Raw genomic sequence first — 109,654 nt, 5'->3', positions numbered from 1 at the left:
ACGTGGAACATCGGGACGACCGGCATCACCACGTCGTCGTCTTCCATCGGTATCCCCTGCGGGGTGAGCGTCGTCATCGTGTGGCTCCACAGCATCGACTGGGTGTACTCGACGCCCTTCGGCTTCCCCGTCGTGCCGGAGGTGTAACACATGCCGGCGGGCTGGTCGCTGGGGAGGTCGGGCCAGTCGTACTCCGTGTCGTGACCGTCGAGGAACGACTCGTAGTCGGGGGCGTCGAGTGCCTCTACCCCCTCGTCACCCATCACGACGAAGTCGACGCCGTCGAACTCCTCTGCTCCCTCGGCTGCGCCCGCGAGCTTCTCCGCGAGCGACGGGTCGACGAAAATGAGTTCGTCGTCGGCGTTGTCGACGATGTACCGGACGTGTTCGTCCGGCAGGAGCGGATTGATAGTGTGCAGCTGTGCACCCATCGACGGGACGCCGAAGTACGTCTCGTAGTGGCGTTCGGTGTTCCAACAGAAGGTCGCAACGCGGTCTTCGTGTTCGATACCGTGGTCGTCGAGCGCGTTCGCAAGCTGTGCCGTGCGGCCGGCGTACTCGCTGTACGTCGTCCGGCTGATGCCGTCGTGGTCGCGAGAGACGATTTCGGTATCCGGGTACAGTTTGCTCGCGCGCCACAGGAACGGCCGCAGTGTCTGGGTGTGACCTCCGGGCATATCCGTACCTCGTGGGGGACCGTAATGATTCTTGCCACGAGACGCCGTGCCACTCGACCGAGCGTATCGGCCGGCCTACAGCTTGTTCTGTGCGTCCTTCGCGAGCTCCTCCATGCGCTTGCCGATTCGTCCGGCGTCGGAGAACTCGTCGTCGCTCATCACGTCCGCGAGCGCGTTGCCGAGGACGAAGACCGCGTGTTTGTGCTCGCTCTTCGATTTGTGCACGTCGCCCGGCTCCACGTCCAGTTCGTCGTAGGCGTCGAAGGCGTTCGTTTCGACGGCGTCCATCTCGCGGAACGTCTGCATGATCTCGACCATGTGGCCGTGGAGTTCGAGCAGTTCCTCTTTGTGCATGCGCGTACTTCCGTAGAAACGCCGATAAGCCTTGTGTGGAACCGCGTTACACGATTAGAAGACGTACTCGTCGTCGTGACCCATCATCCCGTCTTCCTCGTAGCTCGGCTCCTCGTCTTCCATCGGACCCGAGGTCTTGTATGCGCGAATCCCCGCAGAGAGCACATCTTCGATGGCCTCCTCCCGGCTCTCGAACTCGCCCTGCTCGACGAGTTGCGTGAGTTGCATCTCGAGATGCTCCGGCACCGTGATGTCGGCTTTCACCATGTTGCATCAAAATTTGATGCTGGGGCATTTAACAGTACTGGATAATTTAACGAGAGACCAATTCGGGCTATCAATACCGATAAATTTCTTGCCCGTTCACAAGCGATGAGAGCGGCAGGCTAACGTCGCCCGAGTCGAATTTTGAGGTATGTACGACGCCACTTCCCTCCACGAGGAGTTCGACGGCGAGCGGGTCCCGCCTGGCCAACGCGAGACGACGCGGTTTCCCGTCCTGTCGAAGTCCGGCACCCCGTCGGTCGACCTGAGCGAGTGGACGCTTGACGTGTGGGGAGCCGTCAACGAGCGGCTCGAACTCGATTTCGACGCGCTGCGTGGTCTCGATACCGAGACTCAGCGACAGGACTTCCACTGCGTGACGGGCTGGTCGCGACTCGACAACGAGTTCACGGGCGTCACCTTCCCGACCATCGTGGAGGCGGCCGGCGTGACGGACGAGGCGGTCCACGTCATGTTCCACGCGGCGGACGGCTACACGACGAACCTCCCGCTCGACACCTGCACGCGCCGCGAGATGCTCGTGACGTGGGAACACGACGGCGAGCGGCTCCCCGCCGACCACGGCGGGCCGGTCCGGGTCGTCGTCCCCCACCGCTACGCATACAAGGGCGCGAAGTGGCTCACCGGCATCGAGTTCCTGACCGAACCGGAGCGTGGCTACTGGGAAAAGCGGGGCTACTCAAACACGGCGAACCCGTGGAACGAGGAACGGTACGCCTGAGTCAGTCGGGGTACCCGAACGGGATACATAAGCCAGTGGCACCCCTACCGTGGGGTAATGAAATCGCTCGGCGACGAGATGCGGGTCGTCTCCCGTGCGCGCCAGATCTCCGCGCCGCCCGCACGGGCCGCGCTGGCCGACGCCGCGACCCCACGTCTCTTCTGGAGCGGGGACGGCGAGGAGACCGTCATCGGGTCGGGAGCCGCTGTGACGCTCACCGCCGGCGGCGAGGACCGCTTCGGTGACGTGCGGGCGGCCGCCGACCGCCTGTTCGCCGAGGGTGACGTACACGCCGGCACCGAGGCCGCTCGCCCGCGGCTGTTCGGCGGCTTCACGTTCCACGACGAACACGACACGGACGAGAAGCCGTGGGGCGCATTTCCGAGCGCGCAGTTCGTCCTCCCGCGCCGGCAGGTCACCTACACCGACGACGCGGCGTGGTTGACGGTGAACGGCGTCGGTCCGGACGCAACCGCCGAACTCGTCAGCGACGAACTCGACGCCACGGCGGCGAAACTGGGGAACCTTCCGACTCCGGAGACGATGCGCGCGTCCAACGTCGTGGAGCGGGAACGCACGACGACGAAGGAGGCGTGGCGCGCGTCGGTGACGGACGCGACCGACCGCATCGCGGCCGGCGAACTCCGGAAGATCGTCCTCGCGGTGGCGTTGCGTGCACGCCTCGACGGTCCCCTCGCCGCCCACGAGGTGACCGCCAGGCTCGCAGACACCTACCCGGACTGCTACCGATTCTTGTTCGAGCCGACGGGCGATGCGGAGCTGACGCCCGCGTTCATCGGCGCGACGCCTGAGCGACTCGCCACCCTGCGGGGGCGAACGCTCGCGACGGGGGCGCTGGCTGGCACGACCGGACGCGGTGATACCCCCGCCGAGGACGAGTGGCTGGCCGATGAACTGCGCCGCGACGAGAAGAACGTCCACGAACACGACATCGTCGTGGACGCGATTCGCGACCAGCTGTCCCCCTTCGCGGCCAGCATCTCGACCGGCGAGCGAGACGTGCGCCGACTCGCCACGGTCCAACACCTCGAAACACCGATTACGGCGACGCTGTCGGACGACGAGCACGTCCTGACGCTGGTGGAAGCCCTCCATCCGACGCCGGCCGTCGGGGGCCTGCCCCCGGACCGCGCGCTGGCAACGATTCGAGACACGGAGTCGTTCGACCGCGGCTGGTACGCCGCCCCCGTGGGTTGGTTCGACGCCGCCGGCCACGGCAGTTTCGCCGTGGCGATTCGGTCGGCCGTGACGGCCGGTGACACCGCCACCCTGTTTGCCGGCGTCGGCATCGTAGAAGACTCCGACCCCGACGCCGAGTGGGACGAAGTACAACTCAAGTACCGACCGATGCTCGACGAACTCGAATGACGCCACCCAACGTCAACACGCTGTGGGGCGAGACCGTTGTCGACGAACTCGCGAAGTCTGGCGTCGACGCGGCGGTGCTCTCGCCGGGGTCGCGGTCGACGCCGCTGACGGTCGCGTTCGCACAACACCCGGATATCGAGACCTACTCACAGCTGGACGAGCGCTCGGCAGCCTTCTTCGCACTCGGACGCGCAAAGCAGACGGGAAAGCCGACGCCGCTCGTCTGCACCTCGGGCACGGCGCTCGCGAACTACCACCCGGCTGTGATGGAGGCCGGCCGCGCCCGCGTGCCGATGCTCCTGCTCACAGCCGACCGTCCCCCCGAACTCGACGACTCGGGCGCGAACCAGACCGTCTCGCAGTCGACTCTCTACGGCGACTCGCTGCGCCACCAGCGCACTCTCCCCGAGCCGGAGGTCCACGACCGAAAGCTCCGGTCGCTCCGGACTGCCATCTCGCGTAGCGTTGCGACGACCACGGCGACCAAGCCCGGTCCCGTTCACCTGAACGTCCCGTTCCGGAAGCCGCTGGAGCCGACCGTCGAGACCGACGACGTGTCCGAGACCTGGCTCGACGCGCACCCGCTCGCAACAAAGGGTCGGGACGGACCGTTCGTCCAGACGACGCAGGGGACGCCGGCGCTCCCGGCCGGCGACCACGCCGACCTCGTGTCGGCAATCGAGTCGGCGGAGCGGGGACTCATCGTCTGTGGCCCGGCCGACGAGCCGACGCCCGACCGCAGTGCACTCGCCGCGCTCGCCCGCCTGACTGGCTTTCCCGTGCTCGCGGACCCACTCTCCGGACTGCGATTCGGTCCCCACACCGAGCAGGACGGCGTGACGATACTCGGTGGCTACGACGCGTGGGCCGACGGTCTCTCCGGCGAGTGCGCGCCCGACTTCGTCCTCCGATTCGGTGCCTCGCCGACTTCGAAGCCGCTCCGGAAGCGGCTGGCCGCGCTTGCGATGGCAGACCCGTCCCTCCGGCAGTATCTCGTGGACCCGACGGGCGGCTGGCGCGAGGCGGAGTTCGCGGCGACGGACACCCTCGTCGCGGAGCCGACCCGACTGGCGCGGTCGCTCGCAGACCGGCTCACGTCGCCCGACGGGACGCCGTACGCCGACCGACTTGCCGCGCTCGAAGCCGATTACTGGCCTCTCGTCGCCGACGAGGACCGATTCTTCGAAGGGCAGGTCGTGGCCGACGCCCTCGCTCGCGCGCCCAACCCGAGCACCGTCTTCGTCTCCAACTCAATGCCCGTCCGGGACATGGACCGATTCGCTCGGCCGAGCGCGCGTGAACTGACCGTCCTCGGCAATCGGGGCGTCTCCGGCATCGATGGCATCACCTCGACGGCACTCGGGGCAAAGAGCGCGAGCGACGACCCGCTCGTGCTCGTCACGGGGGATTTGGCTTACTACCACGACACCAACGGCCTGCTCGCACTCGACCGATTTGACCTCGACGCGACTATCGTCCTCATCAACAACGACGGCGGCGGCATCTTCCATCTCCTTCCAATCGAGGCTCACGAGACCTTCGAGGGGTACTTCCGAACCCCGCACGGACTGGATTTCTCGGCGACTGGTGACCTCCACTCGCTGTCGTTTGCTCGCACGAGCACGCGCGAGGGCTTTTGCGAGGCGTACGCGACAAGTTTCGACCAGGCGGGCACGCAGGTCATCGAGGTGCGATTCGACTCGGACGCGAGCCACGGGGTTCGCGAGCAGGTGCAGTCGCGCGTCGAGGAGGAACTACTGTAATCGGCCGGATTTTTGCCGTGGGCCCCGTTGTCGGGGTATGGTCTCAGAGCTATTCGACGCCGACAGCTGGGAGCCGGTCGAGGGGTTCGACTTCCGCGATTTGACGTATCACCGCGCGACCGAGGTGGGCGCGCTCCGCATCGCCTTCGACCGCCCGGAGGTCCGCAACGCCTTCCGCCCGGAGACGGTGGACGAACTCTCGACCGCCCTCGACCACGCCAAGCGCCAGACCGACGTAGGCTGTGTCTTCATCACCGGCAACGGTCCATCCCCGAAGGACGGCGGCTGGGCGTTCTGTTCGGGCGGCGACCAGCGGATTCGCGGCGAAGCCGGCTACGAATACAGCGAGGCTGAACGCAGTGAAGCCTCAGGTGCGAGCGGGAGCGATAGCGACACGCGAGCAGAGAACGACGACCTCGACGACGACACGCCCGGGCCGCGACTCCACATCCTCGAGGTCCAGCGCCAGATACGTCACATGCCAAAGCCCGTCGTCGCGGTCGTGCCGGGGTGGGCGGTCGGCGGCGGCCACTCCCTGCACGTCGTCTGTGACATGACCCTCGCCGGCACGGAGGCGAAGTTCCTCCAGACGGACCCCGACGTGGGGAGCTACGACGCCGGCTTCGGCAGCGCGTATCTCGCCCACCAGATTGGCCAGAAGAAGGCGCGTGAGGTGTTCTTCCTCGGCAAGACCTACTCCGCCGAGGAGGCCGCCGACATGGGGATGGTGAACGAGGTCGTTCCGCAGGCCGAACTGGAAGACCGCGCGCTGGAGTGGGCAGCAGAGATGCTCTCGAAATCTCCGAATGCAATGCGCATGCTCAAGTACGCGTTCAACATGGACACCGACGGACTCGTCGGCCAGCAGGTATTCGCCGGCGAGGCGACGCGGCTGGGCTACATGACCGACGAAGCACAGGAGGGCCGGGACGCGTTCAACGAAAACCGCGAGCCGGACTTCTCGGAGTTCCCGTACTACTACTGACCGGTCTCTGTTCTTCTACGTGTTCGGCTTTGTTTCGGGTGCGCTGTCTACGCTGTTACTTCCGGCTTGAAATCCCCGGGCGTATCGCGGTCTTGCCGGCGGTTGCACCGCCGGCTGCTTGGGAGAGCGTCGCTCTCCCGCTGTCCCCGTGACATATCGGGGGCGAGCGTAGCGAGCGACCGATAGTGGTCACGGAACCGACCAAACACGCGCGATACGCCCGTCCCTTCCATTCCACCCGACAGCACCGCCCACGAACCTCCCCAGCCGACTCGCTCCCTGCGGTCGCTCATCCCTCGCGACGACGGACGCGCACGGGGCGCGCCGGCTCATGCCAACCGCATACGGATTGGACAGGCAACCGTTGTGGTGGCCTGACGCACCGCGCGGCAGCGCGTGTGCGTCGCGGGGGAGGGTTGGCGCGGTGCGGTTTCCCCGGAGCCGAGCAACGAGAGTGGTCGCGGGGCTGGTGCTCACGCCAAACACGCCCGCGGTATCGGAGCCGAACTCTCCAATGACAACACCACCGAACATACCAGTTCGCCAATCGCAGTCGCTTAGTCGGGTCCCCTGCTACCGAGGGGTAATGAGCGACGCCGACATCACGACGCGACGCGCGTGGCTGATGGCCGCGCGGCCACAGACGCTCCCGGCCGGAGCCGCACCGGTCGTCGTCGGCGTCGGCGTCGCACTCCAACGAGGCGTCTTCGCCCCCCTGCCGGCCGTCGCCGCGCTGGTGGGCGCACTCCTCCTCCAAATCGGGACCAACTTCGCGAACGACTACTACGACGCCGTACGGGGGGCCGACACCGAGGAGCGCGAGGGGTTCACCCGTGTCACCGCGGGGGGACTCATCGAACCCGCAGCGGTCAAGCGAGCGATGTACGCCACCTTTGCGGTCGCCATCCTGCTCGGCACGTATCTCGTCTGGGTCGGCGGATCGGCAATCGTCGTCGTCGGGCTCACCTCAGTCGCCTCGGGCATCGCCTACACCGGCGGGCCGGCCCCCTACGGCTACCGCGGACTGGGCGATCTCTTCGTCTTCGTCTACTTCGGTCTCGTCGCCGTCACCGGCACGTACTACGTACAGGCGGCCGCCGTCGCCGTCGCTGGGGTCCCGACGTTCACCGCCCCGGCCGACCTCGTCCCGCTCGCGGCGGTCGTCGCCGCGCTTCCGGCAGCGGGACTGTCGACGTGTATTCTCGTCGTGAACAACATCCGCGACCGCGAGACCGACGCCGAGGCGGGCAAACGAACCCTCGCCGTCACGCTCGGCTACACCGGCTCCCGCATCGAGTTCCTCCTCATGCTCGGGATGGCGTACGTCGTCCCGGTCGTCTTCGCCGCCACGGGCTACGGGCTCGCGACGCTCGCACCGCTGGTGACGCTCCCGCTCGCTGCCCGACTCGCGCGGACGGTCCTCACCGAGACGGGTGGCGAAGCGCTGAACCCGGCGCTCGAAACCACGGGCAAACTCCTGTTCGCACACAGCCTCCTCTTCGCCGCGGGGCTCGCCGTATGAACTTCCGGCCGTTCGCCTTCGAGCTGCGCGAACCGCTCGCGACTGCCGCCGGCGACATCGCGAGACGCGAGGGGTTTCTCGTCACTCTCGACGGAGACGACGGGAGTTGTGGCGTCGGTGAGGCCTGTCCCCTGCCGGGATGGACAGAGAGCTACGACGAGTGCCGGGACGCACTCTCTGACGCGACGCCCGCCGAACTCGATACGCTCCCGCCGGCGGCTCGCCACGGACTCACGCTCGCGCTGCTCGACGGTGACGCCCGCGACGACGGCGTTCCCCTCTACCGCCACCTCGGTCGCGACGAGCGAGTCGAGACGGTCCCCGCGAACGCGACCGTCGGAGACGCTTCGACCGAACAGACGCGCGAGCGCGTCACCGACGCCGTAGACGAGGGGTACACCTGCGTGAAACTCAAGGCCGCGAACCGACCCCTAGACGAGGACATCAAGCGCGTCGCCGCGGCGCGCGAAGTCGCGCCCGACATCGGGATTCGACTCGACGCGAACGGCAGCTGGACCCGTGACACGGCGAATCGGGCGTTCGAAAAGCTGGCAGCGTTCGACGTGTCGTACGTCGAACAGCCACTCCCGGCGAGCGACTTGGGTGGGCTCACCGCACTCCCGGACACGGGCGTCGGTGTCGCGCTTGATGAAGGCCTCTACGAGCACGGTATCGACGCCGTGCTCGACAGCGAGGCGGACCACCTCGTCCTGAAGCCGATGGCACTCGGCGGGCCGGACGTGGCGCTCGAACTCGCGAGGTTGGCTCGCGGTGCGGGCATCGAACCGGTCGTGACGACGACCATCGACGGCCCAATTGCGCGGGCGGCGGCGGTCCACGTCGCGGCCGCGATACCGGCGGTGTCGGCCTGCGGGCTCGCGACCGGGTCGCTGCTCGCGACGGGAGACATCCCCGACCCGGCACCCGTCGGCGGAGGTGTCGTCACGGTCCCACAGAAAGAGGGAAATACTCCGGCCGTGTTATTGGCAGATTATGCGTGACTGGCTGGCGATTCGAGCGCGCGCGACGCCGGCCAGTACGGCTGTCGTCGACGCGGCGTCTGGTCGGTCGACGAGCTACGGTGACCTCGACGACGAGGTCGAACACCTCGCCGGGCAGTTGTCGGCCTTCGGCGTCGGCGTCGACGACCACCTCGGCGTGCTCGCAGAGACCCGCCCGGGGTTCGTCAGACTCGTCCACGCGGCCAACCGACTCGGGGCCGTGCTCGTCCCCCTGAACGTCCGACTGACGGCGCGAGAACTCGACGGTACACTCGACGCCGCTGATGTCGACACCCTCATCTGTACGGCCGAGACGGAGCCGACAGCGACCGAGGCGTTCGACGGCCCGCTGGCGACGGTCGACCAACCGAGTGAGGGGGCACGGCCCCTCTCGACTATCGACCCGGAGTCGTTCGAACTCGGGTCGTGGACGCGCGACTGTACCGCGGCGTTGCTCGCCACCTCCGGAACGACCGGCGGGCCGAAGCTCGTCGAACTCACGATGGGGAACCTCGCGGCGAGCGCGGCCGCGTCGTCGTGGCGACTCGGCGTGCTCCCCGACGACTGCTGGTACTGCACCCTCCCGATGTACCACATGGGCGGGCTGGCTCCTGTCTATCGGAGCGTCCTCTACGGGACGAGCGTCGCCGTCTCGACCGGGAGCTTCGACCCCGAAAGGTCGCTCGCGGAGATGGACCGCGTGGGTGCGACGGCGACCTCGCTGGTCCCGACGATGTGTCGCGAGCTACTGGAGGCGGACGGCGAGGCCGTCATGGCGTCGCTCCGATTCGTCCTCGTCGGCGGTGCACCGACGCCCGATTCGCTCGTCGAGACGGCCCGCGAGGCCGACGTGTCGCTGTATCCCAGCTACGGGATGACAGAGACGAGCTCACAGATTGCGACCGCGAGTCCGACACAGACGCGGGAGGCGCTCGGCACCGTCGGCTCACCCCTAATGTTCACGCGCGTCACCACCGTCGACAGCGACGACGTACCCGTCGAACCCGGTGCGTCCGGCGAAATCGTCGTCAGCGGGCCAACAGTCACGCCTGGCTACTACGACGACGCCGAGGCGACCGAGGATGCGTTCGGCCCACACGGCTTCCACACCGGCGACGCCGGCTACCGCGATGAGTCGGGCAAGCTCTGGGTGCTCAATCGCCTGACCGACCGCATCATCACCGGGGGCGAGAACGTCGACCCCGGCGAGGTGGTGGACGTCCTCCGCGACTATCCCGACGTGGAGGACGCATTCGTCGCCGGCGTCCCGGACGACCGGTTCGGCCAGCGTGTCGCCGCGCTGTTGGTCGGCCCCGACTCGGCCGAGCCGGTCGAGCAGTTCGCGCGCGACCGGCTCGCAGGCTTCAAGATTCCTCGCCAGTGGCGGCTCGTCGACGCGCTACCGCGGACGGCGTCGGGCACCGTCGACCGCGCCGCCGCGACGCTCCTGCTCGAGGAGCCGGACACCGCCCGGTAACTCGCTACTTTTGATGCCGGCTGGCGTACCTCGGGTATGTGCACTCTCACGGTCGCGTACCGGCAGTTCGACGCGCCACTCGCCGTCGCTGCCAACCGCGACGAGCTGTACGCGCGCCAGTCCAGTCCACCCCACCGGTGGGACGACCCGGAGATCCTCGCTCCTCGCGACGAGGAGGCCGGCGGCACGTGGGCAGGAACGAACGACGACGGCGTGCTCGCCGCGGTCACGAACCGCTGGAGCCGGGACGTGCCCGACGGTGACCGGTCGCGCGGCCTCCTCGTCCGGGACGCGCTCACAGAGTCGAGTGCCGAGGCCGCAGCTCGACTCGTTCGCCGTGAACTCGACACGCACGCGTACGAACCGTTCCACCTGCTCGTCGCCGACCGGGAGCGCGCCTTACTGTTCGAACACGACGCGACGGACTCGGAGACGCGGCTCGCGCCCGGAACGTACGTCGTCGGGAACACGGGCTGGTGTGGCGCCCGTGGCGGGCCCGCCGACGCGGACGAACCACAGCGGACCCGCTCGTTCTTCGTTCCCCGCGAGAGACCGGACCGCGGCCGCGAGCAGGCCGCGAACGACGAGTCGGTGCTGGACGCGCTGGTCGCGAGTGGGGCGACGACGGCGACCGGGTGGCTCGATACGGCGGGTGAGATACTCGGCGACCACGACTACGGCGTCTGCATCCACGGCGAGACGTTCGGGACGAAGTCGGCGACGCTGGTCGAGGTCGACGAGACGGTGACGTGGCGCTACGCCGACGGGCCGCCGTGTGAGGTGCCGTTCAAGCAGTACGGGCCAGACGGCAGATTTTAACAGCCAGACCGTCCTCGATGTGGTATGGCCGAGTCGCTCACCGACGAGGAGGAGACGGCGTTCGAACTCATCGCCCGCGAGGGGGGAATCCACCAAAGCGAGTTCTGGAAGGAGATGGACATCGACTCCCGGAAGGGGAGCCGACTAATCGAGTCGCTGGAGGAGAAGGGCCACATCGAACGCGAGGAGAGCGTCCACAATGGGCACACGACCTACTTCGTGGAGCCAATCGTCGATCCGGAGGATCTCGACTTCTCGCTGCTGATGGCCGGCGACATGCTCTCGCCGTTCGTCGGCGACGATGAAATCGACGCCAACTCGGATAAGTTCACGCAGTGGGTCATGACGCTCGCTTACCAGTAATCAGAGAATATCCAGCGTCCACCGGACCAGATTCACCGCCGTCGCGACCATGCCTTCTACCCGCGTCAGCTTCCGACCTGTGAACAGCAGCGCCGTGACGAGTGCCGTCAGCCCGACGAGCCACAGCGTCGTCACCGTCGCCGCACTCGTCACCGAACCGGGCGCGAGCACCGCCACCAGTCCGACGACGCCGAAGGCGTTGAAGCTACACGAGCCGACGGCGTTCCCGACCGCGATGTCGGTGCGCCCACCGAGAGCCGCCGCGCTGGACGCGACGACCTCCGGCATCGACGTACCGATACCGACGATAACGACCCCGACGACCAGTTCCGGGACGTTCACTCGGCGGGCGAGTCCGACGGCCCCCTCGACGAACCGTTCGGCACCGTACCACAACGCGCCGGCACCGACGAGAAGCAGGAACAGGTCCGTAGCGAGGGTCACACAGACCACCCGTGCGGGCGCGAGAAGAAGCCACCGAGTCGAGCGTTCTCAGTTGGCGTCGCGAAACAGCCGGTAGGTCGTTCCGCCGGTCGCGACGACCTTGCGCTCGCCCTCGTGGACGGTGGTTACCTCACACTCGGTGACGCCCATCGAGCTGCCCGCGCGGACGACCTCGGCCTCGACGCGCACGTCGTCAGTCGCGGGCCGGACGTAGCGGGTGTTGAGGTCGGTCGTCGTCAGCGCCACGTCGGTCGGATCGTCGAACGTCGTCCGGAGCGCGAACCCGGAGGCCGTGTCGATGATTGTCGCCGTCACGCCGCCGTGGACGCTGCCTGAGGCGATGTTGGCGAACTTCTCGTCGAAGGGGAGTTCGAACACGACGCGGCCCTGTTCGATGTCCACCGCCGAGAGGTCGAGCCACGACAGCAGGCCGTGGTCAGATAACTGTGCGGCCAGCGGCTCGTACCCCTCGGTCGACATCCTACTTCCCCTCGAACTCGGGGTCGCGGTCCTCCATGAACGCCGCGGCACCCTCCTGCATGTCGTCTGTCGCGAGGAGGTGACCGAACGCCTGCGACTCCAGTTCGAGTCCGGCTTCGAGGTCCTGGTCGCGGCCGACGTTCATGACGCGCTTCGCCTTCTGGAGGGCGATCGGCGCGCCGTAGACGAGGTCGTTGAGGAACTCCTCGACGGTCTCCTCGAACTCGGATTCGGGGACGGCGCGGTTGATGAGCCCCCAATTCTGTGCGCGCTCGGCGGAGATGTGTTCGCCGCGGAAGACGAGTTCCTTCGCGCGAGCGTCAGAAAGCATCCGCATGGCGCGCTGGGTACCGCCGCCGCCAGGCAGCAGTCCGAGGTTGATCTCGGGGAAGCCGAACTCGGAGTCCTCGGTCGCGATACGGAGGTCACACGCGAGCGCAAGCTCGTGGCCGCCGCCGAGACAGAAGCCGTCGATCCTCGCGAGCGTCGGGCGCGGATACTCCGCGACGGCCTCGAAGAACTCCGTGATAGCCGCCTCGTACGGCTCGCGGCCGGCGAAGCCGGTGATGTCTGCGCCGGCGGAGAAGGCGCGGTCGCCCGCCCCCTCGAAGGTGACCGCCCGGACCTCATCGAGGTCGGAGCTGTCGAGCAGGTGGACGACCTCGTCCATGAGGTCGTCGTTGAGCGCGTTCATGCGCTCTGGTCGGTCGAGCGTGACTTCGAGCAGGCCGTCGTCGGAAAGCTCGTACTGGATGGTGGAGTAGTGGCGCTCGCCGTCGTCGCCGCCGTAGTCGTAGAATCCCTCGCCCGCTTCCTCGCCGGTCGTGCCTGCCTCGACGAGGCTACGCAGGTGTTCGGACGGCTCGTAGCGCTCGTGGTCGTACTCATCGTGGAGCGTTTCGAGCTTCTCGAGCACGGTATCGAGCCCGATTTTGTCGCCGCGGCGACACGGTCCTTCGGGGAAGCCGGCACCGAGTCGCATTCCGGTGTCGATTGCCTCGGCGGTCGCCACGTCGTTGCCGATGAGTCGCGCGGCCTCGTTGATGATGCGCGCCTCGATGCGGAGGGTGTCGACGTCCTCGCCCTGTCCGGCCTCGTAGGTCGTCCCCCCGCCGTCCTCGTAGTCGTAGTAGCCCCGACCGGTCTTCTGGCCGAGGTCTTCGGCGTCGACCTTCTCCTGCACGATCGGCGGGATGTCGCGCCCGGCCTCCTTCCGGACGTGATAGCCGATGTCGATACCCGTCAGGTCACTGAGTTCGAACGGACCCATCGGGTAGCCGCGGCGGTGGACCATCGCAGCGTCGACCGCCTCGATGTCGGCGACACCCTCGCTGACCATCCAGGCCGCCTCGTCGCTGAACGGTCCGAGCACGCTGTTGACGACGAAGCCGTTCACGTCCTTCCGGACGTAAATCGGCGTCTTGTCGATGGACTCCACGAATTCGTATGTGGCCTCGGCGGTCTCGTCGGCCGTCTCCGCGCCGTAGATAACCTCGACGAGGTCCATCTTGACGGGCGGGTTGAAGAAGTGCATCCCGACGACCTGCTCCGGCCGCGAGGTCGCGGTCGCGATCTCCGTGATCGAGAGCGAGGACGTGTTCGACGCGAGAATCGCGTCCTCGGGCGTGAACTCGTCGAGGTCCGAGAAGATGTCCTTCTTGATTTCCATCTGCTCGGGCGCGGCCTCGATGACGAGGTCGGCGTCCGAGACGGCGGTTTCGAGGTCCACTTCGGTGTCGATGCGGTCAAGCACCGTCTCGGCGTCCTCCGAGACGATTCCCTTCTCCGAGAGCTTCTCCACTGACCACTTGATCGACTCGAAGCCGTCGTCGACGAGGTCCTGTTCGATATCACGCATCACCACGTCGTAGCCGGCGATGGCCACGACTTCCGTGATGCCGTGGCCCATGTTCCCTGCCCCAAGTACCGTCACCTGAGAGATGTCATCCACGTTCATACGGGCGCATCTGGCGGGCGATTCGTCTTAACTCCACCGCCACAGTTTAGCGATGTTAGCGTTTCACCGACGTTTGGCTACTGGCGTAAACTCAGTGCGTGTTTCGCGGCGTTTGCGAGGTGGTCGAGCGGTCTCGCGCTGGTCGGTCTCTTTTCTTCGTGTTGCTCCTCCCGCTCGTTGTTCCCGGGACCTCACGTTGTTCTGCCTCTCCTGTTCGCGTGTCGTCGCGTTGCTCCTCCCGCTCACATCTCTGGCACTCGCTACGCTCGTGCCATCTACTCGCGTGTCGTCGCGTTGCTCCTCCCGCTCACATCTCTGGCACTCGCTACGCTCGTGCCATGACTCCGAAACGTACTTCCGACCGCCTCCCCCTCTACTCCGTATGGACTTGCGCGTCATCGAGAACGAGGAGACCGAACTCGCCATCGAAATCGCCGGCGAGGACCACACCTTCATGAACGTCCTCAAGAGCGCGCTGCTGGAGACAGACGGCGTCGCCACCGCGACTTACGATATGAACCCCGAGCAGTCAGGTGGCCAGACGGACCCGATTCTCAACATCGAGACGGAACCCGGCACCGCGCCGCTCGACGCCCTCGAAGCAGCGACCACGGCCGTCAAACAGAAGTCCGACTCCTTCACGGACGCCTTCGACGCTGCCGCGTAATCTCGGCGTTTCTCTCTCGTTTTTCTTTCGAGAGCAACTGCTCTGTCACCACTGGAGACCAGAGTGAAAGTGGTTACACAGCCGGAGTAATCTCCTGGCAGGAGAGACGAGATACCCCTAGGCGGGCAACTGTTCAGTTCCGCGCCACCAGAGTGAAAGTGGTGAGTGTGTTACAGTCGGACCGGGATACCCTTCTCGTCTAGATACCGCTTCACTTCACCGATACCGAACTCGTCGAAGTGAAAGATGGAAGCTGCGAGACCGGCATCGGCCCCGGCGTCGGTGAACACCTCGTACATATCCTCGGGACCGCCACAGCCGGAGGAGGCGATGACCGGCGTGGAGACGCTGTCACAGACTGCCTTCGTGAGCGGGATGTCGTAGCCGTCTTTCGTTCCGTCGGCGTCGATGCTGTTGACGAACAGTTCACCAGCGCCGCGCGATTCGACCTCGTTGGCCCACTCCACCACGTCGAGGTCGGTCCCCTCGCGGCCGCCCTTGACGGTGCACTCGAACCAGCAGGACTCGCCGTCCACCTCGACGTAGTGTTCGCCCTGCTCGTCGAAGCGGCGGCGCGCGTCGATGGAGATGACGATACACTGCGAGCCGAAGGCGCGTGCACCTTCGTTCACGAGCGACGGCTCGGCGATTGCCCCAGAGTTGATAGAGACCTTGTCCGCGCCGGCACGGAGCGTCTCCTTGATGTCGGCTTTCGTCCGGATGCCGCCGCCGACGGTCAGGGGGATGAACACCTCGTCAGCCACGGCGGAGACGGTGTCGAGCATCGTCTCGCGCCCCTCAGCGCTGGCCGTGATATCGAGGAAGACGAACTCGTCTGCGCCGGCTTCGTTGTACTTTTTCGCCATCTCTACGGGGTCGCCGGTGTATTCGAGTTCCTCGAAGTTGACGCCGGTGTAGACGGCGGCGTTCCCCTCGTCGTCTAAGTCCACGTCGATACAGGGAATGATGCGCTTCGTCAGGGTCATACCCCTGCTACTCCCGGGGACGGTTTCACGGTTTCGTCGCCAGAGTTTCGCATACGGAAGATACTTTTCTCGTCGCGCGAAATGACGTAGTATGAGTACCGACACCACCGAGGAACGTATCCTCTCGGTGTTAGAGGAGGACGCCCAGGCCTCCTACGCCGAGATTGCGGACCAAGCGAGTGTCTCGAAGCCGACGGTTCGCAAGTACGTCGACAAGCTGGAATCGGACGGTGTCATCGTCGGCTACTCCGCCGACATCGACCCGAAGAAACTCGCGTCACGCTCCATCGCGCTGGTCGGCATCGAGGTCGCGAGCGAGCAGTACGTGGAGGCCTCCCGGCAGTTGGCCGCTCTCGACTCCGTCGAAGCGCTGTACGCCTCGTCGGGCGACCACACGCTGATGGCCGAAGTCCGAGGGACGGACGGCAACGCCGTCGGCTCCGTCATCTCCGAGGACATCCTCTCTGTCGACGGCGTCGAGGAAGCCCACCCCTCCTTCCTGCAGGAACGACTGAAGTAGCCGCCGCGACTGTTTTCCCCTCGCCGCCCGTTGTTCGGGTATGCCGACATACCACCGCGCCACGTGGGTCGATGCACCACTCAATGAGGTCTGGGACTTCCACTCGCGTGTCGCCGGCCTGACCGAACTCACGCCCGGCGTCGCCAACCTCGAAATCAACACTGTCATCGGCCCTAACGGCGAGACCGACCCGGAAATTCTGGAGGAGGGCGCATGCATCGAGATGTCGCTGCGTCCCCTCGACGTCGGGCCGCGCCAGTCGTGGACCTCAGTCATCACCGAGCGCGAGGTCGACCTCGACAACGGCCGCGCGTACTTCCGGGACGTGATGGAAGACGGTCCGTTTCCGGAGTGGGAACACACCCACCGCTTCTTCGAGAACGAGGCCGGCGAAACGCTCGTCGACGACCGCGTCGTCTATCGCCTCCCGGGCGGCCCGCTCGGGAAACTCGCAGAGCCGTTCGGCGGACTGGGCTTCGAGCCGATGTTCTATCACCGTCACCGCGCAACGAAGGCCCACTTCGAGTGAGTCAGTGACTGGAGACGAGCGAGCAGAATACCGAGCGAGAGAAACAGGTAATTACCGGCCCCGACGAGCGAAGGTGTGGGACTGCTCGCCGCGCTCGAACGACGGACGCCGCCGATGGCCGCACTGGCCGTCGCCATCGTCGCCGTCTCAACGAGCGCAATCCTGATTCGGTTCTCCAACGTCCCGAGCGGGCCGATGGCGTTCTGGCGAGTCACGCTGACGCTGCTGTTGCTCGCGCCGCTGTCTCTCCGTTCGGGCGCGGAGTTTCAGAAGTTCGACCGCCGTGACCTGCTGTCTGCGCTGCTCGCTGGGCTCGCGCTCGCGGCCCACTTCGCGACGTGGTTCGAATCCGTCGACAAGACGACCGTCGCCGCCAGCGTCACGCTCGTCACGACACAGCCGGCGTTCGTCGCTGTCGGTGCATACTTCCTGTTCGGGGAGTCGCTGTCGCGCCGCTCGCTCGCCGGCATCGGCGTCGCGCTCGCCGGCTCTGCGGTGATGAGTCTCGACGGGCTACTCGGCGGAACGACCGCCCCCGAGCCGGTGCTCGGAAATCTACTCGCACTCGCCGGCGCGGTGCTCGCCGGCCTATACGTCCTCGCCGGGCGGTCGGTGCGCCAGCGCGTCAACTTGGTGCCGTACGTCACCGTCGTCTACGTCGTGTGTGCCGGCGGGCTGCTCGCCTACTCGCTCGCGCTCGGTGACCCCGTGCTCGCGTATCCCCCCCGCGAGTGGCTGCTGTTTCTCGGGATGGCAATCGGCCCGGGACTGCTCGGACACACCGTCGTCAACTGGGCGCTGGCTCACGTCGAGAGTTCGGTCGTCAGCGTCTCCTTCGTCGGTGAACCGGTCGGCTCTACCGTGCTCGCGCTCGTCATCCTCGGAGAGGTTCCCGGCGCGCTGACGCTCGCTGGCGGGGCCATTGTCATCGGCGGCATCTACCTCACCGCGCGGGGCCGGCGTTAGCGCGCTTGTTCGTGAGCTGATTCGACCGCCCGAACGAGCGTCTCCCGGTCGGGGGCGTAGGTGAGGTGACTCTCACAGTCACAGTCGGATGCACCGAAGCCGGCGACAGGCCCAGACGGGAGCGCTCGCGCGACGGTACACTCCACGTCCGCCTCGGTTCGCACGTCACCGACGAGTGTCGCGTCGGGATATCCGAGCAGGTAGTCGATGTGCCAGTGGCGGGTGTCGCGCTCGCCGGTCGCGACCTCGGCGTGGCGGTCGATTCGCGAGAACCCACCGGCCCCGAGTGCCGACCCGGTGTAGCCGTACCAGCCGGCAGCGAATCGGTGGCAGCCGAGTGCACCCACCTCGATATCGGTCGGCTCTGCGAGTCTGATGAGAAGCGTGTAGGTGCCGCCCATAGCCGCAGTTGGAGCGCCCGTGACAAAGCAGTCGCGACTGCGAGGTCGAGACGTTGACACTTCCGCACCCGATGGCTTCGGACATGCGCGACGACGACATCGCGGCCTTCTACGACGAGTACGGCGAGCGCGAGTGGGAGCGACTCGACCGCGACTTCCACCACCGACTGGAGTTCGAGGTGACGACGGAGTACCTGACGGAACACCTCCCCGACTCGGGACACGTCCTCGATGTCGGCGGGGCCAGTGGTCGCTACGCCGTCTGGCTCGCCGAGCGCGGCTACGACGTGACGCTCGTCGACGTGAGCGGGCGACAGGTCGACATCGCCCGCGAGAAGGCGCACGAACACGGCGTAGGCGAACGAGTCACGACACAGCAGGGTGACGTGCGCGCGCTCGGACTGGACGGACAGTTCGACGCGACGCCGTGTCTCGGCGGCGCACTCTCACACGTCCTCGACGAGGGGGAACGCGAGAGTGCAGTCGGGGAGCTACGACGAGTGACTCGCCTGAATGCACCGGTCTTCGTCTCCGTGATGGGGCTGTTGGCGAGCGTGACCCGGATGTTGCGCCATGCCCGAACGACGGAGCCTGACGAGACCGAACTGCTCCCCGACCTCGCGGTGTGTCGGGCTTAACGGAAGCCCGGCACGTCACGCAGCAGCTTGAAGACGCGCTTCATCCCGGCGGCGTACCACTTGTACGGAACGCCTGGCGGGGAGTCTATTTCGCCACGTTCCTGCGTGGCGAGCGTCTGTGGTTCGGTGAATCGGTAGAACCCCTCCTCGCCGTGGCGACGGCCGACCCCCGAGTCTTTCATTCCTCCCATCGGAGCGTCGTGGGCAATGAAGGAGGGTGCATAGGCCTCGTTGACGTTCGCCGTCCCGCAGTCGATGCGGCGGGCGATGTTGCGGCCGCGCTCGGTATCGGCGGTCCAGACGGAGGCGTTGAGTCCGTACATGGAGTCGTTCGCCCGCTCGATGACCTCGTCGGTGTCCTCGAAGCCGTAGATGGAGACGACTGGACCGAACGTCTCCTGTCGCGCTAGGTCGGCCTCGCCGGACACGTCGGTCAGGACAGTCGGCGCGTAGGCGTACGGGCCAACGTCGGGGAGCGGCTCGCCGCCGGTCAGCACCGTCGCGCCGGCGTCGCGGGCGTCTTCGACGTGACTGGACACCTTGTCCAACTGCGCCTGCGAGAGCAGCGATCCCATCTCGACCGCCCAGTCGTCGCTCGGCCGGACGTCGAGCGCCTCGGTCGCAGCGACGAACTTCCGGGTGAACTCCTCGCGCACCGACTCGTGGACGTAGAGCCGTTCGATGGCGATACACAGTTGTCCGGCGTTGGTGAACGCGCCGCGGACGAGCCCGTTCACGGCAGCGTCGATATCGGCGTCTGACATGACGACGGCCGGATTCTTCCCGCCGAGTTCGAGCGAGCAGTCGATGAGCTGTTCGCCCGCCTTCGAGGCCACGAAACTCCCCGTCTTCGACGAGCCGGTGAAACAGAGGTAGTCGCTCTCCTCAACGAGCGGTTCGCCGACATCTGGTCCGGTGCCCGGTACGACCTGCATCACGTCCTCGGGAACGCCGGCCTCGCGCAGGAGGGCGACGGCAGCGAGCGCGGTGTAGGCGGTCTGTTCGGCGGGCTTGAGGACGACGGTGTTGCCGGCGAGCAGCGCGGCGACGGCGTCGGAGACGGCGAGCGTCAAGGGGTAGTTCCACGGCGAGATGACGCCGACCACGCCCTTCGCGCGGTAGTTCACTTCCACGTCAACGAGTCCCGGCATCGGCGACTTGCGCGACTCGTCGTCGAGATACGACTCGACGCGGTGGGCGTAGTGGCGGGACGCCATCGCCGTGTCGATGAGCTCCTCGAAGCCGTGTCGCCGCGCCTTCCCGGACTCCTCGACGACCAAATCGAGCAGTGGCTCGGAGTGGTCGAACAACAGGTCGTGGTACTCGAGTAGCAGCTCAGCGCGCTCTGCCGGGTCGCGGGCCTCCCAGTCGGATTGGGCCTCGCGGGCGCGCTCGAAGGCGTGTGCAACGTCGCGCTCGTCGCCGAGCGGAAGCGTCGCAAACTCCTCGCCGGTGAAGGGAGCCTCCACCGACATCGTCTCGTGGTCGCGGTCGGCGAGGGTCGCCTCACCCAGCAGCGTCTCGGGGTCGAAACTAACCATGCTCTAAAACGACGCCGGGAGGTAGTAAACCCCGGTATCGGCTCAGTGGATGTCGAGCGCTTCGATCTGTTCCTGGTAGCGGTTCCGGATGGTGACCTCCGTCACCTGCGCGACGTTCGCGACCTCGCGTTGGGTCTTCTTCTCGTTGCACAACAGGGAGGCGGCGTAGATCGCGGCCGCCGCGTACCCCGTCGGCGACTTCCCCGAGAGCATCCCCTTCTCGGCGGTTACCTCGATAATCTCGCGCGTCTTCTGCTCGACCTCCTCGCTGAGTTCGAGTTCCGAACAGAAGCGCGGGACGTACTGGACCGGGTCGACGGGCTCCAAGCCCAAGGAGAGTTCCTGCGCGATGTACCGGTACGTGCGGCCGATTTCCTTCTGCTCGACGCGGGCGACCTCCGCTACCTCGTCGAGCGAGCGCGGAATCCCCTCCTGGCGACACGCCGCGTACAGCGCGGAGGTGGCGACGCCCTCGATGGAGCGACCGCGAATCAGGTCGTCTTTGAGCGCGCGCCGGTAGATGACGGAGGCGACCTCACGCACCGACCGCGGCACGCCCAGCGCCGAGGACATGCGGTCGATTTCGCTCAGCGCGAACTGAAGATTGCGCTCGCCGGCGTCTTTCGTCCGGATTCGCTCCTGCCACTTCCGGAGCCGGTGCATCTGGCTCCGCTTCTCGGAGGAGATAGACCGACCGTACGCGTCCTTGTCCTTCCAGTCGATTTGGGTGGTCAGTCCCTTGTCGTGCATCGTCTGGGTCGTCGGCGCACCGACGCGGGACTTCGACTGCCGCTCGGAGTGGTTGAACGCCCGCCACTCCGGTCCCCGGTCGATGTTCGACTCCTCGATGATGAGCCCGCAGTCGTCACACATGAGTTCGCCCTCCCCCGACTGGACGAGCGAGTCGGACTCGCACTCGGGACACCCTACCGATTCCGTTTCCGACTCCGTCTCGGAGCTACGTTGTCGCTGCCGTGTGGGACCTGCCATTACACTTAATATCGAAAATTACTCACATTTAAGGCTTGCGTTGGCACTGTGACACACTAGCACGGTCCGTCGAGAGGTTCTTTGCGACGCCAGCAGACCGACACGTATGCGACTGCAGGAGTACTGGGGCGTCGGCCCAAAGACGGCGACGCTCCTCTCTGAGTCTCTGGGTACCGAGCGGGCGGTCGAGGCCATCGAATCAGCCGACGCGCGCACGCTCGTCGACGCCGGTCTCACCCCCGGCCGAGCGACGCGTATCCTCCGGCGCGCCAACGGCGGCGAGGGGTTAGAGACCCTTACGACGCGTGACACGCGCGACGTGTACAAGTCGCTGCTCGACCTCGCAGAGGAGTACGCCGTCACCCGCCACGCCGGCGACCGCATCCGCGTGTTGACCCCGCTGACCGACACGGACGCGATGCGTGCTCGCCTCGACGACGTGATGGCGGCCACCGAGTCGTGGCGCACACTCGACGACGCGACCCGGGAGGCCGTACTGGAGGCGTTCGACCGCCACGACGGCGCAGTGGGCGACTTGTCGGCCGCCGAGACAGCCGTCGCGCTCGCCGAGACCGACGCCGACTCCGGCGTGTTCGCCGCCGTCGCTGACCTCGACACCGACCGGCTGGCCGAGGCCGCTGTCGCCCTCCGTGCCCTCGACGGCGACGACCGACTCGGCGCTGGTGCGGACGACGAACTCGACCGACTGCGCGGCGCGCTCGCGACGGTCGAGGACATGGCCGCCGACCCCGACGGCGTGCTCGATGCCGTCCGGTCGAGCGCCCGCGACGCCGCGGAGTTCCAGTCGGCGTTCGTCCGCCACGTCGCAGACGAGACGGGACTGCCATCGAGTGAGGTGCGCGACGCCGCACCCGAGGGGGCCGCCGACGCGGCCGGCTTCGTCACCGAAGGACTGCGCGCGCTTGCGGCCGCGCTCCGGACCCGCGTGGACGAGCGCGAGACGAGCGTGGCGGCCGACCTGCGCGAGACGGTCGGGGCGACCCGCGAGGAGATCGACGCGGCCGTCGCGGTCGTGGACGACCTCGCGTTTGACGTGTCGCTCGCGCGCTTTACCGTCGCGTACGACCTCACCGCCCCCGACCTCGTGGAGACGGAGACGCTTGCCGTTGAGGGTGCACGCAATCTTGATCTCCTCGATGCCGGAATCGACGTGCAGCCAATCGACTACGCGGTCGGCGACCACGACCTCGACGTACCGACGGGCGACCGGGTGGCCGTACTGACTGGCGCTAACTCCGGCGGGAAGACGACAGTCCTCGAGACGCTGTGTCAGGTACAGTTGCTCGCTTCGATGGGGCTGCCCGTCCCGGCAGAGGCCGCCGCAGTCGGGCAGGTCGACTCGATTGTCTTCCACCGTCGCCACGCATCGTTCAACGCCGGCGTGCTCGAATCGACCCTCCGGTCGGTCGTCCCGCCGTTGACCCGCGAAGGCCGCACCCTGATGTTGGTCGATGAGTTCGAGGCGATCACCGAGCCGGGCCGCGCAGCCGACCTCCTGCACGGGTTGGTGACGCTCACTGTCGAACGGGAAGCGCTTGGCGCGTTCGTCACTCACCTCGCCGAGGACCTCGAACCGCTCCCCGAGGTGGCACGCGTCGACGGCATCTTCGCCGAGGGCCTGACACCGGATCTCGAACTCGAGGTGGACTACCAGCCGCGCTTCGGCCAACTCGGCAAGTCGACGCCGGAGTTCATCGTCTCGCGGCTCGTCGCGGAGGCGACCGACCGGGGCGAGCGCAGCGGTTACGAGCACCTGGCTGGGGCGGTCGGGGAGGAAGCCGTCCAGCGCACCCTCGCGGATGCACGCTGGAAAGAGTAAGAACGCGTCAACGGGAGGCGACCACTCTCACTCGCAAGGCGGGTCGAGCGTGTTCGTCTGGCTCCGGTTGCTCATCCGTCGGCGGGGTCCGCGCGTTCAACGCCGAAGCCGTCACGGACCGCCTCGATATCTGCGTCGTCAGCGAGGGTGAGCCGGGCGGTCGCGTCGACGTAGAGGTCGAAGGCGTCCGGCTGCATCGCGCCGATGTCGATTCGTTCGACGCGTTCGACCGCGTCGGTCTGTTCGAGTAGCTGTCGTGCACCGTCGCCGAGGCTGCCCGCGTCGCCGCGCGCGATGCGCAGCCGCAGGTCGGTTTCGACCTCGGTGGTGGTCATCTGGATTGCCATCATCCCCTCGGCGCGATTCGAACGCGCGTCCGTCGGACACCTGTGGCTATCGAGGGTGCTGTCGCTGGCTGGTGGGCGAGCGCGTGGCGAGCCACGCACACACGTGCCGCTCGCGAGTCGCCGCTGTGCGACGTGAGAAGTCAGAGAAGTCCCGACCCATCACGTCGCGTGACGGGCCAACGCCCGCCTACGCGGCGAGGGTCGGGACGGCGTCGAAGCCCATCCAGTTCCCCACGCCGCGTGCTGCACTCTCGGCGAGTGCAGACACCGTGGTGTGGAGATAGCGGGTCATGGATGGAACCTCGTTCGTGTTCAACCGAACGGTTCAGCGGTAAGATATTAATTTTTGTCGAGGCGTGCTAACGAGTGACGTAGTTACTGGAGCGCCGACTCGTGGACCAGCGCCTCCCGGTCCAACTTCGTCACGTCGTCGTAGCCGCTCAAGCCGAGCGAGAGGTCGAAGTCGGCGAGTAGATTCGCAAGGACCGTCGCGACCCCCTCGGCCCCGTCGAGGGTGAGTCCGTAGACGTACGGACGACCGACGAACGCGAGGTCAGCACCGAGCGCGAGGACGGCCAAAATGTCCGCCCCCGAGCGAATTCCCGAATCGAAGCCGATGAACGCCTCGTCGCCGATTTCGTCCACGACGCCCGGCAGCGCCTCCAGCGCGGCGACCGACCGGTCGACCTGTCTCCCGCCGTGGTTCGAGACTACGACGCCGTCGCCACCGTGCTCGACTGCGCGCCGCGCGTCCGCCTGCGAGAGGATGCCCTTGACGACGACGGGGAGGTCGGTCTGGTCGTGGAGCCACTCCAAGTCGTCCCACGTGAGCGATGCGTCGCCGAACAAGTCGAGGAAGGTCTGTGCCGTCGAGAGGGTGTTCGCCTCGGGGTCGTGGTCGAGATACGACCGGAACACGTCGTCGGTGGTGTAGTTCGCGATGCCCGTTCCGTGGAGATAGGGGAGATACCCCTGTTGGAGGTCCTGTGGTCGCCAGCCGACGATTGGCGTGTCGACGGTGACGACGATAGCCTCGTAGCCGGCCTGCTCGGCGCGGTCGATGAACGACGCCGTTAGCTCGCTGTCGGGCGACCAGTACAGTTGGAACCACGCCGGAACGTCGCCCATCACCTCGCTCACCTCCTCCAGCGGCGTGCTGGAGACCGTCGAGAGACACAGGGGAACGCCCTCGCTCGCTGCACCCTCGGCGCTTGCTCGCTCTGCGCCGTCATGGAGAATCGACTGACAGCCGATCGGCGCACACATCACCGGTACGTCGAACTCGGTGCCGAACACCTCAGTCGAGAGGTCGCGCGACTCGACGCCTCGCAGCATCTCGGGTTCGATACGCCAGCGGTCGAAGGCCGCCTCGTTCGATGCGGCGGTCTTCCCGCTGCCCGCGCCGCCGTCGACGTAGCCGCGGGCGGTCTCGTCCATCGCCTCCAGCGCCGCGGCCTCCAGTTCGCCCGGCTCGATGGGGATGTCCGGTGACACCTCTGCGAGCCCGTTCACGTAGATCTCGGTCACGCGGTCGTTCCCCCGCGAGCCGTCGGAGTCGTCGCTCATACCCGGCAGTGTGACCCGACCACGAAATAGCTACGCCCGGCTACCGGCGGGCAATCGTCTCGCCGGCCTGTACCTCGTCATCGAGGTCGACGGTCAGGTCGCCGCGGGTCACGTCCGCCGGCATGAGCACGTCGGCCCGCGAGCCGAAGCTGATGTGTGCGATGCGGTCGCCCCGACCGATTGCTTCGCCGGTCCCGACGTACGGGTGGATGCGGCGAGCGAACCAGCCGGCGATTAACACGAGCGTCCAGTCGTCGCTTTCGAGTCTGACGCGCTCGTTCCAGTCGGACTCCTTCGAGAAGGCGGGCTTGTTCGCGCCGGGGACGTGGTCGACGCGACGCACGGTCCCGGGCAGCGGCGAGCGATTCACGTGGACCGACAGCGCCGACATGTAGATGCCGACGCGGAGGCGGTCGTCTTCCTCGCGGATGACCGAGACGGTCCCCTCGGCTGGCGCGACGACGCCGTCACCGGCCGGTCGGGGCGGGTCGCGGTGGAACCACAACACGGCGACCCCGAGTGCGACCGTCAGGACGCCGAGTGGAGCAAACAGGAGCGTGAGCGGGACGGCGGCGACGAAGATCGGAGTCGCGAGCCGCCAGCTTCCGGGCGCAAGCTGCATACACGCGCTCGCTTCGGGAGGTGCAAACGCCTGTCGGTCGCGAGGGGATAGGTTCTTGTACGGGTTCGTATACTCTTCGAGTATGCCCTCAAGTGCACTGGAAGAACCCCTTCGCGACCGGGCGGACGAACGGACGCTGGTCGTCGGCGACGAGCGACCCATCCGTATCTCCGCCGGCCACCGCCTCCTCCACCACGACGGCAAGTGTGCACGTCCCCACGGCCACAACTACGACATCACCGTCGAGATTCGCGGCGAACTCGCCGAGACCGGCTGGGTCGTCGACAAGGGGGACGTGACCGACATCATCGACGAGTGGGACCACATGTTCCTCGTCGAGCGGGGCGACCCCCTCGTCGAGGGGTTCGAGGCGAGCGGGGACGCGGACGCGCTGGTGGTCCTCGACGAGCCGCCGACCGCAGAGGTAATGGCTGTCTTGCTTGAAGAGAAGCTGTTCGACCGACTCCCGGACACTGTCTCGGCGGTGTCGGTGTCAATCGCAGAGACCAGCGAGCTTACCACCTACTGATGCCGGTCTCCGACACCGCACCCGAGCAGGCGAGCGAACCGGACGGCGACGCCCTCCCCGTCAACGAACTGTTCGCCTCGCTGCAAGGCGAGGGGAAACTAGCGGGCATCCCCTCCACCTTCGTCCGCACGTCGGGCTGTAATCTTCGATGTTGGTACTGCGACTCCTATCACACCTCGTGGGAGCCGACCGGCGCGTGGATGGCAGTCGAGGAGATTCGCGAGCAGGTGGCGAGTCGCGACCCCGACCACCTCGTCCTGACGGGAGGCGAGCCGGTAATCCACGACGCGGCGGTCGACCTGCTGGGTGCAGTCGAGATGCACACGACCGTCGAGACCAACGGCACCCGATACGTCGACGCGGACATCGACCTCGCCTCCATCAGCCCGAAGCTCGCGAACTCGACGCCGACGCCCGACCGCGACCCCGCCGGCGACGGGGAGTGGGCCGACCGCCACGACGAGCGTCGCATCGACCACGACGCACTCACGCGACTCATCGACAGCTACGAGTTCCAGCTGAAGTTCGTCGTCGCCGACGAGTCGCCGGTGGACGAAATCGAGTCGCTGCTCGCCGACCTCCGCGGGAGCACGACCCGAGAGATTCGCGACGCGGACGTACTCCTGATGCCGGAGGGAGCCACCCGCGAGCGACTGGACGAGACGCGCGCGGTCGCTGCGCGACTCGCCGAGGAGTACGGCTACCGGTACACACCGCGCATTCACGTCGACCTCTGGAACGACGCTCCCGAACGATGAACGATACACCACAGCGCGCCGTCATCCTCGCCTCCGGCGGGATGGACAGCGCCACCGCGACCTACGAAGCAGTCGAACAGGGCTATCAACCGCTTCTGCTCCACACGAGCTACGGCCAAGCGACCGAGAGCAAGGAGTACGAGTGTGCGAGCGCGCTCGCCGAGGAACTCGACGCGTCGCTGTTGCGAATCGAGACCGACCACCTCGCGGCTATCGGCGGCTCCTCGCTAACGGACGACGAGATGGACATCGAGGACGCTGACCTCGACAGCGACGAGGTTCCGAGTTCGTACGTCCCCTTCCGGAACGCGAACCTCCTCTCGATGGCCGTCTCGTGTGCCGAGGCGAACGACGCCGACGCCGTCTTCATCGGTGCCCACTCCGAGGATTTCTCCGGGTATCCGGACTGCCGGCCGGCGTTCTTCGACGCCTTCCAACAGGTGATGGACGTGGGAACCAAACCCGACACCGAGATCGCGCTCGAAGCACCGTTCGTCGAGTGGTCGAAGACGGACATCGCCGAACGCGGACTCGAACTCGGTGTCCCGTACGAGCACACGTGGTCGTGTTACCGCGAGTCGGAGCCGGCCTGTGGCACCTGTGACGCCTGCGCGTTCCGACTGCAGGCGTTCCAAAACCTCGGGGAGCGCGACCCGATTTCGTACGCCGAACGGCCCGACTACTAACCCTCGGAGCCGTCTTCTTCCGCCATCGCGGTCCACGTCTCGACGGTCTCCACCTCCGGGAGCGCATCGAGCAGGTCGGCCACTGCCGGCTCCGGGACCGACGCTCGGACGCCCCCGAATCGGGTCTCCCCCTCGACGGTGCCGTACGCCTCGACCGCCTCTCGAACCGACGCGGCGTCGTCGTCGGTTCGGACAGTGAGTCGTGCGGTGGCGCCCTCGGTCGGGTCGTCGCGAGCCGTTCGGACGGCGGGCGAGAGATACATGTGTCCCCCTCTGGTCGTCGCCGACAAAGCCGTGTCGTCGTCACTCCAAACAGTTACTACCGGGCGTCGGCGACTGTGGCTGTGAACACGCTGGTCGCCGTCTCCGGGGTTCCCGGGACGGGGAAGACAACGGTCGCGGAGGCCATCGCCGACCGTATCGACGCGACGGTCGTCCGCACGGACGTGGTCCGCAAGGAGCTGTACGACGCCCCCGAGTACACCGCCGCCGAGACCGAGGCCGTCTACGACGAGGTACTCGACCGCGCCCGCGAGCGACTCGACACGGGGAGTGTCGTCGTCGACGCGACGTTCAAGACCAAGGCTGTTCGCGACGCGGCCCGTGGCGTGGCCGAGGAGACCGGTGCGGCGTTCCGGCTCGTCGGCGTCGAGTGTGACGACGAGGTCGTGCGCAGCCGAATCCGAGACCGCACCGACGACGAGAGCGACGCCGACATCGAGGTGTACGAGGTGTTCCGCGAGCAGTACGAGCCGCTCGACTCACCGGACCTCCTAGTCGACAACTCCGGTATGCTGGCTGAGACGTTCGCCCAGTTGGACGACCTGTAGGGAACAACCATTTGCTCGGGGCGCACGAAGGACGGCTGTGTCAGCGAGCGACCCCGTCGACGACCCGGAGCCGAACAGACGCCGGACGCTCCGGCGGTTCGTCGCCGTCATCCGTGCGTTCCTCCCGCTCGCGCTCGCGTTCGCGCGCGACCGCCGTCGCTTCTTTCTGTTCGGTCGCCGTCGTGCTGTAACCGTCGAGGACCAGCAACGCCGCGCGGCGTATCTCCTCGAGGTGTTGCTCAATTTGGGGCCGACGTTCGTGAAAGTGGGCCAAATCCTCTCCACTCGGCCGGACGTGCTCCCGCCCGCCTACATCGAGGAGCTGTCCTCGTTGCAAGACGAGGTGCCACCGGAGCCGTGGGAGTCGATTCGCCCGGTGTTCGAGGCTGCACTCGGTCCCGTCGACGAGGCGTTCGACGATTTCGACCGCGCGGCCATGAGCGGGGCCTCGCTCGGACAGGTGTACACCGCGACCTACGAGGGGGAGCCGGTCGCCGTGAAGGTGCTCCGGCCGAATATCCGCGAACGCGTCGAGAGCGACCTCATTGTCGTGGAGACGCTTTTGCCACTCCTGCTCCGCTTTGCCCCGCCCGGCCAGCAGTTCACGATGGAGAATCTGGCAGACGAGTTCGCGTCCACCATCCGCGGCGAGATGGACTACGAGGCCGAGGCAGACCGGCTGAACGAGGTTCGCGACAACTTCAGCGACGACCCCGAGGTGACGGTTCCCGCCGTCGTCGACGACCGCTCGACGACCCGCGTGCTCACGATGGAGTACGTCGAGGGGACGAAGATAACGGACGTGTCGACGCTCGAATCGAAGGGACTCGACCCGACCGAAGTTGTCGAGCGGCTCGCGCGCATCTACTTCCAGATGATCGTCGAAGACGGCATCTTCCACGCCGACCCGCACCCGGGAAATCTCTCCGTGCTCGACAACGGCTCCATCGTCTTCTACGACTTCGGCGTCGTCGGGCGGCTCTCGCAGGCGCGGCGCGACCAGATTCTCGACTTCTACGTCGGGCTCGCGACCGACGACATCGACCGCGTCATCGACGCGTTCATCGACATGGGTGCACTCGACCCCGACGTCGACCGGGAGCTGATGAAAGAGGTGTTCGGGCTCGTCATCCAACAGCTCCAAGGCCAGCCGTTCGAGCAGGAGCAGATCCAACAGTACATCAGGGAGTTCCAGGCCGCGGTCGGCGACATCAGCGACTTCCCGTTCCGGCTCCCGCAGGACCTCGCGCTCATCGTCCGGGTCGCGACGGTGCTCGAAGGCGTCACCCGCACGCTCGACGAGGAGTTCGACTTCATCGAGACGGTGACGGACCTCGTCAAGGAGAAGGGGGTCGACGATCTCGGCGCGACCGACATCGCCCGCGACGAGATAGAGGCCCTCGTCCGGACGACTGCGGAGGCGTTCGTCCACGTGCCGGCGAAGAGCGAGACCACCCTCTCGACGGTCGTCCGCGGCGACACCGCCCTCACCTTCCTCTACCGTGAGGACCCGACCATCCTCCGGAAGCTTGTCGCCCGCGTCTCGCTCGGTATCGGCGTCGGCGTCAGCGGGTTGGCGACCAGCGCGCTCGTCGCGTTCGGCGCGCCCGTCGCGGCCGGCGGAATGGCACTCGCGACGGCCGGAGGCGGTGTCGTGTTGTGGCGGTCGTTCCGTCGCTCGCGCAACCGGACCGTCGCCGCCGGCGCGAAGGTGGCAGAACGCAGCGTCACGCGGAAGCGCTAATTACTCGACCACGACCACGCGGAGGTCGTTCACGTTCGTCCCCGTCGCCCCAGTCTCGATCGTTGCGTTACACCCATCGAGATACGTCGCCGCGTCGTGGCTGTCGAGTGCGCGCTGTGCTCGCCACCGTGTTTCCGGTGTCACGGTGTCGGCGTCCACGCTCGCCCCCGCGACCGATGCGTCGCCGTCGATACCGTCCGTGTCGACGGCGGCGAGGACCACGCCCGGGGTGTCGAGCTCGAGCCCGGCAGCCAGCGCGTACTCGGTGTTTGGGCCGCCGGTCCCCGGCCGGTCCGTCCGGACCGTCACGGTCGTCTCGCCGCCGGTGACGACGACTGCCGGCGGCTCGGTCGGGTTGCCCGTCGCCGCAATTTCCTCCCCGACCGCGACCGCCGACTTGGCAGCCTCACGCGCTTCGCCGCGCACCCTCGTCGAGAGCAACATCGGCTCGTAGCCGGCCTGACACGCCACGTCGAAGGCTGCCCGCGCCGCGGTGTGATTACTCGCGAGCAAGTGTTCGGCAACGTGCTCGAATGCCGGGTCGTCGGCGTCTGGGGTCTCCGGGTGCTGCCCGTCCCGTCCGGCTTGGAGGCGAGCGACGGCCGCGGTCGGAAGCTCGAGCCCGTACCGTTCGACGACCGCGAGTGCATCCCCGTAGGTCGTCTCGTCGGGCGTGAACGGACCACTCCCGATGACGCTCGCGTCGTCTCCGACCACGTCGCTGAACAGTAGCGTCGCAACCGTCGCCGGTGCGGCGACGGCTGCCAGTCGCCCGCCTTTCGTCGCCGACAGATGCTTCCGGACGGCGTTTATTTCGCGGATGCTCGCGCCGCTCGCGAGCAGTTCGTCGGTGGTCACACGGAGGTCGGCAAGCGAGAGGTCGCCGGCCGGAGCCGGCAGGAGCGCGCTCGCCCCGCCGGTCACGGCCGCGAGCACGAGCGTCCGGTCGTCGACAGCGGCGAGCAGTTCAGTGATGCGTTCAGCTCCGGCGACAGCTCCGGCGTTTGGACGGGGATGTGTCCCTTCGGCCTGCTCGATTCGCTCCGTCGCCGTCGGAACGTCGGTGACGACGACCCCGCCGTCGAGACGGTCCCCGAGCAGCTCCTCAAGCTCAGTCGCGACCGTTCCGGCGGCGTTCCCGCCACCGACGACGACCACCTGGTCGTAGCGGTCGAGGTCGTACGCGTGGTCGACGACGGTGAGCGTCATGTCGTCGAGCGAGAGCCGCTCACGGACGACCGTCTCGGGGTGAGCGGCGTCGATACCTGCCCGGAGACACCGGCGCGCGAGGTCGTGACCGTCGGTCATACGCGTGCTTCGATGCCCTCCACCGAGAAGTCGACGGTTCGGGCGGTGGCGTAGGCTGGAGAAGGCATATATGACATCGGGAGCGAACTTCGCTCGAGGGGCAACTCACCCGTGTCTCGGCTCCGTACGTCTCGACTTCCGGTTGCTGGCTCGGATACGCCGGCGTCGATGCACCGACCACGGTCGTGGCCGGACTCGCGCTTCCGACAAGCCTCGCAGTCGGCTCGCTGAGCACGGTCGCCCTCGGTGTCGGCTAGTACGACGCCTCACCGGGAAGCCTGCTCATCGGGCTTTTGCTGTGTTGCTGTCTCGCAAACGGCGTCGGATGGCGACTGGCTTCGTCGCTCGGGTAGTTTCTATGCTCCGGCCGGAGCAACACCCACTGCAGTTGCTCGCTGTGTCGGTCACAACAGAATGCTCCGGCAGGGATTCGAACCCTGGTCATCACCGTGAGAGGGTGATATGATTGGCCGGACTACACCACCAGAGCACGCCTCGTAGCGTACTCTCGAGTAGCGCGGTGTATCCTATAACCGTTGCGTTTCGGCGGCTCCGTGTCTGGGTTTCTCACTCGCTGGCGGCGCGTCGATAGGTGACGAAGGCGAACTCTTCGCGCTCGTCGCGCTCGGTCTCCACCCACTCATCATCGAACTCGGGAAAGGAGGTGTCACCCTCGTAGCTGTCGGCGAGCTCGGTGAGCACCATTCGGTCAGCGCGGTCGATAAACTGCTCGTACACCGTCGCGCCCCCGATGACGAACGCCTCGTCGTCGCGGTCGGCGGCGAGCGCGAGCGCCTGGTCGGTTCCCGCGGCGTGGACGGCACCCTCGGGCGCGTCGAGGGACGACCGCGAGAGGACGATATTCGTGCGGTCGGGGAGCGGACCGTCGAGCCGCGCCGCGATGGAGTCGTACGTTTTCCGTCCCATGATGACTGGGTGGCCCGTCGTGAGCGACTTGAAGTGCGCGAGGTCCCCGGGGTAGTGCCACGGCATCTCGCCGCCGCGCCCGATGACGCCGTTGGCGGCGACGGCGGCGACGAGCGTGAGGTCGAGATCTTGGCTCATTCTGCCACCGAGAAGGGGATACCCGGCGCGGGATCGTAGCCGGACAGCTGGAAGTCGTCGAACTCGAGGTCGTCGAGCGGTCTGTCGGCGACGGTTATCGACGGGTGCTCGCGCGGTTCCCGAGAGAGCTGGGTGAGCAGCCCGGGGACGTGGTCAGTCTGTTCGTCGCCGTCGGTCTCTGTCGGGGCGTTCGCTTCCAGCCACTCGCGCACGTCGGCGTACCCCTCTCGTGTGTCCACGTCGGCGACCCGGGACTGGAGGGCGGCGAGATTGTCGGCGTACCAGTCGGCGCGGGCGTCCGTTCCACAGTAGATGTGCGAATCGACGATGGTGTGGCCGAACTGCCCAACTTCGAGGTCCGTCCGGTTGGCGACGGCGTGGGTGAGCAGGGAGTAGGCCGCGATGTTGAACGGTACCCCGAGCGCGATATCGCCCGAGCGCTGGGTGAGGTGGGTGTTGAGCCGCCCGTCCTGTACGTTGAAGACGAAGGTGTAGTGACACGGGGGGAGCGTCGAGACGGTCGCGTTGGCCGGGTGCCACGCGTTTACGACGATGCGCCGGGAGTGGGGGTTCTCGTTCAGCTGTTCGATGGCGTACGCGAGCTGGTCGAACGTGCCGTCGTCGTTTTGCCACCGGTGGCGGTCGTCGCCGCCGGCCCACGACTCGCCGGGTAGTCGGTCCGGCTCTTCGGGAACCGGGAACCGCCGCCAGAAGCGCCCGTAGGCGGTGTCGAGATACCCCTGGCCGTCGGCCCACGCGTCCCAGATGCCGGTCTCTTCCCGGAGATGTCGGATATGCTCCTCGCCGGAGAGATACCACAGCAGCTCGTGGATGAGCGAGTTCCATCGAAAGCCGGAGAGGTCCTTCGTCGTGAGCAGCGGGAACCCCTCCTGGAGGTCGACGGTGTAGTGGTGTGAGAAGTCGGAAATCGTGTCCACACCCGTCCGGTTCGGCTTGTGGGTGCCGGCGGTGAGGGTGTCGGCCACGAAGTCGAGATACTGACGCATTAGCTTGACGTACGAACCCATCGGCATAGAATTACCGTCCTCTGGCGAGGAGTTTTCAGCCCCCGCGTTCTACCTGAGGGTATGTACGTCAGGGATGCACGGAACCGCGACGAGGCGTGGCTCCTCGACCACATCGAGGCGATGGGACTCGACGACACGGCGTTCCGCTCCCGCGACTACGTCATCGCGGTAGACGACGACTCCACGTCGAAGACCGGTTTCGGTCGCTTCCGGGTCCACCGCGACGACGACGCCTGTGAGCTGACGAGCATCGGCGTCCTCGACAGCTGGGAGGGGAACGGCGTCGGTGCCCACATCGTCGAGCGGCTGATTCGCAACGCTGGCATCGAGGGGTACGACCGCGTGTACGCGCTCTCGCCCGCTCACGAGTATCTCGCGCAGTTCGGCTTCGAACCGGTCGACGCCGACGAACTTCCCGACGCGCTCCAGAAGCGACTCGACGAGAAGCGCGAGCGCCACGACACGGTGATTCCGATGGTCATCGACAGCGACGGCTTCTCGATGCCCGAGGAACTCCGCGAGCGGTTCAAGAACGCCGCCGAGAACGTCGGCTCGGAGTCGGAACCGACCGAGTCGCCGGAGGACTTCGGCATCGACAGCGAGTCGGCGACGTACAAGTACGACACCGGCTGAGAGCGAACAGCGATTTTCTGGGCGTTTACACGACGGACGCGCGAACGCGACCGGCGAGGGTGCGAGCGAGACCGCGCACGCGGCGACCGTCCACGAGCGCGAAGCCGACGCCGACGAGCACGAAGCCAGCCAGCGTCTCGGGCGTCGGCTCGTAGCCGAGTAGAATCACCGCGAGTCCAGTCGCCGCGACCGGTTCGAGATAGCCGACGAGGTTCGCGCGCGAGGGACCGACGGTCGTGAGCAGTCGGAAGTAGAGCAGGAACGCGATGACGCCCGGCCCGACGACGAGATACGCGAGCGTCGCGAGCGCGACCGGCGAGTGCGGGACCGCGAGCGGCTCACCCAGCCCGCGGCTGCCGACGAGCAGCAGTCCGGCACCGAGCAGCATTCCCCAGCCCTGCATCCCCGCGAGCGAGAGGGTCGGCTCGACCCGACGCAGGAGGAGACTTCCGAGGGCGAATGCGACGGTCGCACCGGCGATGAGTGCGATACCGTGGGGGTCACCGCCACCGCCGGGGCCGGCAATCGTCACCGCGCCGAGGAAGCCGACGACGACACCGACCAGCGCGACCGGAGTGAGTCTGTCGTCACCGACGACGAGAGGTGCGAGCAGAACAGTCACGACCGGTGAGAGCGCGATGAGCGCTGACGCGACCGCGCCCGGGACCGTCTCTTGGCCGATATACAGGAGTGCGTGGTGGGCGAAGATGACGAACAGGCCGGTCACTGCGACGGCGAGCCAGTCGTCGCGCGAGCGAACTGCAAGCTGCGTATGTCTGAGCCGAGCGATTACGAGCACGAGCAGCCCCGCCAGCGCGTACCGCAGTCCGGCAAACAGCAGCGGCGGCCACGACTCGACGCCGCGTTCGATGGCGACGAACGACCCACCCCACAACAGCGCAACCGTGACGAACAGCAGGGGAGCCGTTGGAAGTCGACTCCAAAGAGAATCCAGATTCATTGGTTCTGTTCCGGCTAAAACCATACTTGGCAATAAACTATTCGAAAACGGGCCAGAATGATGAGTCATATGCAGTATGAGTTCGATAGAATTCGAACTGGATTCGAGAATAGCCAGGAATCTTAGACGGGAGTGGAATTATCAGGCGCGGCGTCGCACGGCGAGTATGGACGAACGGGACCTCGCGATACTGAAGGCTATCTCGGAGTTGGGGACCGGCAGCCCCGAGCGAATCCACGAGGAGACCGACATCCCGGTCTCGACTGTTCACTACCGGCTCAACAACCTCCGGGAGGCGGGCATCATCGAGAACGACCTCTACGACATCGACCTCGACGCCCTCGGACTGGGCGTGACGGTTCTGGTCGAGGTACTAGCCGATTACGCCGGCGCGCACAGCGACGTGGCCGACGAGATCGCCGCGCTGGAAGGCGTGACGACGCTGCTCTCGACGATGGGAGAGACCGATTTCGTGGCTGTCGCACACCTCCCCGACGAGGACGCCGTCGGCCGACTTCTCCGCGAGTTCGAGGAGATATCGGCCGTCGAACGCACGAACTCGACGTACGTCATCGAGACGCTGTACGACGACGCCCGCGCGCTGTCGTCGTACTCGCTGGAGACGCTGGTCGAACTGCTGACGGAGTGACACCGACATCCACGCGAATTATATAACTGATTGTTGAACGGTACAGTATGCCGACACGCCGCTCGATACTCGAATCGTGCGTCGCCCTCCTCCTCGCAACGGCACCGGCCACAGCGCGCCGGTCGGTAGCCGACGAACCGCCCGCTGAGCCGTTTTCAGTCAATCCACGACAAATCGCGAGACAAGTCGAAACGAACAGCAAGGCGGTCTTTGGTCGTATCGACCACGACGCACTGGAGCAGTACCGGCAGTCGCTTGACGATGTCGTCGTTGATTCACGGAGGGCGACGGCGCTTAACGAGACAGTCGGTGAGGTGCTCAATCTTGATCGCCGGCGCTCGGGCGTGCGTGCCCTTGGCGGAGCGGTACCCTCGATTACCGACGTTTCGACGCCACGTGTCGATATCGAGCGTGACGGTGCTACCACCCATGGGGTTATTGGCTACGACACCACTCCAGAAGGGGCAACAAGTCCCCCTACAGCAGTTGAACGGGCACTTACTGTACTCGATTCGGCTGACAGTGTCGTCGCGTCGGTACCCGAATCCGACACTGCGGAGGCCGTTGCACTCGGTGTCACGCTCGACGACTCGGTCCCTCACGTTCGGGGAGCAGTCGTCGGTGCGACCGGGAACAGCGAACGGGCCGTTAGTCGGCTCCTTGGCCGGCATGGACTGTCGCCAGACGAGTTCGCCCGTCTCGAATCCTGTCACAAGGGGAACGTGACGACAGTGACTGCGACGCCGGAGCCCGGCCGCAGAGCACAAGCTATTGGACTCATTCTCGCGACGCTGCTATTTGCACTCATTGGTACGTACGTTCTGGGTGTCGGTGAATCGGAAGCGACGACGGGAATCCCGAACGTCGAGTTCAGCTTCGAGTACGAGCGGTACGCAGAGGGATGGAAATCGACGATTACACACGCTGGGGGCGACAGTATCGACGGTTCGTTGGCCGTCCGGTGGGAGGACGGCGACCGCTCGTTCGAAGCCACATGGACAGCGAATGGCGGAACTATCGAGGCCGGCGACACCTACGTCCAGTACGGGCTTGGGTCGGGCGTGACGCTTCGCGTCGTCTGGGAGCGTGGCGAGGCCGCTGCGACAATCGGTTCGTCGACGACGCCGAGAGACTAACCGGACACTTAGTCGTCGGCTTCTGACGGCTCGTCCCGGCCAAATCGACGCGAGAGCAGATAGCTGAGTCCCCCCGCGCCCCCGAGGGCGGCGGGCACTCCGAATCCGGGCTGGCTTCCGCTCGTGCTCGTCTGGGCGTCCGTGTCGGTCGCAGTCGCGGTCGCCGTCGCTTCGGGAGTCGCGGTCGGCGTTGCGGTCGCAGGCGCAGACAGTTCCCGGCTCGCCGGAATCGAGAGTTCGACCTCGGTGTCGGCACTGAGTTCGATGCCCGCGTCGTCGTCCGACGGTCGGTACAGCGACCCGCCGAAGAGGTCGATGACCTCGGCGGCGGTGAGGTCGTCCTCGCGCGCGCTCATCGCCACCCGCAGCGTGTCGCCGGCTTCGAGATGTGCGTGAACGCCGAACAAGTCGAAGTCGAGTTCACCGGCCTCGGTGACGGCCTGTGGCGTCACCTTGTCCTTGATGATCGTGGTCTCGCCGTCGCGGACGCGCTGGAGCGCGACGAACAGGTGGCTTCGTCCCTCACCCGTCGGAGTCACGTCGAGCCGGAGCGACGGAATCCCGAGAACCTCTGTCGGTTCCGTAATTTCGATATCGACGCCCGCGACGTTTCCGTCCGCGCCGTCGAGTTCGACCGTCTCGGCGAGTGTCCTCGTCGTCGACCGCTCCGGATGCGGAGGGTACTCGTCTGCGGCCATGAACTCGTCTGCCTGCTCGTCGTAGTAGTGGAGCAGCGACACGTCGATATCTCCGTTCTTGAGCCGGGCTTCCTGCCACTGAAGCGCCAGTTGGCCGACGAATTCTCTGGACGTTTCCGACCCCGGCGGGTAGCTGTCTGCTCGCCCGAGGATGTGAGTCCCGTCCTGTCCGAGCACGAGCGTCGTGGTGCTCCCGTCCGACAGGAGCTTCCCGAAGTTCCGCACTCCCTGGTTGATGGGGAACAGCTGGTCGGTGAGCTCTGGAATCACGAGCGCGGGCGTGTCCTCGATGGCGTCGTACGAGACGGGCGACCGCTGGCGGTAGTACTCCCGGTCGGCTTCGGTCATCCGACCGCGTTCGAGCACGCCGCTCGTCGTCGCCGTGTTCTCCTCGGAGATGTCGCCGGTCTGTGCGCCGTACTCGAGGGCCTCGATCCAGCCGCGCTTGATGACGCCGTTTGGAGCGAGCGCCTGTGCGAGGTTGTTCCACGTCGCCCGCGGCACGATAGAGTCGAGTCGGTCGTCGACGGAAGCGGTTCGCATCTGGATGCCGCCTCCGTAGGAGGTGCCGTCCATCCCGATTCGCGGGTTGTTCTCGCCGTCGGTCATCACCGCGTTCTGCTGGGCGAGATAGTCGATGAGCGCGCTCGCGTCCTGCCGTTCGAGTTCGCTCGTCGAGTGGACCTCCCCGCCGGAAGGGTCGGCGTTCTCCCCCTGTCCGAACCCGCGGGAAGTGTACGCCAACGCGACGAATCCGTTGCTCGCGTACACTTCCGCGAGCGGCTGGAGGTCGCTTTTGTTTCCACCCCACCCGTGAGTCATCAGGATCGCCGGGTGCGGGCCGTCGGTGCTCGGCTCGTAGAACGTGGCCGCGAGTTCGGTCCCGTCGAAGGACTCGATTCGCCGCTCGTCGCGCTCGAAGGTCGTCTCGTCGCTTTCCAGTGCCGCCACCGGGTGAGCGAACGGGTCCAGCTGACTCCCGGCGAGGGCAAATCCCGTCGCCGCGCCGAGATACTTCAGTACGTTCCGCCGTGTCTCCGTCGTCTGCTTGTCACTATCTGCCACGGCGTAACTCAGGGTACATGTATATATTAAATCTTTGGAGGAGTATAAGGGACACAATAGGTCGTGGAGTCACACCGCGGTGTGCAGGACGGCCGATGAGTCGCCGGCGACCCACCAACCATTAAGCGACGCCGGGACGGAGCGGGTGTATGTTCGACGACGAGGACCTCGCCGCGATTCGCGAGGGGAAACAGGAGTGGCACGAGGAGACCTTCGAGCCGACGGTCGACCGGTTCGGCGAGCGCAAAGCGGAGTTCACCACCGACACCGGCGGTCGCGAGGTTGACCCGCTGTACACGCCCGCAGACATCGAAAACCACGACTACGAGGAAGACACCGGGTACCCCGCCGAAGCACCGTTCACGCGGGGCGTCTACTCCACGATGTACCGCGGGCGGCTGTGGACGATGCGACAGTACGCCGGGATGGGAACCGCGGAGGAGACCAACGAGCGGTTTCAGTATCTCATCGACGAAGGCTCGTCTGGGCTGTCGATGGCGTTCGACCTCCCGACGCAGATGGGGTACGATTCAGATGCCGAGATGGCTCAAGGCGAGGTCGGGAAGTCGGGGGTCGCCATCGACTCGCTTGCCGACTTCGAGACGGTGTTCGACGGCATCTCGCTGGACGAGGTGAGCACGTCGATGACCATCAACGCCCCCGCCTCGATTCTGCTGGCGATGTACATCGCGGTCGGAGACAAGCAGGGCGTCCCCCGCGAGGAGCTGCGCGGGACGATTCAAAACGACGTGTTGAAGGAGTATATCGCGCGCAACACCTACATCTTCCCGCCGGAGCCGTCGATGCGGCTCATTACGGATATCTTCGAGTTCTCCGCGGCAGAGATTCCGAACTTCAACACCATCTCCATCTCCGGGTACCACATCCGGGAGGCCGGCTCGACGGCCGCACAGGAGATCGCCTTCACGCTCGCGGACGGGATGGAGTACGTCGAGCGGGCAATCGAGGCCGGCCAGGACGTAGACGAGTTCGCCCCGCAGTTGAGCTTCTTCTTCGCCTCCTACAACAACATCTTAGAGGAGGTTGCGAAGTTCCGAGCGGCCCGCCGGATGTGGTATCAGATCATGGACGAGCGGTTCGACGCCCAGAAGGACGCATCCAAACAGCTGAAGTTCCACACGCAGACGGCCGGGTCGACGCTCACCGCCCAGCAGATCGAGAACAACGTCGTCCGGGTCGGCTACCAGGCGCTCGCGGCCGTATTGGGCGGCACGCAGTCGCTGCACACGAACGGGAAAGACGAGGCGCTGTCGCTGCCGACCGAGAAGTCCGTCCGGACCGCGCTGCGGACCCAGCAGATTCTCGCCCACGAGTCGGGCGCGGCAGACACCATCGACCCGTTGGCGGGTAGCTACTACGTCGAGAGTCTCACCGACGACATCGAGGAAGAGGCGTTCGAGATCATCGACGAGGTGGACGAGCGCGGCGGGATGCAGGAGGCCGTCGAGTCCGGCTGGGTGCAGGGCCAGATTCAGGACGTGGCCTTCGAGCGCCAGCGCGAGATCGAGTCGGGCGAGCGCACCATCGTCGGCGTCAACGACTACCAGGTGGACGAAGAGCCACAGGAGGACATCGAGGAGGTCAGCGAGGCAGAACAGGAGCGCCAGAAGGAACGCGTCCAGCAGCTGCGCGAAGACCGGGACAGCGAGGCGGTCGAAGCGGCCCTCGATGAGCTGCGCGAGGTGTGTGAGTCCGACGAGAACGTGATGCCGGCCATCGTCGACGCGGTGAAGGCGTACGCGACGACCGGCGAAATAGCGAACGCGATGCGTGACGTGTTCGGCGAGCACCGCGCCGGCATCTGAGACGAAAGTAGCCGGACTTTTTGCCCGTGCCATTCGTTCGACGCGAGCATGGGCGACGACGAAGAGCAGTCGGAGGTGACCGGCGAGACCGTCCGGACGGCCATCGAGCAGTCGCGAAGCGGTGCGCCCGCGAGCGGCCACACCGTCAGAGACCGCTTCGAGACCCACGAGGTGTTCCAGCGAATCATCGTCGCGGCGGACGAGGAGGCCACAACGGGCGCACGCGAACTCTTCTTCAGTGCGCTCGCTGCGGGGTTCGCGATTACCATCACGTATCTGCTGTACTCCTCGATGACGGCCGCGACGGGCGGGGCACCGATTGCGAGCGTCCTCCTGTATCCGCTGGGGTTCGTCTTCATCATTCTCGGCGGCTATCAGCTGTACACGGAGAACACGCTCCCGCCGGTGGTGTTGCTGTTAGAGCGACTCGTCAGCGTGCCGCGGCTGCTCTCCATCTGGGGTATCGTTCTGCTGGGGAACTTCACCGGGGGGTTGGCAGGTGCGCTCGTGTTGTCACAGACGGGCGTGTTCTCGTCGGAGAGTGCGGCGGCGGCGACCGAACTCGCGTGGAAGGGCATCGAGACGACGCCGGTGGCGCTGTTTTTCAAAGCCGCCTTCGCGGGCCTCATCGTCGCGGGCATCGTCTGGCTGGTGTACGCCGTCCGGGACGACGTGGCGCGGGTGCTCGTCGTCTATCTCGCCTTCCTCGCCGTCCCGCTGGGTGACCTGTTCCACGTCGTCGTCTCCTTCACCGAGGGGATGTATCTCGTCTTCAACGGAGCCGTCGGGCTGGGACCTGTACTCGGTGGGTTCGTGGTGCCCGTCCTGCTTGGGAACACGGTCGGCGGGGTCGTCCTCGTCACCGTCGTCAACTACTTCCAGACGACCGAAGAGCGACTAGACATCGCCAGAACCGACGGCGTCGACCGCCGACTCACGACGAAGGAACTCCTCGTCGGCGAGCGCGCGGGGCGGTCGTACGTGCCACAGCAGGACGACGACTGAGCCGGCGAACACAACGCTGTTGGTGGCGGTCGCCGACTGTCTGGTATGCACCTCGACCACACCGGACTCGCGACGACCGACCTCGATTCGCTGCTGTTTTGCTTCGAGGACCTCCTCGAGGCGGACGTTGCCCACGAGGAACTGTTCGACGGGATGCGAATCGCGTTCCTCGACGTGGGCGGCGACTACCTCGAACTCATCGAACCGGTCGACGGGGAGGGCGCAATCGCCGGCTACCTCGACGCCAACGGTCCCGGTATCCACCACCTCGCCTTCGCGACCGACGATATCGAGGCGGCGCTCGAACGCGCCCGCGAGCAGGGTATCGAACTTATCGACGAGGAGCCGCGCGACGGCGCGTGGGGCCACGACGTCGCCTTCCTCCATCCCAAGTCGACCGGCGGGATGCTCGTCGAATTCGTCGAACACTAACCCCACTCGTCCCACGAGAGCGGCCGGGCTTCGACGGTCGGGTGGAGCCGGTCGGGTAGCTCGTGGAACCACGCCGCGCCGTTGAGTTCCGACTCCTGCACCTCGATACTGCCGCCCGTCTCTCTCGCGAGGAAGGTGACCCACAGCGTGTGAACCCTGTCCTCGCCCGTCTCCGACTCGCTGACGAGATGGCGGACGCTCCGGCAGTCGGTGACGGAACACTCGATGCCGGTCTCTTCGAACACCTCGCGTTCTGTTGCTTCCTCGTAGCTCTCGCCGTTTTCTCTACCCCCGCCGGCCGGTCCCCACGCGCCGTCGCCGCGCCCGTATCCGAGGAGGACGCGGGGATAGGGTTCGTCCAAATCCTCGGCGTCCGGCATCGAAGCTGACAGCTCGGGCGGTGTTTGGCGCACGACCCACGCGTAGCCACCTCCGGTGTAGCCGTCGGCCGCGTACCCGGCGAGTTCGGCGAAGAAGTCGTCGTCCAGCGTCTCGCGCTCCTCGATGACTTCGGGGTCGTACTCGTCGGTGAGGCGAGCGAGCCGCGACCGGACGGTGTCGGCGTTGTGTGAGACCATCGGAGAACAACCATCACAGCGAACCGAAAGAAGCTACCGAAATCGAGAAACCAAAACCACCAGCATGCGCCGCGCGAGCACCGCGAGCGCGGCGTTTCACCGAGCCGACCGCAGGGATGCTCGGTTGCGGATTTTTAGTGAAGGTTTTTCTCGTGAGCGGTGCGCGAAGCGCACCCGAACGAGAAAAAAGTTCAGCCGAAGTTCTCGACCTTCGCGCCCTCGAAGCTCCCGCCCGAATCCTCGATGGTCTCCTCCGCGAGGTCGAGAAAGTCTGTGAAGCCGTAGACGAACAGCTGTTGATCGTCGAAGGCGGCCCCGACAGCATCGCGGAAGCCGTCCTCGTCGTCGACGACGTGAATCTCGGCGTCACCGGCGAGGGCGTCGAGTCGCTCGGTGTGGACCGGCTCGTCGTCGAGATAGACGACGGTCACGTCGTTCTCGTCACGGACGGCAGCCTCGGCGATACCGACGGCGGGACCGACACCGGGACCGCCGGCGAGCACGAGCGATGCGGATTCGCCCTCGTAGAAGTCGGAGCCGAACGGGCCGGTGACGGTGACGGCGTTACCGGCGTCGAGCGAGAGCAGGTACTCAGAAAAGTCGCCGCCGTCCTCGGGGTCGTAGCCGACGGTGAGTTCGAACGTCTCGTCGGTGTCGGGCGAGGAGATGGTGTAAAATCGCGCCTCCTGCTCGCCGTCGATAATCGTCGAGAGCTTGACGAACTGCCCGGGCGTGCCCTCGAAGTCGGCGGGCGTGTCGAGGTCGATCGCGACGGTGTCTGGACCGACATCGCGAACGGCACGAACGGTCGTTTCGGTGGGTTCCATACCCGACGGGAGTGGCGGGCGGTGAAAGGCACTTTCGGTCAGCGGCCGATGGGCGCAAGTGGACGTTCGAACGCTTCTGTGAGACTGTGTGGACAGAGTTGTAGAAACGGGCCGTAATCGCCGGTATTTACACGTCTTTCCGGAGATTCGAGACGGCGCGGAGTAGACTATTCAGAAGCCTTAACGTCCGGCGGAGTGAATCGCAACACAGCATGACAGAGGACCTCAACTGGGCCGTCGGCGGAGAAGCCGGCGACGGGATCGACTCTACGGGGAAGATCTTCGCTCAGGCTCTCTCGCGGGCGGGACGACACGTCTTCACCTCGAAGGATTTCGCGTCCCGGATCCGCGGTGGCTACACGGCCTACAAGGTTCGCACGTCCGTTGACCGCGTCGAGAGCGTGGTCGATCGCCTCGACATCCTCATCGCGCTGACCGAGCGCACCGTCGAGGAAAACATGGACGAACTACACGACGACTCGATCATCATCTTCGACGGCGAGCGCTCCATGATGTCAGACTTCCAAGCGCCCGGCGAGATGTTCGGACTCGACGTGCCGCTCAAGCGGCTCGCCGAGGAGGCCGGGGGCGCAATCATGCGCAACATCGTCGCACTCGGTGCCGCGTGTGAGGTGTCCGATTTCCCGATCGAGAACCTCGACGAGTCGCTGGAAAAGCGGTTCGGCAACAAAGGCGAGTCAATCGTCGCCAACAACAAGGAGGCCGCCCGGCTCGGCCAGGAGTACGTCCAGGAGGAGTACGACCTCTCGACGCCGTACGAACTGGAGACGACCGACAGCGACTACGTCCTCCTCAACGGCGACGAGGCGATCGGGATGGGCGCAATCGCCGCCGGCTGTCGCTTCTACGCCGGCTACCCGATTACGCCAGCGACCGACGTGATGACGTACCTGAAGGGGCGCATCGAGCGCTTCGGGGGCAACGTCGTCCAGGCGGAAGACGAGCTGTCGGCCATCAACATGGCACTCGGTGCGGCTCGCGCGGGTGCGCGGTCGATGACAGCTACCTCCGGTCCGGGTATCGACCTGATGGCTGAGACGTTCGGTCTCGTCGCCACCTCGGAGACGCCGCTGGTCATCGCCGACGTGATGCGCTCTGGTCCCTCGACGGGGATGCCGACGAAACAGGAACAGGGCGACCTGAACATGGCCTTGTACGGTGGCCACGGCGAGATTCCACGATTCGTCCTCGCACCGTCCAGCGTCTCGGAGTGTTTCTGGAAGACCGTCGAGGCGTTCAACCTCGCCGAGCAGTACCAGACGCCCGTCTACATCCTGTCGGACCTCGCGATGGCCGTCACGGAACAGACATTCCCGCCCGAGGTCTTCGACATGGACGAAGTCGAGATCAATCGCGGGAAGGTCGTCGACGAGGATTCCATCGAGGAGTGGCAGGACGACGCCGGCCACTTCAAGCCACACGCCATCACCGAAGACGGCGTCTCCCCGCGTGCCTTCCCGGGCACGGAGGAGGGTGCACACATGAGCACTGGGCTCGAACACGACGAACTCGGCCGCCGAACCGAGTCCACCGACATGCGCATCGAGCAGGTGGACAAGCGCAACCGGAAGGTCGAGACCGCCCGCGAGGAGGAGGAACTCTCGCCCCGCGAGTTCGGGGACGAGGACAGCGACAACCTCGTCGTCTCGTGGGGGTCCAACGAGGGCGCGCTGCGCGAGGCGATCGACCTCTTGGAGGACGACGGCGTGGACATCCGCGTCCTGTCGGTGCCGTATCTGTTCCCGCGGCCGGACCTCACCGAGGAGTTCGAGCGCGCAGAGGAGGTCGTCGTCGTGGAGTGTAACGCGACCGGACAGTTCGCGGACGTGTTAGAACACGACACCCTCCAGCGGGTGCAGCGGGTCAACAAGTACAACGGTGTCCGCTTCAAGGCGGACGAACTCGCCGGCGAGCTCAAGGAAGCCCTTGGCATCGTCGACGAGGCGGAGGTGCAAGCATGAGCTCAGAAAACGTCAGATTCGTCGACTTCAAGTCCGACAAACAACCGACCTGGTGTCCCGGCTGCGGTGACTTCGGGACGATGAACGGGATGATGAAAGCACTGGCCCAGACGGGTAACACGCCGGACGACACGTTCGTCGTCGCGGGTATCGGCTGTTCCGGCAAGATCGGGACGTACATGCACTCGTATGCGCTCCACGGCGTGCACGGGCGCGCGCTCCCGGTCGGCACGGGCGTGAAGATGGCCAACCCCGACCTCGAAGTGATGGTCGCGGGCGGTGACGGTGACGGGTACTCCATCGGTGCCGGCCACTTCGTCCACGCCGTGCGCCGCAACGTCGACATGACGTACGTCGTCATGGACAACCGCATCTACGGGCTGACGAAGGGGCAGTTCTCGCCGACCTCGCGCGAGGACTTCGAGACCTCGACCTCGCCGGACGGCACCCACCAACAGCCCATCAACCCACTGGCGCTCGCGATGGCGGCCGGCGGCAGCTTCATCGCGCAGTCGTTCTCCTCTGACGCACAGCGACACGCGGAAATCGTTCAGAAGGCGGTCGAACACGACGGCTTCGGCTTCGTGAACGTGTTCTCGCCGTGCGTCACGTTCAACGACGTGGACACGTACGACTACTTCCGCGACTCGCTCGTCGACGTCGGCGACTCCGACCACGACCCGACCGACTACGACGCCGCCAAGGAGAAGATTCTCGACCGCGAGACCGAGTATCAGGGCATCCTCTATCAGGACGAGTCCTCGAAGCCGTACAACGAGCTCGAGGGCGCGACGGAGAACATGGCCGATATCGACGAGTCCCCGCCGGAGGAGGCGATGGACCTCGTCCGCGAGTTCTACTAAGCTGCAGTTTCTTTCCGTTTTCGCGTCGAACAGCCGCAGTACTCGGTGATAAACTGCGGTCCAGCGAGCATCCCCAACCGAAACGCCTGATAGCTGGGAGCACGCATATTTCGTATGAGCGGAGACGAGACCGACAACTTCGACGTCATCGTCGCCGGCGCGGGTCCAGCCGGGGGGCAGTGCGCCCGAGACCTCGCCGCACGCGACTACGATGTCCTCCTCTTAGAGACCGAACCCGAAGACGAGTTCCCGCGCCAGAGCAACAAGTCGACCGCCGGGACGTTCCCGCGGATGACCGGCGCATTCGGCGTTCCCGACCGACTCGTGGAGCAGTTCACGGACAGCGTCATCGTCGAGTCGCCGAACGACCACTACGAACAGGAGCAGCCGGGGGCGGTCCTCGACTTCGTGGGGTTCAAGCAGTGGCTCGTCGAGGAGGCTCGCGAGAACGGTGCCGAGGTGCGTTTCGACGCCCGGGTGAACACGCCCATCACCGAGGACGGCCGCGTCGTCGGCGTGACGTACGCCGGCTCCGAGGAGGTCCACGCAGACATCGTCGTGGACGCGACGGGACCGAGCGCGTCGCTGGCGAAGACACTCGACGTGGTGAACCTCCATCGCGCGAACCAGGCCATCGGTATCGATTACAAGCTGGAAGGACTGAATCTCGACCACGAGGAGTACGCAGACCTCACCGGGTCGATGATGCTGCGGCTCGACCACGACATCGCGCCCGGCGGCTACTCGTGGATTTTCCACACCGGCGGTGACACCGCGAAGGTCGGGGTCTGTTACATTCAAAACGAGCGCCACGATGAGGTCGCGCGCGACGATATGCGCATCGACGACTACCTCGACTACTGGCGGGAGACGGACCCGCGGTTCGAGGGTGCACAAGCCATGGAGGGTGAACACATCCTCCGGGGGTCGGCACACATCCAGATGCCCGGCTCGCTCTCGACAGACGGCTTCATGGCCGTCGGTGACACCGTCCCGACCATCGACCCGCTGTGGGGCGAGGGGATCCACCAAGGAATGAAGTCGGGTCGCGCGGCGGCCGTCACCGCCGACCACTGTCTGACGGGCACGGACCGCAACGTCTCCGCGGACGAGATGAGTATCTACGACGGGCTCTGGCACGAGCAGGTCGCACCGAAGATGTCGAAGCGACTGCTCATGACCGAACTGCTGTATCTCGTCGACAACGACCGGTACGACCGGTTCGTCCGTACCATGCGAGAGTTACCGAACGACACGCTGTCGAGTGCAAACACCGGAAGTCTGCGCGCCATCGCTAAGCTACTCGAACCCGGCGACCTGTCGTATCTCGCCCAGCTCGCGCGAAATCGCCTCTCGGACCCGTACGGTCGCTGGAACCCTCTCTCGTAACGAGGGGCCGCCGCGACCGTAAGCCGTTTTCGGCCACGCCGCGTACCCGAGCGTATGTCACAACAACAGTCGGCTGACGAGGTTCCGGTACGCGACGGCATGCCCATGTTCGGGTTGGGAACGTGGGAGAACGACGACCAACAGCAGGTCGCAGACTCCGTCCAGACCGCACTCGAAATGGGGTATCGCCACATCGATACCGCACAAATCTACGGGAACGAAGAGGGCGTCGGCGACGGTATCGCCGCTGCCGACGTGCCACGGGAGGACGTCTTCCTCGCCTCGAAGGTGTGGATATCGAAGCTCGGCCACGACGACGTGATTTCCTCCACGAAGGAGAGCCTACAGAGGCTCGGCACGGACTACGTCGACCTGATGTACGTCCACTGGCCGGCCGGCGCGTACGACGCCGAGGAGACGCTGTCGGCGTTCGCCGAACTGAAACAGGAGGGACACATCGAGCGCATCGGCGTCTCCAACTTCGAGCCGGAGCATCTCGACGCCGCACGGGAGGTGCTCGGCGACGACGTGTTCGTCAATCAGGTGGAGATGCACCCGCGACTCCGACAGGAGGCGCTGCGCGACTACTGTGCGGACGCCGACGTCGAACTCGTCGCGTACTCGCCGCTCGCCCGGGGCGGGGTCTTCGATATGCCGACGGTCTCGGAGATCGCCGACAAACACGGCGTGAGCGAACCGCAGGTGAGTCTCGCGTGGCTGCGCCAGAAGGGCGTCACCGCGATTCCGAAGGCGACCAGCCAGTCACACATCCGCGACAACTGGGAGAGTCTCGAGCTCGAACTCGACGAGGCGGATATCGAGGCAATCGACGCCATCGACGAGACCGAGCGGTGTGTGAACCCGGATTTCGGTCCGGATAGCTGGGCGTAACCCCTTTCGCCACGTTCAAGATTCGGCTTCTCGAACCTCGTGTATGACACGCTCTGTCTGGCTGAAGGCCGACGACACCGTCGGCGACTGGGAGACACGCCGCGAGCGCATCACCGCGGGGCTGGAAGCTGGCGTCGACGTCGTCCTCGTGGACGCGAAGGATGTCGACCGCGTCCGGGAACTCGGGCAGGTGACCGTTGCCGCCTTCGTCGGTGACGACGTGCACGTGATGGACAACGACGACGACGACTACGGCGAACCCGACATCCGCGTCGTCGGAAAGGGCGGCGAGGGCGACGCGACGGTCGAGCTTCCATCCGATTTCTCCGGGAGCGCCGACCTGACGACGCTCCGCCGGGGCAACGCCGACGCCTCGTACGTCCGCATCTTGGACCAGGACTACGAGACGTTCGCACAGGAGGCCGCCACTGAGGCCGACTACACCGTCGTCATCGGCGAGGACTGGCAGATCATCCCGCTCGAGAATCTCATCGCGCGCATCGGCGACGAGACGGAACTCGTCACCGGCGTCCGCAACGCCGAGGAGGCCCGCACCGCCTTCGAGACGCTCGAACTCGGGGCCGACGCCGTCCTGCTCGACAGCGGCGACGTGGGGACGATTCGGGACGTGGTCGACGTGCGCGACGCCTCCGAGCGCGAACAGCTCGACTTGGAGTACGCGACCGTCACCGCCGTCGAGGAGACTGGCAGCGCCGACCGCGTCTGTGTCGACACCGGCTCGATGTTCGATCACGACGAGGGGATGCTCGTCGGCTCGATGTCGCGGGGACTCTTCTTCGTCCACGCCGAGACCGCCGAGTCGCCGTACGTCGCCTCTCGCCCGTTCCGCGTGAATGCGGGAGCAGTCCACGCCTACGCGCGCACGCCGGGCGGCGGGACGAAGTATCTGGCCGAACTCGGCTCCGGCGACGAGGTGCAGATCGTCGCGACGGACGGGTCGACACGCGAGGCGATCGTCGGTCGCGCGAAAATCGAGAAGCGCCCAATGTTCCGCGTCGAGGCCGAAACCGAGAACGGCGACCGCATCGAAACGCTGCTCCAGAACGCCGAGACCATCAAGGTCGCCACCGAGGAGGGCCGCACCGCAGTCACCGAACTCGAAGCCGGTGACGAGATCCTCATCTACTACGAGGACACCGCCCGCCACTTCGGCGAGGAAGTCGACGAGAGCATCATCGAGAAGTAGTCACTCCCCCGACAGCGACTCGACGAGCTCCGCGAGCGTTTCGAGGTCGTACTGGCCGGGAGCGGTCGCGTCGCTCGGGTCGACGGGCGCGTAGCCGATTTTCGAACCGTACCCTGGCGCAACGGCGCGCGTGTGTGCGCCGACCTCGCCCATCGCCATCGTCGCGACGGTCGCCCCCTCCCGAGTCATCGCATGCGTGATGGAGAGCAGTCGGAGGGTCTCCTCGCGCGTCTCGGCGGTGACGGCGAGCTTGCCAACGTCGCCGGCTGCGGCCGCCCGCGCTAGCAGTCGGGCCAGCTGTTCGCTTTCCGGGGTTCCCTCGAAGTCGTGGACGCTCGCGACGACCGCGGCGTCGTGCTCGTGGGCGTAATCGAGCGTCGGCTGTGCGCCGTCCTCGATGGCCGCGATCTCGACGTCGATGGCCGCGACGGCGTCGTGTTCGCTTGCCGCTTCGAGCGCGTCGAGTCGGCCGTCGTCGTCGGCTTCACCACCCTCCCACGTCGGACGGTTCGTACACAGGAGGGGGAGGTCACCGTCGTAGTCGGCGAGTTGGTCGAGGGGGTCCTCGGCGAGGTCCATTCGGAACTCCACGAGGTCTGCGTGGTCGCGGGCCGCGGGTTCGTCGGCGAGTGTTGCCGTCGAGGCCGCGAGACGGAACCGCTCGAAATCGAGCGTATCGCTGGTCATACCCGAAGGTCGGGCGGTGGGATGAAAACCCCGACGACACGGCTCAGACTGGGTCGTACGCCGCGTGCCACGTCCGACCGTCGCGGGCCACGTCCGCGACCTCGTAGAGGCGAATCCGGCGCTCGCGGCGGGTCTTCACGCCGAAGTCGTAGTGGTCGGCCTCGTAGTCGGTCGGGTGGTCGGCGGCGAAGGCCCGCTGGCTGTCGAGTCGGTCGCTCACTACCCCGGTAGAGAGGGCTGGTGCGTCGGTGACCGCCCGCTCGAACGCAGAGAGGAGCGAGCCGTCGCGCTCGTAGCCGACGGAGTTGCGGCCCGCGACGAGCGCGGCCAGCGAGGTGGTGCCGGTCCCCCAGAAGGGGTCGAGCACTGTGTCGTCGTAGACGGAGAACATCGAAACCAGTCGGTAGGGCAACTCGAACGGGAACGCGCCCGATCGGTCGCGACCGCCGTCAGCGAGGGTCTGGCGACGGCCGCGAATCTCCCACGCGTCTGAAAACCAGGTGTTGCGCTCGTCCCAGAAGTACGCCGACTCGTAGCGCGTCTCGTCGCTGGGCGGGAACTCGCGGGGGCCGCCGTTGCGAAAGAGGAGGATGTGCTCGTGTTCGAGCGTCGGGTAGGCGTTCGTCGGCAACATTCCGCTGCCCATGAACTTGTTTTGTGCGTTGGTCGGCTTGCGCCAGAGGATATCGGGGAGCGTGCTGAACCCGTGAGCGCGCATCCGACGGGTGATTTCCGCGGCGTTCGGATACTGCTGGAACTCGCCCATGCTGCGCGTGGCGTCACCGACGTTGACGGCCACGATTCCACCCTCTCTGACCACGTCGGCGAGTCGCGCCCACACCCCGTCGAGCACGTCGTGCATCAGCCGGAAGGCACGGTCGCCCTCCCCGTCGTCGAGTGCGGTCCCGATGGCGGGGTCTTGTGCGCTGAAGGTGTCGTCCCACATCTCCACCATCGGATACGGGGGGGAAGTGACCACGAGGTCGACACGCTCTACCGAGAGGTCGCGGGCGTCGCCGACTCGAACCTCGTGGCTCGTCCCCACACTCTCCACGGGAGGGTCGCGCTTACGGGTCTTGCGGTCTGAATCGCACAGCCGAACGGCTTTTCTGCCGGTAGCTGTCACCTGTGGTATGACTCTCTCGCGGTCGTCGGTCGAGACGGTGTGTTTCGACTTAGACGACACCCTCATCGAGTATCGACAGGACAGCGACGAGACGCTGAACACGGCGTTTCGTCGCGCCGGCGTCGGTCGATTCTGCTCCAGCGACGAGCTGTGGGCGCTGGCCTCGGAGACGCCGGACGCGGACGACGACCACCAGTTTCTGACGGATCTGTTCCGAGCGGCGGCAAAGCGTCACGGGGGGCCCACGGAATCGGCCGAGACGCTCGCCCGGACGTACGAGGCCGCGACCGACCACACCGACGTGCGGTTTCGCCCCGGTGCGGAAGCCGCACTCGATGCGGCCCGCGAGCTCGGTCCGGTGGGTCTCATCACGAACGGCGGGCCCGAGATTCAACGCCAGAAGCTCCACGCGCTCGATTTGGGGTCGGCGTTCGACACGACGGTTTATGCCGGCGCGGAGACACCACCCAAGCCGGCCCGCGAGCCGTTCGACCGCGCGCTCACCGACCTGAACGCCGACCCGACCGAAACTCTGTACGTCGGGAACTCGCTGCACCACGACGTAGCCGGTGCCGGCGGTGCGGGGCTTCAGACGGCGTGGTATCCCCGCGAGGGCGACCGCGACAAGCGGGCAGACACCCACGCGCCGGACCACACGTTCGATTCGCTGTCCGACCTCGCGCGACTGCTCGAGTGATGCCCGTGCGCTCGGAGGACCCCTTCGAGCTGTGAGCTACGAGGCCTGCAAACCGCCGTCGGCGTGGAGCAGTTCGCCGGTGACGCAGCCCGCCGCCTCGTTCGCCAGCCACAGGAACGCCGGCGCAACGTCTTCGAGGTGGCCAACCTGACCCAGCGGGACGGGTTTTAGGAACTATTCGAGGCCCGCGCGGTCGAGCGCCTCGTCGGTGGTCGCGTCGTCGTGGACGACGGCGCTGACGGCGGTGGCGATGGCTTCGGGGTCGTCGTGTTGGAAGATAGAGCGACCCATCGAGACGCCCGCGCCGCCGGCGTCCATCGTTCCGCGGACGGCCTCGATGGTCTCGCGGTTCGTCCCCTTCGACCCGCCGGCGATGACGACCGGAAGCCGCGTCGACTCGACGACGTGCTCGAAGCTGTCGGCGTCACCGGAGTAGCCGGTCTTGACGACATCCGCGCCGAGTTCCTCGGCAAAGCGGACGGCGTGACCGAGCGATTCGGGGTCCGTACCGTCGATACCCTCACCGCGGGCGTATGCCATCGCGAGCACGGGAATCCCGAGGCGGGTGGCCTCCTCGGTCACCCGTGCGAGGTCCTCCAGCTGCTTCGGCTCGTATTCGGAACCGACGTTGATGTGGAGCGAGACGGCGTCCGCGCCGGCGCGAACTGCTTCCTCGACCGTTCCGGACATCCGTTTGTCGTCCTCGTCCGGTCCGATGGTGGTGGAGGCGTTCAGGTGGATGATATACCCCTTCTCGTTTTTGTTCGGATGGACGCGCGGGGCGATTCCCTTCTGCGTGAGGACGGCGTCTGCACCGCCGCGGGTGACGCCGTCAATGGTCGATTCGATATCCTTCAGGCCGGTGACGGCCCCCATCGTGATGCCGTGGTCCATCGGGACGACGAAGTAGTTGCCATCGGTGCTAATCCGGTCGAGTCGTGCGTTGAGTCCTGTGTGCATCTCAATTCTATTGTGCGCCCTCCAGCGCGCCCGCCTTCAGTTCTTGACAGAGCGATTCGAGTTCGGCTGCGGGCTCCTCGGTCGGGGAGTCCGTCTCGGTCCCCTCGGCGATGATATCTACCAGTGCGCTGCCGACGATAATCCCGTCGGCGCCACCGGCAATTATGTCGCGTGCGTGCTCGCCGGTCTTGATACCGAAGCCGACCGCCTTGGGGATGTCGTAGTCGGCGAGTCGGTCGAGACTCGACGTCGTCTCGTTGCTCACGTCGTCGCGCGCCCCTGTGACGCCGAGGCGCGCCTGTATGTACAGATATCCCGAGGAGAGCGAGACGAGTCGGTCGAGCCGCTCGTCGTCCGTCGTGGGCGCGACGATGAAAACCAAATCGAGCCCGTGTCTGTCACACGCCTCGCGCAGCGGGTCGGCCTCCTCTGCGGGGAGGTCGGGGACGACGAAGCCGTCGATACCGACCGACTTCGCCTTCCGGACGAACGGCTCCGGTCCGGATTCGTCGCCGTACTGGTAGATGAGGTTGTAGTAGGTCATACAGACGACCGGCACGTCCACGTCGAGGTCGGTGACGAACTCGAAGTAGCGGCCGACCGTCATCCCGCCCTGCAGGGAGCGAACGATAGCGTTCTGGATGGTCGACCCCTCGGCAATCGGCTCCGAGAACGGAAGCCCGAGTTCGATGATATCGGCCCCGCCGCGGGCCAGCGCCTCGACGTATTCCAGCGAGGCCTCGTAGCTGGGGTCGCCAGCAGCGAGATACGGGATGAACGCCGGTTCGTCGGCGAAGGCGGCGTCGATAGCCGGATTACTCATCGAAGACCTCCATCGTGGGCGCGTTCGGGAGATCCCGCTTTGCGGTCTCCTCGAGCGCGGCTTCGAGGTCCTTGTCCCCGCGGCCGGAGACGTTCACGACGACGAACTCACCGAGGTCGGCGTCGGTTTCGAGGAAGGCGAACGCGTGGGCCGTTTCGAGGGCCGGAATGATGCCTTCCTCCTGTGAGAATCGGTGGAACGCCTCCAGTGCGGCGTCGTCGTCGACATTCACGGGCGTGACGCGGTCGTCGTCGACGAGCTTCGCGAGTTCCGGACCGACGCCCGCGTAGTCCAGCCCGGACGAGACGGAGTGTGACTCCATGATCTGACCGTCGGTGTTCTGGAGCAGCTTGGTGCGGGCACCGTGGAGGACGCCCTCACTCCCCGTCGAGAGCGAGGCCGAGTTGGGTGCGACACCGCGTTCCTCGTCTACGTCGAGCGAGGAGCCGCCTGCCTCGACGGCGAACAGCGACACGTCCTCGTCGGCGTCGGTGTTCGAGTCCGGGGCAGTCGAGAAGGGAGAGTCGCTGGTGAAGTCGGCGAAGATGCCCATCGTGTTCGAGCCGCCGCCGGCGCAGGCGACGACGGAATCCGGGAGTCGGCCGTACTGCTCGCGGGTCTGTCGGCGCGTCTCCTCGGAGATGATTCGATGGAAGTCACGCACCATCGCGGGGAACGGGGCCGGACCGACGATGGAGCCGATGACGTAGTGGGTGTTCTCGACGGTCGTGGCCCAGTCGCGCATGGTCTCGGAAATCGCCTCCTTCAGGGTGCCGCGGCCGATGTCGACGGGGTTGACCTCGGCACCGTTGATGCGCATCCGGAAGACGTTGGGTCGCTGGCGGTTCACGTCGCGGCGACCCATATAAATCTCACAGGGCATATCGAGGTGCGCAGCGGCCATCGCAGTCGCGGTACCGTGTTGGCCCGCGCCCGTCTCGGCGATAATGCGCTCTTTGCCCATGTACTTCGCGAGCAACACCTGTCCGAGGGCGTTGTTGAGTTTGTGTGCGCCGCCGTGGAGCAGGTCCTCGCGCTTGAGATAGATGTCGCGGTCGTAGCGCTCGGAGAGGTTGTCCGCGCGCTGGAGCGGCGTCGGCCGACCGCCGAAGTCATGGATGCGTTCACGGAACTCGTCCATGAAGCCGTCCTCGTTCGCGAGAACGTACCGCTCGTAGGCGTCGGTCAACTCCTCGATCGCGGGCATCAGTGCCTCGGGCACGTACTGGCCGCCGTAGTCGCCGAACGTTGTGTCAGTCTCTGGCATGTGTGAGTCGGTGTGTGTTCTGCTCGACGTCGCCGTTCATAATCGCCGAGCCGACGAGCAGGGCGTCGGCTCCGGCCGTGCGCATCCGTCGCACGTCGTCTATCGTATGTATGCCGCTCTCCGCTATCAGCGTGACGCTCTCCGAGGCCGCCGGCGCGACCGTCTCGAAGGTGTCGAGGTCGACTTCCAGCTCCGCGAGGTCGCGGTTGTTGACCCCGACAAACTCCGCGCCCGCCGCGACGGCGCGTTCGAGTTCCGCGCGGGTGTGCGTCTCCACGAGCACCTGAAAGCCCCGCTCGCGGGCCGCAGCGAGCATCGGTTCGAGGTCGTCGCCCAGAAAGCGCGCGATGAGTAGTACCACGTCGGCCTCAGCCACGTCGAGTGCCGCCTCGTCGAGGACGAAGTCCTTCCGGAGGACGGGTACGTCGATGGCGGCCCGAACCCGTTCGAGCGTCTCGACGGAGCCGCCGAAGTGGTCGGGTTCGGTGAGCACGGAGAGAGCAACTGCGCCGCCGGCGACCATCTCGCGCGCGAGGTCGACGGGGTCACCGCGGCGTTCACCGTCCGTCGTCGGGCTGGTTGGCTTGACCTCCGCGATGAGCGGGACGCGACCGTCGCGTTCGGCGCTCGCGAACGCGTCCGCGAGCGAGCGCGGGTCGACGGACACGCGCCCGTCGCCGCCGCCCCGGTCGCGGGCCGCGGCGAGAATCGAGCGTACCTCGGGGGCCATCTCGTCGGCGTTCATATATGTACATTAGTGGGTGTATCTGTGCAAAAGAGTTGTGCCATCGGCGCGGGGGCGGCGGTCGAACAGCGCGTTTTTCCCCATCCCGACGAACGACGAAATATGCCATTCGTTACGAAGCTCTCCTTCGAGAGCGGGGACCGCGAGGTGCTGGACCGCGTGGTCAACGACATCAAGGAGCGCGCTGCCCACAAGGGCGTCCAACTGAAGGGACCACACCCCCATCCGGCGACAGAGGTGTCCGCACCGCAGTACAAGCGGCTCCAGCCGGGCGACGGCTTCGAGCCATGGAAATTCAGCGTCTACACCCGCGATATCGAGATACACGACCACGACCAGTTCGCCCGCGAGGTGGCCGGCGACGAGTACCCCGAGAGCATCCACGTCGAGGCGAACGTCGAGCAGCGAAGCGGCGTCGGCACCTGACGGCGAGATTTTTCACGGTCGGGCGTCCAGTGAGGGTATGAGCCTGACAACTCGCGACGCACTCGTCGCCCTCCGGCGCGACCTCCACCGGTATCCGGAGCCAGCCTGGCGCGAGTTCTACACCACCTCCCGCATCGTCGACGAACTCGAACGCATCGGGGTCGACGAACTGCATCTCGGCCGCGACGCCCTCGAGAGCGAGGCGCGGATGGCCGTCCCCGACGCCGAGGAAATCGAGGCGTGGCGAGAGCGCGCACGCAAGAAGGGTGCCCGCGAGGACGTACTGGAGGCTGCGGAAGGCGGTCACACCGGTGCAGTCGCCGTCCTCGAGAAGGGCGAGGGACCGACCGTCGCGCTCCGGGTCGATATCGACGCGCTCCCACAGAAGGAGTCCGAGCTCTCGGACCACCTGCCGACGGCGGAGGGGTTCCGCTCCGACAACGAGGGCCACATGCACGCCTGCGGCCACGACGCCCACGCGACGATTGGGTTGGGCATCCTCGAGCGCGTGAAGGAGTCGGAGTTTGCGGGTACGTTCAAGATTCTGTTCCAGCCGGCGGAGGAGGTCGTCGGCGGCGGGAAGGCGATGGCCGAATCCGGCCACCTCGATGACGTGGACCACATGCTCGCGCTCCACGTGGGTCTCGACTACCCGACCGGCGAAGTGGTCGCGGGCATCGACGGCTTCCTCGCGGTCGCACAGCTTCACGCCGAGTTCACTGGCCACCCGGGCCACGCCGGCGCAAAGCCCGAAGAGGGGTACAACGCCGTACAGGCGATGGCCGCCGCCGTGCAGGGACTCTACGGGATTCCCCGCCACTCCGACGGTGCGACTCGAGTCAACGCCGGCCGCGTCGAGGGGGGGACGGCCTCGAACATCATCCCCGAGTCGGCGAGGATGGACATCGAGGTGCGCGGTGAGACGACCGAACTGAAGGAGTTCGTCCACGAGCGAGCGATGGACGCGCTCGAGGGGTCCGCGCAGGCGTACGGCTGTGAGGTCGACGTGGACGTGGTCGGTGACGCGCCGAGCGCGACCAGCGACGAGCCGCTTGTCGAACTCGTGGCCGAGAGCGCCGAGACCGTCGAGGGGGTCGAGTCGCTCGTTCGCCGCGGCGACCTCGGGGGAAGCGAGGACGCGACCTACCTGATGCAGTACGTTCAGGACAACGGCGGCGACGCCTGCTACGTCTGTATCGGTACCTCTCACCCCGGCGGCCACCACACCGCGACGTTCGACGTGGAGGAAGACACCATCCCCATCGGCGTCGACACGCTCGTCGGCACCATCGAGCGACTGGGCTGACGGTCGCAACGTTGACAGTCGCTGGGTGACAGACATCGGTATGGCAGCCGAGCAACCCCGCGAGCGCGAGGGGATCTTCCACGGGCTGAAGGTCGATATCGTCGCCCTCCACGAGTCGTGGATGCAACTCGTGTTTCCCCGCCAGCGCGGACGCGAACACTCTGTGCTCGGCAAGTGGCAGCCGACAACGACCGGCGACAAGCTCAAATATCGGTTGTGGGCGCTGCTCGGCGTCCCGCTCGTCGCGTTCATCTATCCCTTCGTGCTTGCCGGTTTCGCCGTGCGGTTTCACGCGACGCGGCTCGACAGCGGCGTCGCTAGAGTCGGCGGCGTCGGCATCCTGCTGCTCTCGTTGCTCCTGTGGGGTGGGTTGACGGCCGCCGCCCGCATCCAGTTCGGGGCGACAGCCGAGGGGTTCTACGCCGTCGCGGCCGCCTCCGTCACCGCCGTGCTCGCGAGCCTGCTCGCGCTCGGCTTCCGAAGGCTCGGCGGTCGATTCACCACCGTCCTGCTCGGCTACCCGTTCGCGATGACCGCGCTGTTTCTCCCGCCGATCGTGGCTGCACTCTACTCGCCGACCGTCGCGGACGCCGTGCTCCCGCGGAGCTTCGACCTCGCGGTGTACTTCCTCGACAACATCGCGCCGGCGACGCTGGCGGAGATGCTCCGTGCGTCGTACGACCTCGAAGGCGTCGCGTACGTCATCATGTGGTTCGGCGTCGCGGTGCCGCTGGGGTGGCTCCTCGGTGTCGTCGTCACCCTCGCGAACGTTGTTCGTCCGACCGAGGCGTGACCCGCCCGCAAACGACTTTTGCCCCAGCGCGCCCATCGTCAGGTATGGAGTTCAACGAGACGACGACTGGCGGACTGTTCATCGGGTTAGTGATCGTGGCGCTGCTCGCTCTGATTCTCGCGCCGATTCCGATGGGGACATCGACTATCCTGATGATGGTCGGGCCGTCCATGCTGGTGTTCGGCGCGATCTGTCTCGCGCTGGGCGTGAAGCTGGGCGAAAACCGCGCGAGCGGGCTCTGAAACCATCGCTATCGGGCGAAAAGAACTGAGAAGCTAAATCGACCGCGCGTTACATGTAGCCGAGGTCGCGCAGCCGGCCCATCAGGTCCTCCTTATCCTGTGCGCGGCCTGCGCGCTCGGTCGTGTTCTCCATGTCCTGTAGCCACGCCGGCTCCTCGGCGGACTTGTCCGTCGAGATTTCGGAGCCGAGCGAGCGGAAGCCAGCGAAGTACTTCGGCGACACTGGAATGTCCTCGTGGGCGAGGTCGTTCGGCAGGTCGTCGAAGCTCTGTGGCACGTAGCCGTCGTCCGGGTACCCTTCGACGGTCTCGGGCACGACGAAGTACCAGAACGCCTGCCACACGTCCGCTTCCTTGAACTGCAGGATGGGCTGGATGCGGTCGTGGGGCGGATAGATGTCCGGGTCGTGGCGTGGCGAGAAGAACGTCTCGTCGGCACGGGCGTCCTGCTCGTCCCAGCGAATCCCCGAGATAATGCCGTCGATGCCCTCGGATTCGAGCGTGTCGTTCAGCGCGACCGTCTTGAGGAGGTGATTGCCGACGTAGGTGTCGAGCAGGAACGGGAACGTATCCTCCTCGTACTCGAGGATGTTGCGGATGTGGTGTTGGTTGTGCTCGGAGAGCTCATCAACGGGGATGTCGTCGCCGGGCGTGAGACCGTTGGCGTCGACGTAATCGCCAACGTCGTCGTTGCGGGCGTACTTCAGGTCGATATCCCACCGGTCTGCCCACCGTTCGGCGAACTCGATGAGTTCATCGAAGTGCTGGAAGTGGTCGATGAAGACCGCGGGCGGCATCTCAATGTCGTCGTACTGCTCGACGACCTCCTTCACGAAGTAGAGCGTGAGCGTGGAGTCTTTTCCGCCCGTCCACATCACGGCCGGGTTCTCGTACTCGCGCAGGCCCGTCTCGACCACGTCGAGCGCCTTCTGGAGCTTGTCTTCGATGTTCGGATAATCCTCTGGGTCCTCGTCTTCGCTGTCGGTGTAATCGACGCTCAGGTAGTCTGGAAACTCTGTCATCCTGGTAATTACATCTAATTAGAGAAAAAAACCTCTTTCGGGTTACGACGGTTCCAGCGCTGTCGAGGAGCGTCGAAAAAGTCGGAGGAGGGAAGCAATCAGTTGATGAACTTGTTATCCCGCCACTGCACCGTGTTTTCGGCCTCGCGTTCGCGTGGGTCCTCAACAATCTCGATGGTCGCAGCGCGGTCTTCGCCCTCGACGATGCGGTGAGCTTCGAGGGTGTCGTCGACGGCGGCGATAGCCGTCAGTTCGCCACGCTCGGCGTAGCGGGCCAGGTCACACAACACCTCGAACATCGGATACTGAAGCGCCGTGTTCTGGAGGACGGTCTCGCGGTCGCCCTTGAAGCAGGCGTACTCCCGGAGCTTGGAGTTGATTTCGGGCTCTTCTTCCTCCTCGGCCTGCGCGAGCGACCCCCACGAGGGACTGTCGCCGCCGCTGCTACTACTGTTGCTACCGAAGCCGGGCTGTGCATCTTCGGGGGGTTCCTCGACCCATTCGCCGTCTTCGTTCTCGTACACCCGGTTTTCCGCGATGCTGGCCTTCAGCTGTGCGGTCGGCGTGTACTTGGAGATGTTGTCCTCAGCGGAGACGGCCTTGACAATGAGGGTGTTGTTTCGACGGGTAATCTCGATGTCTTCGATTTCGACCGGAAGGTCGATCTCTTCGAAGAACTCGTGTACGTCGTCCAACGGCAACTCGAGTGTAGAGTGGAGTCGAAATACGCGACTGTTCATCGTTGATTCCCCCGATAAGCCAGTAATGTGGGTCCCTGCTCCTTCATGCTGGGTCTACTCCATAGTAGGGACCATATACATATAATCTCTCGGCTTGTAAGTCTTTCTGACAGTAGATACGTCAGCACCGTTCGTGAACTCCGCTACCTCCCGAAATCAGCGGTTTCGTAGCTAACAGATTCGATAGACAGCCGGTTACCGGCCACTCACATTGAAGTTATGTTTCTCGCAGGCGTAGGTGCTGTATGTCCGATACAACAGAGTACGAAGTGACAGTCGTCGGCGGGGGGCCGGCGGGTCTCACAACGGCACTCTACACGACGCGACTGGGCCACGACACCGCGATGATCAACCGCGGCGGTGGCCGCGCCGCGATGATGCTCGACACGCACAATGTCATCGGCGTTCCCGAAGAGACGAGCGGCAACGAGTTTCTCCAGACCGCACGCGAGCAGGTCGAGGAGTACGGTGCCGACTATCACCAGGACTTCGTGAGCGACATCGAGCGCCGCGAAGACGGCCGCTTCGACGTGACCGCCGGCAGCGTCTCGGTCGTCACCGAGCACGTCGTCCTCGCGACCGGCTTCTCGGACGTGCGACCGGACCCCCCGCTCCCTCGAACGGGCCGTGGGCTTCACTGGTGTCTCCACTGTGATGCGTACATGTTCGTCGACCAGCCCGTTTTCGTGATGGGAGCCGGCGAGGCGGCCGCGAAGGTCGCGATGATCATGCTGAACTTCACTGACGAGGTCGACCTGCTCACGCGCGGCGACGAACCGGAGTGGAGCGACGAGACCGACCGTCAGCTTGCCGCCCACCCCGTCGAGGTCGTCCACCAAGAAATCGAGTCGATGGAGAAAGGCGAGGACGGCTGGCTCAAATCGTTCACCTTCGCGGACGGAGAGACCCGCGAGTACCGCGGCGGCTTCCCGATGTACGGCAGCGACTACAACACCGCGCTCGCCGAGAAGCTCGGTGCCGAGCTCAACGACGACGGCACCATCGCCGTCGACGACCACGGACAGACGACCGCCGAGGGCGTCTTCGCCGTCGGCGATATCACGCCGGGTCACAACCAGATTCCGACCGCGATGGGAGAGGGTGCCCGCTGTGGCATCCAGAACCACTACGACCTCCGCACGTTCCCGATGTCACTCGATGAAATCGACGAACAGGGCGGCGATATCGAGCGGTCGGCCGCACCAGGAATCTCGGAGACCCTCCGGGGTCGCGCCCGCGAGCACAACGCCGAGGCCGCGGCCCCGCCGGTCGACCTCGACGAGGCCGCCGAGCCGGCAGACGACTGACGAGCGATACGGACAGCCCACGACGCTCACGTTTTTATCTCGTAACGCAGCCACCCAGCGCATGCGCTGACCACTGGCGTAGTGCGTTCGACGGTCGCGAGACCGCCGGTCTCGCCGGGGGCCGAGCGTGGCACGCGCACCGCGGCGACCGCCACCTGTTCGCCCGGCACAACTGCTTAGTTGCTTCTCCGTGACCCGAGAGCATGGACACGCGAAGTGCAGTAGAAATTGCCGACGGCGTGAAGGCCGGCGACATCTCGCCCGTGGCGCTTGTCGACGAGACGCTGGCTCGTATCGAGGAACGCAACGACCGGACGAACGCCTACGTCACGGTCATCGAGGAGCACGCACGCGAGGCCGCAGAGCGCGCCGAAACAGCGGCCGAAGCCGGCGAGGACCTCGGCCCGCTCCACGGCGTCCCGCTCGCGTTGAAGGACCTCCACGCCCACAAATCGGGGGTTCGGACGACGTTCGGAGCGAAGCCGTTCGCTGACCACGTCGCCGACGCGGACGCGATCATCACCGAGCGACTCGAAGCCGCCGGGGCAATCGTCCTCGGGAAGACGAACACGCCGGAGTTCGGTCACAAGCCGCGGACCGACAACAAGCTCGTCGGCGCGACCGGGACGCCGTTCGCCCCCGACCGCATTGCGGGCGGCTCTTCGGGGGGGTCCGCCGCGGCCCTCGCCGACGGACTCGCGACTATCGCTACCGGTTCGGACGTGGGCGGGTCGCTGCGCGTCCCGGCGTCGTGTTGTCACGTCGCGAGCGTGAAACCCTCCTTCGGACTCGTGCCTAACGGCTCGGGAGTGGATACATTCTCCTCACACACTCCAACGGGCGTGATGGGACCGATAGCACGAACCATCGAGGACCTCGCGGTCATGCTGGACGTGATGGTCGGACAAGACGACCGCGACCCCTTCTCGGTGCCGACGGACGGGGGGTACCACGAGACACTGGAGACAGCGACGACCGACGTGTCACTCGCGTACGCCAACGACCTCGGTGGGCTGTTTACCATCGAAGACGTGGTCACGGAGCAGGTCGAGAGCGCACTCGCCGCTGTCGAGGACGCTGGAGCGACCGTCGAGACGGTGGGTGTCGACGGACCGTCGAAGGGAGACCTGAACCACGCGTTCTCGCTTCAGGCGACGGCGAAGTTCGCCACGCTCGCACAGAACGTCGAGCGCGAGTTCGGTATCGACCTCGCCGGCGAGCACGCCGACGACGTGTCGTCGTCGCTGCTCGCGACTATCGCGCTCGGCGAGGGCCACGAGGCCGTCGAGTACAACGCCCAGAACGTTGTCCGGACGGCGATGTACGATGCGGTCGAAGATGCCATCGGCGACCATGACGCGTTGGTCTGCCCGACGCTCGCGGTTCCCCCCTTCCCGCTTGAGGCGGACAACCCGACTGAGATTGCGGGCGAACCGGCCAACGGCACGCTCACCGACTGGTCGCTGCCGTGGGTGTTCAACGTCACCGGCCATCCGGTCGTCTCCGTCCCCGCAGGGGTGACGGACGACGGGCTACCGGTCGGACTGCAGCTGGTCGGACACCGCTACACGGAAGCAGAGTTGCTTGCGACGGCACGGGCGTTCGAGCGCGCGAATCCGTGGCTCGACGCCTATCCGGACAGCTAGTCGTCGGCGAACGCGGAGCCGGCCCCTTCGGTCGCGGCGTCGTTCTCAATGCTCGGCGGGTAGACGCCGCGTTCTAGCTTCAGGTCGGAATTCGGACGCGCCATACAGGTGAGTGCGTACTCCTCGGCCTCCTCCTCGGTGAAACCGCGCTTCTCGACGATAGTCTGTTCGACCTCGCCCTCGTGTATCTTGGCCGTACAGGCCAGACACATGCCGACGCGACAGGAGTACTCCTGTGTGATTCCCTCCTCCAGACACCGCGAGAGGATGGTCTCCTTGTCGGAGCAGCTAATCGTCTCGCCGGTGCCGACGAATTCCACGGTGTACTCGGTCATAACTGGGCTACGACGAGTTGCCTCAAAACTCTTTACGGACGCGTCTCACCGGGCCTGAAAAGAGTTTTACCCGTCCGGTCGCCAGAAGGAGTAATGAGTACACACACCGTCGATGTCGCAATCGTCGGTGCGGGCACGAGCGGCTGTTATGCCGCGACGACGCTCGCACGGGCCGGCTACGACACTGTCATCGTCGAGCGGAAGGACGAGCAGGAGGCCGGCCACATCGCCTGTGGTGACGCCCTGAAGGGCGCGGACAACTTCCCCGAGGCGATTCCGAAGTCGAGTCTCCAACCCGCCTTCACCAACACCGATGTCGACCACGGTCGGTTCGAAGCCCCGAGTCAGGGCGTCGAACTCGACATTCCGGTTCCCGGTGAACTGGCCGTCATCGACCGCTACGAGTACGGGCGTATCCTCATCGACACGGCCGCCGACGTCGGCGTCGAGTTCCACTACGACACCGTCGTGCAGGACGTGACACAGGAGGACGGCCGCGTCACCGGGTTCACCGGTCGCCGAAAGGGTGAGCCGGTTACCTACGAGGCCGAGATGGTCATCGACGGCGCGGGGGCCCTCTCCATCCTGCAGGACAAAGCCGACTTCTCCGAGGCGACGTTCGACACGAACGTCCGCTACTCGCAGTTCTCCTCTGCGTACCGCGAGGTGCTCGAGGTGACGGAGCCGGTCGAGTGGGACGACGCGCTCGTTCTCAAGCCGACCAAGCGCTCTGCCGGCTATCTCTGGTACTTCCCGCACACGCCGACGGAGATCAACGTCGGTCTCGGCTTCCAGATGAGCGAAGAGCCGATGAAGCTCGTGCAGGACCTGCGTGAGGACATCAGCAAGCGCCCCGAGTTCGAGGGCGCAGAGGTGAAAGACAAGCTCGGCGCGGCCCTCCCGACCCGACGGACCTACGACTCCGCAACCGCGCCGGGATACATCGCCGCCGGCGACTCGGCCGCCCACGTCAACCCCATCTCCGGCGGTGGCATCGCCGGTGCGGCCTACGCCGGCAAGTACGCCGCCGAACAGGCGATACACGCCATCGAGCACGACGCCGTCGGCGACGAGGAGGAACTCTGGGAGTACAACACCAAGGTGATGGACCACTTCGGCGCGCGGTATGCGGCCCTCGACGTGTACAACATCTTCGCGATGGCAAACGGAATCGACGACCTAACGGCCCTCGCGGGCGTCATCCCGGGCCAACAGATCGCGAACGCACTCTACTCCGGTTCGTCGGGGATGTCGATTCCGCTCGCTATCAAGACTGCCTGGAAAGCGCGTGGTCACCTCGACACCGTCTACGACCTCTACCAGACGAAAGGACTGGCCGACCGACTCCTCGACCACTACGAGTCGTATCCCGACTCGCCGGCGGGCATCGCGTCGTGGCGGGCCGAACGCGACGCCATCATGGACGACGTGTACGCGAAGACCGGCGCAGAGGCGAAGTACTGACGCGAATACGAACTGTTTTCACCGCACTATTCGTTCAGGATGCCGTGATAGACGCCGCCGTGTCCCTGCTCGCCGGGATGGTGTTCGGACTCGCACTCGCTGCGCCCCCCGGCCCGATGAACGCAGTCATCGCCGAGGAGGCCGTCGTTCGCGGTCGCCTCGCCGGCGCACGCGCGGGACTCGGCGCTGCGACCGCCGACTTCGTCTTCTTCCTGCTCGCCGTATTCGGTATCGTCACGTTCATCGAGCGGTTCCAGCAGCTTCGGGGAGTGATGGTGCTCGTCGGCGGCTGTCTCATGCTGTATTACGCCTACGGCGCAATCAAGGACGTACAGGACACCTACACCGGTGAGACGACACCCGCAGAGGGCAAGGGGTTTCGGAAGGCGTTCGTCCTCGCGTTGACGAACCCGTACCAGATCGTCTTCTGGCTCACGGTCGGTGTCGGGCTACTCGAACCCGGGCGCACCGACGTACTCGCCGAGGCGTCGGCGTCGCTGGCAGGAGTACTCGTCGTCGAGACGGGGTCGCCCGCACTGCTGGTCGGGCTGTTCGCCGGTATCGGCCTTTGGGTAACAGCGTTTCCGACCGCGCTCGCGGCGGCGAAAGCGCGTATCGACACGCTCGCACCGGCGGTCGCATATCTCTCCGCTGCGGTGCTTGCCGGCTTCGGCTGCTACTTCCTCTATGACGGTGCGACGACGCTCGGCGCTTAGCCGTCAATCGGCGTCTCGATTCGCTCCATCTCAGCGATCTCTGCTTCGAGCCACTCCTTGAACCACCGGACGCGCTTGAGCCGCTGGTGGGCAATCGACTCGGCGGTGTCAGAGACGATGCGCGCGACGGCGTCTTCCCCGCGTTCGAGCACGCGCCCCACCATCTCGTTGGCGTCCATGTGCGTTCGGGCCTCGTACCCCATTCGCAGGAGCATCAACATGGTCCCGTTCGCACCGACCTTGTCGAGCAGGTCGGCCTCCATCAGACACCGAGCCTCCAGTGGCACGTCACGCAAATCGCCCTGAAACGAGTGGTCACGGACGGCCGCACACACCTGGTCGATGAACGAATCGGGGTAGTCTCCGTGTGACTCCAGATACTGGCGTGCGATGTTCGCGCCGACCTCGGCGTGTTCGTCCTGGTCGGCCTCCAGTTTCGCAACGTCGTGGAAGATGGCTGCGACGCGCGTCACGTCTTCGTTCGCGCCCTCCTCTCTGGCGATGTGGCGAGCGATACTCGTCACGTTGCGGATGTGGTTGAACCGGTACTGGGCGGAATGCCACGGGTACCAGCGCATCCGACCGCCTTCCTGTTCGGTCTCGACCGACGCCGCGAGATAATCGTGGACGAACCCGGCCATCTCCTCGAACTCCTCGTCCGTGACGGGGTTTTCCTGTATCTCAACACCCATCGCGGTCACCTCTGGCACGTCGAATAAAGCGGACGATAATCATCTTACCCGTACACAGGCGAGTCCGTCTATTCAGCGTTACGACAGGCTTGATACCCGTCGCGCTCCGTGTTCCGGTGTGACCGACGCACTGTATCTCGATTCCTCGACCGAACGCCGCTTCGAGGCGACCGTCGAACGCAGCCTCGACAGTCGGGTCGTCCTCGACCGGACACACTTCTACCCCGAGGGCGGCGGCCAGCCGGCAGACCGCGGCACGCTCGTGGCCGACGGCCGCGAGTGGACCGTCACCGACGTACAGAAATCCGACACCATCTACCATCACGTCACCGGTGAGCCACCTGCAGAAGGCACGGTCGCCACCGGAACCGTCGACGCCGACCGCCGCGATACTCTGACGCGGTACCACACCGCTCAACACCTCCTCTCGGCGATACTCCTCGATGAGTACGACGCCCCGACCCGCGGGAATCAGATCTACACCGGCTACGCCCGACTCGATGCGGCCTACGACCGGTTCGGTGAGACCGAACTCGCAGACATCGAAGCCCGGATGAACGCTCACGTCGAGGCCGACCGCGACGTTCGGTGGTACACCCTCGACCGCGAGAAAGCCGAGACCGAACTCGACCCCGAGCGCACCCGTATCGAACTCCTCCCGGACTCGATAACCGAGCTCAGAATCGTCGAAATCGCCGGTGAGGGGGGCGTCTTCGACCGCACGGCCTGTGCGGGAACACACGTCGAACAGACCGGTGACATCGGTTCCGTGGTGATTACAGAGCGAGAAAGCGCCGGCGCGGGCGAAGAGCGAATTCGCTTCGAGTTGGAGTAGTCCCGGGCAGATTCGAACTGCCGTCAACGGCTTTCTCCTGTGTCAGTCCACACTGAGCACATCCAAAGGCCGCTATGATTGGCCACTACACCACGGGACTACACGCGGGTCTAGTGGGGGTGGCTACAAGTGGTTTGCCTTCTCAGTCGGCAGCCTCCGAGCTCGGCAGTTCGGATTCGAGCAGCGAGCACATGTCGGCGTCGGCGTCGAAGCAGTCGGGACACTGCTCGGCGCGGTCGATAATCGTATCGAGGCGGTCGGCGACCGTGTCGTCGATGACCGATTCGAGCTGTTTGGCCTCGCCGCGGAAGGCATCTTCCTCGACTTCGAGCACCTCGACGAGGAACCGCTCGATGATACAGTAAGTTTCGAGGGCTTCCCGCGCTCGCATGATGCCCTCGTCGGTGAGCGAGACCCCCTTGTATTTCTCGTGGTCTGCGAGCCCGCGCTCTTGTAGTTTGCCGATCATCTCGTTTGCGCTGGCCGGCGACACGTCGACGGTGTCGGCAATCGCGCCCGTTGAGGCCGGGCCGTCGGTCGCTTCCTGAATCAGGTACACCGCTTTCAGATACTGTCGCTGTGTGTTCATCGTGTCTCCATCAGTTGGGTCACGTCTTCGACGCCGGCTTTCTCGTCTGCGCGAATCTCTCGGAGCGTGTCGAGCAGTTCCCCGCGCTCGACAGTGAGGTCCACGCTCGACCCCTCGATTGCCTCGATGAGGTCGTCATAGAACTTGTAGGCGGTCTCCTCGTTGGCGAGCTGGTCGTACAACACGCCGTCGGTGTCGGTGTCCGACTCGTAGCGGGCCGCAACGAGCTGCTCGATCTCCTCGTAGGCGACGGGGTTGGCATCGAGCGCGTCGATGAGCGCTTCGAGTTCCCCTCGGTGGCGTGCCGACTCGGTCGCCGCGTGTTCGAGTAGCGTCTCGATTTCTTCGTCGCGCTCGGCGGCGGGGAGCGTCTCGTAGTGTTTGCCAGCCCGCGCCTCGATGACTTCCTCGAGCACCATTCCGATCTGGAGGAGCCGAGCGAGTTGGTGGTCGTTGGCGACCGGATAGGAGAGACTCACCGTCGTCCCCTCCGCCGGCTGCTCGCCCACGACGACGATACCTCGTACATATTGTCAGGTGAGGGAGGAGCCATAATAAGCCCTTGCACCTGTACAGCGACCCCGCGAGAATCGATAGCACCGGTCGCTGGGAGGGGAGAAGATACTGAAACGCTGCGGGCTCACTCGCGGGTCACGAGCCGTCGTGGGAGCGAACTCCCACGAGCCGTCGAACGCCGCTAATCGCGGGCTTCGAGACGTTCGCGGACGAGCGCCTGGAAGTCCTCGCGCAGCTCGTCGACCTCGATTTCCTCGAGGACGGGGACATAGAACCCCTTGACGAGCATGTTCTTGGCCGTGCGTTCCGGCACAGCACGCGAGGCCATGTAGAACATATCCTCGTCGTCCACCTGTCCCACCGTCGCGGAGTGGGAGGCTTCGGTGTCGTGGTTGTTGATGATGAGCTTCGGAGACGCGTCGGCCTCGCTCTCGTCCGAGAGCATGAGCGTGTTCTCCCGCTGGTACGAGGAGGTGTTCCACGCGTCTCGACCCACGTCCTGGACCCCCTCGTAGACGGAGCGTGCCAGATCGTCGATGACGCCTCGCGTCACGAGGTCGGCCGTCGTGTTCTCGTTGCGGTGCCAGACCCGGGCGTCGATGTCGAAGTGCTGGTCCTCGTGGCCGTAGAAGGCTCCGACGATTTTCGTCTCGGAGCTGTCGCCCTCGAGGTGCGTCTCGACGCTCGACTTCGAGAGCCGAGAGCCGGCGTTACAGTCGATGAAGTCCACCTGACCGTAGGTGTCTGCGACGCCCTCTTTCAGCTGGTAGTTGTACGTCGTCTGGTCGAGGTTCTGAAGCGAGCCGTACTGGACGTACGCGTTCTCGCCCGCCGACACCTCGACGAGCCCGCTGTAGTAGCGGTCGCCCTCCACATTCTCGCCGGTCTCTTGTCGTTCGAGCAGCGTCACCGACGACGACTCCTCGGCGACGACGAGCGTGTAGTTGAACAGCGAGCGGCTGTTCATCGTCGTGCGGACCTTCACGTCCTCCGCGTCGACCTTCTCGGGAACGTAGACGACGGTCCCAGTCGAGAACAGCGCTGTCGACAGCGCCGTCAGGTAGTTCGTCTGCGGGTCGACGACGGAGCCGAAGTGTTCCTTGAGGAGATCCTCGTGCTCGTCGACGGCCTCGGCGAACGACAGCACCTCGGCGTTGTCGGGACCGACCTGGTCCTTCTCCTCGGCCGCGTTGAGCGGATCGACGAGCGAGTCGTAATCGAGGTCGGCGATATCGGTCCACAGCCGACCCGGCGTCTGGATGACATCCGGGAAATCCAGCGTTTCGAGCGCGTCGAGCGCGTCGAGTCGCGTCTCCAGTAGCCACTCCGGCTCGCCGAGCTCCTCGGAGAGCTGGCGGACGGTCGTCTCGTCGATAGACGCGTGTACCTGCGTGCTCATCCGAGCGAGCCCTCCATCTCGAGTTCGATGAGTCGGTTCAGCTCGACGGCGTACTCGATGGGCAGTTCCTCCGTGATCGGCTCGATGAAGCCGGCGACGATCATCTGCTTTGCGTCGTCGTCGTCCAGACCACGCGACTGCAGGTAGAACACGTCCTCGTCGCCGATCTTCCCGACCGTCGCCTCGTGGGCCACGTCGACCTTCGACTCCTGAATCTCCATGTACGGCATCGTGTCCGACGTACTCTCGTTGTCGAACATCAGGGCGTCACACTCGACGGACGTGGAGGAGTTCTCGGCGCCGTCTGCGATGTGGACGAGCCCGCGGTAGTTCGTTCGACCGCCGTCCTTCGAGATGGATTTGGACTCGATGGTCGACTTCGTGTCAGGCGCGTTGTGGTACACCTTCGCGCCGGTGTCGATGTTCTGGCCCTCGCCAGCGAAGGCGATGGTGATGTGGTTGTCCGTCGCGCCCGGTCCCTTCAGCACGGAAGAGGGGTACAACATCGTCGCCTTCGACCCCATGGAGCCGGACACCCACTCCATCGTGCCGTCCTTCTCGACGATGGCGCGCTTGGTGTTGAGATTGTACGTGTTCTTCGACCAGTTTTGGACCGTGGAGTACTGGACGTGTGCGCCCTCGCCGACGAACACCTCGACGCCGCCGGAGTGGAGGTTGAAGTGACTGTATTTGGGAGCCGAACAGCCCTCGATATAGTGCACTTCGGAGTTCTCCTCGGCGATGATGAGCGTGTGCTCGAACTGACCCATCCCCTCGGAGTTCATGCGGAAGTACGCCTGAATCGGCATCTGAACCGTCACGTCTTCCGGGACGTAGACGAACGAGCCGCCCGACCAGATCGCGCCGTGGAGCGCGGCGAACTTGTTGTCGCTGGCGGGGACGTTCTTCGTCATGAAGTACTCCTTGACGAGCTCTTCGTGCTCCTGGACGGCCTTGTCCATGTCACAGAAGATGACGCCCTTCTCCTCCCACTGCTCTTGCATGTTCTGGTACACAATCTCGGACTCGTACTGTGCACCGACACCGGAGAGGGCGTTACGCTCTGCTTCCGGGATGCCGAGCTTGTCGAAGGTGTCTCGAATCTCCTCCGGGAGGTCGTCCCATTCTTCCGCGCCGCCGCGCGTCTCGATGTCGGGGCGGATGTACGGGACGATGTCGGCGATGTCGACCTCGGACAGGTCCGGCTGACCGGGCCAGTCGGTCGGCATCGGCATCTGCTGGAACTGCTTGAGGGCGCGGAGCCGACGCTCCAGCATCCACTCGGGTTCGTCTTTGTCGTCCGAGATGACGCGAATCGTCTCCTCGGTCAGCCCCTTCTCCGTCTTGAAGGCGGACGATTCCTCCTTCTTGAACTCGAAGCGGGCTTCGGTCTCGGTCTCTTTGAGGTGGTCTTGATCTGAACTCATTGTTTGATGTTAGTGGTGGATACGTATGTGCGTTAGGCCGTCTCGTACACTTCCTCGCGGACCCAGTCGTATCCCTTCTCTTCTAGCTCCTTTGCGAGCTCCGCGTCGCCTTCCTTCACGACCTTCCCGTCGAGCATGATGTGGACGTAATCCGGCTCGATGTAATCGAGGATGCGCTGGTAGTGGGTGATCTGGAGGACGCCCGTGCCGACCTCGTCGCGCAGGGCGTTGATGCCGTTCGCCACGTCCTGCAGCCGGTCGATGTCCAGCCCGGAGTCGATCTCGTCAAGCACCGCGATAGACGGTTCGAGGATGGCCGCCTGCAGCACCTCGTTTTGTTTCTTCTCGCCGCCGGAGAAGCCGGCGTTGAGATATCGCTGTGCGAACTTCTCGTCCATATCGAGCAGCTCCATCTTCTCCTGAAGGAGCTGCTGGAACTCGGCGACGCCGACCTCGCCCTCGTCCACGTCGCCCTCCATCGGTGACGTGTCGTAGCCCGCCTCCTCTTCTTGTTCTTCGCCGTCGTCGTCCTCCTCGAACAGCTCCTCGCGCTCTTCGATCTTCGCGTTGAGGGCCGTTCGCAGGAAGTTCACCATCGTCACGCCCTCGATTTCGGCGGGATACTGGAAGGCGAGGAAGATACCGAGCGCGGCGCGCTCGTTCGGCTCGAGCTCGAGCAGGTCCCATGTCAGGTCCTCCTCGTCGATTTCGATGTCGTCGTCCTCGAACTCCGCCTCGTCGAGGTGGAGCAGCACTTCACCCTCGGTGACGCGATACGCCGGGTGGCCGGCGACGATTTTGGCCGTCGTGGACTTTCCCGAGCCGTTCGGCCCCATGAGCGCATGGATCTCGCCGGAGGACACTTCTAGGTCGACGCCGCGAAGGATGGTCTCGCCACCCTCCTCGGCCACCTCTGCGTGGAGGTTGTTGAGTTCGAGTGTTGCCATTGGTAGAACAATAGCAAAGAGGGGAGAGACGCGGTTAATGCTTACGGGTGCGACCGACGATATTTCGGCTTCAAAAACTTTGTTTCGGGTTTCAAAAAACTGCTCACATGAAACTGCTGAGTCCAGTTTGTTCTTGGCCATCTCTGACCTCCTCCCACGAGACGTCGAGCGACTCCAAAATCCGCTCGATAGGCCCGCGAAGCGTCTTCTCTAGCATCTTGTCCCAGTCGACTTCGAACGTGTCGGGGATTTCGTCGGCGTACTCGAAGCAGATTACGTCGGGGTCGCGCTTGAACTCTCCGTACAGCGGGTCCCGCTGTGGATCGAGCCCGAGTTCGTCCTCGGCGTACGCCCAGAAGTCCGGGTGCACCTTCTTGAGATACAGTCGCTTCGGCTTCGAGCCGCGCTGGAAGTTGGTTCCCAACAGGAGGTTCGCGTACTTCGCACCGCGCACGTGGGCGGTGTCCGTGTCGTAGGCGTCGAGTTTCTTCCCGATACCGCCCGGGATGCCGATGTCGTCCAACGGCCGTTCGCCCTTCTGGAACTCCTCGATGGTGTCGTGGACGTACTCCTCGACGCCCTCCACGTCGCCCTCGGTGACGATCATGTCGAGCACGTTCTTCTGGACCTCCTTCGTCACCGGCGCGATGTCGGACCGCTTGTACTCGAAGCCGGTGATGTCGATGTCGTCGACGTTCTTCCCCTCCTTCCAGATGATGTGGCCGGCGTAGCGTTTCTTCTTGCCAGCCTGGAAGAACCGCCGGTACAGCTTCTCGAACTCGATTTGGAACCGGTGAAACTCCGCGTTGAGCTGTTCGAGGGCGAACTCATCGTACGATTCGTTGATAGCCGTTTCAAGCTCGAATCCCTTCTGTATCGTCGCAGCAACGGTCTCCAACTCCTGTTCGTCCATTTCGGGATGTTTTGCCCGCATTTCGTCCGTGATGGCCACATCCCCGTCGACATCGTCCGGCGAGATGTCCCCAAGCTGTAGCATAACCGAATCGGTGTCACCGTAGGCAACCTCATACCCTTGATTCTGGACGACTTCGTCGGTGTACTCGATGACCTCTCGACCCGTCGCGGTGACGGCTGCACCCATCTCCTTGTCGTACAGACGGAATCGATCCCAGCCAAGGACACCGTACAGCGATTGGCCGACGAACTGGAACGTCCCGTTTCGTCCAGCAAGCAGCGTGTGATTGTCTTTGACCGTAACGCAGTATGCACCATCGGTTGCGGTACTCGTTCCGCCGGAGCGGTGCATTCTGACGCTGTTCTTCGCGTTTTCGGTGCAATAGATTCGCCACGACCCACTGTCGTGGTTGTAGTTCGCTGTTAGCCCGAGATGTGCACAGAGCCGGAGCACATCGTCGCGGAGATGCTCACTCGAAGTCGTGTACCGCCAGCTGTTCTGCTGTCTGTCTCCGTCACCCGCGACCAGCGTATCGAGAAACGCACGCTTTTGATCGTGACAGAGGTCAAAGACGAAGTCGGGAATCTGCTTCTCGAAGCTGTTTTCACCAGCGATGGTTTCGAACCACTGACCAAGCAGTTGTGAAGTAAACTGATACCCGCTTCCATCAACGTAGTAGTCGAACCCCATTCGGTCGAGTAGCCTGCCGATTTTGGCGTGGTCACCAGTAGCCGTTTCGGCCACAGTTCCACCGTCGGGGAGTGCATTCTGTGCAATCTGTACTGTCGTCGCTGACCCGCGAAGTTGCTCGCCAAACTGTTTCTCCTCGGAGGTGCACACCGATCCTTCGGTGATATACCACGCCAGCAGTTCGAGGAAGTCATCGCCGTCGTAGAACCGTGGAACCCACTTGCGGCCGCGCTCGGCGTGGACGTAGAAGTTCGAGCAGTGGTCGTCGAGATACTCTCGATGGCGTTGGAACTCCTCGGCAGAGAACACGTATCCGGTCGTATTCTCGTCGGCTTTGTGTATCTTCTCCGGATAGTAACCGAGCTCGCTCGCAAGCGTATGGCCGTGGATATCATTGTCCGCCCAAACTTCGTAGCCGCCGTCGAGTTGCTCGGTCAGGTCAACGGTGCCAACTCGGTCTCCGTCAGGACCCGTCCAACCGTGGGGAAGCTCGTAATGTGAACTCTCGTTCAGTTCACCGGCCTCGACGAAGCGGAAATCGTCCCACGACGCGCCGTTTTTGTCGTCCTTCCGGACGAGCATTCGGTGGTTCGGCGTGACGCTGAAGTCGATTTTACTCGTCTCGATATCGACCATCTCTCCGCGGTAGTCAGGGTACTCCTGTGTATCAACGACAGGCTTCACCTCCATCTCCATTGTCTCCGGGTCGAGAGAGTATACCTCGTCCCCGATTTTGAGGTCCCGAATATTCTGGATACCATTCGGAGTGAGCACATCCGTATCCGACGCAAAGCAGTTCATGATGACCTTCACGGCGGCCTGCTGTGAGTCGTAGCGCTTGTACTCGGCGTCCTCGGGGTCGTACTCGTCGCGGGCGGCCTTCTTGTTCTCGCGTTCGGTCAACAGCTCGTCGACCATCTCCCGGATGATGCCGTCCGGCTCCTTCCGGAAGTGGGTCCCGTTGGGGGCGCGGTAGGTCTCGCCGTCGTACTCCGCGGGGTCGATCTTCGTCTCGGGGCTCGCGTTCGTCGTCACCATGCACATCGGGTACAGCGACTTCAGGTCCAGCACGGTGACGTTCTCTCGAATCCCCGAAATCGGGTCGAACACCGCACCGCCCTCGTAATCCTCGGACTCGACGGTCCCCTTCGACGGGAGCGCGAAGTCGCCGTGGACCTTATGCAGGATGTAGAGGTCCACCGCGTCGCCGGGCGTCGTCGCGTCCTCCAACTTACAGCCGACGAACGTCGCCACCTCGCTCCAGAAGGAGATGAGGTCGACCTTCTCGTCGATTTCGACACACAGCTCCACGTCCCGGAGGTTGTACTCCAGCAGGCGCTTGGGGTCTTGTTCCCAGAGGTCGCCGATGTCGCCGGTGTAACGTTCCTTCCCGACGCCGAGTTCCTGTTCGGCGACGGCGTCCAGCCGGTAGGAGTCGAGTTCGGAGTACTGCCGGCGCTCGTACGCATAGAGCAGATCGAAGACGACCCGGCCCTTGATGTTCGGGCCGCCCCACCCGGAGTCCCACACCTCGTCCACGCGAGAGAGCAGGTCCGACTCCAGGCCGAGTTCCTCCAGCCGGGCGACATAGTAGGGGGCGTCGAAGTCGTCGAAGTTCCACCCCGTCAACACGTCGGGGTCGGTCTCCGTGAGGTAGTCGAGGTAATCCTCGTGCATCTCTTCCTCGGTGTCGAACACCCGGAGGTCGATGTCGGTCTCGCCCTCGAGGAAGTCGAACTCGAGGGCTTCGGGCGCGGGGACAGTCGCGTCGGGCGCGTCGTAGAGCCACGCGACGTACTCACCGCGGTAGGAGTCGTGGCTCGTCATACAGATGATCTTCTCCTCGCCGTCTTCCGGGAAGCCAGCCCGGTCGTCGACCTCGATATCGAGGGTGTGGACGCGCGGGTCGACGCTCAGGTCCGTCGGGATAATCTGCTCGTGGTGGACTTTGACGCTCCCGTCCTCGGCACGCTGGTCGGGCACCCGAACGCCGGCGGTGATGTCCTTGTCGATGAGCAGTCGGTTCGGAAAGAGGATGTCGGCCTCGTAGTGGTCGAATCGGTCACGGAGCTGGCCCACGTCACGGGGCGTCTGCCCGAACACCTTCACCAGTTCCTGGCCGCGGATGGAACTGTAGACGACGACCTCGTCGGTCTCCGGGTCGTCGAGCGAGGGGTCGCGTTGACCCCTCGTCTCGAGACCGACGATGCGTTCTTCCATCAGGCGGTCGTCCTCGAAGTCCGCTTCGCGGAGGTCACGCTCCTCGTCGGCAGCCTCGTAGTCGAGGTCGTCGATCGGCGTGTAGAAGTACGGCTGGAAGTCGAAGACGCGGATGTGTTCGGCTTCGTCGTCGGCGGTGCGACCGAAGACGTGGAGCACGGGGTACTCGTCGTCGCCGAACCCCTCGACGGTGTAATCCACCTGCGTGACGCTCACCTCGACGACGCCGTCGGCGTCGGGAAACTGGTACTCCGACAGGTCGACCAGTTCGCCGACCTCGTCGCCCTCGGTGACGTGACGGGCCTCCTCGACCTCCTCGCCGCCGCCGAAATCAGCGAGCGTCGTCCCGGTAGAACTCATTGTGAGCGGTTGCCCCTCCGCCCCACTAAATACATCGGTGGGGACCGGACGTGAATCACCGTGGCCGGAAAGCATATACCATGTCATGGTCTACCACAGATTGATGACCGAACTGCCGACCACGACGGACGCGGCGGAGCCGACCCCAGAACCGACGGACCTCACCGTCGAGGCCTACGAGACGGAAGGCGGGGTCGTCTTCTACGACGCGGCGGAGCCGGCGGCGTGGCTCCAAGCGGACGAGACACTCGACCTCGAGGAGATGCTGTGAACTACCCCACCCTACTCACTCACGGCTGACGCCGTTCGCTCCTTGAGGCAGGGGCTTCCTGCTTCGACGACGCGCTTTGCAGACACCGAATTGGTGTCCGTAGGGAGCGCAGTCTCCACAGGCGTTGATTCGGAGTGTCCCACTCCTACATCTTCGAGGCCGCGAGAACGGATATTCAACGCCGCGTTTGCGTCCCTGTCCGCCTCAAACCCGCAGGCTGGACAAGAGTGGTCACGCACCCACAACGGCTTGTCGGTCGAAACACCACACGACGCGCACTCCTTGGTCGTTCCTCTCGGGTTGACTGCCACGAAGTGCGTTCCCTCTCGCTCACACTTGTATTCGAGCAGCGAGAGGAACGTTCGCCACGCGGCAGACGCCGTGTTGCGGCTGTTCGATGGCGACTCCATCATCTCCTTCACGTTCAGGTCCTCGACCGCAACGAGGTCGTACTCTCGTGCGTAGTACGCCGAGAGTTTGTGCAAGAAGTCACGGCGCTTGCGTCGGAGGTCGGCGTGACACTCTGCAACTCGTCGCCGTTGCTTCTCGTAGTTGTTCGACCCGTGTTGTTTCCGCGAGAGTTTCCGTTGCTCGCGTTCTAACCACTCGCGTTCGTCCGAGAGGTCGAGCGACTCGACCGCAGTGCCGTCGGTGTCGTGGGCGTACTTCAGGATTCCCACGTCGATACCGACGCACGTCTCGGGATTTTCGGGCGGTTCGGGCGGTTCTCGGTCCATTTGGACGCCAAACGTGGCGAACCACTCGCCCGTCGGCTCCTTCTTGAGCGTGACCTGTTTCACGGTGGCGTCGTCGGGGATGGCGCGGTGGAGCCGAATCGGGATGTCCGCGAGTTTCGAGAGTGACAGGACAGTCTGACCGCCCTTCTTGTCGAGGTTGAAGCCAGACTGACTGTACGTGAAACTGCGGAACTCCCGTGGCGGCTTCCACTTGAGTTGACCAACACTATGACCGTTCTCCTTGAGTTTGGAGAGTCCGTTGAGGTTGTCGAACAGCCGTTCGACGACGGTTTGGAGAACTTTCGAGTACACGTCGGAGAGGTCGTCCCACCATTTCTTAAGATCGGGAAGTTCCGACCGTAGCGTGGTCATGGACGGCAGTTCGCCGTGTTCGTCTTGGAACTCGTTAAGCCGGTAGAGCGCGTGGTTGTAGAGTTGCCGACAAATGTCTCGGTGGCGGTCCAACTCCTCGCGGTGGGCGTCGGACGGCTTGAGACGGTACTTGTAGGTGTAGTACATTCTACTCGCGTTGGTCCTCTACGTACTGTTTCAGCACATCCAGCGACACCTGCCCCGTCGAGATAAGACAGTACGAGTCGTTCCAGAACGAGTCGCCCCACAGTTCGGTCTTGAGTTCGTCCGCGTACTCGTTTCGGATACGGCGGGCGGTCGCGCCCTTGGCCGTGTTGATGAACTTCACGAGGTCTGTGGTGGGTTTCGCTCGGAACAGGATGTGTACGTGGTCGTCCTCTCCGTCGAGGTTCGTCAGTTCGACGCCGTAGTTGTCCGTGAACCCGCTGATGACCTCGTGAATGAATTGGGTTCGCTCCTCGGTTAGCACTCCGCGCCGATACTTCGTGGTGAGTATCAGGTGGTAGTGCAGGGAATACGTCGAGTGCGCTCCCGAATTGAGGTCGTACTCCATTGGGTTCAGTCAATACTACGCTACCCTACTGAAAAAAAAACGTTGTGATTGCGTGGGCCTGTGGGCCTGCCACCGAATCGTGTATGAGAACTGTGCGGCGTTAACGAGACGCTTTGCGTCTCGTCCGCGCACGAGAGCAAAGCTCTCGTGAACGCTGTATCCCCTTCCTGCTCGCGCCTCCCGTTCGGTCGGCGCTCGCTGAGGAAGGGGGCTTAGCGCCTACTTTCAGCTAAGCCCGACGGCCAGCTTTTTCGGCCTCGGAGACCTCCATCAGGTAGTGAGCGACGAGCGCGACGCTATCGAACAGCGGATGGAGGATTTCGCCGACTCCGACGGGACGGAACACGAACCAGAGGAGTTCGACCCCGCCAGTCTCGGCCCCGACATCCCGTCCATCGAGACCGGTGAGTCCGCTGGAGCGAGCGCCGACGCCGACGAAATGGCCGCCGACGTTGACGAGGAGTTGGCCCGCGGCTTCTTCTCGGCCGTGCTCCTCGCGAATCTCGGCCTGTTCGCGCTCGCGCTGGGTGCACTGCTCGCGTACTTCCGTGGTCAGTACACCCTCGGCGGCGGCGCGATGCTCGTCGGCACCGTCGCGCTCGTTCGCACCTACTGGCTCGTCCGGAAGCACGGGGGGAGCGGATGAGAGCAGTCGAACACGAGGGGAAGCGGTATCTGCTCCTCACGAAGTCCGGCGACTCCTCGCGCGTCCGCGACCCGGAAACCGGCGACCAGCGGTACGTCCCGACCGAGGAGCTGACGATGCTCGACGCCGACCCGCTGGAGACGGCCGCGAGTGCAGTTCCCGGGCCGGTGCGTCGACTCGTCCGGGCTGCCCACGACGACCAGATGCTCGGCCTCGTGCTCGAACTCCGGGCGGAACCCCGTCCGGCTTGCGAGCTGATGGACGCCTACTCGCTGTGTGAGTCGGACGCGCTCGGACTCGTCACGGAACTCCGGGCGGCGGGGCTGGTCGAGGAGACGACCGTCGCCGGCGAGCGAGGGTATCAACTCACCGAGACGGGCGAGCAGGCCGTCGAGACGCTGCTCGGGTAGCTCAGTTGAACGCGGCGAGGGCGGTGGCGTCGGCCGCGTCCCGGCGTTCCACCGAGGAACGGTTCGTCGTCGAGTCCTTCTCGACGGTGACGAGCTCGTCTGCCGCCGTCACGAGTTCCTCGTCGTGGCTGACGACGAGGATCTGGGCCACCCCGAGGTTGGTCATCGATTCGATGAGGTCCACGAGCTTTGAGACGTGGCCCGAATCGAGGAACACCGTCGGCTCATCGAGGATGAGGGGCGGAAGTGGCGCGGCTCCGTCGATACCCTCCGCCAGCAGCCGGTAGATAGCACACCGGAGCGAGAGGTTGAATATGGCGCGCTCGCCGCCCGACAGCTGTTCGGGGTCGAGCGGGTCGCCGTCCTTTTGATACACCGTCAGCGCGTACTCGCCGTCGAGTTCGATGTGCGAGTAGGCGTCGTTCTCGTAGAGGAGTTCGAACGTCTCGTTGAGCATGCGTTCGAGCTTCTGGACGTTCTGCTGGCGAAGCTCCGCCCGCAGGTCCGCGTAGGTGGTCTGGAGCCGCTCTGTCTCGTCGTACAGCTCGTCCAGTCGAGCGACCGTCTCGGCCAACTGCTCGCGGCGCTCACGCAGCGACTCCAGCTCAGCGATGCTGTTTTCGACTGCCCCGATTTTGGCCTGAAGCTCGTCGCGTTCGCCTTCGAGCCGATCGAGTTCCGGCTTCACGTCTTCGAGATACTCCTCGGCGTTCTCCTTGCGAGCTTTCGCGTCGGCGATGGCGTCGTCGTCGACCTGCGATTCGAGGTCGTCGCGGCGCTCGCGCTTCTCGGCGAGCCGTTCGTTTCGGAGTTCGTTCTGCTCGGCGAGGTTCTGTCTGCGCTCGCGCAGCGTATCGAGTTCGTCCGACAGTGATTCGATACTCGCGAGGGAATCAGACAGCGACTCGACGCGCTCGATTCGTCGTTTCAGCTCCGCTGCCTCGGCGTTGAGCTCACCCATCTGCTCGCGGGCCGTCGCGGCCTGGTCGTCGACCTCACTCGCCGTCTCGCGTCTCTCTGCGGCCTCGGATTCAAGCTCAGTCGCTTCCCCGCGCAGCGACTCCATTCGCTCTTCGGTCTCGGTGACGCCGCTTTCGCGCTCTTCGACTAACGTCTCCAGTTGGTCGCGCTCGTCGCGCAGTCGCGCGAGCTCGTCGGCGGCGTCGGCAAGCGACCCCGCCTGCTCCAGCTCGGCTTCGAGCTCGTCGCGGCGCGCTCGGAGTTCGTCCACTGCGGCCTCCAGTTGCTCGACCGTCTCGCGCTCCTCGTCCAGCGTCTCGACGTGTGGTGCACCGTCGACCGACTGCCCGCACTCGGGACACTTGCCGGCGTCGAGCAGTTCCTCGGTCTCGGCGAGCGTCTCGCGGGCGTTCTCCAGTTCGGTCTTCGTGGTGGTTAACTCCTCGCGACACGCCGTTAGCTCGTCTGCCACCGATTCGCGGTGTGCATCCGTCTCGTCGGGACCGACCGGGGCATCCTCGAAGGTGGCGTTCGTCTCTTCGATTTGCGCCTCCAGCGTCTCGATTTTCTCGCGGGTCTGTGCGACCCGTTCACGGGTGGATTCGAGGTCGGCTTCGAGATCTGCGGCTTCCGCTCGCTTCTGCTCGGCCTCGGCGTCGAGTTCCGCGGCGCGCTCGCGTGCGGTCTCGGCTTCCGTGTCGTACTGCTGGATCTCGAGTCGCTGGTCGTTGAGTCGCTCCTGTAACCCTTCGCGCTCCTCGTGCAGGCTGTCGAGTCGGTTCGACAGCGTCTCGTCGTCGATCTCATTCAGGGGCGCGTCGATATCAGTCGCCCCGAGGAGGTCGCCCGCCGTCTCGCGTTCGGTCTCGCGTTCCTCGCGGAGCTCGGTGATTCGGTCGCCGATCTCCCCGCGCTTGCGTTCCGTTTCGCGAATCGCCTCGGTCAGCGACTCGATGTCTCCCTCGATTTCGGCCAACTCCCCGCGGCGCTGTTCATACTCGTCGAGTATCTCCTGTGCGGCGTCGCGTTCCGCCCGTGCGCGCTCGCGGTTCTCCTCGTAGCGCTCAATTTTTTCACGAACGTCGGCGAGGTCGCTTCTCAGCGCGTTCAGCTGGTCGTGGTACGCCTCGCTTTCCTTCTCCTCGATTTGGCTATCGAGGTCATCGAGTGCGCCGCGCTTGTTGTCACGGACACGGCCGACTCCGACGCGGGCGTCGGATGCGCGTTCACGGTACTCTTCCAGCTTTCCGAGCTGGAGGAGGTCGTCGATCATGTCCTGTCGCTGGCCGGGCGAGGCGTTGATGAGCTTGTTCACTTCGCCCTGCCGGACGTACGCGCAGTTGACGAACGCGGAGGCGTCCATCCGGAGCAGGTCGGTGACGGCGCTGCGCACGTCGCGAGCCCCCTCGACGGTCTCCTCGTCGCCCTCCAACACGCAGGTCGTCGTCTGGACGCTGTCGCCCCGCTGTTTGAGTTCGCGCTGGATGTGGTAGTGGCCGCCGTCGTGCGCGAACCACAGGTCGACGGACGCCTCCTGTGTGCCGATGGTGACCAGCTCGTCGAGGGTCTGGTCGAGGGCACGCGCGCCGTAGAGCGCGAAGAAACACGCCTCCAGCAGCGACGACTTCCCGGAGCCGTTCAGCCCGTGGATGACCGTCACCCCCGAAGAGAGTTCGAGGTCGGTGTCGGCGTAGCACTTGAAGTTCGAGAGCCGGAGCCGTTCGAACCTCACTGGAACTCACCCATCGAAGCCTGCCCGTCGGACGCTTGTTCTGGTGTTTCCTCCTCGGTCGCTGCGTCGGCCGGTTGTTCGGACACTCCGTCCGTAGCTTCGCCCGGCAGTGCATCGAGGTCGCCGTCGTCGACGAGGTCGCTCACGCGCGACTCCACCGTGTCGGCGACGTTCGAGTCCGCGAGCTTCGAGGCGCGCACGGTCTCGTCGATATCGCGGGCCGCCTCGGAGAGTTCCATCTCGCGGAGTCGATCCTCGACCGCATCGTCGGGGTCGGCAAACGAGACCTCGAGGTCGTCCGATTCGGCGGCGTACTCGCGGCGGTCGTGGACGCGGGCCGTAAGCGCCCCTCGCTCGGCGATGAACGACTCCACACGGGCGGGGGCAATCTGGTCGCCCTCTCCGTCGATGGAGACGATGAGGACCGCGTCCTCGAGGTCGTGTTGGGCGACCTGCTCGCGCACCCGGTCGAGTCCCTCGCCCGGCCCGAGGTCGACGGTGACGAAGACGAATTCGCGGGTCGGGATGCCGCGTCGGGAGATGTGGGCTTCGCCGTCGGCGAACTCGACGATGTTGTAGCCGCGTTCGTCTTCCTCGCTCGCGGAGGCGCGTTCGGTCGACCCGCAGTAGGTGACCCAACAGCCGTCGATTTCTACGCGTTCGGGCGTGTGTTCGTCGCCGAGCAGGAAGGCGTCGAAGTCGACGTTCGCGGCGTCGAGCACCTCGGCGGCGTCCCAGTCGACGTTGCCGTAGTCGGGGACGAGCGGCTCGAACAGGCCGTGTGAGACCAGGGCGGCGTGGTCAGCGTCGTGGGACTCGAACTGGTAGTCGAGGTCGTCGCGTTTCGCTCGCGGAACGAAGTCCAGCCCGTAGAAGGCAGTGTCACCGACCACAGTCGGGGAATCGTCGAGTCGGGTGACGAGTCCCATCGACTCGAACAGGTCGAGCCACTGGCCGTCGCGGGTCGTCTCGTGGTTGCCGACGACCGCGAGGAAGGGGATGGCGGCGTCGTCCAGGGTTCGGAGCACGTCGATGGTGCCGAGCAGGTCGGCGAGGTCCGGCTTCCGGTCGTGGAACAGGTCGCCGGCGTGGACGACCGCGTCCACCTCGTCCGCGACGGCGTCGTCGGCGACGCGCCGGAAGGCGTCGAGGAAGTCCTGCCGTCGCTCCGGCAGGTGGTACTGCCGGTAGCCGAGGTGGGTGTCGCCCGTGTGTATCACCCGTGTCATGGCTTCGAGTTCTGGCTCCCGCGATATAGGGGTGTCGCGACCGCGGCGAAAGTGAAGCGCTCGTCCCCCCGCCGGGTGACTTATGTCCCGGCCACACGACCAGGGAATATGGACCTCGCGCTCGACGCGGTCGCCGCCCACACCCCCGTGACGGCGATGACAGAAGAGCGGGAGGCGGCCGTCGTCGTGCCCATCGTCGAGCGCGACGGCCGCGAGTATCTGCTCTTCATCAAGAAGGCCGACCACCTCGGTAGCCACGCCGGCCAGATGTCGTTTCCCGGCGGCGGACGCGAGCCGTCCGACGAGGACCTCTATGCCACCGCCCTCCGCGAGGCACGCGAGGAGGTCGACATGCACACCGACGCGGTAGCGTACGTCGGCCAGCTGGACGATATCGCGACGGTTTCCGGGTACGCGGTCCGGCCGTTCGTCGTCCGCGCGCCCGACCAGACGTGGGTGCCGGACGACCGCGAGGTGGCCGAGGTCGTCCCGCTCCCCATCGACGAGCTCGTCGACCTCGACAACTACGAGAGCGAAGAGCGCGATCACCCGCAACGCGGGAACGTCCGGCTCCACTTCTTCCGCGTCGATGGCTACACCGTCTGGGGCGCGACCGGCTGGATGCTCGTCCAGTTTCTCGAGCTCTCGACCGAGTGGCGACAGCCGACTGAGCCGGACCGGGTCGTCGACCCCGACGCCGAGTTCCCGGTCTGAGACGACGATTTTTACCCGAAGCCGACCGAAGCCGCGACCAATGAGCGCGACCGACACGGAGGGAGTCCGATGAGCACGATCAAGGACTCTGTCCACGACCACATCGCCGTCGAGGGAGTCGCCGAAGCCCTCCTCGATACGCCCGCCCTCCAGCGGCTCCGCCGTATCACGCAGCTGGGAACCGCTTCGTTCGTCTACCCCAGCGCAAACCACACTCGCTTCGAGCACTCCCTCGGCGTCTACCACCTCGCGAACGAGGCGCTCGGCCACCTCGGCATCGAGGGACCACAGGCCGAGCGCGTCCGCGCGGCCGCCCTGCTCCACGACATCGGCCACACCCCCTTCTCGCACAACACCGAGGACGTGCTCGAACGCGAGGCCGGCAAGTCACACGACGACGTACACGACCTCATCCGCGGCAGTCCGGTCGAGCGCGTCCTCGTCGACCACGACATCGACCCCGACCGCGTGGCCGACCTCATCGCCGGCGACGGCGAACTCGGCCAGCTCGTCTCCGGGGAGCTCGACGTGGACCGGATGGATTATCTCGTCCGCGACGCCCACCACACCGGCGTTCCGTACGGGACCATCGACCACGGTCGGCTCGTGCGCGAGCTCCGACTCGTGGGCGGCGAACTCGTCCTCGCGGAGGGGAACGTCCAGTCGGCCGAGTCGCTGCTGTTGGCACGCGCCCTGATGAACCCGACCGTCTACTCCCACCACGTCGCCCGCATCTCGAAGGCGATGCTCCGTCGGGCGGCCGACGAACTCGTCTCCGAGGTACCGGTCGAGACGTTCCGCCGCTGGGACGACTACGAGCTGATGGTCGCACTGCGCGAGGAGCCGGCCACAAGCGAGTACGCCCGACGGCTCGACGAGCGCGACCTGTTCAAGCGCGCCGTCTGGGCGGAGTACGCCGACGTTCCCGACGAGTACATCACCGCCGACTTCGACCAGCGGCAGGCGTGGGAGCGTGACATCGCCGCCCGGGCCGGCGTCTCGCCCGACGACGTGATTCTCGACGTGCCCGGCGAGCCGAGCATGAAGGAGTCGAGCACGCAGGTCGTCGTCAACGGCGAGGTGCGGGAGCTTGGCACGCAGTCGACGCTCGTCGGCGCACTCCAGACCGTCCAGCGCGAGCAGTGGCGACTCGGCGTGTACGCCCCAGCAGACGAGACCGACGCGGTCGGCGTCGCTACGGAGGACGTGCTCGGGCTCGACCTCGACGCGCTCGTGGTCGACGTGCGACAGGGAATCCACCAGACGCTCGACGAGTACGGCGCATGACGGGAATCCACGAAGGGCTCGTCTTCCGCGGGCCAGAGTTCGAGCCGGTCCAGGGGCGCGTCGTCGTCGAGGACGGGACTATCGCGAGCGTCGAAGAGGACGAAGTCGAGAGCGACGACTGGATTCTCCCGGCGTTCGTGAACGCACACACACACATCGGCGACTCCATCGCGAAGGAGGCGGGCCGAGGTCTCTCGCTCGATGAGCTGGTCGCGCCGCCGGACGGGCTTAAGCACCGACTCCTGCGTGAGACGCCCCGCGAGGAGATGGTCGAGGCGATGGGTCGCACCATCGCGTTCATGCGCGAATCGGGGACGGCATCGTTCCTCGAGTTTCGCGAAGGCGGCGCGGAGGGCGTGGACCGACTCCACGACGCGGCCCGTGACAGCCCCGTCGAGCCAGTCGTCTTCGGTCGCGAGGAAATCGCCGCGATGGAGGCGGGCGACGGCTTCGGAGCCAGCGGCGCACGGGACAACGAGTTCGGGCCCGAGCGCCGGGCGACCCGCGAGGCAGGCAAGCTGTTTGGCATCCACGCGGGCGAGCGCGACAGCCACGACGTGGACGCCGCCCTCGATTACGACCCCGACTACCTCGTTCACATGGTGTACACGACTCCCGACCAGCGGGAACGAGTGGCCGAGGCGGAGATTCCGATCATCTGTTGTCCGCGGTCGAATCTCGTCACTGAGGTCGGACTGCCGGACTTCGAGACGTTGGCCGAGACGACGACGCTCGCGCTCGGTACGGACAACGTCATGCTCAACTCCCCGAGCATGTTCCGCGAGATGGAGTTCACGGCGAAACACGCCGAGCTTCCAGCCCCGCAGATTCTCCGGATGGCGACGCACAACGGCGCAGAAATCGCCGGCAAGGAGTACGGTCTCATCGAAGCGGGTCGCCCCGCGAAGCTCCAACTGCTCGACGGTGACAGTCACAACCTCGCCGGCGCGCGCGACCCCGTCCGTGCGGTCGTGCGACGGGCCGGCGTGCACGAGGTGCGTGACGTGATTCTGTAGTTACTCCCGCGGCCTGAGGTGTTCGCAGTCGCCGGCGGTCACCCGCCGCACGCCGTCGTCGGTCTCCACGAGGAGCGTGCCGGGAAACTCGATGTCGATGGCTTCGCCCTCGATGGTCTCGCGCGGCGTCTCGACGCGTACCTGCTGGCCGAGCGTGCTCGCGTGCTCGCGCCACGCCGGGACGATGGACCCCACGTCGTCGGTTAAGTCGGCAAAGCGGTCGACGATGCTCGCGAGGAACGCTCGCCGTGTGATGGGACCGGTCTCGGTCTCGATGCTCGTCCCGCGCGGGAGGTCGGCGGCGTCGACGTTGGCGTTCGCGCCGACACCGACGACGAGCCACGAGACGCGGTCGGCTTCGCCTTCCATCTCCGTGAGGATGCCCGCGAGTTTCTTCCCGTCGACCTGCACGTCGTTGGGCCACTTGATGTCTGCCTCGACCCCTGTCTCTCGGGCGGCGTCGGCCACGGCGACGGCCGCAGCGAGAGTGTACACCGGCGCGTGTGCCGGCGGCACGTCGGGCCGGACGACGAGCGACGCGTAGATGCCCCCGTCGGGCGAGGACCACTCGCGGTCGAGCCGGCCGCGACCGCCGGTCTGCGTTTCGGCGACGACGACCACGTCCTCGGCCCCCTCGTTCGCTCGTTCTCGGGCCGTCGCGTTCGTCGAGGCGAGTTCGTCGTGGAACTCGACGGCGAACTCGGAGTCGAGTTCGAACGCCGTCGCCGCGCCGCCGAACTCGGGAACCCCAGCGAGGGTGTACCCGTCGTCGGTGTCGCGAATCTCGAACCCGTCGTCGCGGAGCGTCTCGACGTGGTTCCAGACGGCGGCCCGCGAGATATCGAGGTCGGCGGCGAGCGTCGGCCCAGACACCGGACCGGCGGCGAGTCGGTCGAGAATCAGCGCGCGCGTCTCCTGCATGACCGGTTATCGACGCCGTGGCGACTTCAGCGTTGTCAGGCGGGCCGGACGAACAGCCAGCCGAAGACCGCGAGCGCGAGACCGGCGGCCAGTCCGGTCGTGACACCGAGTTGCGGCTCGCCGATGGAGATTCCGAAGGCAGTCGAGACGAGCACGCCGGCTAAAAAGAAGACGCCGGCGCGAGACGGTCCAGTGTCGAGGAGTCCCATTGGTATGCGAGTCAAGCGCGGCGAGAGGAGGAGCGATTCAGTTGTCGCCCGTCTTGCCCTGCCACTCGTACGAGCGGCGGCTGGCGGAGTTGCCGAAGCCACAGGACGAACAGATCTTCTTGCGGGAGTGGTAGGACTTCTCGCCACAGCGGCGGCACTTCACGTGTGTCGTCTTGTTCTTCTTTCCTTGAGATGGGGTACCTGCGCCGGTCATGGTTGAATCGAGACAACGTTGTCGCCGCGGATAATCGTTGTGTTCTCGCCGTCGAGAACGAGGTTCATGTGCTGGTCGTACCCGGTGAGTTCACCGTCGAACGTCTCTCCGCCTTTCAGCGTCACCGTCACTTCCTCACCGAGCGTCGCCTCCAGTACGTCAAGCGGTCGGTCGGCCATACCCTAACGGGTAGACGCCCACGCTTAAACACACCGAGACGCGCCTGCACTAGCGAGCAGGGGACCGGTCCCGTTGGGACCGCCTGTGAACTACCCCACCCTACCGCTCGCCTGACGGCTCGCGCTTGAGGGTGGGGCTTCCTGCTTCAACGACGCGCTTTGCAGATAGTAAACCACAGACGCGGAGTTATCTCCTCTACGCGACCGCCCACACGATCGGGACGGGTGCGGTGTTGGGCGAGATGGTCGCCGCCGCTCCCGCGCTCAAGCAGTTGTTCGATCTGACGGCGTACGTGTTCAGCACCTGTCTCGACTCCGTCGCCCTCCTGTTCTTTGCGATGGTGTACTGCGACCGGACGGACTTGCTGTCCCGGCGGTCAGTGAGGGGGCGGTCCTCGCCGGCTGGCTAGATGTCGACCGCGAAGGGCGCGAACTCCTCGGCGCTCGCAGCGAACCGACCCATCAGTTCGCCCATCTCGTCGAGGTCGTCGGTGTCGATGACCTCCACCGGCGTGTGCATGTATCGGTTCGGAATCGAGACGTTGAGCGCGGCCTGACCGCCGCGTGCGGTAGAGAAGCTCTCGGCGTCGGTGCCAGTGTCGAGACCGGACGCTGTTAGCTGCACGTCGATGTCCTCGTCGTCGGCCACGGCACGGACGGCATCGGCGACGACCGGGTGGTTCGCCGCGCCGCGACCGATACCCGGCCCGGAGCCGAGTTCGAGACTCGCGCCCTTGTTCGGGGCGTTCGGCGAGTCGGTCGCGTGGCCCACGTCGGCCGCGAGCACCACGTCGGGGTCGAGGTCGTAGGCGATCATCTCCGCTCCCTTGCGGCCGATTTCTTCTTGAACGGTCGAGACAGCATACACCGTCGCGTCGGCGTCGGTCTCGACGGCGCGCCGGAACCCTTCGGCCGCGGCCCAAACGCCGGTGCGATTGTCCATCCCTCGCGCGGCGACGAGCGACCCTTGGAGGTCGCGAATCCGCGTATCGAAGGTAATCGGGTCGCCGGTCTCGACGAGGTCGGTCGCTTCTGCCTCGTCGTCGGCACCGATGTCGACGTGCATCTCCGAGATTTCGGGCGTCTCGTCGTCGCCCTCGCGCAGGTGGATGGCGGTCTGGCCGACGACCCCGGAGACGGGACCGTCACGCCCGTGGACGAGGACGTACTGCCCCTGCGTGACAGTCCTGTCCGAACCGCCGATGCGGGTCAGCTTGAGGAAGCCGTCGTCGGTCACGTCACGGACCATCAGCCCGATTTCATCGCCGTGGCCGGCGAGCGCGACCGAGGTGTCCACGTCGGGGTCGCCCTCGTGGACGGCGACGGCGTTGCCGTAGGTGTCCGTGCGGACTTCGTCGGCGTACGGCTCGACGTAATCGAGGAAGACCCGCTGACCGGCCGTCTCGAAGCCGGTCGGTGTCGCGGTTTCGAGCAGCGAGTCGAGGAACTCTCTGTGTGCTTGTTCCATACCGTGTGGCTGTGGGGGCCGTCCTGAAGTGTGTACTGACTCCGCCCGGCCAGAATCGTTACGTACCCCCGCGTCGACGCATCGGTATGGCAGATTTCACCTTCCTCAGACTCGATTTCGGCGACGTGACCGTATCGACCGGCGGCGGAGCACCAGAAGTCACGACGAGTGACGCCGACCGCGACGACAGCGAGGAGTCGAGCAGTGGCGCGTGGCTCGCCGCGCTCGTCGGCCTGCTCTTTCTCGCGGTGCTGGCCGTCCTCGCGAACCGCCGGCGGGATTAGAGGTCCGTGACCGTCTCGCGCAGGTAGTCGAGCTCGTCTTCGTTGACGCCGTGGCCCATCCCCTCGTAGAGCCGCTTTTCCACCGTGGCGTTCAGCGACTCGAAGATTTCTTCCGTGTCGTTGACGCGCTCGACTGGGATGTGTGGGTCTACGTCGGAACAGCCGAGGAACACCTCTGTGTTCTCCATGTCTCCCTCGTAGCCGCCGAGGTCGTCACCGATGAGACCGCCCGAGAGCGCGGCGACACCGCCGTACTCCGCCGGGTTCCGTGCGGCGTACTCGGTGGTGAGACAGCCTCCCTGTGAGAAGCCAACGAGGAGGATGCGCTCGCGCGGGATACCGGCCTCGACGAACTCGGAGACGAGACGGTCGATGGCGGCCAGCCCGTCGGTGCGGCCCGGCTCGTTCTTCTCGACCGGTTCGAGGAACGAGTGGGGATACCACGTGTTGTTCGTCGCCTGTGGCGCGGCGTAGGCTGCGTCTTCACGCGGGAACTCCTGTGCCATCGCGAGGATGGAGCGCGCCGTCGCGCCGCGGCCGTGCGTCAGGATGACGCCGACCTCGGCGTCCCCGGGGTCCGCGCCGGCGCGGGCCGGCTCGTTCTCGTGGACCATTATCGCACCTCCGCGGGCGTCGCGGTTAGTTCGGGCAGCGACGACTCGATTCGCTCGCGGTCGCCCTCCAGCCATTCGGGGAGCTTCAGTGTCTCGCCCAACTCGTCGACGGACTCGTCGGCGGTGAATCCCGGCCCGTCGGTCGCGAACTCGAACAGGATTCCGCCACGCTCGCGGAAGTAGATCGACCGGAAGTACTGGCGGTCCTTCTGCTCGGTGACGCCGTACCCCTCCTCGGAGAGCGCCTCCCGCCACGCGAACTGCCCGTCGTCGTCGGGGACGCGGAAGGCGACGTGGTGGACCGTACCGAGTCCGGGCTGGCCGCGGTCGCTCGTCTCGTGGAGGTCGACAATCGTCGCCCGGTCGCCCTCGGTCTCGAACCGGGTGTACGCACCCTCCTCGGCCGTCTGCTCGTACCCCATGAACTGGAGTAACCCTGCCGTCTCGGCCGTGTCCACGAGCGCGAGTGTGACCGAGTGGAAGCCGCAAATTGCGTGCTCTGTGGGCACGTCGCTCCCAGCCCACGGCTCGACACTCGACGCGTCGCTCGCGACGAGCTCGTAGCGGAGCCCGTCGCCGTCACGGAAGCCGAGCACCTGCCCGCCGAACCGGTCGGTGACCTCGTCCCGGTCGACGTCGTGGCTGTCGAGCCGGTCGGCCCAGTAGTCGAGACTGCCGGTCGGAACGTGGAACGCGGTCGTCTCGACCTGTCCAGCGCCGACCGTGCCGGACTGGCCCTCGCCGAACGGGAATATCGTGAGCGCCGTTCCCGGCTCGCCCGTCTCGTTGCCGAAGTAGAGGTGATACGTCGTCACGTCGTCGAAGTTCACCGTCTGCTTGACGAGTCGAAGGCTGAGTACGTCCCGGAGGAACCGGACCGTCTCGTCCGGGTCACTCGCCATGCTCGTCACGTGGTGGAGTCCCTGAATCGGTGCTTTCGCCATGTTACCTGATAGTGGGCCGTAACTACTTATACGCTCGCGGACACAGTGGATAGTAGGTAACAACGATGTCATCACAAGAGCGCTACAGCGAGGAGGCGTGTGTCGTCATCGACTCGCTCGAGCAGATCGGGTCACAGTGGCGGCTCATCGTCCTCCACGACCTACAGGAGGGCGAAAAGCGATTCAACGAACTCAAGCGGTCGACGAGCGCGTCCTCGCGCACGCTCTCGCGCGTGCTCGACGACCTCGGCGAGATGGGCTTCGTGAACCGGCGGCTCGAAGAGGACGCCCCCGTCGCGACCTACTACTCGCTGACGGACAAAGGTGAGTCGCTCGGTCCCGTGTTCGAGGCCATCGAGGAGTGGGCCGGGGACTGGCTCGACCCCGAACAGGAACAGTCGCTACTCGCCGAGTAGCCCAATACTCGTCTCCTCGCGTCTGCGATTCCGTAACAACCTCTTTGTTCTTGACCACCGTCCGCTGTCGCATGACCGAGGCGAGCGACGAGGAGTCACTCGAAGCCATCGTCGGGCGTCGTGGTCCCGCCGGCGCTGCGATCGGCGGAGCGATGGGGGCAGCACTCGCGGCGAGCACGGACGCCACGGCGGTTATCGCCGGACTCGCCGCCGGAGCCGGTGTGCTCCTCGCTATCGGGGTTTCTGTCGTGCTCGCGAAGGTACGGTAGCGGCCGGGGGAAGGCCTATGCGCGCGCCGCCGGTACGATTTGTATGACACTGTTTCGAGCCGTCCGCGCGGTGACGGAAAGCGAGGGCGACGCTCCCATCGACTGGGACGCCGCCGGCGAGGTTGCGAAAGCCGCCATCGACCCCGGCGAGCTGTCGCTCACGGAGTCGGAGCAAGCCGGCTACGCCGAGGACGTGCGCGCGGCCCGCTCGCGCATCCGCGAGGTCGCCGAAGTGGAGTTCGACGTGCCCGACACCATTGAGGTGCAAAACCGCCACCACTGGATCGACGCGAACACCCCAACGTTCCGACGGGTGATGGAGCCGGTCGTCGAAGAGTTCGCCGGCGGTCCCGCGCCCGGATTCGCCCGCTCGCTCAACACCGCGACGACCGGCGGGATGTTGGCCTTCCTCGGGAACAACGTCCTCGGGCAGTACGACCCGCTCTTGCTCGCCGACGAGCCGCACGCGCTCTACTTCGTCCACCCGAACATCGAGAAGGTGGCCGACCTGCTTGCCGTGGACCGCGACCGGTTCCGCCGCTGGATCGCCTTCCACGAGGTGACCCACGCCGCCGAGTTCGGAGCCGCGCCGTGGCTCTCGGGGTATCTCGAAGACGCGATGCTCGACGGCATCGGATCGCTGTCGGACGGCCGGCTCGAACGCGAGGCGCTGGCCGAGGTGAACGTCGCCATGACCGCCGTCGAGGGGTACGCCGAACTCGTGATGGACCGCGCCTTCGACGATGAGTACGACGACCTCCGCCGGAAGTTAGACGAGCGACGCGGCGGCTCCACCCCGGTCGGCAAGCTCGTCCGCAAGCTCCTCGGACTGGGGATGAAACGGGAGCAGTACGAGCGCGGTAAGGCCTTCTTCGACGCCGTCGCCGACGACCGCGGAGTCCACGGCGCGAGCCGGGTCTGGGAGTCACCGGAGTACCTCCCGAGCGACGAGGAACTCGACGACCCGAACGCGTGGCTCGCGCGCGTCCCGAAGTAGCGGTCGCCTTCTTACGGCGACCAGTCGAGGGCTTCGGCGAGGTCATGCGTCGGCGGCGAGCAGGCGCGGTTCCGGCAGGCGTAGACCGTCGGCTCACCGTCGCGCGCCTCGCGGCCGGCCCATATCGGCGGGGCGCTATCGAGACCGATCGTGTCCAGCCACGCCTGTAGCCCGTCCTCGGTCGGCGGGCGAACCGAGAGCAGTCGCAGGGGGAGATACCGATCCGCGAGGGTCCCGCGCCACCTTGTCGGAAGCGAATCGGCGGCGACCGTGAGTTCGTACCGACCGGTCGCGAGCGCGTCGGTCGCGAGCGCGAGGGCGGCGTGGTTGAGCGGCGTCGCATCGACGGTTTCGGCGTGGGTCTCTGCGACCCGGCGCGCGACGGTCCCGAACTGGCTGTCGGGACGGAACTGCGCGAGCGCGTCGAGCACGTCGACCGCGACGCCCGTACTGGAGGGTGTCGAGCTATCGTCCAACGCCTGCGGGCGAGCGATGAGGGACTCGCCGCCTTCGGGCGTGAAGTAGAGCGTCTCCGCGTCCTCGTCGTAGAACTCGGCGACGAGCGCGTCGGCCAGCGAGCAGGCGAAATCCAGATAGCGCACGTCGGCGGTCGCCTCGTAGGTCGCGAGCGCGCCGCGCGCGAGGAAGGCGTAGTCTTCGAGGTAGCCGTCGCCGGCAGCGTCGCCGTCCTTCCAGCGGCGGGTGAGTCGGTCGCCGTCCCACAGTCGTTCGCGCACGAAATCGAGCGCCTCGACGGCAGTGTCGGCGTACGAGTCATCGAGCACGAGACCGGCCTCGGCGAAAGCGTGGATAGCGAGTCCGTTCCAGCCGGCGAGCACCTTCTCGTCGCGGGCCGGAGCCGGGCGGTCACCGCGGGCGTGGCGGGCCTGTTTGCGGGCGCGAGCCAGCCGGTCCTCGATTTCCACTTCGGAGAGGTCGAAGGATGCGGCGAGGTCACCAATCGAGGTGGTCTCGGTCAGCACCGTCCAGTCCGGTTCGGCACCCTCCGGGAAGTTTCCCCCCTTGCCGATGCCGTAGCGGGCGGCAAAGAGGTCGGCGTCGGTCTCGTCGTCGATCGCCGCGTCGACGCGTTCGGGCGTCCAGACGTAGTAGGCCCCCTCAACCTGCTCGCCGTCGTGCTCGGAGCGCGCATCGAGGGTGGAAAAGAAGCCCCCGGCGTCGTGCCGGAGGTCGCGGTCGAGGAACTCGAGCGTTTCGCGCGCGACGCTGGCGTAGCGGTCGCTGTCGAACCGCTGACTCCCGGCGAGGAAGGTCAACACCAGCCCGGCTTGGTCGTAGAGCATCTTCTCGAAGTGCGGGACTACCCACTCGCGGTCGGTACAGTAGCGGTGGAAGCCGCCACCGACGTGGTCGTACAGGCCACCGCTCGCCATCGCGTCAAGCGTCTCGCGGGCGACGGTCCCGGCCTCGTCACGGCCGCGGGTCGAGGCGCGCAGGAGTAGTTCGACGCGAGCGGGGTTCGGGAACTTCTGTCCCCGACCGAAGCCGCCGTACTCGCGGTCCGCCTGTCCGACGGCGTGGTCGGCAGCGTCGGTGAGAAGGCCGTCAGACAGCTCTCCAGGTGCGTCGGGCACGTCTTCGAGTTCCCCGCGGGCGGCGGCGGTCCACTGCTCGGCGCGTTCCTCGCTCTCGGCGCGCTGTTCGGGGTCGGCCCACGCGTCGGCCACGTCCTGAACCAACTGCCGGAACCCCGGCTGTCGCTGGCTCGCGTCCTTCGGGAAGTAGGTGCCGACGAAGAACGGCTTGCCGTCGGGCGTACAGAAGACGGTGAGTGGCCAGCCGGCGTGGCCACGCACTAACTGGCAGACGGTGATGTACAGCGAGTCGAGGTCGGGCCGCTCCTCGCGGTCGACCTTGATGGGAACGAACGCCTCGTTGACCGTCTCGGCGACGTTCGGGTCGGAGAAGCTCTCTTCTGCCATGACGTGACACCAGTGACACGACGAGTAGCCGATCGAGAGGAAGATGGGGCGGTCGAGTTCGCGGGCGGTCTCGAGTGCGGTCTCGTCCCACGGCTGCCAGTGCACGGGGTTGTCAGCGTGCTGTTGGAGATACGGAGACGCCTCCTCGTCGAGTCGGTTCCGTCGGAGCGCGTCGGGGACGTCTGACATGCTCCTGCGTTGGGAGGCCACGGGCAAGAATGGTCGCCACGCCGACGGACCCACACGGTGGTGCATACTCCGGCGAACAGAGAGGACAACGTTTACACTCGTCTGCATACCCTCACCCGGTATGGAGAACACCGAACGGGTGCTGTTGGTCGGTGGTGGTGGCCGTGAACACGCGATTGCGCGCGCCGTCGCGGCGAGCGACGCGACGCTGTTCGCCTGCGCCTCGAACCGGAATCCTGGCATCGAATCGCTCGCCGCCGAACTGGAGACGCTGGACGAGACGGACCCCGAGGCGGTCGTCGCGTACGCCGAGTCGGTGGACGCTACGCTCGCCGTCGTCGGTCCGGAGACGCCCCTCGCCGCTGGGGTCGCCAACGCGCTCGACGACGCCGGCGTCTACGCGTTCGCGCCACGGCAGGCCGAGGCCCGCATCGAGACGGACAAGAGCTTCCAGCGGACCTTCCTTGACGAGCACGATATCGCCGGCAACCCCGACTACGCCGTCTTCGAATCGACCGAGGAGGCCTGCGACTACATCGACGGCTACGACGGTGACCTCGCGGTCAAGCCGGCCGGACTCACCGGCGGGAAGGGCGTGCGCGTCACCGGCGATCAAGTGACGAAGCCCGAGGCCAAGCAGTATCTCCGCGACAGCGACTATGACCGCATCGTCCTCGAGGAGCGACTCGTTGGCGAGGAGTTCACCGTCCAGGCGTTCGTCGCGAACGGCGACGTGCGGCTCACTCCGGCCGTGCAGGACCACAAGCGCGCCTACGAGGGCGACGAAGGACCGAACACCGGCGGCATGGGTAGCTACACCGCCCCGACCCGGACGCTCCCGTTCATGAACGGAAGCGACTACGAGGCGGCCGGCGACATCATCGAATCGGTCGTCGACGCGCTCCCGGAGTACAAGGGCGTGTTGTACGGCCAGTTCATGCTGACCGACGAGGGACCGAAAATCGTGGAGTTCAACGCTCGCTTTGGCGACCCCGAGGCGATGAACACGCTCCCAGTGCTGGAAACATCGTTCCTCGACGTGTTGACCGCGGCCCGCGACGGCGATACCCTCCCCGAACTGCAGTTTGGGGAGCGCGCGACCGTCTGTAAGTACGCCGTGCCGGCGGGTTACCCGACCGACCCCGAGGCCGGCGCGCTCGTGACGATTGACGCCGACAGCGCGGGCGACGCGCTCCTCTTTTACGCGAGCGTCGACGCCCGCGAGGACGGCATCTACACTACCACCTCTCGCTCGTTCGCGGTCGTCGGGACGGGCGAGACGATTGCCGACGCCGAAGCCGTCGCCGAGCGCGCCCTCCAGCGAGCCGGCGACGACGGACTCCGCGCCCGCCACGACATCGGCACCGCCGACCTCGTCCAGCGGCGCATCGACCACATGGCCGAACTTCGCGAGTAGCGACACGCGCTGCTTTTGTCCACGCTTCCCCTACTCGGAGCAGTGACAGACGACGCCGACGAGTCAGTCGAGCCGGCAATCCGCCGGGTCGACGCTGACCTGACGCTCGATACGTTCTACGACGCTCTCCAGTCAGTCGGCCGCCCGCTCGCCACCGCGAGCGAACTCGCCCGCGAACTCGACGTGAGCCAGTCGGTCGCGCTCGACGCGCTCGAATCGCTCGCCCGGACGGGGCGTATCGACTCCGCCGACGTGGAGACGGACCCCCGTGTCTGGTTCCCGAGCGACTACAAAGAGACGACAGACCGCGAGCGCGTCGTCGTCTTCCCCGGTCGTCGGCAGGTCGTCGTGGACGGTCCGTCGCAGTTCACCCGCGCACAGCTCTCGCAGTTCGCCCACCTCGAAGACGCCAACCGCGAATCCGGCTACATCTACGAGGTCCGCGAGGAGGACGTGTGGAGCGCCCCGTACGACGAGTTTTCCGGACTCCAGCGCACGATGCGACAGGCGCTCGGTGAGCGTTCCGACGCACTCGAGGAGTGGGTCCGCTCACAGTGGGAGCGCGCCCGGAAGTTCCGGCTCTACAGCCACGAAGACGGCTACACCGTCCTCGAAGCGAAGAGTGCAGACCTGATGGGTAATATCGCCGAACAGGAACTGGAAGAGGGCGACCTGCGCGCGCTCATTTCTGACACCGAGGCGTGGATTGCAGACGACGCCGTCGCCGGCGTGAAACGCACCCTCTACGAGGCGGGCTACCCCGTCCTCGACACCCGTCATCTCGACACGGGTGATGACCTGCCAATCGAGCTTGAGGTGGATTTACGCGACTACCAGAACGAGTGGGTGAACCGATTCACGAAAAAGCGGTCGGGCATCCTCGTCGGCCCGCCCGGCTCCGGTAAGACCGTCGCCGCGATGGGGGTCATGTCCGCAATCGAAGGCGAGACGCTCGTGCTCGTTCCGGGTCGTGAACTCGCCGCCCAGTGGAAGGAGACCATCGTCGAACACACCTCGCTCTCGCCCGACGTTATAGGCGAGTACCACGGCGGGAAAAAAGAGATTCGCCCCGTCACCATCGCCACCTACCAGACCGCCGGCATGGACCGCCACCGCCACCTGTTCGACGATAGAAAGTGGGGCCTCATCGTCTACGACGAGTGTTTGACTGGTGAAACGACTGTGGAGACGCCAGCTCGGAAGACGACATTCTCCCAACTAGATGAGCGGTATGAGTTTGAACAGGGCTGGAATGATGGCATTGACGAACAGGTGCGAACGCACGATCCGGGTGGAGGTTCCGAGTGGACCGAGGTAACGGGAGTGTACAAGAACGAGGCTCCGGTTCAGCGAATCGAGACGAACACCGGACACGTACTTCGGGCAACGCCGTCCCATACACACCTCGTCTTCGACCCTGAGAGCTGTGAGATACAAGAACAGCGGGGTGTCTCGGAGGGAGAGTTTCTTGTGATGCCTCTCCCAGAGCCAGACGAGACAGCACGGGAGAGCGATGGGGCTGCGAGTGCAGAGCTACTGGGGTGGTTCATCGGCGACGGTCATATGAACGAGTACGACGACGTGAAATTCTCGTTCGCTCGGCGTGCAGATGAACAGATTCGGATTTTGGAAATACTCTGTGAGCGACTCGAAACGGATTACTCAACCTTCGAGAACGAGCGGGGGGACCGAACGCTGTGGGCTCCAAAGTTGCGTGAGCCGCTTGGCTGGAGTGGCCAACACGGAAATAAGACGACGACCGTCTCGGTCCCCGACGAAGGATTCGGCTGGTCAGATTCAGACATTGGGGCACTACTGCGGGGGTTGTTCGACGCTGAGGGTTCGGTCGATTCTAAGGGGAGGATACAGTTCAACACCACCTCCGAAGCGCTAGCGAACGACGTGGGTCTACTGCTCCGACGGCTCGGAATCCTCTCTCGCTCGTTTAGTATCGAGCGGGAGGCAGACCAACACAACACCGTCCACCGCATCACCATACCAACCCACTACAACGACCAATTTACGACATACGTTGGCTTCCGACTTGAGCACAAATCCTCGCGCGTCGAGGCTGGTCACTCACCCGCAACGGGCATCCCTGCGGGTCAGTATCTTGAGACGGTCAAAATAGACACGGGGCTAACGAACGAACAGCTCGGTGAGATGGCAGGTATCGCGAAGGGAACAGTCGGAGATACGATTCGTGGAGCGTATCAACTCGGACAGCCACGGCTCGATACACTCGCTGAGGGACTCAACGCTGCTGGCACGAAGTCGTTTGAAGACGCGATAGCTGCCAAGGAATTCGCCGGCATATCGTATCGAGTCCTTGGAGAAGCGCTCGGAGTCGCGACCAGCACCGCAGAGCAGCGTCTCAAGCGAGGTGAGCGAGATGCAGTTCAGGCCGTCGAAGAACTGCTCGACCGCCGCCAGTCAGCCATGTTGAGACACTCCAAACGGCTCTCGTCGCTTTCAGAGCTGTGTCTCTTGGAAGTGGCCGACGTACAGGACGATGGAGTTGAGACGGTGTATGACTTCGAAACGGCGAGTCATACTTTCATCGCGAATGGAATCCTGACGCACAATTGTCACCACATTCCGTCGCCCATCCATCGACGCTCGGCCACGCTACAGGCGAAGCACCGCCTCGGCTTGTCGGTCGATGGAGAGACGATGGTTCCGATTCGGAACGGCGGGGAGCTTTCGATGCGACCGATTGCGGAGTTTGCTGAAGAACACCTCGCTGTAGGCCCCGGTATGGAGCGTCTCTCGGGAATGGAAACACTCGGCGTGACCGAGGACGGAGCCGTTGAGTGGACCCCAATACAGGCAGTGATGAGACATCGCCACGACGGGCAGATGTACCGCGTCAGAGGGCGCAACGGTCGGGAGGTCACCGTCACCGGCGACCACTCACTCATCGTCTTCGACGGGGAGACGATGGAGGTAACGAGCAAGGTCGCCGAGGACTTGTCCGAGACAGATTATCTCCTGCAGCCGGAGGCAGTTCCAGCGCCGGGAGCGACGGACCAGACGGTCGATGTGATGGAACTGCTTGAGGAGGGATACGTACTCATCGACGACGATGCACCAGAGTCCGTATTCGACCCACTGTACGAGCGTGGTATCGGTGATAACAAGAGCAGATACAACTGGAAATCGCGCCGAAGCATTCCACTATCTATCGCCCGCGAAATCGACCTCAATCGCGAGTGTATCAAGGGTGTCTACGTGCACGGTCGACACAGTTACATTCCACCCGAGGTTTCAACCGAAGCGTTCGCGCGGCTCCTCGGCTTGTTCGTCGCAGACGGAGCCCTCGACGACGGGCGTGTGGAGTTCTACGCGACAGATTCCGAGGAAAAATCCGAGGTTGTGGCGTTCGAGCAGGTGATTCGTGGCGTGTGTCCCGAGGTAGACATCAGCTACGTCGCAAACGGCGAGAACTGCACAACACTCCGTGTCACTGGACCACTCGTCCGTGTGCTCCGTTCACTGGGGCTATCGAATGGAGCCAGAGACAAGTCGGTCCCTTCGGTCGTTCTCTCGAATCCAACAGCCTACGAGCCGTTCATCGAGGGAATCGTTCTCGGAGACGGACACAGAGCGAAGCGCGAGCGAGGAAAGGAGATGGTCACCATCTCGACATCGAGCAAGCAGTTGGCCGCCGGGCTAAATCTCTTGTTGGCCGCCCGCGGCTACGTGGGTGGAGAGTACCACCGCAATCCGGAGGTCGGTGTTCGAGAAGGAGACCACGACACCGTCGAGAACTATCTGGTCCGATTCAATCCGAACAACGACGGCCAAACCGGGCGGCTCTCGCTCACTCCGTTCACGGAGCCGCTACAGCGTGCATACGACGAGGCCGAGCGATACGGGCCTCGACGCGCGGACGGTGGGACGTTCGAGAGCGGACTAGCAGAGAGGATGCGACTCAACGACGACGAACTATCGGCCGTCACACAGCGAGGCGACGTAGATGCCGAGTGGCTCACTGAGACAGACGTGGCGATGCTCGACGTTGAGAGTGTCGTCGAAGTTGATTCTGAGGACGAGTACGTGTACGACCTCTCGACCGGTACCGAGAATTTCCTCGGCGACCACTTGTTCTGTCACAACTCCGCGACGCCAATTCGAGAAGATGACAAACAACAAGAGATCTACACGCTCATCGGCCCACCGATTGGGACGAACTGGGCGGCGCTGTTCGATGCCGGCTACGTCGCCGAGCCGGAGGTCGAGATTCGGCTCGTTCCGTGGGCCGACGACGACGCGCGCCGAGAGTACGACGCGGCCGTGGGCCACGACAAGCGGAAGGCCGCCGCCGAGAATCCGGCGAAGCTCCCCGAAATCGAGGCGATTCTGCGCGAGCACCGCGGCGAGAAGGCGCTCGTCTTCGTAGAGTACATCGAGCAGGGCGAACAGATCGCGGAGGCGCTGTCGGTACCGTTCGTCTCCGGCGAGATGCGCCACGCCCGCCGCCGGAAGCTGTTCGACGAGTTCCGCCACGGCGCGCGCGACGTGCTCGTCGTCTCTCGGGTCGCAGACGAGGGTATCGACCTGCCGGGCGCGGAGATTGCGATTGCAGCCTCCGGTCTGGGCGGGAGCAGACGGCAGGGCGCACAGCGGGCGGGGCGAACGATGCGCCCCGTCGGGAAGGCCCGGATGTACGTCCTCGCGACTCGCGCGAGCAAGGAAGAGGAGTTCGCACGGTCGCGGACGCGCCACCTGCAGGGGAAGGGAATCCGCGTGCAGGAGCGAGGCGCAGAGACGGCAGACGAAAGCGAGTAGAGTCAAGTCGGGCGACCCCGAGGAGCGGGTATGAGCGACGACCGAGAGCGAGGGAGACGCCACAACAGACTGGAGCGGCGACCGACCGACGGGCCGCGGAACTCGATGTGGGCGAGCTGGCGGGAGGAGAAGTCGCTGTTCCAGCTGGTGTACAACTACCTCCTCGTAGTCGTCGCCCGACTGATTCCGTCGCTGCGACTGCGTTCGTGGGCACTCCGGCGACTCGGCGCGACGGTCGGCGACGGCGTCGGGTGGGGGCTGGAGGCGACCGCCGACGTGTTCTTCCCGGAGCGCATCACGCTCGGCGATGACTGCATCGTCGGCTACGACGCCGTCCTGTTGTGCCACGAGTATTTGCAGGAGGAGTACCGGGTCGGCGATATTGTCGTCGGCGACCGCGTGATGATCGGCGCGAAGGCGACCGTCCTCCCAGGCGTCGAAATCGGTGCCGACGCGCAGGTGGCGGCGAACTCACTAGTCACCGAAGACGTGCCTTCCGGCGCGACAGTCGCGGGGGTCCCCGCCGAGCCAGTCGAACACGGTGAGTGAGTACCGACGGTGAACGACCCAGCACTCGGCGACCACGTCGCGACCGAGCACCCAGACCACCGGAGCGGCGTCTACCGCGTCGTCGGCGTGGGCGACCGGCAGGTGACGTTACTCCTCGTCGGTGACGAGGAGGGGAAACGCATTCACACCGGAGACGTGGTGTCGGTCGCACTGTCGGAGTTCGACGGTTTCGAATCCGTCGAACCGCCGACGCGCCGACAGTCGCTGCGCGAGTCGATTCGGGCGGGCCGGGCGATTGGCTACTGGTCGCTGCGGGCGAACGCACGACAGCTCCGCGCACGGCCGGCCCAGACGGCGCTCGTGGCACTCCTCCTCGGTGGCGGACTGCTGTCCGACATGCTGAACCTCGCGCCGGAACCGGTGTCGACCGCGCTCGTCGTCGCTGGGAGTCTCCTGTTCGTGCTCGTGGTGACCGGCCGGCTCGGCTAGTCGCGGACGACGACGATGCTGTCGGCGAACACGCGGTTGTTCGGGACGGTGAACTCCTCCTCGCCCGCGTCGATGCGCGTGACGAACACGTCGATTTCCTGGACGATACCCCGTCGTCCGGCGAGTTCGACCTCGTCGCCGATGGCGTACGGTTCGGTGAGCAGGAGATAGACGCCCGCAGCACCGGCCGCGAGCAGCGGTCGCGTCGCCAGCCCGCCGATGAACACGACGCCGAAGGCGTAGGCGGCGAGCAGAATTAACAGCGGGAGCGTGGCGACGCCCAGCTGTGCGAGCGCGATGAGTCCGGCCACGTAGAAGACGCTGTACTTGACGGCCGCGGGGAGGAGATTCACCTCCGGGAGCTTGACTGATCGGAGTCGTTCGCGGAGATACAAGTCCAGTTTGTCCCCGGCGATGACCCCCGCAATGAGGACGACCGCCGCGATGAACAGCTGGCGGAAGAAGCGACTGAGCTGGTCGGTGAGGAGGCTCTGTGCCGACGCGTTGGCGACCTGGAGCGCGATGACGGTTCCGAGCACGAGCACGAACAGCCCACAGAGGTTCGCGAGGACGCCGACGGTCGAGGTGCCGACGTTTCTGGCGGTGCGCTCGAACGGCGTTCCCTCGACGGCACGCGGGACGTCGAACCGGTGAAGCAGTCTGCGGACGTACCGGCGCGTGAGGACACCTGCGACGATGCCGAGCAGGAGGACGACGATACCGACAAAGAGGTCGAACCGCTCGGAGAGCAGGTGGTAGACGCTCGCGACTAAACCGCTTTCGCCCGAGTTGTGTGGCATCTCAGTAGGCCTCCGGGTCGAGTTCGAGGATGAGTTCGCCGCCCTGGAAGGCGCGAATCAGCCCATCGGACTCCGAGAGCGCGATGCTGACCGCGTTCGTCTCCCGGGTGATACCGGCCGCGGCCATGTGGCGCGCGCCCAGCCCCTTCGGGATATCCGTCCCCTCGGCAGAGGGTTCGAGATAGCGGTAAGCGCTCACCAGTTTGCCCGAGTCCGAGATGACGAACGCACCGTCGAGCCGGGTGAACTCCTTCAGCATGACGTTCACGATCGGGTCGCCCACATGGACGTGTGACTTCTCGAAGGGGTTGTACGAGAGCGGGCGAGACTTGTTCATCACCTTGCCCGCGTCGCCGACGACGAACAGCGCCCCCACCTGCTTGCCCTTCTGCCCCTTCTTTCCCAGCTCGATTGCGACCTCGAACACGTCGCGGATGACGCTCGGGTCGGCACGCGAACTAGTAAAGAGCGTGTACGCGCCGGAGTGCTCGAAGGCGTCGGCCTTGGTACGCGTCACGGTGTCGACGCCGTCGAAGACCGAGGTGACACAGCAGACAACGTGTTCTTCCTCGATGTGGCCGTTGTTGAGGGCACCCTCCAGTCCAAACCGGATGCGCTCTTTCACGTCGGCGAACTCGATCGGTAGCTCCACGTACGTCTCCGCGCCCACGTCGTTTTCGGGGGCGACGACGATGACCGGGAAGTCGCTTTCGTCCGCCACCTCGTAGTAGCTCCCGGTCGGCGAGAACAGACACACCGCGTCCACGTCGTCGACAATCTCGTCTAGCAGGTCACGGAGGTCGCTCATTGACCGAACGTCTCGGTCTGCCGAAAAAAGAATTGCGGCGGGCGTCTGCCGTCCGGCTGTCAATCGTCTGACGCCGATGCGTAGGTTTTTGCACCGGTCGCGGTACCACACCACATGACAGAAGGTGACACTCAGCGGGGACGAGCGATGTACCGCGAGCGGACGGCGACGGTCGCGACCGACCGGGGCGACGGACCGACGGTCGTCTTCGCACACGGCACCCTGATGGACCGGACGATGTTCGAGCCGCAGCTCGCGGCCCTCAGCGACGAGTACCGGTGTGTCGCGTACGACCTCCGGGCCCGAACAGACCGCTACGCCGACGAGTACGACCTCGACGACCTGGCTGACGATTACGCCGCCGTACTCGACGGGCTCGACATCGACTCCGCGGTCCTCGTCGGAATGTCAATGGGCGGGTTCACGGCGCTCCGTGCGGCCGAGCGCCATCCCGATCGCGTGGACGGCATCGTCCTCGTGGACTCGGACGCCGGCACCCACTCCGAGGAGGACCGCCAACAGTACCGGATGCTCATCGACCGACTCAAAGACGTGGGCCACGCCACCGACGCGAGCATCGAGGTCGCGCGCCACCAGCTGTTCGGGGAGACGACGCACGAACAGCATCCGACCCTCGTCGACCAGTGGGCGCGCACGTGGGAGACGTATCCGGGACTGGCCGTCCACAACGAGATGGCGTCGTGGCTCGACCGCGAGGACTTCACGGAGACGGCCCGAACCCTCGACGTCCCGGCACTTGTCACCCACGGCGAAGAGGACGTGAGCATCGCGATGGAGAAGGCCGAGGCGACGGCCGACGCGCTCGACGCCGAACTCGTTCGGATTCCGGAGGCCGGCCACTCCTCGAACCTGGAGAATCCCGAGGCGACGAACGCCGCGCTGCGGGAGTTTCTCGACGGGCTGTAATCTCCGAACGCTCTTGGTCCCGGCGGGCGACCCACGGGTATGTACGAGGGCGTCCACGCACATCCCGACGGCGAGGCGACCGTCGCCCGCCACGCCCTGACCGCCGGCGAGTACGGCTACGACGGCATCGTCGTCCGGAACCACGGCGACCGCCAAACCGACTACGACCCCGCGACCGTCGCGGCCGAGACCGGTGTCGACGTGGTCGACGGTATCGAACTCCGGAGCGACGACCGCGCACAGCTGTCGGGGCTCGTCTCGCAGTACCGCGACGACCGGACGATTCTCGCTGTCCACGGCGGCGACGACGACATCAACCGGTTCGCCTGCGAGGAGCCGATGGTCGACGTGCTCGCCCACCCGATGGCCGACGAGGGCGACGTGAATCACGTCCTCGCGAAGGCCGCGAAACAGAACCACGTCCACGTCGAGTTCGACTTCTCGCCGGTGTTCACCACCGACGGCGGAACCCGGGTGCAGGCGCTCCGTGATCTGCGGAAGCTCCGCGACATCGTGAGCTACTACGACACGCCGTACGTCGTGAGTCTGAATCCCGACTCGCATCTCGCGCTCCGCGCCCCGCGTGAGGTCGTCGCCGTCGCGGGCGAGGCGGGTTTCGACTCCGAGTGGACCCGCGAGGGCCTCCGCGCGTGGGGTCGACTCGCCGAGCGCAACCGCGACCGCCGCTCCGAATCGTTCATCGAGCCGGGGGTGCGACTGGAGGACGAATGAGCGACGACGACCTCACTCACACCGACGAGTCGGGCGCGACGGAGATGGTCGATGTCGGAGAGAAGCCGGACAGCGAGCGGCGCACCGTCGCCTCGGGGTCGATTCACCTCCGACCGTCGACCGTCACAGCAGTCAGCGAAAACGACCTCGCGAAAGGCGACGTGTTGGCCGTCGCGCGCGTCGGGGCGATTCAGGCTGTCAAACACACGTGGGAGACGATACCAATGTGCCACCAGATACCGGTCACGAACGTCGAGACCGAGTTTACCCTCGCGGAGGAGCGAATCGACCTCGCCGTCGCGGTCGAGACGACCGGCAAGACCGGCTGTGAGATGGAGGCACTGGAGGGCGTGACGACCGGACTGAACGTCGTCTGGGACATGGTGAAGTCGGCCGAGAAGGACGGCGACGGGCAGTACCCCGAGACGCGCATCTCTGGAGTGGAGGTCGAATCGAAGGAGAAGCGTTAGCTCTCGGCGGCGAGGTCGGCGGCCTTCGCACGAGAGCGTTCCACGACGCTCGGCCGGGCGTCGAACTCGATGATGACCTGCTCGCCGTAGTCCACGTCGTCGACGCTGGCGTGGTCGTGGACCCACGAGACGAGACTCATCGCGTCGTCGGTCATCGGGAGCACGAGTCGTTCGTGCTGGTAGTCGGGAAGCTCCTCGTCGACGCGCTGGCGTAAGGCGTCGATATTCGTGCCCTCTTTCCCGGAGACGGCGACCGGGTTCGGGGCCAGCGGGGAGAGGGTCTCCTTCTTGCGCGCCAGTTCTTCCTCATCGACTTTGTCGATCTTGTTGAGGACGGTGACGATGGGTGCCTCGTTGCGCTCGTAAAGGGTGTCGTGACACGTCACCAGCTTCTCGCGAATCTCTTCTACGTCGTCGGAGATGTCCACGACGAGCAAGACGAGGTCCGCACGATACACCTCCGAGAGGGTGGATTTGAACGATTCCACCAGCCAGTGCGGTAAATCGGAGATGAAGCCGACCGTGTCCGTGACGAGCGCGTCGTGGTCACCCATCTCCGCGCGGCGGGTGGTCGTTCCGAGTGTCGTGAACAGCCGGTTCTCGCTTTCGGCCGTCGTATCGAGGTCCGGGTGCATATCCTCGTTTTCGTCCACGTCGAGGTCCTCGGCGAGCCGGCGCAGGAGCGTCGACTTGCCGGCGTTGGTGTAGCCGGCCAGTGCCACGAGGTCGAAGCCGGACTCGCGCCGCTGTTCGCGCCGGTGTGCTTCCGTCTCCTCGATGGTTTCGAGCTCGTCGCTGATACGCGAGATGCGCGCCTTGATGTCCTGTTCGCGGGACTCGTCGTACTCACCCAACCCCATGAATCCGGGGCGCTCATCGCGCTTGGCGAGAGAGCTTTTCGCCTCGGCGCGCGGGAGTTCATACCGCAGCTCGGCGAGTTCGACCTGTAGCTGCGCCTTCTTGCTCTGGGTGCGCTGGCCGAAGATTTCCAGAATCAGCCGGAAGCGGTCGAGCACCTCGACCGACTCCGGGAGTTTGTTCCCGATGTTGTACGTCTGGTATGGACCGAGGCGGTTGTCGAAGATGACTGTCTCAGCGTCGGTCTCACGGACGAGCGCCGCGAGTTCCTCGACTTTGCCCTCGCCGAGACAGAAGGCGGGGTCTTCTTTCCGCTGTTGGGTCACCTCGCCGACGACGTGGTAGCCGGCGGCTCCGGCCAACTCGCGAATCTCGTCGGTGTCTGGACGGGGGACGTCGCCGCGCTTTGCGACGACGGCCGGGCCGTTGTGTGGATTGCCGCTCACTCACACCCGAATTGGGCACACGAGTACAAAAGTCCGGCCCCGACCCCCCACAAGAGTCATGCCCGTGGCTGTCGCCGTGGGACGTATGGTCGACATCAATCCACAACAGCTCGGGTTGGAACTCGGGTCGGGTGCCGTCATCGGCGGTATCATCGGCTTCGCGGCCAAGAAGGTCGCCAAGCTCATCGCCGTGCTCGTCGGGTTGGAGCTGGCGCTGTTCAAGTTCCTCGAATCGCGCGGAGTCCTCACCGTCGACTGGGAGCGACTGAGCGGCGGGTTCGTTGAGGCGAGTCAAAGCGCCGCCTCCGGTGCGCCGCCGTCGTGGGTGAACACCATCCTCTCGACGCTGTCCATCTCCGCCGGCTTCACCGGCGGCTTCCTTGTCGGCTTCCGGAAGGGATAATTACCGTGTCGCCAGCTCGTCTTTGTCCTTTAGGACCCGCGTCTCTGCTTCCCCGGAGGAGACCTCGTTCACCAGCTCGTAGAACTCGTTTTGCATCCCGGCCGGGAACGTGACGACGCCGACCCACGAACCGTCGCTTTGCCACTCCTCGCGTTCGAGGTCGCCGAACTCGCGCACCTTCGCCTGCCCGGAACCGGCGTAGTCGGCCGGCAGTTGGGCGGCGACGGTGATCTCCTCGAACCGAATCGGAATCACGGGACGGAGCGCGTCGAGCGCGTCGTCTATCTGCTGTTGGGCGGGCGTCATCGGGTCGACGGTGTAGCCGGCCTCCTCCAGCGCGCGGTCGATGCGCTCCGGCGGATGGGGGGTGTCGTTTTGCTGTGGGTTGATGCCGTTTCGCGCGATGATGTTGATGAGTCGTTTCCGTTTCTGTTCTTGCATCTCGCGGCGCTGCTCTGCGGTAATCTGAATCTCACCGCGCTCGATTACCTGCGGGATGATCTCCATCGGGTCGGTCGTCCCGAACACTTCTTCGAGGGCCGACTCGGGCGGGCGGTCACCGGAGGCGGCGTCCTCGAACACGTCTTCGGCCGCGATGACGTCTTCGAGGTCCTGTCCTTCGAACTCCTCGTCGAAGGTGCCCCGCTTGATTGCGAGGGCGGCGTCAGGGTCGACCAGCACCTCGAACCGTTCGCCGTGTGACTCCAGTTGCGCGGTCACCGCGTCGTCGAGTGAAATCATACCTGTCTGTACGCGGGTGACCCTCTAAAAGGTGTGTTCGCCGCGTGGCCTACTCCGCCTGCTCGGCCAGCGCCGCCGCACGGAGGTCGGTGTGGTAGGCCCACGTCGCACCGATACCGGCACCGACGACGACACCGAGGAAGACGCCGACGCCACCGGCGACCGTCCCGCCGCCGATGGCACAGAAGACGGCCAGCGAGATGGTGACGAGGTCCTTGTAGTCCATACTGTTCGTGGAAGGCGTCCCGGCAAAAATCGCTCGGTGAAATTACTCGTCGTCGTTCTCGTCGCTCGCGAGCAGGTCGTGGTCCGTGAGGTGTCGCTCGATTTTGTCGTCCGTCAGGCCGACGTACTGCTCGGTCTCTGCGTCGATAGTCGCGACGCCGACTCCTTCGGGGTCGAGACTGTCATCGTTGACCGACGCGAGCGCGGCGAGACCGAGTTCGACGCCGTCCTCCAGCGTGAGGTCGTCCGCGTAGTGCTCTTCGAGGTAGTCGTTGAGCTCGCCGCGGTCCTCACCGACGGCGAGTGCCCGCCACTCGTACGGGGTCCCGGATGGGTCCGTCTCGAATAGACGCGGGGTCCCGTTCTCGATGCCGCCGACGATGAGCGCGACGCCGAACGGGCGCGCGCCGCCGACCTGGGTGTACTGCTGGATGTGGTCGGTGATGTTCTTCGTGAGCTGCTCGACGCCGACCGGCTCGCCGTAGCGGAGCCGGCTCACCTGCGCCTGTCGGCGCGCGAAGTCGATGAGCTGGCGCGCGTCGGCGACGTGGCCGGCGCTCGCGACGCCGACGTGGTCGTCTGCTTTGTGGAGCTTCTCGACGGAGGACGGTTCCATCAGCGGCGAGCGCGA

114 protein-coding genes, 2 tRNA genes and 4 pseudogenes (2 of these 120 cut by a window edge) are annotated in these 109,654 nt (G+C 65.4%); 62 read left to right on the top strand and 58 right to left on the bottom strand.

Translation table 11 applies throughout. The features are described 5' to 3' along the window. The 3 genes from DMP03_RS04440 to DMP03_RS04430 all read right to left on the bottom strand — a co-directional run. Positions 1-677, bottom strand: the 5' portion of a protein-coding gene (locus DMP03_RS04440) for a long-chain fatty acid--CoA ligase (RefSeq protein ID WP_152119487.1). It extends 976 nt beyond the left edge of the window; only the first 677 of its 1,653 coding nucleotides appear in the window; it begins with the start codon at positions 675-677; its stop codon lies beyond the left edge, outside the window. 75 nt (positions 678-752) lie between these two features. After that, complete coding sequence (locus tag DMP03_RS04435; protein WP_075936514.1) at positions 753-1,031, bottom strand: UPF0058 family protein; 279 nt, start codon at positions 1,029-1,031, stop codon at positions 753-755. 54 nt (positions 1,032-1,085) lie between these two features. Next, the gene (locus tag DMP03_RS04430) at positions 1,086-1,298 is read right to left on the bottom strand and encodes a ribbon-helix-helix domain-containing protein (RefSeq protein WP_075936515.1); all 213 of its coding nucleotides are present in this window, start codon (positions 1,296-1,298) and stop codon (positions 1,086-1,088) included. Positions 1,299-1,446: 148 nt separating this feature from the next. On the opposite strand from DMP03_RS04430, the gene DMP03_RS04425 reads away from it, so the two are divergent. From DMP03_RS04425 to DMP03_RS04385, 9 genes are all read left to right on the top strand, one after another. Further along, entirely contained in the window at positions 1,447-2,037 is a 591-nt protein-coding gene (locus tag DMP03_RS04425; protein ID WP_152119486.1) for a sulfite oxidase-like oxidoreductase, read from the top strand. Positions 2,038-2,094: 57 nt separating this feature from the next. After that, entirely contained in the window at positions 2,095-3,426 is a 1,332-nt protein-coding gene (locus DMP03_RS04420; RefSeq protein ID WP_152119485.1) for an isochorismate synthase, read from the top strand. After that, positions 3,423-5,189, top strand: a complete 1,767-nt coding sequence (gene menD / locus DMP03_RS04415) for a 2-succinyl-5-enolpyruvyl-6-hydroxy-3-cyclohexene-1-carboxylic-acid synthase (RefSeq protein ID WP_152119484.1) — start codon at positions 3,423-3,425, stop codon at positions 5,187-5,189. The genes DMP03_RS04420 and menD overlap by 4 nt, the downstream gene beginning before the upstream one ends. Before the next feature lie 37 nt (positions 5,190-5,226). Next, complete coding sequence (locus DMP03_RS04410; RefSeq protein WP_152119483.1) at positions 5,227-6,174, top strand: 1,4-dihydroxy-2-naphthoyl-CoA synthase; 948 nt, start codon at positions 5,227-5,229, stop codon at positions 6,172-6,174. A 586-nt stretch (positions 6,175-6,760) separates the two neighbouring features. Continuing rightward, positions 6,761-7,696 (top strand): 1,4-dihydroxy-2-naphthoate polyprenyltransferase, encoded by a 936-nt coding sequence (locus tag DMP03_RS04405; protein ID WP_152119482.1) that lies wholly within the window; start codon positions 6,761-6,763, stop codon positions 7,694-7,696. Further along, positions 7,693-8,697, top strand: coding sequence for a mandelate racemase/muconate lactonizing enzyme family protein (locus DMP03_RS04400; RefSeq protein WP_152119481.1), 1,005 nt, complete (start codon positions 7,693-7,695; stop codon positions 8,695-8,697). The genes DMP03_RS04405 and DMP03_RS04400 overlap by 4 nt, the downstream gene beginning before the upstream one ends. Then, positions 8,690-10,174, top strand: coding sequence for a class I adenylate-forming enzyme family protein (locus tag DMP03_RS04395; protein ID WP_152119480.1), 1,485 nt, complete (start codon positions 8,690-8,692; stop codon positions 10,172-10,174). The genes DMP03_RS04400 and DMP03_RS04395 overlap by 8 nt, the downstream gene beginning before the upstream one ends. 36 nt (positions 10,175-10,210) lie before the next feature. Next, on the top strand, positions 10,211-10,993 hold the full coding sequence (locus DMP03_RS04390; RefSeq protein ID WP_152119479.1) for an NRDE family protein: 783 nt from the start codon (positions 10,211-10,213) through the stop codon (positions 10,991-10,993). A 24-nt stretch (positions 10,994-11,017) separates the two neighbouring features. Then, on the top strand, positions 11,018-11,356 hold the full coding sequence (locus tag DMP03_RS04385) for a helix-turn-helix transcriptional regulator (protein ID WP_075936524.1): 339 nt from the start codon (positions 11,018-11,020) through the stop codon (positions 11,354-11,356). Here DMP03_RS04385 and DMP03_RS04380 read toward each other — a convergent pair whose 3' ends face one another. Genes DMP03_RS04380 through DMP03_RS04370 form a run of 3 tightly spaced genes read right to left on the bottom strand, consistent with a single transcriptional unit; the run spans position 11,357 to position 14,237 of the window. After that, positions 11,357-11,800, bottom strand: coding sequence for a sodium:calcium antiporter (locus DMP03_RS04380; protein WP_172967065.1), 444 nt, complete (start codon positions 11,798-11,800; stop codon positions 11,357-11,359). It abuts the gene before it with no gap. A gap of 48 nt (positions 11,801-11,848) precedes the next feature. Then, entirely contained in the window at positions 11,849-12,280 is a 432-nt protein-coding gene (locus DMP03_RS04375; RefSeq protein WP_152119477.1) for a PaaI family thioesterase, read from the bottom strand. Position 12,281: 1 nt separating this feature from the next. After that, positions 12,282-14,237 carry a 3-hydroxyacyl-CoA dehydrogenase/enoyl-CoA hydratase family protein gene (locus DMP03_RS04370; protein WP_152119476.1) on the bottom strand — a complete coding sequence of 652 codons (1,956 nt, stop codon included), beginning with the start codon at positions 14,235-14,237 and terminating at the stop codon, positions 12,282-12,284. A 382-nt stretch (positions 14,238-14,619) separates the two neighbouring features. Here DMP03_RS04370 and DMP03_RS04365 point away from each other — a divergent pair, with 382 nt between their 5' ends. Further along, the gene (locus DMP03_RS04365; RefSeq protein WP_152119475.1) at positions 14,620-14,904 is read left to right on the top strand and encodes a DNA-directed RNA polymerase subunit L; all 285 of its coding nucleotides are present in this window, start codon (positions 14,620-14,622) and stop codon (positions 14,902-14,904) included. Between the two features lie 170 nt (positions 14,905-15,074). Here DMP03_RS04365 and hisF read toward each other — a convergent pair whose 3' ends face one another. Further along, on the bottom strand, positions 15,075-15,890 hold the full coding sequence (hisF, locus tag DMP03_RS04360; protein WP_152119474.1) for an imidazole glycerol phosphate synthase subunit HisF: 816 nt from the start codon (positions 15,888-15,890) through the stop codon (positions 15,075-15,077). A gap of 91 nt (positions 15,891-15,981) precedes the next feature. Here hisF and DMP03_RS04355 point away from each other — a divergent pair, with 91 nt between their 5' ends. The 3 genes from DMP03_RS04355 (at position 15,982) to DMP03_RS04345 (ending at position 17,905) form a co-directional block, all read left to right on the top strand. Continuing rightward, the gene (locus DMP03_RS04355; RefSeq protein ID WP_152119473.1) at positions 15,982-16,410 is read left to right on the top strand and encodes an Lrp/AsnC family transcriptional regulator; all 429 of its coding nucleotides are present in this window, start codon (positions 15,982-15,984) and stop codon (positions 16,408-16,410) included. A gap of 40 nt (positions 16,411-16,450) precedes the next feature. Beyond that, complete coding sequence (locus DMP03_RS04350; RefSeq protein ID WP_152119472.1) at positions 16,451-16,939, top strand: SRPBCC family protein; 489 nt, start codon at positions 16,451-16,453, stop codon at positions 16,937-16,939. Between the two features lie 114 nt (positions 16,940-17,053). After that, a complete protein-coding gene (locus tag DMP03_RS04345) occupies positions 17,054-17,905 on the top strand; it encodes a DMT family transporter (protein WP_152119524.1) in 852 nt (283 codons plus the stop codon). Here DMP03_RS04345 and DMP03_RS04340 read toward each other — a convergent pair. Further along, positions 17,902-18,306 (bottom strand): GIY-YIG nuclease family protein, encoded by a 405-nt coding sequence (locus tag DMP03_RS04340; protein WP_152119471.1) that lies wholly within the window; start codon positions 18,304-18,306, stop codon positions 17,902-17,904. The genes DMP03_RS04345 and DMP03_RS04340 overlap by 4 nt on opposite strands. Positions 18,307-18,389: 83 nt before the next feature. Between DMP03_RS04340 and DMP03_RS04335 the strand changes: the two genes are divergently transcribed. Further along, positions 18,390-18,944, top strand: coding sequence for a class I SAM-dependent methyltransferase (locus DMP03_RS04335; RefSeq protein WP_152119470.1), 555 nt, complete (start codon positions 18,390-18,392; stop codon positions 18,942-18,944). Here the strand turns inward: DMP03_RS04335 and DMP03_RS04330 are convergent. Both DMP03_RS04330 and DMP03_RS04325 read right to left on the bottom strand, forming a co-directional pair. Then, positions 18,941-20,485 (bottom strand): succinic semialdehyde dehydrogenase, encoded by a 1,545-nt coding sequence (locus tag DMP03_RS04330; protein ID WP_152119469.1) that lies wholly within the window; start codon positions 20,483-20,485, stop codon positions 18,941-18,943. The genes DMP03_RS04335 and DMP03_RS04330 overlap by 4 nt on opposite strands. A 42-nt stretch (positions 20,486-20,527) precedes the next feature. Next, positions 20,528-21,475, bottom strand: coding sequence for a transcription initiation factor IIB (locus tag DMP03_RS04325; protein WP_152119468.1), 948 nt, complete (start codon positions 21,473-21,475; stop codon positions 20,528-20,530). Positions 21,476-21,581: 106 nt separating this feature from the next. Between DMP03_RS04325 and DMP03_RS04320 the strand changes: the two genes are divergently transcribed. Beyond that, the gene (locus DMP03_RS04320; RefSeq protein WP_152119467.1) at positions 21,582-23,315 is read left to right on the top strand and encodes a DNA mismatch repair protein; all 1,734 of its coding nucleotides are present in this window, start codon (positions 21,582-21,584) and stop codon (positions 23,313-23,315) included. 71 nt (positions 23,316-23,386) lie between these two features. On the opposite strand, the gene DMP03_RS04315 is transcribed toward DMP03_RS04320, so the two are convergent. From DMP03_RS04315 to DMP03_RS04305, 3 genes are all read right to left on the bottom strand, one after another. Continuing rightward, the gene (locus DMP03_RS04315) at positions 23,387-23,761 is read right to left on the bottom strand and encodes a hypothetical protein (protein ID WP_152119466.1); all 375 of its coding nucleotides are present in this window, start codon (positions 23,759-23,761) and stop codon (positions 23,387-23,389) included. 276 nt (positions 23,762-24,037) lie between these two features. Then, positions 24,038-25,228, bottom strand: a complete 1,191-nt coding sequence (locus tag DMP03_RS04310) for an alpha-hydroxy-acid oxidizing protein (RefSeq protein ID WP_152119465.1) — start codon at positions 25,226-25,228, stop codon at positions 24,038-24,040. 40 nt (positions 25,229-25,268) lie between these two features. Continuing rightward, positions 25,269-25,850 (bottom strand): protein sorting system archaetidylserine decarboxylase, encoded by a 582-nt coding sequence (locus tag DMP03_RS04305; RefSeq protein ID WP_152119464.1) that lies wholly within the window; start codon positions 25,848-25,850, stop codon positions 25,269-25,271. Positions 25,851-25,932: 82 nt separating this feature from the next. Here DMP03_RS04305 and DMP03_RS04300 point away from each other — a divergent pair, with 82 nt between their 5' ends. The 3 genes from DMP03_RS04300 to queC are packed head-to-tail and all read left to right on the top strand — an operon-like array spanning position 25,933 to position 27,823. Then, a complete protein-coding gene (locus DMP03_RS04300; RefSeq protein WP_152119463.1) occupies positions 25,933-26,379 on the top strand; it encodes a 6-pyruvoyl trahydropterin synthase family protein in 447 nt (148 codons plus the stop codon). Continuing rightward, complete coding sequence (locus tag DMP03_RS04295) at positions 26,379-27,137, top strand: 7-carboxy-7-deazaguanine synthase QueE (protein ID WP_152119462.1); 759 nt, start codon at positions 26,379-26,381, stop codon at positions 27,135-27,137. The genes DMP03_RS04300 and DMP03_RS04295 overlap by 1 nt, the downstream gene beginning before the upstream one ends. Next, positions 27,134-27,823: a 7-cyano-7-deazaguanine synthase QueC gene (queC, locus tag DMP03_RS04290; protein ID WP_152119461.1), complete on the top strand. Its 690-nt coding sequence runs from the start codon at positions 27,134-27,136 to the stop codon at positions 27,821-27,823. The genes DMP03_RS04295 and queC overlap by 4 nt, the downstream gene beginning before the upstream one ends. On the opposite strand, the gene DMP03_RS04285 is transcribed toward queC, so the two are convergent. Further along, positions 27,820-28,086 carry a hypothetical protein gene (locus tag DMP03_RS04285; RefSeq protein WP_152119460.1) on the bottom strand — a complete coding sequence of 89 codons (267 nt, stop codon included), beginning with the start codon at positions 28,084-28,086 and terminating at the stop codon, positions 27,820-27,822. The two genes, queC and DMP03_RS04285, sit on opposite strands and share 4 nt — an antisense overlap. An 81-nt stretch (positions 28,087-28,167) precedes the next feature. Between DMP03_RS04285 and DMP03_RS04280 the strand changes: the two genes are divergently transcribed. Both DMP03_RS04280 and DMP03_RS04275 read left to right on the top strand, forming a co-directional pair. After that, positions 28,168-28,653, top strand: a complete 486-nt coding sequence (locus tag DMP03_RS04280) for an AAA family ATPase (protein ID WP_152119459.1) — start codon at positions 28,168-28,170, stop codon at positions 28,651-28,653. 37 nt (positions 28,654-28,690) lie between these two features. Next, a complete protein-coding gene (locus DMP03_RS04275; protein ID WP_152119458.1) occupies positions 28,691-30,397 on the top strand; it encodes an ABC1 kinase family protein in 1,707 nt (568 codons plus the stop codon). Here DMP03_RS04275 and DMP03_RS04270 read toward each other — a convergent pair whose 3' ends face one another. The 4 genes from DMP03_RS04270 to thyA all read right to left on the bottom strand — a co-directional run bounded on the left by DMP03_RS04270 (position 30,398) and on the right by thyA (position 33,777). Further along, positions 30,398-31,705, bottom strand: coding sequence for a glycerate kinase type-2 family protein (locus tag DMP03_RS04270; RefSeq protein WP_152119457.1), 1,308 nt, complete (start codon positions 31,703-31,705; stop codon positions 30,398-30,400). It lies immediately after the preceding gene. Positions 31,706-32,120: 415 nt separating this feature from the next. Then, positions 32,121-32,195, bottom strand: a tRNA-Glu gene (locus DMP03_RS04265). A 77-nt stretch (positions 32,196-32,272) separates the two neighbouring features. Next, entirely contained in the window at positions 32,273-32,770 is a 498-nt protein-coding gene (locus DMP03_RS04260) for a dihydrofolate reductase (protein ID WP_152119456.1), read from the bottom strand. After that, a complete protein-coding gene (gene thyA, locus DMP03_RS04255) occupies positions 32,767-33,777 on the bottom strand; it encodes a thymidylate synthase (RefSeq protein ID WP_152119523.1) in 1,011 nt (336 codons plus the stop codon). Before thyA ends, DMP03_RS04260 begins: the two co-directional genes overlap by 4 nt. An 81-nt stretch (positions 33,778-33,858) precedes the next feature. Here thyA and DMP03_RS04250 point away from each other — a divergent pair, with 81 nt between their 5' ends. After that, entirely contained in the window at positions 33,859-34,431 is a 573-nt protein-coding gene (locus DMP03_RS04250; protein WP_152119455.1) for a GNAT family N-acetyltransferase, read from the top strand. A 25-nt stretch (positions 34,432-34,456) separates the two neighbouring features. Here DMP03_RS04250 and DMP03_RS04245 read toward each other — a convergent pair whose 3' ends face one another. Then, complete coding sequence (locus DMP03_RS04245) at positions 34,457-35,392, bottom strand: DMT family transporter (protein WP_172967064.1); 936 nt, start codon at positions 35,390-35,392, stop codon at positions 34,457-34,459. 166 nt (positions 35,393-35,558) lie between these two features. Here DMP03_RS04245 and DMP03_RS04240 point away from each other — a divergent pair, with 166 nt between their 5' ends. Continuing rightward, complete coding sequence (locus DMP03_RS04240; RefSeq protein WP_152119453.1) at positions 35,559-36,041, top strand: Lrp/AsnC family transcriptional regulator; 483 nt, start codon at positions 35,559-35,561, stop codon at positions 36,039-36,041. A 47-nt stretch (positions 36,042-36,088) separates the two neighbouring features. Next, a complete protein-coding gene (locus DMP03_RS04235; RefSeq protein ID WP_152119452.1) occupies positions 36,089-37,177 on the top strand; it encodes a hypothetical protein in 1,089 nt (362 codons plus the stop codon). Between the two features lie 8 nt (positions 37,178-37,185). On the opposite strand, the gene DMP03_RS04230 is transcribed toward DMP03_RS04235, so the two are convergent. Continuing rightward, positions 37,186-38,940 carry a CocE/NonD family hydrolase gene (locus DMP03_RS04230; protein ID WP_172967063.1) on the bottom strand — a complete coding sequence of 585 codons (1,755 nt, stop codon included), beginning with the start codon at positions 38,938-38,940 and terminating at the stop codon, positions 37,186-37,188. A gap of 149 nt (positions 38,941-39,089) precedes the next feature. On the opposite strand from DMP03_RS04230, the gene DMP03_RS04225 reads away from it, so the two are divergent. The 3 genes and pseudogenes from DMP03_RS04225 to mce all read left to right on the top strand — a co-directional run bounded on the left by DMP03_RS04225 (position 39,090) and on the right by mce (position 42,203). Further along, positions 39,090-40,766 (top strand): acyl-CoA mutase large subunit family protein, encoded by a 1,677-nt coding sequence (locus DMP03_RS04225; protein WP_152119450.1) that lies wholly within the window; start codon positions 39,090-39,092, stop codon positions 40,764-40,766. 48 nt (positions 40,767-40,814) lie between these two features. Next, positions 40,815-41,762, top strand: a pseudogene (locus tag DMP03_RS04220) (formate/nitrite transporter family protein); the annotation flags it as partial. 54 nt (positions 41,763-41,816) lie between these two features. Next, positions 41,817-42,203 carry a methylmalonyl-CoA epimerase gene (gene mce, locus DMP03_RS04215; protein ID WP_152119448.1) on the top strand — a complete coding sequence of 129 codons (387 nt, stop codon included), beginning with the start codon at positions 41,817-41,819 and terminating at the stop codon, positions 42,201-42,203. Here mce and DMP03_RS04210 read toward each other — a convergent pair. Together DMP03_RS04210 and DMP03_RS04205 are read right to left on the bottom strand one after the other, a co-directional pair. Next, positions 42,200-42,781 carry an NUDIX domain-containing protein gene (locus tag DMP03_RS04210; RefSeq protein ID WP_152119447.1) on the bottom strand — a complete coding sequence of 194 codons (582 nt, stop codon included), beginning with the start codon at positions 42,779-42,781 and terminating at the stop codon, positions 42,200-42,202. The two genes, mce and DMP03_RS04210, sit on opposite strands and share 4 nt — an antisense overlap. Before the next feature lie 191 nt (positions 42,782-42,972). Then, a complete protein-coding gene (locus DMP03_RS04205; protein ID WP_152119446.1) occupies positions 42,973-43,608 on the bottom strand; it encodes an FAD-binding oxidoreductase in 636 nt (211 codons plus the stop codon). A 212-nt stretch (positions 43,609-43,820) separates the two neighbouring features. Between DMP03_RS04205 and DMP03_RS04200 the strand changes: the two genes are divergently transcribed. The 5 genes from DMP03_RS04200 (at position 43,821) to DMP03_RS04180 (ending at position 49,940) form a co-directional block, all read left to right on the top strand. Continuing rightward, positions 43,821-45,590: a 2-oxoacid:acceptor oxidoreductase subunit alpha gene (locus DMP03_RS04200; protein WP_152119445.1), complete on the top strand. Its 1,770-nt coding sequence runs from the start codon at positions 43,821-43,823 to the stop codon at positions 45,588-45,590. After that, positions 45,587-46,453 carry a 2-oxoacid:ferredoxin oxidoreductase subunit beta gene (locus tag DMP03_RS04195; protein WP_152119444.1) on the top strand — a complete coding sequence of 289 codons (867 nt, stop codon included), beginning with the start codon at positions 45,587-45,589 and terminating at the stop codon, positions 46,451-46,453. The genes DMP03_RS04200 and DMP03_RS04195 overlap by 4 nt, the downstream gene beginning before the upstream one ends. Before the next feature lie 114 nt (positions 46,454-46,567). After that, on the top strand, positions 46,568-47,842 hold the full coding sequence (locus tag DMP03_RS04190) for a digeranylgeranylglycerophospholipid reductase (RefSeq protein WP_152119443.1): 1,275 nt from the start codon (positions 46,568-46,570) through the stop codon (positions 47,840-47,842). Between the two features lie 54 nt (positions 47,843-47,896). Next, a complete protein-coding gene (locus tag DMP03_RS04185) occupies positions 47,897-48,733 on the top strand; it encodes an aldo/keto reductase (protein WP_152119442.1) in 837 nt (278 codons plus the stop codon). Positions 48,734-48,776: 43 nt separating this feature from the next. After that, positions 48,777-49,940 (top strand): 3-dehydroquinate synthase II, encoded by a 1,164-nt coding sequence (locus tag DMP03_RS04180; RefSeq protein ID WP_152119441.1) that lies wholly within the window; start codon positions 48,777-48,779, stop codon positions 49,938-49,940. Here the strand turns inward: DMP03_RS04180 and DMP03_RS04175 are convergent, their stop codons facing one another. Next, entirely contained in the window at positions 49,941-50,627 is a 687-nt protein-coding gene (locus tag DMP03_RS04175; RefSeq protein ID WP_152119440.1) for a type I 3-dehydroquinate dehydratase, read from the bottom strand. Positions 50,628-50,670: 43 nt separating this feature from the next. Then, a complete protein-coding gene (locus DMP03_RS04170) occupies positions 50,671-51,672 on the bottom strand; it encodes a DNA-methyltransferase (RefSeq protein WP_152119439.1) in 1,002 nt (333 codons plus the stop codon). Positions 51,673-51,760: 88 nt separating this feature from the next. Here DMP03_RS04170 and DMP03_RS04165 point away from each other — a divergent pair, with 88 nt between their 5' ends. Continuing rightward, complete coding sequence (locus DMP03_RS04165; RefSeq protein ID WP_152119438.1) at positions 51,761-52,450, top strand: HAD family hydrolase; 690 nt, start codon at positions 51,761-51,763, stop codon at positions 52,448-52,450. A 36-nt stretch (positions 52,451-52,486) separates the two neighbouring features. On the opposite strand, the gene DMP03_RS14895 is transcribed toward DMP03_RS04165, so the two are convergent. The 5 genes from DMP03_RS14895 to trpC all read right to left on the bottom strand — a co-directional run bounded on the left by DMP03_RS14895 (position 52,487) and on the right by trpC (position 56,245). Continuing rightward, a complete protein-coding gene (locus DMP03_RS14895) occupies positions 52,487-52,558 on the bottom strand; it encodes a hypothetical protein (RefSeq protein WP_394349696.1) in 72 nt (23 codons plus the stop codon). A 66-nt stretch (positions 52,559-52,624) separates the two neighbouring features. Further along, on the bottom strand, positions 52,625-53,410 hold the full coding sequence (locus DMP03_RS04155; protein WP_152119437.1) for a 2-amino-3,7-dideoxy-D-threo-hept-6-ulosonate synthase: 786 nt from the start codon (positions 53,408-53,410) through the stop codon (positions 52,625-52,627). A gap of 7 nt (positions 53,411-53,417) precedes the next feature. Beyond that, entirely contained in the window at positions 53,418-54,233 is an 816-nt protein-coding gene (trpA, locus tag DMP03_RS04150) for a tryptophan synthase subunit alpha (protein WP_152119436.1), read from the bottom strand. Then, complete coding sequence (trpB, locus tag DMP03_RS04145; protein WP_152119435.1) at positions 54,226-55,500, bottom strand: tryptophan synthase subunit beta; 1,275 nt, start codon at positions 55,498-55,500, stop codon at positions 54,226-54,228. Before trpB ends, trpA begins: the two co-directional genes overlap by 8 nt. Further along, positions 55,487-56,245 carry an indole-3-glycerol phosphate synthase gene (gene trpC / locus DMP03_RS04140; RefSeq protein WP_152119434.1) on the bottom strand — a complete coding sequence of 253 codons (759 nt, stop codon included), beginning with the start codon at positions 56,243-56,245 and terminating at the stop codon, positions 55,487-55,489. The genes trpB and trpC overlap by 14 nt, the downstream gene beginning before the upstream one ends. 102 nt (positions 56,246-56,347) lie before the next feature. On the opposite strand from trpC, the gene DMP03_RS04135 reads away from it, so the two are divergent. Genes DMP03_RS04135 through DMP03_RS04120 form a run of 4 tightly spaced genes read left to right on the top strand, consistent with a single transcriptional unit; the run spans position 56,348 to position 59,012 of the window. After that, positions 56,348-56,671, top strand: a complete 324-nt coding sequence (locus DMP03_RS04135; RefSeq protein ID WP_152119433.1) for an uS10/mL48 family ribosomal protein — start codon at positions 56,348-56,350, stop codon at positions 56,669-56,671. A gap of 37 nt (positions 56,672-56,708) precedes the next feature. Next, positions 56,709-57,977: an amidohydrolase gene (locus tag DMP03_RS04130; RefSeq protein WP_152119432.1), complete on the top strand. Its 1,269-nt coding sequence runs from the start codon at positions 56,709-56,711 to the stop codon at positions 57,975-57,977. 40 nt (positions 57,978-58,017) lie between these two features. Beyond that, entirely contained in the window at positions 58,018-58,770 is a 753-nt protein-coding gene (locus DMP03_RS04125) for a hypothetical protein (protein WP_152119431.1), read from the top strand. A gap of 44 nt (positions 58,771-58,814) precedes the next feature. Further along, positions 58,815-59,012, top strand: a complete 198-nt coding sequence (locus DMP03_RS04120) for a DUF7333 family protein (RefSeq protein ID WP_152119430.1) — start codon at positions 58,815-58,817, stop codon at positions 59,010-59,012. Between the two features lie 49 nt (positions 59,013-59,061). Here the strand turns inward: DMP03_RS04120 and DMP03_RS04115 are convergent, their stop codons facing one another. After that, positions 59,062-60,033 (bottom strand): phosphoadenosine phosphosulfate reductase family protein, encoded by a 972-nt coding sequence (locus tag DMP03_RS04115; RefSeq protein ID WP_152119429.1) that lies wholly within the window; start codon positions 60,031-60,033, stop codon positions 59,062-59,064. A gap of 98 nt (positions 60,034-60,131) precedes the next feature. Continuing rightward, complete coding sequence (locus DMP03_RS04110; protein WP_152119428.1) at positions 60,132-60,773, bottom strand: DUF7110 family protein; 642 nt, start codon at positions 60,771-60,773, stop codon at positions 60,132-60,134. Between the two features lie 245 nt (positions 60,774-61,018). Here DMP03_RS04110 and DMP03_RS04105 point away from each other — a divergent pair, with 245 nt between their 5' ends. Both DMP03_RS04105 and DMP03_RS04100 read left to right on the top strand, forming a co-directional pair. Further along, entirely contained in the window at positions 61,019-62,080 is a 1,062-nt protein-coding gene (locus DMP03_RS04105) for an NAD(P)/FAD-dependent oxidoreductase (RefSeq protein WP_152119427.1), read from the top strand. Positions 62,081-62,283: 203 nt separating this feature from the next. Continuing rightward, the gene (locus tag DMP03_RS04100; protein WP_152119426.1) at positions 62,284-63,726 is read left to right on the top strand and encodes an amidase; all 1,443 of its coding nucleotides are present in this window, start codon (positions 62,284-62,286) and stop codon (positions 63,724-63,726) included. Here the strand turns inward: DMP03_RS04100 and DMP03_RS04095 are convergent. Then, positions 63,723-64,061, bottom strand: coding sequence for a 2Fe-2S iron-sulfur cluster-binding protein (locus DMP03_RS04095; protein WP_152119425.1), 339 nt, complete (start codon positions 64,059-64,061; stop codon positions 63,723-63,725). The two genes, DMP03_RS04100 and DMP03_RS04095, sit on opposite strands and share 4 nt — an antisense overlap. Before the next feature lie 93 nt (positions 64,062-64,154). Between DMP03_RS04095 and DMP03_RS04090 the strand changes: the two genes are divergently transcribed. Both DMP03_RS04090 and DMP03_RS04085 read left to right on the top strand, forming a co-directional pair. After that, positions 64,155-65,525, top strand: coding sequence for a geranylgeranyl reductase family protein (locus DMP03_RS04090; protein WP_152119424.1), 1,371 nt, complete (start codon positions 64,155-64,157; stop codon positions 65,523-65,525). Positions 65,526-65,572: 47 nt separating this feature from the next. Next, positions 65,573-66,241 carry a LysE family translocator gene (locus tag DMP03_RS04085; protein ID WP_152119521.1) on the top strand — a complete coding sequence of 223 codons (669 nt, stop codon included), beginning with the start codon at positions 65,573-65,575 and terminating at the stop codon, positions 66,239-66,241. On the opposite strand, the gene DMP03_RS04080 is transcribed toward DMP03_RS04085, so the two are convergent. Next, a complete protein-coding gene (locus tag DMP03_RS04080; protein ID WP_152119423.1) occupies positions 66,238-66,933 on the bottom strand; it encodes an HD domain-containing protein in 696 nt (231 codons plus the stop codon). The two genes, DMP03_RS04085 and DMP03_RS04080, sit on opposite strands and share 4 nt — an antisense overlap. On the opposite strand from DMP03_RS04080, the gene DMP03_RS04075 reads away from it, so the two are divergent. Continuing rightward, positions 66,902-67,768 carry an alanyl-tRNA editing protein gene (locus DMP03_RS04075; protein WP_235908468.1) on the top strand — a complete coding sequence of 289 codons (867 nt, stop codon included), beginning with the start codon at positions 66,902-66,904 and terminating at the stop codon, positions 67,766-67,768. The genes DMP03_RS04080 and DMP03_RS04075 overlap by 32 nt on opposite strands. Here DMP03_RS04075 and DMP03_RS04070 read toward each other — a convergent pair. From DMP03_RS04070 to DMP03_RS04040, 7 genes are all read right to left on the bottom strand, one after another. Continuing rightward, a tRNA-Gln gene (locus DMP03_RS04070) sits at positions 67,766-67,868 on the bottom strand. The genes DMP03_RS04075 and DMP03_RS04070 overlap by 3 nt on opposite strands. Before the next feature lie 42 nt (positions 67,869-67,910). After that, entirely contained in the window at positions 67,911-68,357 is a 447-nt protein-coding gene (locus DMP03_RS04065; protein ID WP_075936583.1) for a metal-dependent transcriptional regulator, read from the bottom strand. Further along, positions 68,354-68,836 carry a ferritin-like domain-containing protein gene (locus DMP03_RS04060; RefSeq protein WP_152119519.1) on the bottom strand — a complete coding sequence of 161 codons (483 nt, stop codon included), beginning with the start codon at positions 68,834-68,836 and terminating at the stop codon, positions 68,354-68,356. Before DMP03_RS04060 ends, DMP03_RS04065 begins: the two co-directional genes overlap by 4 nt. A gap of 218 nt (positions 68,837-69,054) precedes the next feature. Then, entirely contained in the window at positions 69,055-70,272 is a 1,218-nt protein-coding gene (sufD, locus tag DMP03_RS04055) for a Fe-S cluster assembly protein SufD (RefSeq protein ID WP_152119422.1), read from the bottom strand. After that, on the bottom strand, positions 70,269-71,699 hold the full coding sequence (sufB, locus tag DMP03_RS04050) for a Fe-S cluster assembly protein SufB (RefSeq protein WP_152119421.1): 1,431 nt from the start codon (positions 71,697-71,699) through the stop codon (positions 70,269-70,271). The genes sufD and sufB overlap by 4 nt, the downstream gene beginning before the upstream one ends. Before the next feature lie 32 nt (positions 71,700-71,731). After that, entirely contained in the window at positions 71,732-72,646 is a 915-nt protein-coding gene (gene sufC, locus DMP03_RS04045; RefSeq protein WP_152119420.1) for a Fe-S cluster assembly ATPase SufC, read from the bottom strand. A gap of 103 nt (positions 72,647-72,749) precedes the next feature. After that, positions 72,750-76,832 (bottom strand): DNA polymerase domain-containing protein, encoded by a 4,083-nt coding sequence (locus DMP03_RS04040; protein WP_152119419.1) that lies wholly within the window; start codon positions 76,830-76,832, stop codon positions 72,750-72,752. 103 nt (positions 76,833-76,935) lie between these two features. Between DMP03_RS04040 and DMP03_RS04035 the strand changes: the two genes are divergently transcribed. Then, complete coding sequence (locus DMP03_RS04035; RefSeq protein ID WP_172967062.1) at positions 76,936-77,103, top strand: DUF7331 family protein; 168 nt, start codon at positions 76,936-76,938, stop codon at positions 77,101-77,103. A gap of 11 nt (positions 77,104-77,114) precedes the next feature. Here DMP03_RS04035 and DMP03_RS04030 read toward each other — a convergent pair whose 3' ends face one another. Both DMP03_RS04030 and tnpA read right to left on the bottom strand, forming a co-directional pair. Then, entirely contained in the window at positions 77,115-78,359 is a 1,245-nt protein-coding gene (locus DMP03_RS04030) for an RNA-guided endonuclease InsQ/TnpB family protein (protein WP_152119418.1), read from the bottom strand. Between the two features lies 1 nt (position 78,360). Further along, positions 78,361-78,765 (bottom strand): IS200/IS605-like element ISHbo4 family transposase, encoded by a 405-nt coding sequence (tnpA, locus tag DMP03_RS04025; protein ID WP_152119417.1) that lies wholly within the window; start codon positions 78,763-78,765, stop codon positions 78,361-78,363. Between the two features lie 277 nt (positions 78,766-79,042). Here tnpA and DMP03_RS04020 point away from each other — a divergent pair, with 277 nt between their 5' ends. Then, positions 79,043-79,411 (top strand): DUF7322 domain-containing protein, encoded by a 369-nt coding sequence (locus DMP03_RS04020; protein WP_152119416.1) that lies wholly within the window; start codon positions 79,043-79,045, stop codon positions 79,409-79,411. After that, a complete protein-coding gene (locus DMP03_RS04015; protein WP_152119415.1) occupies positions 79,408-79,821 on the top strand; it encodes a DUF7346 family protein in 414 nt (137 codons plus the stop codon). Before DMP03_RS04020 ends, DMP03_RS04015 begins: the two co-directional genes overlap by 4 nt. A gap of 1 nt (position 79,822) precedes the next feature. Here DMP03_RS04015 and rad50 read toward each other — a convergent pair whose 3' ends face one another. After that, a complete protein-coding gene (rad50, locus tag DMP03_RS04010) occupies positions 79,823-82,513 on the bottom strand; it encodes a DNA double-strand break repair ATPase Rad50 (RefSeq protein ID WP_152119414.1) in 2,691 nt (896 codons plus the stop codon). Next, complete coding sequence (gene mre11, locus DMP03_RS04005; protein WP_152119413.1) at positions 82,510-83,742, bottom strand: DNA double-strand break repair protein Mre11; 1,233 nt, start codon at positions 83,740-83,742, stop codon at positions 82,510-82,512. The genes rad50 and mre11 overlap by 4 nt, the downstream gene beginning before the upstream one ends. Positions 83,743-83,850: 108 nt before the next feature. Between mre11 and DMP03_RS04000 the strand changes: the two genes are divergently transcribed. The 3 genes from DMP03_RS04000 (at position 83,851) to DMP03_RS03990 (ending at position 86,759) form a co-directional block, all read left to right on the top strand. Then, positions 83,851-84,456, top strand: coding sequence for an NUDIX hydrolase (locus DMP03_RS04000; protein WP_152119412.1), 606 nt, complete (start codon positions 83,851-83,853; stop codon positions 84,454-84,456). A 69-nt stretch (positions 84,457-84,525) separates the two neighbouring features. Then, positions 84,526-85,743 carry an HD domain-containing protein gene (locus DMP03_RS03995; protein ID WP_152119411.1) on the top strand — a complete coding sequence of 406 codons (1,218 nt, stop codon included), beginning with the start codon at positions 84,526-84,528 and terminating at the stop codon, positions 85,741-85,743. Beyond that, on the top strand, positions 85,740-86,759 hold the full coding sequence (locus DMP03_RS03990) for an amidohydrolase family protein (RefSeq protein WP_152119410.1): 1,020 nt from the start codon (positions 85,740-85,742) through the stop codon (positions 86,757-86,759). Before DMP03_RS03995 ends, DMP03_RS03990 begins: the two co-directional genes overlap by 4 nt. Here DMP03_RS03990 and DMP03_RS03985 read toward each other — a convergent pair whose 3' ends face one another. Genes DMP03_RS03985 through DMP03_RS03975 form a run of 4 tightly spaced genes read right to left on the bottom strand, consistent with a single transcriptional unit; the run spans position 86,760 to position 88,282 of the window. Beyond that, positions 86,760-87,680, bottom strand: a complete 921-nt coding sequence (locus DMP03_RS03985; protein WP_152119409.1) for a biotin--[acetyl-CoA-carboxylase] ligase — start codon at positions 87,678-87,680, stop codon at positions 86,760-86,762. A gap of 35 nt (positions 87,681-87,715) precedes the next feature. After that, complete coding sequence (locus DMP03_RS14205) at positions 87,716-87,889, bottom strand: hypothetical protein (RefSeq protein ID WP_172967061.1); 174 nt, start codon at positions 87,887-87,889, stop codon at positions 87,716-87,718. A gap of 37 nt (positions 87,890-87,926) precedes the next feature. Continuing rightward, positions 87,927-88,103 carry a 50S ribosomal protein L37e gene (locus DMP03_RS03980; RefSeq protein WP_152119408.1) on the bottom strand — a complete coding sequence of 59 codons (177 nt, stop codon included), beginning with the start codon at positions 88,101-88,103 and terminating at the stop codon, positions 87,927-87,929. After that, positions 88,100-88,282 carry an LSM domain-containing protein gene (locus DMP03_RS03975; protein WP_075936597.1) on the bottom strand — a complete coding sequence of 61 codons (183 nt, stop codon included), beginning with the start codon at positions 88,280-88,282 and terminating at the stop codon, positions 88,100-88,102. Before DMP03_RS03975 ends, DMP03_RS03980 begins: the two co-directional genes overlap by 4 nt. A 131-nt stretch (positions 88,283-88,413) precedes the next feature. Between DMP03_RS03975 and DMP03_RS03970 the strand changes: the two genes are divergently transcribed. Next, positions 88,414-88,692 (top strand): hypothetical protein, encoded by a 279-nt coding sequence (locus tag DMP03_RS03970; RefSeq protein WP_152119407.1) that lies wholly within the window; start codon positions 88,414-88,416, stop codon positions 88,690-88,692. Here DMP03_RS03970 and DMP03_RS03965 read toward each other — a convergent pair. Further along, complete coding sequence (locus DMP03_RS03965) at positions 88,689-89,750, bottom strand: M20/M25/M40 family metallo-hydrolase (RefSeq protein ID WP_152119406.1); 1,062 nt, start codon at positions 89,748-89,750, stop codon at positions 88,689-88,691. The genes DMP03_RS03970 and DMP03_RS03965 overlap by 4 nt on opposite strands. Positions 89,751-89,836: 86 nt before the next feature. Here DMP03_RS03965 and DMP03_RS03960 point away from each other — a divergent pair, with 86 nt between their 5' ends. After that, the gene (locus DMP03_RS03960; RefSeq protein WP_152119405.1) at positions 89,837-90,034 is read left to right on the top strand and encodes a hypothetical protein; all 198 of its coding nucleotides are present in this window, start codon (positions 89,837-89,839) and stop codon (positions 90,032-90,034) included. Here DMP03_RS03960 and DMP03_RS03955 read toward each other — a convergent pair. Further along, on the bottom strand, positions 90,031-90,648 hold the full coding sequence (locus DMP03_RS03955; protein ID WP_152119404.1) for an alpha/beta hydrolase: 618 nt from the start codon (positions 90,646-90,648) through the stop codon (positions 90,031-90,033). The two genes, DMP03_RS03960 and DMP03_RS03955, sit on opposite strands and share 4 nt — an antisense overlap. Then, positions 90,648-91,592 carry a ring-cleaving dioxygenase gene (locus tag DMP03_RS03950; protein WP_152119403.1) on the bottom strand — a complete coding sequence of 315 codons (945 nt, stop codon included), beginning with the start codon at positions 91,590-91,592 and terminating at the stop codon, positions 90,648-90,650. The genes DMP03_RS03955 and DMP03_RS03950 overlap by 1 nt, the downstream gene beginning before the upstream one ends. A gap of 65 nt (positions 91,593-91,657) precedes the next feature. Here DMP03_RS03950 and DMP03_RS03945 point away from each other — a divergent pair, with 65 nt between their 5' ends. From DMP03_RS03945 to DMP03_RS03935, 3 genes are all read left to right on the top strand, one after another. After that, positions 91,658-92,008: a winged helix-turn-helix transcriptional regulator gene (locus tag DMP03_RS03945; RefSeq protein ID WP_152119402.1), complete on the top strand. Its 351-nt coding sequence runs from the start codon at positions 91,658-91,660 to the stop codon at positions 92,006-92,008. 71 nt (positions 92,009-92,079) lie between these two features. Further along, a complete protein-coding gene (locus DMP03_RS03940; RefSeq protein WP_152119401.1) occupies positions 92,080-92,277 on the top strand; it encodes a hypothetical protein in 198 nt (65 codons plus the stop codon). 43 nt (positions 92,278-92,320) lie between these two features. Further along, the gene (locus DMP03_RS03935; RefSeq protein ID WP_152119400.1) at positions 92,321-93,274 is read left to right on the top strand and encodes a zinc-dependent metalloprotease; all 954 of its coding nucleotides are present in this window, start codon (positions 92,321-92,323) and stop codon (positions 93,272-93,274) included. A gap of 11 nt (positions 93,275-93,285) precedes the next feature. On the opposite strand, the gene DMP03_RS03930 is transcribed toward DMP03_RS03935, so the two are convergent. Further along, the gene (locus DMP03_RS03930; protein WP_152119399.1) at positions 93,286-95,406 is read right to left on the bottom strand and encodes a thioredoxin domain-containing protein; all 2,121 of its coding nucleotides are present in this window, start codon (positions 95,404-95,406) and stop codon (positions 93,286-93,288) included. Between the two features lie 121 nt (positions 95,407-95,527). Between DMP03_RS03930 and purD the strand changes: the two genes are divergently transcribed. From purD to DMP03_RS03910, 6 genes and pseudogenes are all read left to right on the top strand, one after another. After that, the gene (gene purD / locus DMP03_RS03925; protein ID WP_152119398.1) at positions 95,528-96,823 is read left to right on the top strand and encodes a phosphoribosylamine--glycine ligase; all 1,296 of its coding nucleotides are present in this window, start codon (positions 95,528-95,530) and stop codon (positions 96,821-96,823) included. A 42-nt stretch (positions 96,824-96,865) separates the two neighbouring features. Then, positions 96,866-97,987 (top strand): annotated as a pseudogene (locus DMP03_RS14890) (DEAD/DEAH box helicase); the annotation flags it as partial. Further along, positions 97,988-100,930, top strand: a pseudogene (locus tag DMP03_RS14885) (LAGLIDADG family homing endonuclease); the annotation flags it as partial. 12 nt (positions 100,931-100,942) lie between these two features. Continuing rightward, positions 100,943-101,614 (top strand): annotated as a pseudogene (locus DMP03_RS14880) (helicase-related protein); the annotation flags it as partial. Between the two features lie 30 nt (positions 101,615-101,644). Continuing rightward, positions 101,645-102,163: an acyltransferase gene (locus DMP03_RS03915; RefSeq protein WP_152119396.1), complete on the top strand. Its 519-nt coding sequence runs from the start codon at positions 101,645-101,647 to the stop codon at positions 102,161-102,163. A gap of 9 nt (positions 102,164-102,172) precedes the next feature. Then, the gene (locus DMP03_RS03910) at positions 102,173-102,613 is read left to right on the top strand and encodes a hypothetical protein (protein WP_152119395.1); all 441 of its coding nucleotides are present in this window, start codon (positions 102,173-102,175) and stop codon (positions 102,611-102,613) included. Here the strand turns inward: DMP03_RS03910 and DMP03_RS03905 are convergent. Together DMP03_RS03905 and dacZ are read right to left on the bottom strand one after the other, a co-directional pair. Beyond that, positions 102,610-103,413, bottom strand: coding sequence for a mechanosensitive ion channel domain-containing protein (locus DMP03_RS03905; protein WP_152119394.1), 804 nt, complete (start codon positions 103,411-103,413; stop codon positions 102,610-102,612). The two genes, DMP03_RS03910 and DMP03_RS03905, sit on opposite strands and share 4 nt — an antisense overlap. 1 nt (position 103,414) lies before the next feature. Further along, positions 103,415-104,221: a diadenylate cyclase DacZ gene (dacZ, locus tag DMP03_RS03900; RefSeq protein ID WP_152119393.1), complete on the bottom strand. Its 807-nt coding sequence runs from the start codon at positions 104,219-104,221 to the stop codon at positions 103,415-103,417. A gap of 114 nt (positions 104,222-104,335) precedes the next feature. Between dacZ and DMP03_RS03895 the strand changes: the two genes are divergently transcribed. From DMP03_RS03895 to moaC, 3 genes are read left to right on the top strand one after another with little or no spacing between them, the layout of a single operon-like run. Continuing rightward, positions 104,336-105,148 (top strand): alpha/beta fold hydrolase, encoded by an 813-nt coding sequence (locus DMP03_RS03895; RefSeq protein ID WP_225870808.1) that lies wholly within the window; start codon positions 104,336-104,338, stop codon positions 105,146-105,148. 39 nt (positions 105,149-105,187) lie between these two features. After that, the gene (locus DMP03_RS03890; RefSeq protein WP_152119392.1) at positions 105,188-105,880 is read left to right on the top strand and encodes an RNase P subunit p30 family protein; all 693 of its coding nucleotides are present in this window, start codon (positions 105,188-105,190) and stop codon (positions 105,878-105,880) included. Next, positions 105,877-106,350, top strand: coding sequence for a cyclic pyranopterin monophosphate synthase MoaC (gene moaC, locus DMP03_RS03885; RefSeq protein ID WP_152119391.1), 474 nt, complete (start codon positions 105,877-105,879; stop codon positions 106,348-106,350). The genes DMP03_RS03890 and moaC overlap by 4 nt, the downstream gene beginning before the upstream one ends. Here the strand turns inward: moaC and hflX are convergent. Continuing rightward, complete coding sequence (gene hflX / locus DMP03_RS03880) at positions 106,347-107,654, bottom strand: GTPase HflX (RefSeq protein ID WP_152119390.1); 1,308 nt, start codon at positions 107,652-107,654, stop codon at positions 106,347-106,349. The two genes, moaC and hflX, sit on opposite strands and share 4 nt — an antisense overlap. A gap of 85 nt (positions 107,655-107,739) precedes the next feature. On the opposite strand from hflX, the gene DMP03_RS03875 reads away from it, so the two are divergent. After that, positions 107,740-108,057, top strand: coding sequence for an FUN14 domain-containing protein (locus tag DMP03_RS03875; protein ID WP_152119389.1), 318 nt, complete (start codon positions 107,740-107,742; stop codon positions 108,055-108,057). Here the strand turns inward: DMP03_RS03875 and DMP03_RS03870 are convergent, their stop codons facing one another. The 3 genes in view from DMP03_RS03870 to psmA are tightly spaced (at most 49 nt apart) and all read right to left on the bottom strand, a layout consistent with a single transcriptional unit that may run on beyond the window. After that, on the bottom strand, positions 108,058-108,798 hold the full coding sequence (locus DMP03_RS03870) for a ribosome assembly factor SBDS (RefSeq protein ID WP_152119388.1): 741 nt from the start codon (positions 108,796-108,798) through the stop codon (positions 108,058-108,060). 49 nt (positions 108,799-108,847) lie between these two features. Continuing rightward, complete coding sequence (locus DMP03_RS14180) at positions 108,848-109,024, bottom strand: hypothetical protein (RefSeq protein WP_172967060.1); 177 nt, start codon at positions 109,022-109,024, stop codon at positions 108,848-108,850. 42 nt (positions 109,025-109,066) lie between these two features. Further along, positions 109,067-109,654: the 3' portion of an archaeal proteasome endopeptidase complex subunit alpha gene (gene psmA, locus DMP03_RS03865; RefSeq protein ID WP_152119387.1), read on the bottom strand. 165 nt of this gene lie beyond the right edge of the window; the window shows 588 of its 753 coding nt (coding positions 166-753); the start codon falls outside the window, past its right edge; the stop codon is at positions 109,067-109,069.

The organism is Halosegnis rubeus (genome assembly GCF_009184545.1).
Lineage (GTDB): Archaea > Halobacteriota > Halobacteria > Halobacteriales > Haloarculaceae > Halosegnis > Halosegnis rubeus.
This window is presented reverse-complemented; position numbering and strand designations above follow the sequence as displayed.

Excerpts from the sequence above, each read along its gene's own strand:
- DMP03_RS04340 (WP_152119471.1), bottom strand. The coding sequence starts at position 18,306 with ATGGGCGGCACCTACACGCTTCTCATCAGACTCGCAGAGCCGACCGAT.
- DMP03_RS04370 (WP_152119476.1), bottom strand. The coding sequence starts at position 14,237 with ATGAACGTGGATGACATCTCTCAGGTGACGGTACTTGGGGCAGGGAAC.
- DMP03_RS03995 (WP_152119411.1), top strand. The coding sequence starts at position 84,526 with ATGAGCACGATCAAGGACTCTGTCCACGACCACATCGCCGTCGAGGGA.
- DMP03_RS03985 (WP_152119409.1), bottom strand. The coding sequence starts at position 87,680 with ATGCAGGAGACGCGCGCGCTGATTCTCGACCGACTCGCCGCCGGTCCG.
- DMP03_RS04035 (WP_172967062.1), top strand. The coding sequence starts at position 76,936 with ATGACCGAACTGCCGACCACGACGGACGCGGCGGAGCCGACCCCAGAA.
- DMP03_RS04330 (WP_152119469.1), bottom strand. The coding sequence starts at position 20,485 with ATGGTTAGTTTCGACCCCGAGACGCTGCTGGGTGAGGCGACCCTCGCC.
- DMP03_RS04175 (WP_152119440.1), bottom strand. The coding sequence starts at position 50,627 with ATGACCAGCGATACGCTCGATTTCGAGCGGTTCCGTCTCGCGGCCTCG.
- menD (WP_152119484.1), top strand. The coding sequence starts at position 3,423 with ATGACGCCACCCAACGTCAACACGCTGTGGGGCGAGACCGTTGTCGAC.
- DMP03_RS04000 (WP_152119412.1), top strand. The coding sequence starts at position 83,851 with ATGGACCTCGCGCTCGACGCGGTCGCCGCCCACACCCCCGTGACGGCG.
- DMP03_RS04325 (WP_152119468.1), bottom strand. The coding sequence starts at position 21,475 with ATGGCAGGTCCCACACGGCAGCGACAACGTAGCTCCGAGACGGAGTCG.
- mre11 (WP_152119413.1), bottom strand. The coding sequence starts at position 83,742 with ATGACACGGGTGATACACACGGGCGACACCCACCTCGGCTACCGGCAG.
- moaC (WP_152119391.1), top strand. The coding sequence starts at position 105,877 with ATGAGCGACGACGACCTCACTCACACCGACGAGTCGGGCGCGACGGAG.
- DMP03_RS04040 (WP_152119419.1), bottom strand. The coding sequence starts at position 76,832 with ATGAGTTCTACCGGGACGACGCTCGCTGATTTCGGCGGCGGCGAGGAG.
- tnpA (WP_152119417.1), bottom strand. The coding sequence starts at position 78,765 with ATGGAGTACGACCTCAATTCGGGAGCGCACTCGACGTATTCCCTGCAC.
- DMP03_RS04355 (WP_152119473.1), top strand. The coding sequence starts at position 15,982 with ATGAGTACCGACACCACCGAGGAACGTATCCTCTCGGTGTTAGAGGAG.
- DMP03_RS14180 (WP_172967060.1), bottom strand. The coding sequence starts at position 109,024 with ATGGACTACAAGGACCTCGTCACCATCTCGCTGGCCGTCTTCTGTGCC.
- DMP03_RS04350 (WP_152119472.1), top strand. The coding sequence starts at position 16,451 with ATGCCGACATACCACCGCGCCACGTGGGTCGATGCACCACTCAATGAG.
- DMP03_RS03975 (WP_075936597.1), bottom strand. The coding sequence starts at position 88,282 with ATGGCCGACCGACCGCTTGACGTACTGGAGGCGACGCTCGGTGAGGAA.
- DMP03_RS04305 (WP_152119464.1), bottom strand. The coding sequence starts at position 25,850 with ATGCAGCTTGCGCCCGGAAGCTGGCGGCTCGCGACTCCGATCTTCGTC.
- DMP03_RS04240 (WP_152119453.1), top strand. The coding sequence starts at position 35,559 with ATGGACGAACGGGACCTCGCGATACTGAAGGCTATCTCGGAGTTGGGG.
- DMP03_RS04430 (WP_075936515.1), bottom strand. The coding sequence starts at position 1,298 with ATGGTGAAAGCCGACATCACGGTGCCGGAGCATCTCGAGATGCAACTC.
- DMP03_RS04385 (WP_075936524.1), top strand. The coding sequence starts at position 11,018 with ATGGCCGAGTCGCTCACCGACGAGGAGGAGACGGCGTTCGAACTCATC.
- DMP03_RS03870 (WP_152119388.1), bottom strand. The coding sequence starts at position 108,798 with ATGATTTCACTCGACGACGCGGTGACCGCGCAACTGGAGTCACACGGC.
- DMP03_RS03895 (WP_225870808.1), top strand. The coding sequence starts at position 104,336 with ATGACAGAAGGTGACACTCAGCGGGGACGAGCGATGTACCGCGAGCGG.
- DMP03_RS04205 (WP_152119446.1), bottom strand. The coding sequence starts at position 43,608 with ATGGAACCCACCGAAACGACCGTTCGTGCCGTTCGCGATGTCGGTCCA.
- DMP03_RS04180 (WP_152119441.1), top strand. The coding sequence starts at position 48,777 with ATGACACGCTCTGTCTGGCTGAAGGCCGACGACACCGTCGGCGACTGG.
- DMP03_RS04410 (WP_152119483.1), top strand. The coding sequence starts at position 5,227 with ATGGTCTCAGAGCTATTCGACGCCGACAGCTGGGAGCCGGTCGAGGGG.
- DMP03_RS04190 (WP_152119443.1), top strand. The coding sequence starts at position 46,568 with ATGAGCGGAGACGAGACCGACAACTTCGACGTCATCGTCGCCGGCGCG.
- sufD (WP_152119422.1), bottom strand. The coding sequence starts at position 70,272 with ATGAGCACGCAGGTACACGCGTCTATCGACGAGACGACCGTCCGCCAG.
- DMP03_RS04435 (WP_075936514.1), bottom strand. The coding sequence starts at position 1,031 with ATGCACAAAGAGGAACTGCTCGAACTCCACGGCCACATGGTCGAGATC.
- DMP03_RS04270 (WP_152119457.1), bottom strand. The coding sequence starts at position 31,705 with ATGACCGACGGTCACGACCTCGCGCGCCGGTGTCTCCGGGCAGGTATC.
- DMP03_RS04245 (WP_172967064.1), bottom strand. The coding sequence starts at position 35,392 with ATGAATCTGGATTCTCTTTGGAGTCGACTTCCAACGGCTCCCCTGCTG.
- purD (WP_152119398.1), top strand. The coding sequence starts at position 95,528 with ATGGAGAACACCGAACGGGTGCTGTTGGTCGGTGGTGGTGGCCGTGAA.
- DMP03_RS03945 (WP_152119402.1), top strand. The coding sequence starts at position 91,658 with ATGTCATCACAAGAGCGCTACAGCGAGGAGGCGTGTGTCGTCATCGAC.
- trpB (WP_152119435.1), bottom strand. The coding sequence starts at position 55,500 with ATGCCAGAGACTGACACAACGTTCGGCGACTACGGCGGCCAGTACGTG.
- sufB (WP_152119421.1), bottom strand. The coding sequence starts at position 71,699 with ATGAGTTCAGATCAAGACCACCTCAAAGAGACCGAGACCGAAGCCCGC.
- DMP03_RS04400 (WP_152119481.1), top strand. The coding sequence starts at position 7,693 with ATGAACTTCCGGCCGTTCGCCTTCGAGCTGCGCGAACCGCTCGCGACT.
- DMP03_RS04155 (WP_152119437.1), bottom strand. The coding sequence starts at position 53,410 with ATGCACACAGGACTCAACGCACGACTCGACCGGATTAGCACCGATGGC.
- DMP03_RS03915 (WP_152119396.1), top strand. The coding sequence starts at position 101,645 with ATGAGCGACGACCGAGAGCGAGGGAGACGCCACAACAGACTGGAGCGG.
- DMP03_RS04375 (WP_152119477.1), bottom strand. The coding sequence starts at position 12,280 with ATGTCGACCGAGGGGTACGAGCCGCTGGCCGCACAGTTATCTGACCAC.
- hisF (WP_152119474.1), bottom strand. The coding sequence starts at position 15,890 with ATGACCCTGACGAAGCGCATCATTCCCTGTATCGACGTGGACTTAGAC.
- DMP03_RS04095 (WP_152119425.1), bottom strand. The coding sequence starts at position 64,061 with ATGACCGAGTACACCGTGGAATTCGTCGGCACCGGCGAGACGATTAGC.
- DMP03_RS04335 (WP_152119470.1), top strand. The coding sequence starts at position 18,390 with ATGCGCGACGACGACATCGCGGCCTTCTACGACGAGTACGGCGAGCGC.
- DMP03_RS04310 (WP_152119465.1), bottom strand. The coding sequence starts at position 25,228 with ATGAGCGACGACTCCGACGGCTCGCGGGGGAACGACCGCGTGACCGAG.
- DMP03_RS04185 (WP_152119442.1), top strand. The coding sequence starts at position 47,897 with ATGTCACAACAACAGTCGGCTGACGAGGTTCCGGTACGCGACGGCATG.
- DMP03_RS04345 (WP_152119524.1), top strand. The coding sequence starts at position 17,054 with ATGGCCGCACTGGCCGTCGCCATCGTCGCCGTCTCAACGAGCGCAATC.
- DMP03_RS04365 (WP_152119475.1), top strand. The coding sequence starts at position 14,620 with ATGGACTTGCGCGTCATCGAGAACGAGGAGACCGAACTCGCCATCGAA.
- DMP03_RS04200 (WP_152119445.1), top strand. The coding sequence starts at position 43,821 with ATGACAGAGGACCTCAACTGGGCCGTCGGCGGAGAAGCCGGCGACGGG.
- DMP03_RS03935 (WP_152119400.1), top strand. The coding sequence starts at position 92,321 with ATGACACTGTTTCGAGCCGTCCGCGCGGTGACGGAAAGCGAGGGCGAC.
- DMP03_RS04115 (WP_152119429.1), bottom strand. The coding sequence starts at position 60,033 with ATGACAGAGTTTCCAGACTACCTGAGCGTCGATTACACCGACAGCGAA.
- DMP03_RS04015 (WP_152119415.1), top strand. The coding sequence starts at position 79,408 with ATGAGAGCAGTCGAACACGAGGGGAAGCGGTATCTGCTCCTCACGAAG.
- DMP03_RS04080 (WP_152119423.1), bottom strand. The coding sequence starts at position 66,933 with ATGGGTGTTGAGATACAGGAAAACCCCGTCACGGACGAGGAGTTCGAG.
- DMP03_RS04100 (WP_152119426.1), top strand. The coding sequence starts at position 62,284 with ATGGACACGCGAAGTGCAGTAGAAATTGCCGACGGCGTGAAGGCCGGC.
- DMP03_RS04425 (WP_152119486.1), top strand. The coding sequence starts at position 1,447 with ATGTACGACGCCACTTCCCTCCACGAGGAGTTCGACGGCGAGCGGGTC.
- DMP03_RS03965 (WP_152119406.1), bottom strand. The coding sequence starts at position 89,750 with ATGGAACAAGCACACAGAGAGTTCCTCGACTCGCTGCTCGAAACCGCG.
- dacZ (WP_152119393.1), bottom strand. The coding sequence starts at position 104,221 with ATGAGCGACCTCCGTGACCTGCTAGACGAGATTGTCGACGACGTGGAC.
- DMP03_RS04195 (WP_152119444.1), top strand. The coding sequence starts at position 45,587 with ATGAGCTCAGAAAACGTCAGATTCGTCGACTTCAAGTCCGACAAACAA.
- DMP03_RS04065 (WP_075936583.1), bottom strand. The coding sequence starts at position 68,357 with ATGAACACACAGCGACAGTATCTGAAAGCGGTGTACCTGATTCAGGAA.
- DMP03_RS04295 (WP_152119462.1), top strand. The coding sequence starts at position 26,379 with ATGCCGGTCTCCGACACCGCACCCGAGCAGGCGAGCGAACCGGACGGC.
- sufC (WP_152119420.1), bottom strand. The coding sequence starts at position 72,646 with ATGGCAACACTCGAACTCAACAACCTCCACGCAGAGGTGGCCGAGGAG.
- DMP03_RS03940 (WP_152119401.1), top strand. The coding sequence starts at position 92,080 with ATGACCGAGGCGAGCGACGAGGAGTCACTCGAAGCCATCGTCGGGCGT.
- DMP03_RS04390 (WP_152119479.1), top strand. The coding sequence starts at position 10,211 with ATGTGCACTCTCACGGTCGCGTACCGGCAGTTCGACGCGCCACTCGCC.
- DMP03_RS04165 (WP_152119438.1), top strand. The coding sequence starts at position 51,761 with ATGACTCTCTCGCGGTCGTCGGTCGAGACGGTGTGTTTCGACTTAGAC.
- DMP03_RS03990 (WP_152119410.1), top strand. The coding sequence starts at position 85,740 with ATGACGGGAATCCACGAAGGGCTCGTCTTCCGCGGGCCAGAGTTCGAG.
- DMP03_RS03980 (WP_152119408.1), bottom strand. The coding sequence starts at position 88,103 with ATGACCGGCGCAGGTACCCCATCTCAAGGAAAGAAGAACAAGACGACA.
- DMP03_RS04110 (WP_152119428.1), bottom strand. The coding sequence starts at position 60,773 with ATGAACAGTCGCGTATTTCGACTCCACTCTACACTCGAGTTGCCGTTG.
- mce (WP_152119448.1), top strand. The coding sequence starts at position 41,817 with ATGCACCTCGACCACACCGGACTCGCGACGACCGACCTCGATTCGCTG.
- DMP03_RS04420 (WP_152119485.1), top strand. The coding sequence starts at position 2,095 with ATGAAATCGCTCGGCGACGAGATGCGGGTCGTCTCCCGTGCGCGCCAG.
- DMP03_RS04235 (WP_152119452.1), top strand. The coding sequence starts at position 36,089 with ATGCCGACACGCCGCTCGATACTCGAATCGTGCGTCGCCCTCCTCCTC.
- trpA (WP_152119436.1), bottom strand. The coding sequence starts at position 54,233 with ATGAGTAATCCGGCTATCGACGCCGCCTTCGCCGACGAACCGGCGTTC.
- DMP03_RS03950 (WP_152119403.1), bottom strand. The coding sequence starts at position 91,592 with ATGGCGAAAGCACCGATTCAGGGACTCCACCACGTGACGAGCATGGCG.
- DMP03_RS04030 (WP_152119418.1), bottom strand. The coding sequence starts at position 78,359 with ATGTACTACACCTACAAGTACCGTCTCAAGCCGTCCGACGCCCACCGC.
- DMP03_RS04300 (WP_152119463.1), top strand. The coding sequence starts at position 25,933 with ATGCCCTCAAGTGCACTGGAAGAACCCCTTCGCGACCGGGCGGACGAA.
- DMP03_RS04105 (WP_152119427.1), top strand. The coding sequence starts at position 61,019 with ATGTCCGATACAACAGAGTACGAAGTGACAGTCGTCGGCGGGGGGCCG.
- DMP03_RS04320 (WP_152119467.1), top strand. The coding sequence starts at position 21,582 with ATGCGACTGCAGGAGTACTGGGGCGTCGGCCCAAAGACGGCGACGCTC.
- DMP03_RS04125 (WP_152119431.1), top strand. The coding sequence starts at position 58,018 with ATGGCAGCCGAGCAACCCCGCGAGCGCGAGGGGATCTTCCACGGGCTG.
- DMP03_RS04250 (WP_152119455.1), top strand. The coding sequence starts at position 33,859 with ATGTACGTCAGGGATGCACGGAACCGCGACGAGGCGTGGCTCCTCGAC.
- DMP03_RS03930 (WP_152119399.1), bottom strand. The coding sequence starts at position 95,406 with ATGTCAGACGTCCCCGACGCGCTCCGACGGAACCGACTCGACGAGGAG.
- DMP03_RS03890 (WP_152119392.1), top strand. The coding sequence starts at position 105,188 with ATGTACGAGGGCGTCCACGCACATCCCGACGGCGAGGCGACCGTCGCC.
- DMP03_RS04260 (WP_152119456.1), bottom strand. The coding sequence starts at position 32,770 with ATGAGCCAAGATCTCGACCTCACGCTCGTCGCCGCCGTCGCCGCCAAC.
- DMP03_RS03960 (WP_152119405.1), top strand. The coding sequence starts at position 89,837 with ATGGCAGATTTCACCTTCCTCAGACTCGATTTCGGCGACGTGACCGTA.
- DMP03_RS04405 (WP_152119482.1), top strand. The coding sequence starts at position 6,761 with ATGAGCGACGCCGACATCACGACGCGACGCGCGTGGCTGATGGCCGCG.
- DMP03_RS03955 (WP_152119404.1), bottom strand. The coding sequence starts at position 90,648 with ATGGTCCACGAGAACGAGCCGGCCCGCGCCGGCGCGGACCCCGGGGAC.
- DMP03_RS04130 (WP_152119432.1), top strand. The coding sequence starts at position 56,709 with ATGAGCCTGACAACTCGCGACGCACTCGTCGCCCTCCGGCGCGACCTC.
- DMP03_RS04210 (WP_152119447.1), bottom strand. The coding sequence starts at position 42,781 with ATGGTCTCACACAACGCCGACACCGTCCGGTCGCGGCTCGCTCGCCTC.
- queC (WP_152119461.1), top strand. The coding sequence starts at position 27,134 with ATGAACGATACACCACAGCGCGCCGTCATCCTCGCCTCCGGCGGGATG.
- DMP03_RS03905 (WP_152119394.1), bottom strand. The coding sequence starts at position 103,413 with ATGCCACACAACTCGGGCGAAAGCGGTTTAGTCGCGAGCGTCTACCAC.
- trpC (WP_152119434.1), bottom strand. The coding sequence starts at position 56,245 with ATGAACGCCGACGAGATGGCCCCCGAGGTACGCTCGATTCTCGCCGCG.
- DMP03_RS14205 (WP_172967061.1), bottom strand. The coding sequence starts at position 87,889 with ATGGGACTCCTCGACACTGGACCGTCTCGCGCCGGCGTCTTCTTTTTA.
- DMP03_RS04225 (WP_152119450.1), top strand. The coding sequence starts at position 39,090 with ATGTTCGACGACGAGGACCTCGCCGCGATTCGCGAGGGGAAACAGGAG.
- DMP03_RS04395 (WP_152119480.1), top strand. The coding sequence starts at position 8,690 with ATGCGTGACTGGCTGGCGATTCGAGCGCGCGCGACGCCGGCCAGTACG.
- DMP03_RS04135 (WP_152119433.1), top strand. The coding sequence starts at position 56,348 with ATGCCATTCGTTACGAAGCTCTCCTTCGAGAGCGGGGACCGCGAGGTG.
- DMP03_RS03875 (WP_152119389.1), top strand. The coding sequence starts at position 107,740 with ATGGTCGACATCAATCCACAACAGCTCGGGTTGGAACTCGGGTCGGGT.
- DMP03_RS04285 (WP_152119460.1), bottom strand. The coding sequence starts at position 28,086 with ATGTATCTCTCGCCCGCCGTCCGAACGGCTCGCGACGACCCGACCGAG.
- thyA (WP_152119523.1), bottom strand. The coding sequence starts at position 33,777 with ATGCGTCAGTATCTCGACTTCGTGGCCGACACCCTCACCGCCGGCACC.
- DMP03_RS04120 (WP_152119430.1), top strand. The coding sequence starts at position 58,815 with ATGGAGTTCAACGAGACGACGACTGGCGGACTGTTCATCGGGTTAGTG.
- DMP03_RS04090 (WP_152119424.1), top strand. The coding sequence starts at position 64,155 with ATGAGTACACACACCGTCGATGTCGCAATCGTCGGTGCGGGCACGAGC.